We start from the raw sequence: 113,061 nt of genomic DNA on the forward strand, positions 1-113,061 counted from the left end.
GCCAGCGCCTCGATCAGGAAACGCCGGTGCCCGGTGACGATCTTCTCGATCACCGTGAAGGCGACGCCATAGTTGACGGTGTCCTCGATCGAATCCTCGACGAGCGCCCGGCCCGGCTCGACGGTCAGCGCCGCGTCGACATAAAAACGCTGGCCGAGCGTCTCCTCCTCGTCCAGCACGCCGTGCCGGGCAAAGAAGGCGCAGTTCTTCATGCGGATGACATACATGGCTCAGCGTCCGGACGGGTCGGTTTCACGCGCCAGCATAGCATCGGCCAGCGCCAGCGCATCCACGTTGATTGCGACATCGTGGACGCGAAATAGATGCGCGCCTTTCAATCTCAAAATGACGCTGGTGGCTGCCGTTCCGGCGCCGCGCTCGGCAGCGTCCCGCCCGGTCACGGCGCCGATGAAGCGCTTTCGCGAAGTTCCGGCCATCAATGGGTGGCCCAGCGCCTGAAGCTCGGCAAACCGCGCCATCAGGTCGAGGTTCTCCTCGGCCGTTTCCTTGGCGAAGCCGAAGCCGGGGTCAAGCACGATCTGATCATCGGCGACGCCGCTGGCCCGCGCGATCTCCAGCGACTTGCGGAGAAAGAAAAGCTGGTCGTCGATGACGTCAGGCAGCTTCTGCCTGCCACGTCCCGTGTGCATGATGACGAGGCCGGCGCCGGTTTCGGCGGCGACGCGTGCAATGCCCGGCTCCCGCTGCAGGCCCCAGACATCGTTGACGATATGCGCGCCGGCGGCGACGGCCAGGCGCGCGGTGTCCTCGCGATAGGTGTCGACCGAGATCAGCGCCTCGCCGGAACCGGCGAGCGCCTCGATGACCGGCAGGACACGCGCCTGCTCTTCCTCGCCGGTCACGGCGGACGCGCCTGGCCTGGTCGATTCGCCACCGACATCGATGACGGCTGCGCCCTCCTCCACCATGCGGCGCGCCTGGCCGAGTGCCGTATCGCGCGCGGCGAACAGCCCGCCATCGGAAAAACTGTCCGGCGTGACGTTGAGGATGCCGACGACGACTGCCTTGCCGCCAAGGTCGAGATGGCGTCCATGCGCCAGCTGCCATCGCCTCGTCGTCATTGTCCGTCAACCATCTTGTGATCCGCTGGAAATCAAATCCGTTGCGCCGAGAGCGGCCGTAAAGCAAGGTGGCCGAAGAGGCAACATGATGAAACGTTCGCTTACCTGCGCCCTGGTTCTCGCGCTGACCGCCCTGCCCGCCGGCGCGGCCAATCTGGTCAAGACCTACAGCTACTTCGCCATTGGCGGCCGCACGCTGGACGACATCGAGACCCAGCTTTCCAAGCACGGCCCGCAGGTGAAGAGCACCGGCTCGCGGCACCCGGGCGCGACGCAGATGGCGTTCACCACCCGCGTCAGCTATGCGGAAAGCTCGGGTTCCTGCCGGGTCGCCGACGCCATCGTGACCGTCAAGGTCAAGGTGATTCTTCCGGAATGGCGCAGTTCGCGCAAGGCCGATGCCGACGTGAAGCTGTTCTGGGACACGCTGTCGGCCGACATCAAGCGGCACGAGGAACGCCATGTCGAGATCGCCAAGAACCACGCCAGGCAGCTGGAAGACGCGCTGAAGGCGAGCTATCCGCAAAAGACCTGTGCCGAAGTCAAGGCGAGAGCCGCGCAGATCACCGCGGCCGAGCTCGCCAGGCACGACCAGGACCAGGTGCGGTTCGACCGCGTCGAGAGCGTCAACTTCGAAAGCCGCATCCTGCGGCTGCTGCGCTACCGGCTCGAGCGCATCGAGACTGGCCAGCTGCCGCCCGCCTGATTTCGCCGGCACCAGGGCGCCCATGGCGCAAGCCAAATTCGCCGAAGCGTAGTGCCAGGCGGCAAAAACTTTCGAGCCCCCGTCGAAATCGGCCTATATGGAACGACATATCTCAGGTTCGCCAAGGCGGAACCTGAAAGGCACGACAACCAATCGACGCGGCTGCGTCGTCGCACCGGCCGAGCCGGCCGCCTCCCTCAGAGGCGCGCGCAAGCCCACGAGAGAACGAGACCATGGATCAGGCTGTCGACAAGCCGGCGACAATTGCAGCGACGTCGCCGCTGACGGAGAGCGAGAAGAACGCCATCATCGGCGGCGTGCTGTTGTCGATGCTGCTGGCGGCGCTCGACCAGACCATCGTCGCCCCGGCCATGCCGACGATGGCGCGTCTGCTCGGCCATGCCGAATATCTGCCGTGGATCGTCACCGCCTATCTGCTCACCGCAACGGCGATGGCGCCGCTCTATGGCAAGATCTCCGATGTCTATGGCCGCCGGCCAACCCTCTACGCGGCTATCCTGATCTTTCTCGCCGGATCGCTGGTCAGCGCAATCGCGCCCAACATGCTGGTGCTTATCGTCGGACGCGCTATCCAGGGCGCCGGCGGCGGCGGCTTGTTCGCATTGGCCCAGACGGTGATCGGCGACCTCGTGCCGCCGCGCGAGCGGGCGCGCTATGCGGCCTGGATCGCGGGCACATGGGCCGTTGCCAGCATTACCGGCCCGCTGCTCGGCGGTACCTTCGCCGAGCATCTGCACTGGTCGCTGATCTTCTGGATCAACCTGCCGCTCGGCCTGCTGGCCATGGCGATCATCAACAAGCCGCTGAAGAAGCTGCCGATCGCGGCAAAGCATCATCGCATCGACGCTCTCGGCGCGGCGCTGCTGATCGCGGCCACTGCCCTGCTGCTGCTGGCGCTTAACTGGGGCGGCAGCGCCTATCCCTGGCTGTCGCGCGAAATCCTCGGGCTGCTCGCCAGTTCGGCGGTTATCTGGGGCGCTTTTGCGCTGCGGCTCATGCGCGCCGACGAGCCGCTGATCTCGCTCGAGGTGCTCAGCAACCCGATCGTGCTGGCCGGCACCTTGTCCTTGTTCCTGCTGCAGGCCGCCAATATCGGCCTGGCGGTCTATCTGCCGGTCTACCTGCAGTCGATCGTCGGGCTTTCGGCCAGCGAATCGGGCATTGCGCTGCTCGGGCTGATGCTCGGCACCGTCGCCGGCGCCACGTTCAGCGGGCGCACGATACCGCGCTTCGTCCACTACAAGCGGATCGCCATGATCGGCGTGAGCTTCGCCATAGCCTGCCTCGGCGCGCTCAGCGTCGTCGCCGGGCATGCCTCCCTGCTGGTCGTTGAAATCCTGACGACCTGTGTCGGCCTCGGCAGCGGGACAACGTTTCCGGTGGCCACCGTCTCGGTCCAGAATGCCGTCGATCAGGCACATCTCGGCGTCGCCACCGGCGTGCTCACCTTCCTTCGCTCTTTGGGCAGCGCACTGGGCGTGGCGATCCTGGGCGCGGTCGCTCTGGGCTATGGCCTGCCATTGGCCGGCGAAGGCGCGCATTCAGCTGGCGCCGCAGCCTCTGCCGAAGCCTTCACGATGATCTTCCTCGTCGCGGCGGCAATCCTGCTGATGGCGCTTGCCGCGCTCGGGCTGATGCCGGAGAAGGCGCTTCGCGGCCATCCCGAGACCGCTGCTCCGGTGCTGGCCGAGTAGCACGCGCCTCAATCGTGGACGCCGAGCTTCTTCTGCAGGCTGGTCGACGAGGTGGTGTACTGGAAGACGATGCGCTCGCCGGGGCTGACGATGCGCTTGGCGGCCTGCGCCATCAACGCGACCTCATGGAAACCCGACAGGATCAGCTTCAGCTTGCCGGGATACCAGTTGATGTCGCCAACGGCGAAGATGCCGGGAACCGAGGTCTGGAACTTCTCGGTGTCGACCGGGATCAGGTTCTCATGCAGGTTGAGCCCCCATTCGGCGATCGGACCGAGCTTCATGGTCAGGCCGAAGAAGGGGAGCATGCGGGTGCATGGCACCTCGATGTCGCCGTCCGGCCCCTTGATGGTCGCGGATGAAAGCCGGCCGTCGGCGCCGCTCAGGCCGCTCACCTGGCCGACCTGGAAGTCCAGCTGCTTCATCTCCTGCATGGCATACATCTTGTTGACGCTGTCAGGTGCCGCGCGGAACTCCGGACGGCGATGGACCAGCGTCACGCTCTTTGCCACCGGCTGCAGGTTCAGCGTCCAGTCGAGCGCCGAATCGCCGCCGCCGACGATGACGAGGTCGTGGCCGCGGAAATCTTCCATGCGGCGCACCGAATAGAAGACGCTGTTGCCTTCATAGGCTTCGATGCCCGGAATGGGCGGCCGCTTGGGCTGGAACGAGCCGCCGCCGGCGGCGATCACCACCACCTTGGCCTCGAACACCTCGTTCTCGTCGGTGGTGACGCGGAAGCTGCCGTCCTCCAGCTTCTCCAGGCTGGAGACCATGCGGTTGTAGGTGAATTCCGGCTTGAACGGGTGGATCTGCTCGAGCAGTTTGTCGACCAGGCCCTGGGCGGTGATCAACGGCCAGCCGGGAATGTCGTAGATCGGCTTTTCCGGATAGAGTTCGGCGCACTGGCCGCCGGGCCGGTCGAGGATGTCGATCAGATGGCACTTCATGTCGAAGAGGCCAAGCTCGAACACGGCGAACAGGCCGACCGGCCCTGCCCCGACGATGAGTACGTCCGTCCTGATCGTGTCGCTCATGCAATGCGCCTCGCTGCCAAACGGCGCGAGACTGCATGAGCAATGGCCCGCTGCCAAGCGGCGGCGGCAAAAATAGCCGAAGCGGCGAACTCAGCCCTGGCGGGCGGGTACGCGCACGACCAGCCCGTCGAGGGCGTCGCGCACCTTGATCTGGCAGGACAGGCGCGAATTCGGCTGGACGTCGTAGGCGAAGTCCAGCATGTCCTCCTCCATCGCCTCCGGCTCGCCGACCTCGGCCGTCCAGGCCTCGTCGACATAGACATGGCAGGTCGCGCAGGCGCAGGCGCCGCCGCATTCGGCCTCTATTCCGGGCACGGCGTTGCGGATGGCGTTCTCCATGACGGTCGAGCCGTTTTCGGCATCCATGTCGAACTGTGTGCCGTCATTGGCAATGAAGGTCAGCTTGGTCATTTGTCACCTGAAGGGGAGTTCCAGCCGAGATAATCACTCCGGCGAACAAGTCAACTGCGGCGCGAAAGCGCCGCGCCGTGACGTTTTTTTGGAACTAGCGGCCGATGGCGGCGATGAACTCGCGCACTTCCTCGATCAGGACGCCGAGCCGGTTCAGGGTCTTGGCGTCTTCGGGCTGGCCTTCGATGGCCGCGGCACAATCGGCGATTGCAAACGCTCCCACCCCGCGCGCCGAGCCTTTGAGCCCATGCGCCAGCAGCAAACGCTCCTTGACGTCGGCTTCGAGGATCTTGTCGCGCACGCCGAGCGCCTGCTGCACGAACAGCGCCAGCACCTCCTGCTCGAGGGCGCGATCACCCATCGTCTGGCGCGAAAGATGGGCGAGATCCACAGGACGTGACCTGGCCGTTCCCGAGACGTCGCCGCCGGGCATGGAAAAGGCAATGCCGCTTTCGCCGCGCATGAAATTTGCAGCTCCCTGGTGTTCAGACTTGCCTGGAAAACTAGGCGAATCCCGTAGCAAACGGGTTAATGATTGACCTGAAAAAATGTTGACAGGGAGGCCGCGAAATCACGTCTCCGTTAACCCTATATTTAAAGTTTTACGTATCGCCCAGAATGCAGGTTTTCTTTACCCCTGTGTGTCATTACGATACGAGGGTCCATTTTCAGCCTCCTGCGTGGGATAAGACGAGCCAGAATCACGGCTCAAAATCATAAGTCCCCGGCAGCTAGTACAGGGTAGCGAAGGCATGGCGAAGAAACCAACGACACGAACTCTCGACAGCGACGTGGCCAAGGAGCTCGAAAAGGCACTCGACCTTGATTTGAGCGTAGATGGCGACGGCGGCCTCGATATGGCGGCGTCGATGGAAGATCTGGAAGCGCAGATTTCGGCCGCGGCTGACGAACTGGCGCGCGAAGGGCGTGGCCACAAGGAAGAACCGGTGGTTGTCCAGAGCCAGAACGCCAGGCCAATACAGAACACGCAGCCGGCGGCGAAGCCCGCCGAGTTGCGTCCGGTTGAAACGCGCAACGGCGCGCAGCCGGCCGGCTTCACCCCGGCCAATGACGACCGCCAGAAGGACTACCGCACCCTGCTGCATGGCCTCAACCGCCGCGCGTCGAGCACGATCTACTGGGTTGTGGCGTTCATTTCGCTGGCATGGATCGCCGGCGCCGGCGGCCTGGCCAATCTTCTGTTCGGTTCGGGCATCTGGAAGATCCGCACCTTCGACCAGTTTTTCGCCCGCCCCGAGCTGATCGGCCTGGCAGTGGCGGCAATCATTCCCGTGATCCTGTTCTGGGCCTTCGCGGCCATGGTGCGCCGCGCGCAGGAAATGCGCATTGCCGCGCAGTCGATGACGGAAGTGGCCTTCCGCCTGGCCGAGCCGGAAAACCTCGCCCAGGACCGCGTCATGATGATCGGCCAGGCCGTGCGCCGCGAAGTCGCGGCGATGGGCGAAGGCATCGAGCGCACGCTGGCGCGCGCGGTCGAGCTGGAAACGCTGGTCCACAGCGAAGTCAACCAGATCGAGCGCTCCTATTCGGAGAACGAGGCCCGTATCCGCTCGCTGGTCGATGGCCTCGGCAGCGAGCGCGAAGCGGTCGTCAGCCATGCCGAGCGCGTGCGCGCCTCGATCGCCAGCGCGCATGAGACGCTGCGCGACGAAATCGGCTCCGCCAGCGACATCATCCGCGACTCCATCCTCAATGCGTCGACCAAGCTGTCGATGACGATCAACAATTCAGGCGACACGCTGATCGACCGCATCAACGAAAGCTCGATGTCGATCTTCGATTCGGTCGAGGGCCGGCTCGATTCGATCACCGACCGGCTGTCGACCTCGGGCGAGGCCTTCGCCAGCCTGCTCGACACCCGCATCGCCAAACTGACCGACACCACCGACGGCCTCACCCGCTCGCTGACCGACCTGCTCGACGACCGCACCAGCGGCATGGTTTCGCTGCTGGGCGGCGCCGCGCGCACGCTGAGCTCCGAGTTCGAGAACAGCCTCAGCGGCATCGAACGGACGCTGGCCGAACGCGGCCAGGCGCTGATCAGCGAATTCCAGACCCGGGCCGAGGCGCTCGACACCGGCACGCAGAAGCTCAATGCCGCGCTCGAAGCCCGCGCCCGCCAGATCAATGAGACGCTGGTCGAGCGCGCCCGCGAAATCGCCAATACCTTTGCAGAGAGCAAGGACCAGCTCTCGGCGATGATCGACCAGGGCAAGACGCAGATCGGCGCCGACATGGCCGACATCGTCTCGTCGACCTCCTCCATGCTCGAGGCCCGCGCCAGCGACTTCGCCGGCCGCATGGAAGCGGCCCGCCACGTCGTCTCGCGCTCCTTCGACAGCGACATCCAGCGGCTCGCCGATGCCCGCGTCGGCATCGAGGAGGCGGTGGAAAACCACAGCCGCAAGCTTTCGGAAAGCCGCGATCGCATGGCCGCCGCCATGCAGGCCGACCTGGCGACGTTCGCCGAAAGCCGTGCCGGCATCGACGCCGCCGTGACCGACCAGGTGCAGAAGCTGGCGGAAGGCCGCACCCTCATCGCGCGCGCGTTGGAAGACGACCTGCGCAAGGTCAACGAGTCGCGCGCCGCGATCGACGCGTCGCTGGGCAGCCACCTGGAGCAGCTCGAAGAAGGCCGCAACCGGCTTGCCCAGGCCCTGAATGACGACTCCGGAAAGCTCGTGCAAGCCCGTACGATCATTGACGAAATGGTTGCCGGCCACGTCGGGAAGCTCGCCGAGGGCCGCAACATCCTGTCGCGCGCCCTGGAAGCCGATCTCGGCAAGCTGGCCGACAGCCGCGCCAGCATCGACGGGCTGGTCGCCGGCCAGGTCGAGAAGATCGCCGAGGGCCGCTCCGTGCTCGCCAAGGCGCTGGAGACCGATATTATCGGCATCAGGAGCCTGATCGAGACCCATTCCGCCAAGCTTGCCGAAGACCGCGGCGAACTCAGCCGTTCGCTGGAGAGCGACCTGTCCGGCATCAGGAACCTGGTCGAGGGTCATTCCGTCAGGCTCGCCGACGACCGCAGCCTGCTGGCGCAGACGCTCGAGGCCGACCTCGCCAAGCTGGCGGAGGGCCGCGCCAGCATCGACGGTCTGGTCGCCGGCCAGGTCGAAAAGCTCGCCGAGGGCCGCGACATCCTCAAGCGCGCGCTCGAAGCCGATATCAACACGATCAAGGGCGCCATCGCCGGTCATTCCGAGCGGGTGGCGGAAGAGCGCAGCCAGCTTTCGAAGGCGCTGGAAGCCGATCTTCAGAATGTGAACAGCCTGATCTCCGACCACACGAACCGGCTCGTCCAGGATCGCTCGACGCTGTCGCAAGCCCTCCAGGACGATCTGCAGAATGTGAACGGCATCATGGCCGATCACCAGAACAGGCTGGTTCAGGACCGCTCGACGCTGGCCAAGGCGCTGGAGGACGATCTCGCCAAGCTGGCGGAGAGCCGCTCCAGCATCGACGGGCTGGTCGCCGGCCAGGTCGAGAAGCTTGCGGAAGGCCGCGATATCCTCAAGCGCGCGCTGGATGCCGATCTCAGCACGATCAGGAACGCCATTGCCGACCAGTCGCAGAAGCTGACCGACAACCGCGCCGAGTTCGCGCGGGTGCTGGAAGGCGACCTGGAGAACGTCAACAGCCTCCTCCAGGGCCATAGCGACAGGCTTGCCCAGGATCGCTCGGCGCTTTCGAAGGCACTCGAGGACGACCTCGCCAAGCTGGCCGAAAGCCGCTCCAGCATCGACGGGCTGGTCGCCGGCCAGGTCGAGAAACTCGCCGAGGGCCGCGATATCCTCAGGCGCGCGCTGGAAGCGGACCTGCAGAAGCTCGTCGCCAGCCGCAGCGAGGTCGACGACATTATCGCCGGCCATGTCGGCAAGCTGGCCGAAGGCCGCGACATGCTGAGCCGCGCGCTTGAAGACGACCTGGCGAAGCTCGTCGACACCCGCAAGGATGTCGACCGCTCCCTGTCCGGCCATATCGACCAACTGGCCGCCAGGAGCAGCGACATTTCGGCAACGATCGCCGCCGACGTCGAGAAGATCGAGCAGGCGTTCAACCGGCAGACCGGCATCATCGAGGAGCGCGCCGGAACCATGGAACGGGCGCTGTCGACCGGTGTCGACAACATCCGCAACGTGCTGGAGAAGAGCGCGGTCTTCGTCGCCGGCGCCTTGCGCGAGAAGGTCATGGAGGTCACCAGCGCCCTGCACGAGCAGGCTGGCCTTGCCTTCAGCGACGCCGACCGCAAGATCGCCGACCGCGCCGAACAGACCTCGGCCGCGCTGCTCGCCAGGGCAGAAGACATCGCCCGCGCCTTCGAGGACGCCGACCGCCGCCTGCATGCGCGCGCCGAGGACACGTCGAATGCGCTGATCGCACGCGCCGAGGACACCGCCGACCAGCTGTCCGCCCGCGCCAGCGAGATCGCCGGTACCTTCGACGCTGCGGACCAGAAGCTGGTTGCCCGCGCGGTCGAAACGGCGCAGTCGCTGGCGGCGCGCGCCGGCGACATCCTACGTAATTTCGAAGGCGCCGACGAACGGCTGAGCATGCGCATCGGCGAATCGGCCGAAGCGCTCGCGGCCCGCGCCTCGGACCTCGGCCGCATCTTCGATGCAGCCGACCAGCATCTGATCTCGCGCATCGCCGAGGGGTCGGAAGCGCTTTCGTCACGCGCGTCCGAGATCGCCCGCATCTTCGACGATGCGGACCAGCGCCTGGTCGCGCGCATCGCCGACAGCACCACGACCATCGGCGGCCATGCCGAGACCATCGTCGGGGCCTTCGCCAGCACCGAGCAGCGGGTCGCCGACCGCGCGCGTCAGACCGGTCAGGAACTGGCCGTCCACGCCCGCGAGATCGAGCAGGCGCTGGCCGGCGCCGACGAGCGCCTGGCGTCGAATGCAGCGGCAGCAGCGGCCCGGATCGAGGAGCAGATCGCCGGCGTCGAGAACCGCCTCGCCTCCACCACGGAAACGATCGGCCAGAAGCTCAACGAGCAGGTCTCGGGCGCGGAGGCGCAACTGATTTCGCGCGCCAACGTCATCGCCGAGACCTTCACCGCGGTCGGCCAGCATATCGGTCAGAGCACCAACGACGCGGCCAAGACCATCGGCGCCAACACCCGCGAACTCAACACGATGCTGGCGGCGCGCTCGGCCGAGATGTCGAAGATCCTCGACGAAACCGCCAAGCCGCTGGTCGAGCGTTTCGCCCAGGGCGGCTCGGAGCTTCAGCGGAGCATGGAAGAGGTCACCGAGCGGGCGACCGAGAAGCTGCGCAGCGAAAACGCCGCGCTGGTCAACGCGCTCGCCAGCCGTACCGCCGAGACCTTGTCGGCGGTGGACGGCGCGCGCTCGACGCTCGCCGAAAGCGTTGCCGATCTCATCGGCCGCATGAGCACCTCCAGCGCCCAGCTCGGTCAGCTGATCGACCAGGCTGCGGCCAATCTCGGTCATGTCGAGGAACGCCTGTCCGGCAGCACGCAGAGCTTCGCGACAACGACGGAAAAGGCCGCGCAGACCTTCGCCAGCTCGGCGCGACTGGTCGATTCGAACACGACCCGGCTCACCGACCTGTCGTCGGCCACGCTGCGCGAGGTCGCTTCGATCGCCACCAAGTTCGACGAGCACAGCCGCCTGCTCTCCAGCGCCTCGGCTCTGCTCAGCTCGGCGCAGAGCAACCTCGAGCACACGCTGGAGCGGCAGTCGTCGCTGGAAGATCTCGCCGTCGGCCTGGTCAAGAAGTCGGAAGACCTCGAAAAGGTGATGCGTTCGTTCGAAAACCTGGTTGGCCAGACGATGCAGAACGCCGAGGGACGGACCATGGAATCGGCGGAGAAGATCCGCACCGCCATCGCCGAGGTCGTCGATTCGGCTACGCGCCGCTTTGCCGACGCCACCGAGGAGATGCGGCGCACGGCCGGTTCGATCAAGAGCGAGCTCGACCTGACGCGCGCCGAGCTCAAGAAGGGCGTCATCGAGATGCCGGAAGAGGCCAAGGAGTCGACCTCGGCCATCCGCCGCGCCGTCTCCGAGCAGATCAACGCGCTCAAGGAGCTGTCTGACATCGTTGCGAAATCCGGCCGCAGCGGCAGCAGCGAATCCGGCGAGCCGCGCGGTCTGCGCCCCGCACCGCAGGCGCCGGCCCGTCCTGCCGAGCCGCTGCGTCGCCCGCCGGCACCGCAGCAGTCACAGCAGCCACAGCCGCAACCCGAGCGCCGGGCACCTCAGGCGCCGTTGGCCGAGACGACCTTGCGCGGCACGCTCGACCTCGATCGCGCTGCCGAGACGGCCCCGCGCCGCGATCCCAATGGCCGCACGGCGCAAGGCGGCTGGGTGCGCGATCTCCTGACCGGCGCATCGCGCGAGGAAGAGCTCCGGCCGGCCGCTCCGGCGGAAGCGCCGCGCCCGGCTCCGGCGCAGCGCTCGCCACTGCATGTCGTGGAATCGCTCAACTCGCTGTCGGTCGATATCGCCCGCGCCATCGACCACGACGCCTCGATCGAGCTGTGGAACCGCTACCGGCGCGGCGAGCGTGACGTGTTCACGCGGCGCCTCTACACGCTGAAAGGCCAGCAGACCTTCGACGAGATCCGCCGCAAGTACCAGACCGAGGCCGAGTTCCGCGCCGCCGTCGACCGCTACTGCGACGATTTCGAGAAGCTGCTCAAGGATGTGTCGCGCAACGACCGCGACAACATCATGGGCCAAACCTACCTGACTTCGGACACCGGCAAGGTCTACACCATGCTGGCCCATGCCAGCGGCCGTTTGCAGTAAGCGGCTTGTTAGCGAGTAACAAAAAAGGCGGGACAAGCTCCCGCCTTTTTGATTGAACGGCATGCTCGTAACCTGAGCTGCGATAAATATCGTCTGTCGGCGCCGCCCCTCATCCGCCTGCCGGCACCTTCTCCCCGTATAGTGACGGGGAGAAGGTGGCTAATCGTTCCACCGGCCCGCTTCCTGCAACGCTTGTGATTGGCGAAATCGTCGATGGCAGCGTCTTTCTCCCCGTCACTGTACGGGCAGAAATGCCCGGCAGGGCAATGAGGGGGCAGCGCCGAGGTTTCCTAATCCAGCTTGTCTCAGTACCCTGTTCTGGCTTGGCGCCGAGATCGCCGTGGTTCGGGCGACGTGCCCCAGCTGGCGATATCAGATCAGCGAATCCGTCCAGAGCACAATGTCCTTCGCCGCCTGGCCGAAGGCGTTGTCCAGAGCGTTGACGTAGGCGGCGTTGCCGCCGCCCGAAACCGGCGCGCTCGTGGTGAAGCTCTTGGCGGCGAGCACCTCGCCATTGCGGTCGTTGAGGATGCGCACGAACAGTTCGACCTCGGCGTGCTCGCCGCCATTGACCCGGACTTCGAAGGAACGGACCTCGGCGATGATCTGGTAGTCGATCGCCAGCCCCTCGCCCGGCTTGCCGACGCCGGCGAAGCTGCCGGAGCGCTGGAAGGTCTCGGCCAGCCTTGCCTGCACGATGAGCGGCAGCCGGTCGGCCCATTGCGCGCCCTTGAGGTACTGGATCGAGCCGTCGCCCGGCTTGATGACGATGTTCTGGCTGTCCAGCGCCTTGAGCGCGGAGGGCTGGGCGATCAGGATCTGGCGACGGCTGCGGCCACGAGCGTCCACCGACGGCGCCGACAACTCGAACGTGTCGAGCGGCGCCGGCTTGGCACCGAGGGCCGCGCAGCCGGCGAGCGAAAGCGCAAGCAGCGCCGCAGCCGATGTCAATCCAACCGACTTCACCCAAACCGACGTCACACGCGATCCCCGTTGTCCCCAGATCGTAAGATCAACCCGCAATTGCGGCTCATGTTCTTGCGGTGGGCGCAGGCCGAAGTCAACGCCGCACCCTGCCGTCATATTGCCGGACCTCGCCCTCGCCGCCCGACAGGATACGCCCCGGGTTGCGGCTGAGATCGGTCACCGCTTCCTCGATGCGGTTGATCGAACGCCTGCTGTCCTGGACCAGCGCCTCGACATTCTGCAGGCCCTGGCCGGAGAAACGGGCGAGATTGTCGGTGATGGTTCCGAGCCGCGCATTCAGCGTGTCGGCGACCTGCTTGAACGATTTCAGCGTCTCACGGGCATCCGCCATGACGCCGTTCGCCTCGCCCGAGCCGAGCAAGTTGTCGACCTTGGCCAGGATGCCGTCGACGCGCACCGAGGCGTCGTTGAGCCGCTGCGCCAGCTGTTTGGCGTCCTTGATGGTGTCGTCGATATCGTCGGCGCGGTTGGCGAACTTGTTCGTGACCTTGGCGATGTCGGCGGCGGCCTGATTGGCGTTGTCGCTGGCCTTCTGGATGTTGGCCAGCGCCGTGCGCACCTCGGCCGGATCGATGCCGTCGAGCACGCCGTTGACTTTGTCCAGCGTGCCTTGCGTCTTCTGGGCGAAGTCGTTGATCGAGCCGACCGCCGTGTTGACGTTGTTGATGACGGTATCGAACTGCTTGGAGGTTTCCTTCAGGTTGCCGGTGACCGTGTCGACATTGGCGACGATGCTCTTGATCTGGTCCTTGTCGACGGCGTTGAGCAGGCCTTCGGCGGCCTTCAGGGTGCCGTCGAGCTTGCCCGAGACACCCTTCAACTCGTCCGACAACGCACTCACGCTGGACAGGAACTTGTCGATGCCGTCGGAATTCTTGGCCAGCGCGTCGGAAAAGGTCTGCACGTTCTTGACCGTATCGGTCAGCGGCCCGCGCACGTCATGGGTGAACCCTTCGAGATCGGAAAGCACCTTGTCGGCGCGGGTAAAGATGGTCTGCGCGGTCTGCAGGAGGTTGGTGACCGCGGATGGATTGGCGACGATCTCGGCGTCCTTGCCTTCCTTCTCGGCCAGGTCGAGAAGGTTTTCCTCATTCAGGTTGGCGCCCTTGAGCTCGATATTGGCCTGGCCACTGAGGCCGGCAATGCCGATATCGGCCTGCGTCGACTTGGTAAGCGGCGTCGTCCGGCCGATTTCGGTGCTGGCGATCGCGGCGGCCGGATCGTTGGGCGCGATATAGACGCGCTTGACCACGCCGACCTTGACGCCGTTGAACAGCACCAGGCTGCCGGGGCCGAGGCCCGAAGCCGAACCTGGAATGCGCACCAGCAGCACGGCCGTCTCGCCCCTGTCGCCGATGGCGGCGGTCCAATAGACAAAGGCGAAGGCCGCAACAATCGCGGCCAGAGTGAAGATGCCGACAATGACGTAGTTGGCTCTTGTTTCCATTGCCTCACTTATGACTATGCGCGCGCCGCAAGATCAAGTTGCCGGGCACGTTTTCCGCGGAAATAGGATTTGACCCAAGGCTCCTCGCTCTTCAGCATGTCGTCGATCGTACCTTCGACCAGCACTTTCTTCTTGCCGAGCACCGCAACGTGATCGCAGGCCGTGAACAGCGTGTCGAGGTCGTGCGTGACCATGTAGACGGTGAGATCCATGGTGTCGCGCAGCTTGACGACGAGTTCGTCGAACTCCGCCGCGCTGATCGGATCAAGCCCCGAGGTCGGCTCGTCGAGAAAGACGATGTCCGGATCGAGCGCCAGCGCTCGCGCCAGCGCCGCGCGCTTGATCATGCCGCCGGAAAGCTCGGAGGGGAATTTCTGCGCCGCGTCCGGCGGCAGGCCGACCAGCTCGATCTTCAGCAGCGCCAGCTCGTCCATCAGCTTCCTCGGCAGGTCGAGATATTCCCGCATTGGCACCTGCACGTTCTCCTGCACCGTCAGGGCTGAGAACAGCGCGCCGTGCTGGAACAGGACGCCCAGTCGCATGTCGACGCGCAGGCGCTCGATATCGCTTGCCTTGTCGACGTCGACGCCGAACAGCTTGATCGTTCCCGATTGCTTGGGCATCAGCCCGAGGATGGTTCGCAGCAGCACGGACTTGCCGGCGCCGGAAGCGCCGACGAAACCAAGGATCTCACCACGCTTGATGTCGAGCGACAGCTTGTCGAGGATCAGCTTGTCCTCAATGGCGACGGTGACGTCGCGCACCGAAAGCACGATCTCGCTTTCGTCAGCGTCCTCCGCAGTCTTGACCCCGTTGCCGTTCGCGTTCGCCATCTCAGAACTCGATCGCTGCGTAGAACATGGCGAAAAGCCCGTCGAGGATGATGACGACGAAGATCGACTTCACCACCGAGGCGGTCACGTGCTGGCCGAGCGATTCGGCGCTGCCACCGACCTTCATGCCTTCGACCGACGCTATGATGCCGATGATCATGGCCATGAACGGCGCCTTGATCAGTCCGGCAAAGATGGTGCTGAGATCGATGGCGATGCGCAGCCTGTCGAGGAAGGCGGCCGGCGGAATGTCGGAATAGAGCCAGGCAGCGACGATGCCGCCGCCAAGTGCTGCAAAATTGGCGACGATGGTGAGGCAAGGCAGCGCGATCACCAGCGCGACCAGCCGCGGGAACACAAGCACGCCGATCGGATTGAGGCCGATGACCTTCAGCGCGTCGACCTCCTCGCGCATCTTCATCGAGCCGATCTCGGCGGTGATGGCGCTGCCGGAACGGCCGGCGATCATGATGGCCGTCATCAGCACGCCAAGCTCGCGCAGGATCAGCACGCCGACGAGGTCGACGACGAAGATGTCGGCGCCGAAATAGCTGAGCTGATAGGCGCCCTGCTGGGCAACGATGGCGCCGACAATGGCCGACATCAGCACCACCACCGGGATGGCGCCGACGCCCATGCGGTCGATCTGGTTGAAGATCGCGGCCGGATTGACGGCATGGCCGCGGCCGAGCTTCATCTGGGCGCCGCGGATGGTGGCGCCGAGGATGTTCATCGAGGCCAGGAAATCGTCGCGCATCTCATAGACGCGCCGGCCGACCGCCTCGAGCGCACGCAGGATGATGTTGGGCGGACCGGCCGGCCCCGATTCGGGCTCGCGCCGGACGGCGTCGCCGACGGCGGAAAGCAGGATGGAGGCGATCTCGCTCTGCCCCTGCATGGTGACTTCGATGCCCTTCTTCTCGAAGGCGCTGACCAGGCGGTCGATCAGCCAGGCGCCGGCGGTATCCATCTTGTCGATATGCGAAAGATCGAGCGCCAAGGATTTGACGCCGCTGCGCTTTTCGATCTTGCGCATCTCGGCGTCGACCAGCGCCACGGTGCGCGTCGTCCAGTTCCCCGAGAAGGCGCAACCGAGAACGCCGCCCTCCTGGCCGACCGCGACGCGCGGCTGGCCGTTCGGCTCCTTGGCGGCGGTGCCGCTTGCGTCGCGTTTGCGGATGGTCAACATGGCGTCCTGTTTAGCCTGCCGGAACCGGGCTGTCATTTGCCGGCGACCCGTTGTCGCACAGCCGGAGAAGAAAAATATGGCGCGTGTCATTTCGGTCGAGTCCGAGCGTTTTCCCATCGCCGGAGCCTTCACGATCTCACGCGGATCGAAGACCGAGGCGGAAGTCATCACGGTGACGATCCGTGAAAATGGCCATGGCGGGCGCGGCGAGTGCGTTCCCTACAAGCGCTATGGCGAGACCACGGACGGCGTGCAGGCAGCGATCGAGGCGATGCGCGGGCGGATCGCCGACGGAATCGACCGGGCTGCCCTGATCCACGCCATGCCCGCCGGCGCCGCGCGCAACGCCATCGATTGCGCCTTGTGGGACCTGGAAGCGAAGCTGAGCGGCGCGCCGGTGGCGCATGCAATCCGCGCTGTGCCCTTGAGAGCGCTGGAAACAGCCTTCACGCTGTCGCTTGGCGAGCCCGAAGCGATGGCGGCGCAGGCTCGCGCCAATGCCGCGCGGCCGCTGCTCAAGGTCAAGATCGGCGGCGACAACGACAAAGCCCGCATCCGTGCCGTCACCGAGGCGGCGCCCGGCAGCCGCATCATCCTCGATGCCAATGAGGGCTGGACGGAGCACAATATCGTCGAAAACCTCGCCTTCGCCGCCGAGCAAGGGATCGCGCTGATCGAGCAGCCGCTACCCGCCGGCCGCGACGAAATCCTGCGCGAGATCGCGCATCCGGTGCCGATCTGCGCCGACGAAAGCGTGCACGAGGCGAAGAACCTCGACGCGCTGGTCGGCCTCTATGACGCCGTCAACATCAAGCTCGACAAGACGGGTGGCCTGACCGAAGCGCTGGTGCTGCGCGGCCGCGCCCGCGAACTCGGCTTCGACATCATGGTCGGCTGCATGGTCGGCACCTCGCTGGCGATGGCGCCGGCCGTGCTTTTGGCCCAGGGCGCCGACTTCGTCGATCTCGACGGTCCGTTGCTGCTCGCCAGGGACCGCACGCCCGGCCTTGTGTACCGGGGGTCGCTGGTGTCACCCCCCGACCGAACGCTGTGGGGCTGAGCGCGCGGCGAGCGCAATCAGCGCCAGCCCGATGAGCGCGATCGGGATCATCGCCAGAAAACCGTCGACGCCAAAGCGATCGTAGAGCGGGCCCGACACCAGCGTCACCACGGCCATGAAGAAGCCGTTGAAGAAGTAGGCAATGCCTTGCGCGGCGCCGGTGCGCTCCTCCGAGACGGTTTCACCGATCATTTTCTGCAGGCCGATCAGCACCATCGCAACCGATACGGCGTGCAGCGTCTGGACGCCGAAGAAGCCGGCAATGCCGAGGCCGAGCGGCCAGATCAGCGGAAAGGCGATCCAGCGCACGATCGCGCCGATGGCGGCGATCAGCATCACCGTGGCGACGGAAACGGAACCGAAGATGCGCGTGAACATCACAAACATGCACACCTCGGCGACCACGCCCCAGGCCCACAGCAGGCCGACGACGGTGTCGCTGATGCCGATCGACTTCCAGTAGATCGAGACGAAGCCGTAGAGAAAGGCATGGCTGGCGGTGATGATGCCGACGCCGAGGGTGAAATAGAGGAAATAGGCGTTGAGGAGCGTCGGCGCCGAATGCTGGATGTCGGCCGCCGAAAGCGGCGAGGCGCGGCGCGGACGGCCAAGCCTTGGCGCAAGCAGGCCGGCGGCCAGGGCCGCGGCCAGCGCGACGAAGATGATCACCGGCACCGCCTCGGCGCCCGTGCGCGCCAGGATGAAGCCGCCGACGACATTGGCGCAGAGGTAGGAGATCGAGCCCCATTTGCGCATGCTGGTGTAATTGGAGCCGAAGCGGCGCACGCCCGATAGCGCCAGCGAATCGGCGATCGGCGAATGCGGTGTCCAGACGACGGTCAGCGCCAGCGAGACAACGAGCACGATGGCGTAGGTGGGTGGCAGGAAATAGCCGGCGGCGAGCAGCATCGATGCGGCCACAAGCGCTATATAAACATTGGCGCGGTCCCGCGCCCGGTCGGCAAGCGCTGTGAGCAGCGGCGTCGTCACCACGCGCAGGAACATGGGCGCCGCGAGGATGACGGCGATCTGCTCGGCATGGAAACCCTTGGCCTGCAGCCAGAGCGGGAAGTAGGGCAGATGCGTGCCGAGTGACACGAAGAGCGTGGCGAAGATCAGGCTCATGCGCAGCTCGAAATGGCGCGGCTTGACGAGCTGTTCAGGCGTGAGCGGCGGCAAGGACATGAATCGATCCAATTACGCCGCGTTCTACCGGCCGCAACGTATGGCGATCCCTAACATGGAGAAGAACCCGGCGAAACCGGCTGGACTAATCGATTAACGCGCGTTTGCGCCCGCAGGGGCCTGGCGTCAGGCCGCCTGCACCGCCCTGCCCTTGATGTTGACGGGAACGAGCACGTCCTTGCCGGCCGGAGCCTCGGGCAGGACATGCGCCCAGGTCAGTATTTCCATGCGCCCGTCGAAATGCTCGACCACCGCCGTGCAGCTTTCCACCCAGTCGCCGGTGTTGATGTATTGCACATCGCCGTAATTCTCGATCGCGGCGTGATGGATGTGGCCGCAGATGACGCCATCGACATGCGAGCGGCGCGCCTCGTCGCTCAACACGGTCTGGAACGAGCCGATGAAGTTGACCGCCTTCTTGACCTTGACCTTGGCCCAGGATGAGAACGACCAGTAAGGCAGGCCGAGCAATTGACGCAGCCGCGTGATGATCCGGTTGACCTGCATCGCCGCGTCATAGGCGTAGTCGCCGAGATAGGCGAGCCAGCGCTGGTTGTGCACCACCGTATCGAACTGGTCGCCATGGATGACCAGCAGGCGCCGGCCGTCGGCGGTCTCGTGGATGGCGCGGTCGGCGACGACAATGCCGCCGAAATGCACGCCCTGGAACTGGCGGGCGAACTCGTCGTGGTTGCCGGCGATATAGGTGATCGAGGCGCCCTTGCGCGCCTTGCGCAGCAATTTCTGCACGACGTCGTTGTGGCTTTGCGGCCAGTGCCAGCTGCGCCTGAGCCGCCAGCCATCGACGATGTCGCCGACCAGATAGATGATATCGGCGTCGTGATGCCGGAGGAAATCGATCAGGAAGTCGGCCTTGGCCGCCTTCGACCCCAAATGGATGTCGGAGATGAACATCGATCGGAAAGTGCGGGGCTCTGGGCCGGACATCGCTTGTCACCGTTGCTTTCGCAGAGCCTATGCCCCGATTCATGCAACAACCGTATGACGGTTGCGATTGGTCCAGCCCAAGCGCTAGCTTGCCGCGCTCGATAACAGGAGAAGACCGTCATGGATCTCGGCATTCGCGGAAAGAAGGCCATTGTCTGCGCATCCAGCAAGGGGCTCGGGCGTGGCTGCGCCATCGCGCTGGCCGAGGCCGGCTGCGATCTCGTCGTCAACGGCCGCAACGCGGACCTTCTGGCGAAGACCGCCGCCGAAATCCGCGAAAAATTCGGCGTCAAGGTGATCGAGATCGCGGGCGACGTGTCGAAGCCCGAGGTGCAGAAGGCGCTGCTTGCCGCCTGCCCGGACCGGGACATCCTCGTCAACAACAATGGCGGGCCGCCGCTGCGCGATTTCCGCACGCTCGACCGCGAGAAGATCCTCGAGGGCGTCACGCAGAACATGGTGACGCCGATCGAGCTGATCCAGGCGGTGATCGACGGCATGGCGAAGCGCGGCTTCGGTCGTATCGTCAACATCACCTCGCTGTCGGTCTATGTGCCGATCCCCGGCCTCGATCTCTCGTCCGGCGCGCGCGCCGGCCTGACCTCGTTCCTCGCCGGCGTGGCGCGCACGGTGGTCGACCGCAACGTCACCATCAACAGCCTGCTGCCGGGCAAGCTCGACACCGACCGGCTGCGTGGTCCGCATGAGGCCGGCACGACCGAGGATCCCGCCGCCGCCGCCGAGCGAAAAGCCCGCATCAGCGCCGACGTTCCGGCCAAGCGCCTCGGCACGCCCGAGGAATTCGGCCAGATCTGCGCATTCCTGTGCTCGGTGCATGCCGGCTATCTCACCGGCCAGAACATTCCAGTCGATGGCGGCCTCTACGTCAGCGCGTTCTGACCTGCTGGCGGCGCCGGCCGCCCGCTATATCGCAGAACCCCGCCACAAGGGGTGAAATAGCTTGGTTATTCCTGCTTCGCCGATGTGAATGCCAATTGCGTCATTTGCCGTCGCGAAAAGCTCGCGTCGCATGCTAGAGCTGTTCATCGTTTCATCGAAACGCTGAACCGCTCTATCTCCTTGTTTCGACGCAATTCCGGGCGGAAAACCGTTTCACACTTTTCCTGGAATTGCTCTAAAAGGCAGCGAAGCAGGAGCGCAAGGAGGCCGGCATGGACAGCGAGAACAAGAAACCGGCCCGGTCGGACCTCGACGAGGCCGCGCTCTACTTCCACAAGCATCCCATTCCCGGAAAGCTGGAAATCCAGGCGACCAAGCCGCTCGGCAACCAGCGCGACCTGGCGCTCGCCTATTCGCCGGGGGTCGCCGCCCCTTGCCTCGAGATCCGCGACGATCCGGCAACCGCCGCCGATTATACGGCGCGCGCCAACCTGGTCGGCGTCGTCTCCAACGGCTCGGCGGTGCTCGGCCTCGGCAATATCGGCCCGCTGGCCTCGAAGCCGGTCATGGAAGGCAAGGCGGTGCTGTTCAAGAAGTTCGCCGGCATCGACGTCTTCGACATCGAAATCGATGCGCCGGAGATCGAGCGCATGGTCGAGACGGTCGCGGCCCTGGAGCCGACCTTCGGCGGCATCAACCTCGAGGACATCAAGGCGCCGGAATGCTTCGAGGTTGAGGAGCAGTTGAAGGCCCGGATGGGCATTCCGGTGTTCCACGACGACCAGCATGGCACGGCGATCATCGTCGCGGCCGCGGTGCTCAACGGTCTGGAGTTCGCCGGCAAGACGATTTCCGACATCAAGATCGTCACCTCGGGCGCCGGCGCGGCGGCGCTTGCCTGCCTCAATTTGCTGGTCTCGCTCGGCGCCAAGGTCGAGAACATCTGGGTCACAGACAGGTTCGGCGTCGCCTACAAGGGCCGCACGGACGAGATGGACCGCTGGAAAGACCCTTATGTGAAGGACACCGACGCGCGCACCCTGGCCGACGTCATTCCCGGCGCCGACGTCTTCCTCGGCCTGTCCGCCGCCGGCGTTCTGAAGCCTGAACTGCTGCAGCACATGGCGCCGAAGCCGCTGATCCTGGCGCTGGCCAATCCCAATCCAGAGATCATGCCGGAGGCTGCGCGGGCCGCGAGACCGGATGCGATGATCTGCACCGGCCGTTCCGATTTCCCCAATCAGGTCAACAACGTACTGTGCTTTCCTTACATCTTCCGTGGCGCGCTTGACTGCGGCGCCAGCGCCATCAATGAGGAGATGAAGATGGCAGCGGTCAGGGCGATAGCCGCCCTTGCCCGCGAAGAGCCCTCGGATGTCGCGGCGCGCGCCTATTCCGGCGAGACGCCGATCTTCGGGCCCGATTTCCTGATCCCCTCGCCCTTCGACCCGCGCCTCATCCTGCGCATCGCGCCGGCCGTCGCCAAGGCCGCCTGCGACACCGGCGTGGCCACCAGGCCGATCGCCGACTTCGCCGCCTATATCGACAAGCTGAACCGCTTCGTGTTCCGCTCCGGCCTGGTGATGAAGCCGGTGTTCTCGACGGCCAAGGCGTCGAGTGCCAAGCGCGTCATCTATGCCGACGGCGAGGACGAGCGTGTGCTGCGCGCCGCGCAAGTGGTGCTGGAGGAAGGCATCGCCGAACCGATCCTGATCGGCCGCCCGCATGTCATCGAGGTCAGGCTGAAGCGCTATGGGCTGCGCATCAAGCCGGGCGTCGATTTCGGCCTGATCAACCCGGAGGAGGATCCGCGCTACCGCCACTATGTCGACCTGCTGATCGAGCTTGCCGGGCGGCGCGGCGTGACGACGGAAGCGGCGCGCACCATGGTGCGCACCGACAACACGGTGATCGCCGCACTGGCACTGAAGCGCGGCGATGCCGACGCCATGGTCTGCGGCCTCGAGGGCCGTTTCGAGCGGCATTTGCGCAACGTCACGCTGATCATCGGCCCGCGTGCCGGCATCAAGGACCGCGATCTCTCGACCCTCTCCATGCTGATCTCGCAGCGCGGCATCATCTTCCTCACCGACACCCATGTCTCGGTCGATCCTACGGCCGAGGAGATCGCCGAGATGACGGTGCTGGCGGCGGAGGAGATCCAGCGTTTCGGTATCGAGCCGAAGGCAGCGCTGCTGTCGCATTCCGACTTCGGCTCGCGCGATTCCCCGAGCGCGCTGAAGATGCGCCAGGCGGCGGCGATCCTTGCCCGCATCGCGCCCGAATTGCAGTGCGACGGCGAAATGCATGCCGACTCGGCGCTGTCGGAGCACCTGCGCCAGCGCGTCTATCCGCATTCGCGGCTGAAGGGCGAAGCCAATCTTCTGGTGTTCCCGAACCTCGATTCGGCCAACATCACGCTGACGGCGCTGCGCGCCATGATGGATGCCCTGCATGTCGGGCCGATCCTGCTCGGTACCGACAAGCCTGCGCACATCCTGACGCCCTCGGTGACCTCGCGCGGCGTCGTCAACATGACGGCACTGGCGGTGGTCGAGGCGGCGCACAAGGCGCAGGCGGTCGTCAATCTGGGCTGAGGCCGGATATTGCGGTAGACTGCGGGTTGCAGACTCAAGTGCTTTCGGCTGCAAAGTAAAGACAGGTTTAACCGCGGACACGCTAGTCTATGCGACAGGCTGGCAATCGGGGTTTCAGGCGAATGAAGGGCGCGGGGTTGAAGCTGACCCACCTTGCGGCGCTGCTCGCGGCGCTGGCGACGTCGGCTGTCGCGGTGACCGAGCCGCAGGCCGCCTCGCGCATGTGCCGCCAGCTCGAAGCGGAGCTGGATGCCAGTCGCGGCGGCGGTGGCGGACCGGCGATAATCCGCAAATATGACGACGCCATCGCGCGCCAGCGCGAACAGATGGCGAAGGCGCGCAACCGGGCGAGCGATGCCGGCTGCGGCTTTTCGCTGTTTTCGCGCAACGTCAACAAATGCGCCGCGATCAACGCGAACATCGATCGCATGAACGCCAATCTCGATGCCCTGCTGGCGAAGCGCGAGCGTCTTTCAGGCGGCGGCACCCGCCGCGACCGAAGCCGTATCCTCGCGGCGCTCGATGCCAATGGCTGCCGCGACGACGAGATCGCGCCGAGGCGCGCTCCGATCGAGGAGGCCGCGCACGACAATGGCGGCGGCGGCAATCTGTTCGAGCAGCTCTTTGGCGGCGGCAACCGCGAGCTCGAAGCGCTCGACACGCCCGATGCGCCTGACGTGCCGCCGGACGATCCGAGCGAGCGCAACATCCGCCGCGTGATCAACCAGCCAGACGGCATGGACCTGCCGCGGCTGAACGGTGAATTCCGCACCGTATGCGTGCGCACCTGCGACGGCTATTTCTTCCCGATGTCGAACGCCGCTTCCTATGGCGATTTCGAGCGCGATCAGAAGAATTGCGAATCGAGCTGCCCGGGCACCGAGATGCAGGTGTTCTACACGCGTGGCATGGACGACGATGCTGGCGCGATGACCTCGTCGGTGACTGGCAGGCCGTACAGCGAACTACCGAGCGCCTATCTCTACAAGCAGAGCAACATGGCGCGGCCGCCGGCCTGCGGCTGCAACGCGCAAGCGCAGAATTTCGAGATCATCGCCGGCAATCCGCCGAACCCCGGGCAGTCCGATCCCGAGGCAGCCACGGCGCCCTTCGTTCCCATGCCCGGTACCAAGCCGGATCCGGGCGCCGATCCGGAGACGCTGGCCAATGCCGAAGGCGGGCTCGACCGCGACGCCATCAAACGCCTGGCCGAGAAGCCGGCGACATCGCCGGTGTCGGCGCTGCCGCCGGAGCAGCGCAAGGTCAGGGTCGTCGGGCCATCGTTCCTTCCCGACCCAGCAGGGGCAATAGATCTGCAAGCTCCGGCCCGGAAGGCTGTCCAGTAAGAGCCAGTCGGAGCGGCATGAACAGCGCCTTGCCCTTGCGGCCGGTTGCTTCGCGAATCTTGCCGGTCCAATCCTTCCAGACGGTGCCGTTCCACGGCTCATCCGGCAACAGGTCGAACGCCTGGTGCAGGAAGTCGCGGTCCTCGCCGGAAAACTCCGCCGGCTCCTGCGGCCCCTGATCGACGATACGCCACCAGGCAACCGCGTCGGCCAGCCTGTCGAGGTTGCCGCGCACGGCCATCCAGAACGGCTCCGCCTTGTCGCCTGAAACACCCAGCACGATCAGCCGGTCGCGCGCCTCGGCAAACGGCATATGGTGCATCAGCGTGCGGTTGAGCACGAACAACTCGTCCGGATCGAACTTGGCCGCCGATTTCGAGGTCGCGGCCGGATCGAAATGGCCGGCGAGGTCGGCAAGATCGTGCGCCGCCGCGACGTTCTCCGACGTGCCGACGAGCACCGCCAGCGAGGCGACCGCCATCGGCTCGATACCGTTCTCGCGCAGGCTTTCGATCGACAGCGCGCCGGTGCGCTTCGACAGGCCCTCGCCCGAGACCGTGGTCAAGAGATTATGGTGGCCGAAGACCGGCGGCTCGGCGCCGAGCGCCTGGAACAGCGCGATCTGCACGCCGGTGTTGGTGACATGGTCGTCGCCGCGGATGACGTGGCTGACGCCCATCTCGATGTCGTCGACCACCGACGGCAGCGTGTAGAGATAGGTGCCGTCCTCGCGCACCAGCACGGGATCGGACAGCGAGGCGAGATCGACGGTCTCCTCGCCGCGCACCAGGTCGTTCCAGTGGATCTCGGTGCGCTCGGGCTGCAGCGGATCGCTGGTGAAGTTCGGCAGCAGGAAGCGCCAGTGCGGGCGGCGGCCGTCCGACTGGTATTCGGCCACCTGCTCCGGCGTCAGCGTCAGCGCCTCGCGGCCGTAGACCGGCGGCAGGCCGCGCGTGCGGCGCACCTTGCGGCGCAGATCGAGTTCCTCCGGCGTCTCGTAGCAGGCGTAGAGGACGCGCGCCTCCTTCAGCCGTTCGACTGCGGCGTCATAGATCTCGACGCGCCGCGACTGGTATTCGGTGGCGTCCGGGAAGATGCCAAGCCAGTGCAGGTCGTAGAGGATGGAATCGGCGAATTCCTGCTTGGAACGGGCGATATCGGTGTCGTCGAAACGCTGGATGAAGCGGCCCTTGTTGTTCGCGGCGAACAGCCAGTTGAACAGAGCGGTGCGCGCATTGCCGATATGGATGCGGCCGGTCGGCGACGGGGCGAAACGGACGGTAACTGTCATGAGCGGGGCGTAGCGGATGCTTTTCCGGTTGACAAGACGCGCCCCCGCGCGAGGGGCAAGACATAGTGCAAGCCAGCTAAAATGAAAAGCCGGTCGGCCGGCATGGTCCCCTTCGGCCTCGAGTCGTTGCCGACGGCCGCAGAACCGGGAGTTGCGCAGGCCCTTTCTGTCCCCGTTATCCACATCTGTGACACACAAGATATTGGGGTCACAAAAGCTACGTAAACGAATCCTTGACGGCGCAAAACGAGTCGCCTTTTATAGGCCATGCGTTCCTGTTGAGAGCGCGACCGGAGAGTTCAGAGGCCGGTCTTTTTTCCCGGATTTTGTGCGTTTTGCCCACATTTCCGCCCGTTCACGAGGCCGGCGGAAGCGTTGGGATTGGGTGGGGCTTGGGTGGCGAAAAGGGAGAATTGTCGGACTGGAAAAAATGATCTGTTAACACTATATTTAGTGTTTGCAGGCAGGTTCGACCCTAGATAGTGTGAAACCCTCGATCGGGGGAATCGCGAAAAAGTTTCAAAGTTTTGAGGGACCCGCAGGTTCGTCGGCGAGTTGGAGAGGCACTTCGCAAGAAGTTGGCCAACGCGCCGTGCGACGACTGCGAAGGAGATGCCGGCGTCGTCAAGATGCCCGGCAAACGGCGGACCGCGCGTTTCGCTTTCGGGGCATGAATCCCTGGGGAAAAGCGCTATATATAGACACAAAGGACCGGACCAATGCGCATCGAGCGTCGTTTCACCAAGCCAGGACAATCCGCCTACGCGGAGATCGAATTCCGCAAGGCGCTTTCCGAGATCAAGAATCCGGATGGCTCGGTGGTGTTTCGCCTGGACAATATCGACGTGCCGGCGCAGTTCAGCCAAGTCGCCGCCGACATCCTGGCGCAGAAGTATTTCCGCAAGGCCGGCGTTCCCGCTCGCCTGAAGAAGGTCGAGGAGAACGACGTCCCCTCCTTCCTGTGGCGCTCGGTCCCCGACGAGGCCGAACTCGCCAAGCTCCCCGAGGCCGAGCGCTATGGCTCCGAGATCGATGCCCGCCAGGTCTTCGACCGCCTCGCCGGCACCTGGACCTACTGGGGCTGGAAGGGCGGCTACTTCAAGTCCGAGGAAGACGCGCGCGCCTTCCGCGACGAGCTTGCCTATATGCTGGCCACGCAGCGCGTCGCGCCGAACTCGCCGCAATGGTTCAACACCGGCCTGCACTGGGCCTATGGCATCGACGGCCCAAGCCAGGGCCACTTCTATGTCGACCCCTTCACCGGCAAGCTGACCAAGTCGAAGTCCTCCTACGAGCACCCGCAGCCGCATGCCTGCTTCATCCAGGGCGTGCAGGACGACCTCGTCAACGAAGGCGGCATCATGGACCTGTGGGTGCGCGAGGCGCGCCTGTTCAAATATGGCTCAGGCACCGGCTCCAACTTCTCGCTGCTGCGCGGCGAAGGCGAAAAGCTGTCCGGCGGCGGCCGCTCCTCCGGCCTGATGAGCTTCCTCAAGATCGGCGATCGCGCGGCGGGCGCCATCAAGTCGGGCGGCACGACGCGCCGCGCCGCCAAGATGGTCATCGTCGACGTCGACCATCCCGATATCGAGGAATTCATCGACTGGAAGGTCAATGAAGAGCAGAAGGTCGCCTCGCTGGTGACCGGCTCGAAGATCGTCAAGAAGCACCTCGAAGCGATCATGAAGGCCTGCGTCAATTGCGAAGGCCATGACGACGACTGCTTCGACCCGGCGATCAACACCGCGCTGAAGCGCGAGATCAAGGCGGCCAAGAAGGACGCGGTGCCGGAGAACTATATCTACCGGGTCATCCAGTTCGCCCGCCAGGGCTACACCTCGATGTTGTTCAAGACCTACGACACCGACTGGGATTCGGATGCCTACCTCACGGTCTCCGGTCAGAACTCCAACAACTCGGTGTCGCTGAAGGACAATTTCCTGCGCGCAGTCGAGGCCGATGGCGACTGGCAGCTCACCGCCCGCAAGGACGGCAAGGCGCTGAAGACGCTGAAGGCGCGCGACCTGTGGGAAAAGATCGGCTACGCCGCCTGGGCGTCGGCCGATCCGGGCCTGCACTTCAACACGACGATGAACGACTGGCACACCTGCGCCTCGGCCGGTGCGATCCGGGCTTCCAACCCGTGCTCGGAATACATGTTCCTCGACGACACGGCCTGCAACCTCGCCTCGATCAACCTGCTGCCCTATCGCAATGCCGACGGCACGATCGACATCGCCACTTACGAGCACACGGTGCGGCTGTGGACCATCGTGCTCGAGATCTCGGTGATGATGGCGCAGTTCCCGTCGAAGGAGATCGCCAAGCTCTCCTACGAATACCGCACGCTCGGCCTCGGCTACGCCAATATCGGCGGCCTGCTGATGACCTCGGGCATTCCGTACGATTCCGACGAGGGTCGCGCCATCTGCGCCGCGCTCACCGCGATCATGACCGGCACGGCTTACGCCACTTCGGCCGAGATGGCCGCCGAGCTCGGCGCCTTCCCGGACTATGACCGCAACGCCCAGAACATGCTGCGCGTCATGCGCAACCACCGCCGCGCCGCCTATGGCGACAAGGACGGCTACGAGAAGCTCGCCGTCAACCCGGTGCCGCTGGTCGCGTCCGATCTGAAGCAGCAGGCGCTCGCTGAGCATGCCAAGGCGGCCTGGGACCGCGCCATCGAGCTCGGCGAGGAGCACGGCTACCGCAATGCGCAGGCAACCGTGATCGCGCCGACCGGCACGATCGGCCTGGTCATGGATTGCGACACCACCGGCATCGAGCCCGACTTCGCGCTGGTCAAGTTCAAGAAGCTCGCCGGCGGCGGCTACTTCAAGATCATCAACCGCGCCGTGCCGGAAGCGCTGCGCACGCTGGGCTATTCCGAAAGCCAGATCGCCGAGATCGAGGCCTATGCGGTCGGCCACGGCAACCTCAACCAGGCGCCCGGCATCAATCCCGGCTCGCTGAAGGCCAAGGGCTTTTCCGACGACAAGATCGCGGCGCTGAACGCGGCGCTGAAGTCGGCCTTCGACATCAAGTTCGTCTTCAACCAGTGGACGCTGGGCGCCGACTGGGTGAAGGAGACGCTCGGCTTCACCGACGAGCAGCTCGGCGATTTCTCGTTCGAGATGCTGCCGGCGCTTGGCTTCTCGAAGAAGGACATCGAGGCCGCCAACATCCATGTCTGCGGTGCGATGACGCTGGAAGGCGCGCCGTTCCTCAAGGCCGAACACCTCGCCGTGTTCGACTGCGCCAGCCCGTGCGGCAAGATCGGCAAGCGCTCGCTGTCGATCAACAGCCACATCCTGATGATGGCGGCGGCGCAGCCCTTCATCTCCGGCGCCATCTCCAAGACCATCAACATGCCGAACGAAGCGACGGTGGAGGACGCCAAGAACGCCTACATGCTGTCGTGGAAGCTGGCGTTGAAGGCCAACGCGCTTTATCGCGACGGCTCGAAGCTGTCGCAGCCGCTCAATGCCTCGCTGCTCGCCGATGGCGAGGAGGATGAGGACGAGCTGGTCGAGCAGCTGATCGCGGCGCCCGCAGCGCAGCGCGCCGTGCAGGTGACGGAGAAGATCGTCGAGCGCGTGGTGGAGCGGCTCTACCGCGACCGCGAAAAGCTGCCGAACCGCCGCAAGGGCTACACGCAGAAGGCAGTCGTCGGCGGCCACAAGGTGTATCTCCGCACCGGCGAGTTCGACGATGGCCGCCTCGGCGAGATCTTCATCGACATGCACAAGGAGGGTGCCGCCTTCCGCGCGATGATGAACAACTTCGCCATCGCCATCTCGCTCGGCCTGCAATACGGCGTGCCGCTCGATGAATATGTCGAGGCCTTCACCTTCACCAAGTTCGAGCCGGCCGGCATGGTGCAGGGCAACGACGCGATCAAGAACGCGACGTCGATCCTCGACTACGTGTTCCGCGAGCTCGCGGTCTCCTACCTCGCCCGCCACGACCTCGCCCATGTCGACCAGTCGGACTTCGACAAGACGGCGCTCGGCCGCGGCATCACCGAAGGCAAGGCGACGCCGTTCTCGAAGGGCCTGACTCGCGGCGTTTCGCCGGTCAAGCTGGTCTCGGGCGCCGGCGGCGATCCCAAGGGCTTTAGCGGCTCGGCGCCGGCGACGGCCCCTGCCCGCGCCGCTCCGACCGCCTTCTCCGGCTCCAACGTCTTGACGCTGAAGCCGGCGAGCGACGAGGCCATCGCCTACAAGCGCGACTATGAGGAGCGCGCCAGGGAACTGGCCGAGGACATCGTCGAAGAAGAAGCCGAGGCTTCCAGCACAGAGGCGCTGTTCACCGACGCCGCCGCGCAGGAAGCCGCCGACGCCAAGAAGCTCGCCGCGACACGGCGCCAGCAGTCGCTGCTGCAGGGCTACACCGGCAACGAATGCTCGGAGTGCCACAACTTCACCATGGTGCGGAACGGCACCTGCGAGAAGTGCGACACCTGCGGTTCGACGAGCGGGTGCAGCTGAGGCGATTTAAGCATCTGAAACGGATCGGCCCGGTCGCAAGATCGGGCCGATTTTCTTTTAGACAATCGTGAGCCCGGGAACGATCGATCACATCACCATCAAGGTTTGGCTCAGGTTCGCGTCAGCTGGAGCACCCCTCATCCGGCCGCTTCGCGGCCACCTTCTCCCACAAGGGGAGAAGGGAAAAGCGTCGCGTCATGCCGGCCTGACAGCCAGGAACGTGTTCCATTCCTCGCGATTGCGGCCCTCGTTGAAATCGTCCCGAAGCAGCACCAGCCCGGCGCTTTCGATACGGGCCGCGAAGTCGTCCCGGCGCCACAGGACGGTGTGATAGTTGCCATCCGTCTCGCCGTCGCCATTGCGCATCGACACCAGGAAGGCGCCGCCTGGCCGCAGCGATCCGGCTATCTTGGCGAGCACCTGTTCGATCTGGTCGCGGGGCACATGGATCAGGACGGCGAGCGCAAGCACGGCATCGTAGGGGCCGCCGAGATCGTCGGTGAGGAGATCGAGAAGCTCGCCGTGCTTGCCGCGCGCAGCCTGCAGCTCGAGAAACCGCTTTGTCGCGTCGGTGCGCCGAACCTTGACGCCCAGGCCCTCCAGAAAGTCCGCGTCGTATCCCGCTCCCGATCCGACTTCCAGAATCTGGCCGGCTGTGCCGGCGATCGCCACAAGCCGCTTCAGGGATGCCTGTTCTCTCTCGTTGGGAAAATGCCGCACGATGGCATCGTAACGTTCCGCATAGTCCTCATAGGCGCTGATCGTTTGACGGCTCTTCGCAAGAGCCTGCGATAATGCATCCATCTTTCCCTCCCTCGCGTCGGTCAAGGCGCCGGATTTGCCTCAGCGAAGGGTGCCGGGAGGCACGCGTCCGTCGAGCATGCCGATGTCGCGCAGGAAATGGTCCGATAGCGAACGGCGGTCAAGCAGGCCGCGCGTGCGTGGCCTGACCGGCGCGATGAAGAGGTCGAGAACCGGACGACGAAGCGTGTTGTAAAGGGTGGTGGTCATTGCCGTGTCCTTTCGGGTTCGAGTTCGATGACCAGAGCATGCCGTTTTCCGGCCTTGGATTCCAATCGAACCTCGCGTAGCATGCATCAGGAGGATTGATGCGTCATGAGTTGGGAGCTGCCGCCGCTAGGCGCCATCCGAGTGTTTGAGGCTGCGGCGCGGCTGGGCAGTTTCACCAAGGCGGCCGAAGAACTCGGCATGACCCAGTCGGCGGCCAGCTATCAGATCAAGGTGCTGGAAGAACGCGCGGGAACGCCGCTTTTCATAAGGAAAACAAGACAGATCGCCCTGACCGAGGCCGGACAGCAGTTGGCGCCGCACGCATCAGGCGCGTTCTCGGCCCTGGCCGATGCGTGGGTCGCGACCAAGGGCGGCGCGACCGGCGTGCTGTCGGTGACGACCATGGAGACCTTCGCAACGAACTGGCTGGCCGTATGGCTTGGAACATTCCAGCTGATGCATCCCGATCTCGCCGTGAAGGTGAACACATCGCCGCGTCTGGTCGATTTCACGCGCGAGGACATGGACGTCGGGATCCGCACCGGCACCGGAAAATGGCCCGGCCTGACGGCGCACTATCTGTTCAAGGCTGACTATACGCCGATGCTCAGCCCGAGACTGGCCGAGAGCGTGGGCGGCATCCACCGTCCCGAGGATCTCTACAAGGTGGCGCTATGCTGCGCCGACGATCCCTGGTGGAAGATATGGTTCGAGGCGGCTGGCGTGCCCTTCGAGCCCGATCGCGTCATCGCGGGTCCGACGCTGGGGTCGCAGGCTTACGATGCAATGGCGGCGCTGACCGACCAGGGCGCCGCGATCCTCACCCGCAACATCTATAGCGCCCTGCTGGCCAAGGGACAGTTGATCCAGCCTTTTGAAGTGCTTGGATCCGATGGCGACGGCTATTGGCTGGTGCACCTGGAAAGCCGCCGCAATGCACCCAAGATCAAGGTGTTCCGCGACTGGGTGCTCGCCCAGACGGCTGAGATACGCGAGCGCGAAAGACGCGAGGCGCGATAACATCGAGGCGATGGCCTACGAGGCAGCGCGCCCTCTCCTTCTCCCCCTGCGGGAGAAGGTGGCCGAGCGAAGCTCGGTCCGATGAGGGGTGTTCCAGCTTGACGCCGTCGGATGTGGAGCCGAGCGCTAATCTATTGAAATCGCTCGCTGACAGAGGCGTGGCGCCCCGTCGCGCACCCCTCATCCGTCTCGGCGCTGCGCGCCGATCCACCTTCTCCCACAGGGGAAGAAGGGAAGATGTGCTTCAATCCTTGAAGGTGATGCCGTATTTCGCGGCCTGTTCCTTCGGCATGTCGGCAAACGCCTGGCGCACGGTATAGCCGCCGTAAACCTCGCCGCCGTTCTTGACCATCCAGTCCTCGACGTCGGCTTCCGCCACCGTCATGCGGTCGCCCATCTTGTATTTGGTGCCGTTGACCGGCTCGTCGGCGAGCAGGCCGATGAAGGTGCCGTCGCCCAGGCCGGTGAGCTGCATCCAGATGTGCTCGGTGGCGCCGTTCTGGGTAAGCGGGAACTTCACCGTGTAGGTGCCGGGCGTGCCGGCGGCCATCAGCTCGTGGAAGCGCGGCAGCGTCGAGTGGCCCTTGTTCTTGGCGGCCTGCATCGCCTTGTCTTCGGTGGAATAGGCGACGACGTTCTCCGTCATCGCGCGAGGCGCCGTCTGCGAGGCGCCCGGCGCCGCGGCCGGAATGGCCATCGGCTTGTCGCTCCGCCCGTGCCCGAGCGCATTGAAAAATCCGTAGCCGACAGCGGCCACGAAAACGATTGCCAGAACCGGATTGCGCATCGACCCCTCCATGCCCATTCATGCCGGGCCGCGCGGTGTTGCGCGCGGCATGCATGATCACGCGGATGTTACCAGCCGGGCATTGCAGGACCACTAAGGAAAAAGGTGAGTGGATCCTTAGCAAATCACTGAAAATGCCGCCGGGGGATGGGACGACGGCGGCCTGCCGGTATTCGCGCCAGCCGAGAACGCTCAGTCCGCGTCGGCGACGGTCGTCTGTCCGCCGGCCCATGCTCGCCAGGCGCGCTCGTCGCCATGGAAGACGTTGAGGTCGATGCGGCCCCTCACCCCGTGCGACAGGCCGGAGCCGGAATACTGCCAGAACACCCATTTGCGGCCGGGATAGACCTTTGACGGATGGCGCGCCACGGCGCGCAGCCAGAACGGATAGTCGGGGAAGGCGCCGCGCAGATTGTCGCGATAGAAGTCGGGGCTGGTGTAGATGATCGGACGCTGGCCGTAATAGCGTTCAAGCTTGTCCATGAACACCTGCATCTTCTCCAGCACCGTGTCGCGCGACGGCCGCCGCTTGCAGGACGACTCGCCGTTCCATTCGACGTCGATCACCGGCGGCAGCGCGCCCTCGACCCGCGGCACATTGCGGATGAACCAGTCGGCCTGCTCGCCGGCGGTGCGGCACCAGTAGAAGAAATGATAGGCGCCGCGCTTCAGCCCGGCAGCATCGGCATTGCGCCAGTTGGTCCTGAACATCGGGTCGAGATGATCGCCGCCGTCGGTCGCCTTGATGTAGGCGAAGTTGGCGCCCTGGGCGCGCAGCTTTTCCCAGTTGACGTTGCCCTGCCAGCGCGAAACGTCGACGCCGTGCACGGCAAGGTGCCGGGGCGAGGCGCGGCCGAAATTGATCGGCTTGGCATCGCGGAAGCCATAGCGGGTGACGGGACCGGCCAGCATCGCGGGCGCGGCCCGCGACAGGCGCTTCGGCGGCGCCATTAGGGCTGCCGGCTGGACCGGCGGCTCGACGCTGTCGGGCAGGTTCGGCGCGGGGAACGCGACCGTCTCTTCCTCGGCAAGACTGAACGGAGGCGCATTGTCGTCGGCCACCGGCTCCGGTGGCCGCATGCGCGCGTCGCCAGCCATCGATGTGGTCTCGACCGTCGTTTCCGTTTCGGCCGTGGCCCCGGCCGCCGCGACGGGGGCGCTCGGCCTGACGACGGAACTGGTGGTTTCGTTGGACGGCACCTGCAAGGCGTCCATGCCCGATGTGGACGAGCAGCCGGCAAGGCACAGCGATGCAAGCACAAAACTGACGACGCCTGAGAACCGCATCTGGACCTGTACACAAAACAAAACAGGCCGAGGGCGGATTGCCGCCGGCAGATCCGATTCCTAACGAGAAATTACCAATAAAGTTTGAATCAACTTGTTAGGGATAAATGGCGGCGCCGACGGCATCATCGGAATGTCCTCGGGTCAACGGTGCTTCCCACATCCCGCTTGACAAGCCTCGCCATGATATTATCCTCCACTAATCTTACATCGTAAGGTTAGGCATTCGGGAGGAGAAACCATGTCGTCCGCCCTGTCGGAACTGGAACCCGTGATAGTGCCGGTGCCGCATCCGCCGGCCATCGCGATCGAGGATGTGTCAGGCGACTTCAGCCGCGCCATCGAGCGCGCCGAGGTCAATGCCTGGCTCGACCTCTACGCCGCGGCGCCGGCCGATTTCGCCGCGCGACAGGGGCTTTCGATGGCAGCAGAAGGCGACCTCGCCTGGACGACCTGCACGACCATCCCGTTCATCCATTTCAACTGCGTGAAGAATCTCGGCGTCGACAGCCCGGCCACCGAAAGCCAGCTCGACACGCTGCTGGCGCATTACCGGGCTGCCGGCATTTCGCGGCCCTGGTTCTACGTCAATCCGCACACCGAACCTTCCCGACTCAGATGCTGGCTCGAAGCGCGCGGCCTGCAGCGCCAGGGCGGCTGGGAGCGTATCTATCGCGAAGCGGAGCCACTGCCATCCGAGCCGCTCTTCGCGGCCGACGGGGTTGCTGTCGAGCGCGTTACGAAATCAACGGCGGCGGAATGGGCCGGCTTCATCGACCGTCAGTATCGGCTGGCGACCTCACCCTGGCTGCTGGCGCTGGTCGGCCGCAAGGGCTGGCATCATTACATGCTGAAGCGGGACGGCGCGGTGGTGGCGGTGCGCTCGCTGTTCATCGGCGCCGATGGCGCGGCCTGGAGCGGCATCGACGCACCGGTGCCCGGCATCATGGCGCCGAGCTTCGATCTCGACGCGGTGCTTGGCGAAGCGCTGGTCCGCGACGGCCTTGCGGCCGGCGCGAAACTATTCGTCGCCGACATCGAGGCGCCGCATGAGGAGCGCGACGGCCCTGCTTATCGCAACTATGCGCGCCTTGGCTTCAGGATCGCCTATTTCCGCAGCCATTACAGCTATTTGCCGGCTACTTCCAACTAGTTCTAGCTTGTTCTTTGAATTGCTTTAGACCCGCAGCCATTGCCGGAAGCAGTTCTTGGCGACCATGTGGGCCGGCGGCACCATCGGCTGGCCGGCGCGCATGTCGTCAGCCGCGCCGCCGCGAGCCCTCTCGAGCAGGGTGCGAAGCTCCGCCGGCTGCACGCGGTCGCGCTCCATCACGAGCCGGACCATCGGGTCGTTCAAAAGCTCGTCCAGGGTGTTGATGCTCTCGCTCATCCGTCGCCTCCTCGAATGCCGGCCCGCGCACGATAGATAGGCAGCCAATGATGGCCCGCCAATGACGCTTTGCCGGCTATGTCGTGAATCGAAGATGAAATTTTTGTGCAGGACTGCGTCGAAATGAGTCAGGCCGGTGGCAGGCCCTCATATTGCGGCAGGCCGTCGTCCAACCGTACCCAGGGCTGCTTCGAGGCCGTCCAGAAATGCATGTCGGGCTTGAACAGGGAAGGATCGTCGAGCGAGCCGGAGGTGATGCCAAGAATACCTCTGGAATCGCGCCTGGAAAACAGCGTCGCACCGCAGGCCGCGCAAAAGCCGCGCTTGAGGTCCGGCGAGGAGTTGACCGTCGCCACTTCGCCCTCGACGGTCACGTCGTCGATGCGAAACAGCAGCCGCGCGTTGAACGCCGCGCCGATCGCCTTCTGGCAGATCCGGCAATGGCAGACGCGTTCGTTGATCGGCGCCACCTCGGCGCGGTAGCGCACCGCTCCGCACAGGCAGCCGCCCTGATATTTCGTCATCGCCGGTATCCGTTCGCTTGGGAAGAACGCCGGAACCGTAGCCGGGCGGGTCGCTGCGTCAATTCAAAAGCTTTTATGGAATGCCATCGTTTGCGATGATGCGACCGGCGCAGATGGCAGCGCGTCCAAAAGCACGCGGCCGCCTCCAGGGAGACGGCCGCATGAGATTGCCGACCCGCTATTCGGTTGCGCCGAGCATGTCGTCCCAGCTCTTCACCTTGGTCACACCGTCGAGGAAGGGCAGTGCGGTGGCGGGCAGTTCCGGCGCGAAAAAGATGTCGTAGTGGGTGCGGTTGGGGATGATCGCCAGCCGGTTCTGCGACAGGTTCTCGCGCATCCAGCCGGCATCCTTCTGGCCGCCGCCGAGCATCTGGAAGAACTTGATCTCGTGCTCGGGCTTGTACATGTCGCTGTCGCCGTAGACGAGCATGACCGGCATCTTCAGCTTCGGCACATCGGCCGAGAAGTCGCGCTCGTTGCGCATGAAGTTGCCGAGCGTGTCGAGCAGCCTCGGGAAATCGTCCGGATGCGGCGCCACGGCGACGTAGGATTTGTACATCGGCGTATCCTTCATGAACGGGGCCGCCGCCGCGCTCACCTGCGCCTGCTGCGGGCGCATCTCGTCGTAGAAGCCGTTGGTGGCATATCCCGTCGACACCATCACCAGCCGGCGCACCGCCTCCGGGTGCTGGACAGCCATGCGGAAGGCGACGCCGCCGCCCAGCGAATAGCCCATGACGTCGACCTGGTCGTAGCCAAGCGCCTTGACGATCGCCGCCATGTCGTTGCCCATCGCTTCGACGCTGAACGGCCGCTCGCCAAGCGCGGTGCGGCCATGGCCCTGCAGATCCACGGCGATTACGGTGCGATGCGCGGCGAATTGCGGCAGGACCGGCGCGAACATGTCGGTGGAACCGAGGCCGCCATGCAGCAGCAGCAGCGGCTCGCCCTTGCCGTAGATGGCGTAGTAGTAATTCAGGCCGTCGATCGGCAGCAGGCCGGATTTCTCCGGCTTCACAGGGGCTTTGGTGGCAGCGGTCATGGCAGGCTTTGTCTCCTCGGATTGTGCATCTGGCGCGGCAATCAGCGCCACGGCCGAAGCGAGCATGGCGAAAAACAGGGTCTTGGGCATTTGGTTCTCCTCCAGTTGTGCCCAAAGGACGCGACGGCAGAGCGCAAGCCGACATGGCCGCGAGAAATTTTGCAGCAGATGCGAAATTGGTTAGTGGCGCTTGGCCTGCACCAGATAGGCGTCGATCTCGGTCTCGCCGAGCCATTTGGCGGCTTCCAGCCGGTGCAGGCCTTCAACCAGAATGTGGCGCTTGCCGTCATGGCGGACCTGGATCGGCATTTTCATACCGTTTTCGAGAATGTCCTCGGCCAGATGGCGGACGGTTTCCGGGTGGAGCGTCTTGCGGCGCGCGGCGGGCACATAGATGTCGTCGACCTTGACCTTTTGCACGCGCAGCATGTCGGCTCCCGGCGCTGAAACTTCGCCCTGACTGAGATAGTCTGTTTGCCGGATATGGCCAAGGGCAAGTGGATGCTGGCCCGATCGTTTCCATTTGACGCTTGGCCGGCCAATGGTCTCAATGGCGGCCTGTTGGTTTCAGGTGTTCATTGACGCGACTGCCGACCGAATTCCCCGATTTCGGGCTGACGCCCGAGCAGCGCCGCGAGGCGGTGCGCGGCCATTACTACGAACGGCCCGGCATGGACGGCGCGCGTGGCGAGATCTGGTGCTACAGCGACCGTTTTTCGTACCGCCCCGGCGAAACGATGGCGTTGCATGTCAGCGCGACGGCGCCGCAATTCGGCATCACGATTGTTCGCGACGGCGGCGCCGAAACAAGGGTGTTCGAAAAAACCGGCATCGCGGCGCGCTGGCAGGAGACGCCCGTCCAATGTTCGGTCGAAGGCTGCGGCTGGGACACTTCCTTCGAGTTCCGCATCGGCGATGCCTGGCCGTCCGGCGCCTACCGCGTCACGCTCACGGCCGAGGGCCGTGACGGCACGCCGATCCAGAGCCATCACCTCTTCATCGTCACGCCCCTGCCCGGCAAGAAACCCGGCCGCTTGCTGCAGGTCGCGGCGACGGGAACCTGGCTCGCCTACAACACCTGGGGCGGCTCCAACCACTATCAGGGCATCACCGGCCCGAACCGGGACCAATACGCCACGATGGTGTCGACGCAGCGTCCCTGGTGCCGCGGCTTCGTCGTGTTGCCGAAGGAGGCCCCGCGCGTACCGCTGGAGATCGCGGTGCCGCCGAAGACCGTGCCGCGATATCCGCACATGGAATGGGCCTTCGCCACCGGCCATTCGAAGAAATACGCCTCGTCCGGCTGGGCGAGCTATGACAGCCATTTCTTTCGCTTCGCCGAGCGCGCCGGCTACGCGATCGATCTCGCCAGCCAGCACGAATTGCATTTTTCGCCCAATATCCTCGACGGCTATGACTGCGTCGTCTTCGTCGGCCATGACGAATACTGGACCTGGGAGATGCGCGACGCGGTCGACGCCTATGTGGAGCGTGGCGGCCACGCGGCACGCTTTGCCGGCAACTTCATGTGGCAGACCAGGCTGGAAGACGAGGGGCGGCGGCAGGTCTGCTACAAATACCGGGCGCGCGCCGAGGACCCGGCGTATCGCGGCGGCGACGTGACCCGCGCAACCAACTCCTGGGAAGCGCCCGAGATCGGCCGGCCGGGTTCGGCAACCTTCGGCCTCAATGCGACCAGGGGCGTCTATGCCGGCTGGGGCGGCTGCGCGCCGCGCGGCGTGCGCGGCTTCCCGGTCTATCGCCCCGAACACTGGGCCTTCGCCGGCACCGGCATCTATTACGGAGACCTGCTCGGCGCCGACAGCCATGTCTACGGCTATGAGGTCGACGGGCTGGATTTCGAGATCCGCGGCGGCCTGCCCTACCCGACCGAGCAGAGCGGCGCGCCCGACGGCCTGCAGGTGCTGGCGGTCGGCATGGCGAGCCAGGTCGAGGAAAGCGCGGACATCCCGATCGAGGACCAGTTCCTCACCGACGAGGATGGTCGCTTCACCGCCGAGACGCTGTTCGGCGAAGCCAGCGACGCCAATCTCGACAAGGTCAAGCGCGGCAACGGCATGATCGTCAATTTCCCGCGCGGCAAGGGCGAAGTGTTCCATGCCGGAAGCTGCGAATGGGTCGCCGGCCTGCTAAGGCAGGACGCGATGGTCGAGCGCGTGACGAAAAATGTCCTCGACCGCTATCTCGGAAAGTCCTGACATGCCGAAACCGCAAGTCCAGAATGCAACTGACGCCGAAGCGCGGCCGCCGTCGCATCTGTTCTATCTGTCCAGCCTGCGCCGGCCGCTCGTCGAGCGTGCCGAGGGCATCTATTTCTGGACCAAGGACGGCCGCCGCTTCATCGACGGATCGAGTGGACCGATGGTCGCCAATATCGGCCATTCCAACCGCAATGTGCTCGACGCCATGAAGCGGCAGATGGACAAGACCACCTTCGCCTATCGGCTGCATTTCGAGAACGAGCCCGCGGAAGAGCTGGCGCGGGAGCTGGCCGGCAAGCTGCCCGCCGGCATGGACCGCATCTTCTTCGTCTCCGGCGGCTCGGAGGCAACGGAATCCTGCATCAAGCTTGCCCGGCAATGGGCGGTTGCCACCGGCCAGCCCAAGCGCTGGAAGGTGATCGGCCGCTTCCCTTCCTATCATGGCGGCACGCTCGGCTCGCTCGCGGTCACCGGCGACGATGCGCTGGCCGAGACTTTCCTTCCGATGATGCGGGCGATGCCGACCGTGCCGGCGCCGACGGCTTGGCGCGACCGCGACAACCTCTCGCTGGAACAGCGCGGCATCCGCTATGCCGACATGCTCGAAGAAAAGATCCAGGCCGAAGGCCCGGAGAGCGTGCTCGCCTTCATCATGGAACCGGTCGGCGGGGCGGCAACGGCCGCTCTTGTCGCGCCCGACAGCTACTATCCGCGCATCCGCGAAATCTGCGACCGCTACGGCATCCTTCTGATCCATGACGAGGTGATGAGCGGCGCCGGCCGAACCGGCAAATTCCTCGGCGGCGACCACTGGAACTGCAAGCCGGACCTGGTCGCGCTGTCGAAGGGGCTGGGCTCGGGCTACGCGCCGCTCGGCGCGCTGGCCGCACCGAAGCGGCTGGTCGAGCCGCTGCTTGCCGCCGGCGGCTTCCAGCATGGCCACACCTATGCCGGCAATCCGCTCGCCTGCGCCGCTGGGCTCGCAGTGCTCGGCGAGATGGGTCGTCTCGACCTTATCGCCAACGCCGCCGCCATGGGCGACGTGCTGATCGGCGAACTGAGGGCGTTGCAAAAGCGCTTTCCCTTCATCGCCGACGTGCGCGGCAAGGGTCTGCTGCTCGGCGCCGAAATGGTTGCCGATCCGGAGACGCTGACGCCGATCGCGCCGGGCAAGAAGGCGACGCAGCGCCTGCTCGACCTCGCTTATGAACGCGGCCTCATCATCTACGGCCGCAAGGTCAAGGGCGGCGTCGACGGCGACAATTTCATGGTCGCGCCACCAATGATCATCACGCGCGAGCAGATCGGCGAGATGATCGCCATCATCGGCGACTCGCTGGCAGCGCTCGCCGCCGAACTCGACCTGCCGGTCGAAAGCTGAAGGGGTAGAACAAGATGGCGACGAGAAAAGTCATCATCACCTGCGCCGTCACCGGCTCGGTGCATACGCCGTCCATGTCGCCCTATCTGCCGGTCACACCAGACCAGATCGCCACGGACGCCATTTCCGCCGCCGAAGCCGGCGCCTCGATCCTGCATCTGCACGCCCGCGATCCTAAGGACGGACGGCCGACCGCCGACCCGGAAGTGTTCATGCATTTCCTGCCGCGCATCAAGCAGGCGACCGATGCGGTGATCAACATCACCACCGGCGGCTCCTCATTGATGACCCTCGACCAGCGGCTCGCCGCACCGCTCCGGGCCGAGCCCGAAATGTGCTCGCTCAACATGGGCTCGATGAATTTCGCCCTGTTCCCGATGCTCGACAAGCCGCGGGAGTGGCAGCACGAATGGGAGCCGAAACTGCTCGAGGCTACCCGCGACACGATCTTCAAGAACACGTTCGCCGACATGGAGACGGTGCTGGAAAAGCTCGGTAAAGGCTGCGGCACGCGCTTCGAGTTCGAATGCTACGACGTCGGCCACCTCTATTCGCTGGCGCATTTGCGCGATCGCGGCCTGGCGTCCGGGCCGCTGTTCCTCCAATTCGTGCTCGGCATTTTGGGCGGCATTGGCGCCGATCCCGACAATCTCATCCACATGAAGCGCATCGCCGACAAACTGTTCGGCGACAGCTACCAATTCTCGGTTCTCGCCGCCGGCCGCCACCAGATGCCGCTGATCTCGATCGCCGCCGCCATGGGCGGCAATGTCCGCGTCGGGCTGGAGGACAGCCTCTACGATGGGCGGCAACTGGCGAAGTCGAATGCCGACCAGGTGCGGCGCATACGCTCGGTGCTGGATGGCCTGTCGCTGGACGTGGCGACGCCCGCGGAAGCGCGCGCAATGCTGGCGCTGAAGGGCGGCGACCGGGTGGCGTTTTGAAGTGCGGGGGGTGAGATGATAGCGCCCAGCCCTACCCCCCTCTGGCCTGCCGGCCATCTCCCCCTCAAGGGGGGAGATTGGCAGCTTCGACGTGTCTGCCTCTTCTCCAGCTTTGGCGATTGGCGAAAGCCTCGGCGACATCCGATCTCCCCCCTTGAGGGGGAGATGTCCGGCAGGACAGAGGGGGGTGCCTTGGCGCCCCGTCTATCGTGAGCAAGGCAATCACCCTTCGCCCGGGCACAATCGACGACGTCGACACCATTTACGCCGCGCTTCTCAAACTCGGCACCCATATCGGCGCGCATCAGGAGATCACCTCGACAGCGGATGACCTCCGCCGCTACGGCTTCGGCGAAAAACCCGCCTTCTCCACCTTGATCGCCGAGGTCGACAGCGAATTCGCCGGCCTCTGCCTGCACTTCCCGATATTCTCGACCTGGATGGGGCGTCCCGGCGTCTATGTGCAGGACCTCTATGTCGAGGACCCCTTTCGCGGCCGCCGGATCGGCGAAAAACTGTTGCGGCGCGTGGCGAAGGAATGCCGTGCTGCAGGCGGCGTCTATCTCAGGCTCTCCGTCGACACGGACAACGAAACGGCCAAGGCCTTCTATGAAAGGCTGGGCATTGGCTGGTCGAGCTACGAACAGACCCAGAAGATCGTCGGCGACGCCTTCTTCGCCTTTGCGGATGCACCAGAGGACAGCGCATGAAAACCTATTATGCCGAGGAACAGAAGCGCCACGATCCCAAGGCTTTTCTCTCCAGCGGCGCCCAGCAGCCCAATCCGGAAAAACCCGAGCGCATCGAGAGATTGCTGGCCGGCGCGAAAGCCGCCGGTTCGGCGATCGAACGGCCGCGGAACCATGGGCTGGGTCCGGTCGCGGCGGTGCACACGCCCGAATATCTCGACTTCCTCGAGCATATTTTCGAGCGCTGGCAGCGTATCGAAGGCGCCTCGGCGGAAGTGATCCCGAACATCCATCCGATCGCCCGTGGCGGTTCTTATCCTGCGTCCGCCGTTGGCCAGGCCGGCTACCACATGGCGGACACAGCGTGCCCGATCTCGGCCGAAACCTGGAACAGCTCGCTGTGGAGCGCCTGGAGCGCCGTGGAGGCGGCCGAAGCGGTGATGGCGGGCGCGTCTTCGGCCTACGCGCTCTGCCGTCCGCCCGGCCATCATGCCTTCGTCGACGTCGCCGGGGGATTTTGCTTCATCAACAATTCGGCGGTCGCGGCGCAGGTGCTGCGAAGGAGCGCGGCACGGGTGGCGATCCTCGATGTCGACCTGCATCACGGCAACGGCACGCAAGGTATCTTCTATGCAAGGCCGGACGTGCTCACGGTGTCGCTGCATGCCGATCCGGTGCGCTTCTATCCGTTCTTCTGGGGGTATGCGGACGAGCGCGGCGAAGGCGCCGGCCTCGGCTACAATCTCAACCTGCCGCTGCCGCGCAAATCCGGCGACGCTGCGTTTCTCGAAGCGCTCGCGACCGCCTTCCGGCGCATCCGCGCCTTTGCGCCGGAGGCGCTTGTCGTGGCGCTCGGGCTCGATGCTTTCGAGGGCGACCCGTTTGGTGGCCTTTCCGTCACGACGCCCGGCTTCTCGCGCATCGGCGAGGCCATCGCCGGGCTCGGCCTGCCGACGGTGATCGTCCAGGAGGGCGGCTATCTGTGCGACGCGCTCAGGGACAACCTCACTGCTTTCCTGACCGGCTTCGGCGGCAAGCAGCGATGAGCAATTCCAGGAAAAGTGCGTAGCGGTTTTCCGTCCGGAATTGCGTGAAAGCAACGTGGCTCAGGCTCGCTGCTGCCTCAGCATGGCCACGACCCGGCGCACGCTTTCCAGCGTCTCGTCGATCTCGCCCGCCGTGTTGTAATGGGCGATGCCGATGCGCACGACGCCCTCGCCGGCCGGAATGCCGAGCTGGTGGACGATCTCCCAGGCATAGTTGTGGCCTGACCAGAGGAAGATGTTTTCGGCGTTCATCTGCCGCACGATCGTCTCCGGCGCGATGCCCTCGACGGTAAAGGACACGGTCGGCACGCGCTCGCCGATCCGCGCCGGATCGGTGATGCCGTGGATGGTCAGGCCGGCAATGCCAGACAGGCCGTCGATCAGCTTTTGCGCCAGCGTGTTCTCGTAGGCGATCGACACTTCGAACGCCCTGGTGATCCGCTGCCGCCGCGAGCCGCCCTCGCCCGCCGCCGCGCCGAGATCGGCGAAATAATCGACCGCCGCGCCGAGACCGGCCATCAGCTCGATCTGCGGCGTGCCGAGCTCGAAGCGTTCCGGCAGGCCGTTGGACGAGCAGCGGCATTTGTAGGGTTTCAGCGCATCAATGAGGTCGCGGCGCCCCCACAGGATGCCCATGTGCGGGCCGAAGAATTTGTAGGCCGAGCAGACGAGGAAATCGCAGCCGAGCGCCTGCACGTCGACCAGGCCATGCGGCGCGAACTGCACGGCATCGACATAGACCAGCGCGCCTGCCTGCTTGGCTACGGCCGTCAGCGCCTTCACCCGGTTGATCGAGCCGGTGAGGTTCGAGGCATAGTTCAGCGCCACGAGCCGCGTCTTTTCCGAGAGCAGCGCACTCAACGCCGCTTCCTCGACCTGCCAGCTTTTCTCGTCAAACGGCAGGAAGCGCACGACGAGGCCAAGGTCCTCGGCAAGCTGCAGCCAGGGCGAGACATTGCCCTCATGATCCATGCGGGTGACGATGATCTCGTCGCCTGGCTTCATCGCGCGGCCGAGCGTGCGCGACATGTGGTAGGTCAGCGTCGTCATGTTGGCGCCGATGATGATCTCCTCGGCGCTCGCGGCACCGAGGAAATCGGCCATTGCCGCATGCGCGCCGTCGACCACTTCCTGCGCCACCAGCGTCGTTTCGAAGAAGCCGCCGAGATTGGCGTTGGTGGTAAGCAGGCAGCGCGACACGGCGTCGGCCACCGCCTGCGGCACCTGCGTGCCGGCCGGGTTGTCGAGATAGATGCGGCGGCGGTCCTTGTCGGTCAGCGACAGCGCCGGAAATCTTCCCCGCACGGTTTCGATTGGAAAGTTCATTGCCGTCCCCTCCCTTTTGTTATCGTTGAACAATTCTGGTCAAGGACACGGATTGCCGACGCGCTGATGAACCGCATCGACCGCCTTCTGCATCTCCTCGGTCCATCTGACCTCGGCCGAGGACAACGCCGTTTCCAGCTGCCAGATCGCCGTCGCGCCGATGATGTTCGAGGTGACGAAGGGCCTGCTCGAGACATAGGCATTGGCAAACAGCGCCGGCTCAATGCCGAAGGAGCGCGCCAGCTCGTTGTATTCGAGCAGGACTTGCGCCGCATTCGGCGTCTCGTAGCGCTGGCCACGGTTGAAAAGCTGCGAGCGCGAGCCTTGCGGGCGCGCGCCATGGTCGTATTTGCCGGTCAGATAGCCCTGCGCCAGCGGCGAATAGGGCAGGAAGGCGATCTGCTCGCGCTCGCAGACCTCGGCGAGGTTCACCTCGAAGGTGCGATTGACGAGGCTGTAGGCGTTCTGCAGCGAGACGGGCCGCGGCCCGTCGCCCTTGTCGGCCTCGCCAAGGAAGCGCATGACGCCCCAGGAGCTTTCGTTCGACAGGCCGAAATGGCGGATCTTCCCGGCCTTCACCAGTTCGTCGAAGACGCCAAGCGTCTCGGCGATCGGCGTCTCGCCTGCCGGCGCGCCTTCGGTGTCGGCGCGTCGCGCCACCGCGCCGACGCGCGTCGGGTTGGCGCCCCAGGGAATGTCCCGTTCCGGCCAATGGATCTGGTAGAGATCGATGTAGTCGGTGCCGAGCTTGGTCAGCGACTTCTCGACGGCGTCGAAAATGTCGGCGCGCGCCAGCTTCGACGGGCGGTCGCCGCGAAACCAAATGTTGCCGGTGCGACCGACCACCTTCGAGGCGATGATCACCTTGTCGCGATTGCCGTTGGCCTTCATCCAGCTGCCGATGATCTTCTCGGTCCGCCCCTGCGTCTCCGCCTTGGGCGGGATCGGGTACAGCTCGGCCGTGTCGATGAAATTGACGCCGCGCTCAAAGGCCAGGTCCATCTGCGCATGGCCTTCGGCCTCGGTGTTCTGCTGGCCCCAGGTCATCGAGCCCAGGCAGATTTGAGACACAAGAAGATCGGTCCGACCGAGACGGCGTTTATGCATGGGAATTTCTCCGGCGGGGAACTTTTTTGCGCGAAGCGCAGGAGGAAATCCGACCATAAAGCAAAGGGCGGGTGTTCTCCAAGCCCGGCCCGGACGACTTTCGCGTGAACTTGTAGAGGGCTAGCGCCGGGCTCCGGCCACGGCGCGCCGCTTGGCTTCATCGATCAGCATGTTGGCCACCTGCATGCGGATCATGGCGCGCTGGCGCAGATGCGGGGCAACTCGGTCCGGGTGGTTGGCGAAAGCGAAGCTGCGCCGCATGCGGCCGAGGTCGGCGCTCTTCACCGGATGATCGAGGCCAAGCTCGGCGGCGATCGCGTCGGGGTCGATCGGCGGCAGTTTTTCCTCCGGCCTTGCCTGCTCGCCGGCCAGTGCCAGCTTCGCCTGATCGAGCAGCGCGGCGAATTCGGCGGCGAGATCGGCGCCTGCCTCCCGGTATTCGGCCGCGAACGTCTCGCCGGCAACCTTGATGCGGCCGGAATGAAGCTCGTCCGCCACCGAGAGATAGTCGAACGGAATTGTCGGCCGCGCCGCCGCCTCATCGCCTGCCTCGGCCTTGTCGGAGGCAACGAAGAGATCGTCGAGCAAGGACGCGAAATCCCGCTTGGCTCCGGTGCCGATGTCAGCCTCCCGTCTCGTCAAGCACATATGTGAGACGGTCGCACCATAGAGCTTGCTCGTTAAAAATGAATGCCTTCGACGTTAACCAGTTTAGCCGTTCGCCAGCGCCATAGCAAAAAAGCCGGACTGCATTTCCTGCAGCCCGGCAAGGTCGCCAGGAGTGGCGAGGAAAAAGCCGGCCATGGGCCGGCACCACGCCTACGTTCGACAGACCGTAAAAGTTTCAAAAAAAATCGATTGTGACGAAAAAAATCGTCCGGGCATGGCTGCCATGCAATTGCTGCACTGCACAATTTTAACATTCGCCCTATATATTTGAGTCGGGAGGACCAACTAGGGGCCATGGATCATGGGGTTCTTCACCGAAATGTTCGCGCGGCCGCGGCCGCAGGACCATCAGCGCTACCGCGCAGCCTTGGCGCTGCTGCATTCAATGAGCAATGCCGACCGCGCCGACATCGGCATCAAGCCAGCCGATTTCCCGCGCATCGCGCGCGAAATGTCCACGCGCTGAGTCTGTCCAGCAAGAGGTTTCCCGGCAGCACCGGGAAACCTCAAGACTTTCAACGTCCCAGAAAAACCGCCTTGCCGAGCGGCACGCCGTTGTGCCGCAGGATGTCGTAGGCGGTGGTCACGTGGAAATAGAAGTTGGGCATGGCGGCGTGGAGCAGGTATTGCAAGCCCGGCATCGAGACTTCCCGCCCGCCGAGCCGGAGTTCGATCGTGCGCTCTTCCGAGTTATTCAGGTCGGCTGCCGAAAACGTCGCCAGATGATCGACCGTCTTGGCGATGCGAGCCTGCAGGTCGGCGAAACTCGCCTCGTTGTCCTCGTATTTCGGCACTTCGCGGCCGGCGAGCCGCGACGGCGCGCCCTTGGCGTGATCGGTGGCGATCTGCACCTGCCTGGTCAGCGCGAACATGTCGGGGGCCAGCCGCGCGGTCAGAAAGACCTGCGGGTCGATCTTGCGATCGACCGCGTTCTGTTCGGCCAGCGACAGCACATTGGAGAGTGACTTCAGCCTGGCCGAAAACACCGGCACCGAGGCGTCATACATCGAAATCGTCATCTTGCTTTCTCCCAGTCGAGCGAACGGGAGCTAGCGCTTCCACAAGCGATTCTTCAAGCGTCACCGCGCCGCCGCAATCACCATGCTAGGTGTTTCCATCTGGAGTGGAGGATCCCGATGAGATGCGCCTTTCTTGCAGCGACCGCTTTCTTCTCCATCGCCGTAACGGGCCAGCAGGCGCTCGCCGCCGACCCACCCTATATCGACGATCGCTCGGACGCTGCCGCTGTCATCCGCTCGCTCTACAGCGCCATCAACCGGCATGAATTCGCCCGCGCCTGGGGCTATTACGGCGATACCAAGCCGGCAAAGGATTTCGACGCGTTCGTCAAAGGCTATGACGGCACCGATACGGTCGAGGTGAAGACGGGCGCGGTATCCGACGAGGGTGCGGCCGGCAGCATCTACTACAGTGTCCCGGTCGCCATCCAGGCGACCGACAAGAAGGGCGAGGCCAAGGTCTTTGCCGGCTGCTATACGCTGCGCCAGGTCAACGGCCAGATCCAGGAACCGCCGTTCCAGCCGATCTTCATCGACAAGGGCGCGCTGAAGCCATCGACCGCCGATTTCGAAGAGGCCGTGCCGGCAAGCTGCGGCGACGGCCCGCCGCCGCCGAAGAAGGACGAGGCGCTGGAGCAGGCGATGAAGGCGTTCGCTGCCACCTATGCCGGCCAGTGCGATAAGGAGCTGTTCGAGCAGGAGCCCGAGCTGTTTTCGATCAAATACAAGGACAAGAGCGCGGCCGAAGGCGACCCGGAGCGGCAAACGCGGCTCTTCCATTTCGCCTGCTCGGCCGCCGCCTACAATGAAAGCTCCATCTACTACATCTACGACGACGTCTCGGGCGTCAGGCAGTTGCAGTTCGCCGAGCCCGAAATGGACATCCGCTACGCGAACAACGACAGCGACGGCAAGGTGGAGAGCATGCACGTCGTCGGCTTCCAGGCGACAGGCTGGGCCGTCAATTCCGCTTACGACGACGCCACCAAGACGATCACCACGTTCAACAAGTGGCGCGGCGTCGGCGATGCCTCGTCGTCGGGAACCTACCTGTTCCGCAACGGTGATTTTTCCCTCGTCCAGTACGACGTCGATGCATCATACGATGGCGAGCAGAACCCGCAGGCCGTCGTCGACTACAACACCGCGCCCTGAGGCAATCCCGGTATCACGTCACGGCGCCTTGGACAGCATCCAGTTGAGCGTGCCGCGCCAGTCGGTCATGCGGATCGGCGTGCCGTGCGTGCCGGTCTCGAAGCGGACGAAGCGGGTCGGATAGGGATAGGCTTTTGACTTTGCAATGATGGAGCGGAAGAAGGCTTCCTGCTTTTCCACGGGAAATACCGGGTCCTTGCTGCCTTGGCCGAAGAAGACGGGCACATGGCGCCTGAAGGCGGGACTGGCGAGAAAGCTTTCGTCCCACAGCGAACCGAGCAGCAGCAGCCCGTCGATGCGTCGTCCTGTGTCGTTGCGCGCGGCAAGCTTCCAGCACACCGATCCGCCCATCGAGCCGCAGGCGACGAAAATCTTCGCGCCCGGGGACTTCTCGGCGTAGTGATCGATCAGCGCCGCAACCTGGGCGGCGCCCTTGTCGCCGAAATCGGGGAAGTCCGGCGACAGATAGAGGCCGCCATTGGCGGCCATCAGATTCTTGAGGCGGTTGAAATTGCCACCGAAGGTAAAGTCGTCGACACCTTGCTTGCGGCTGCCACCCTGCCCGTGCAGGTAGAGCACGATAATGCCGGCGCCCTCGGTCTTGCCGACGGCAACATGCCTGACATCGCCCGCGTCCGTCTTCAGCATCAGGTCCTGCTGCAGCTTGCGCACGCCGGTGTCGGTATATTCGCCATGGACGCGCTTTTCCGGCACCTCGTCGCGCTGGTTGATGTCGCGCATCTCGCGATAGTCGATGACGGTGTAGGCGCCATTGTCGCCGGACGACAGCGTCGCCGGATAGGCGAACAGATCGTCCTTGTAGGGTTTTAGCTCGAGAGCGCCGGCATCAACTGCGGACAGCGAAAGAACGATCGCGGTTAACAGGGTGCGGGAGACTTGAAAGCGATTGGCCATGCCGCAGGCATGCGTGCTTCGGCTTCGCTTTGTCAATCCTGCAGCACGCCGCCGGCGCCTTCCAGCGCCTCGCGCGTATCGACGTCGACCGAGGCGGCGTTGCCGATCTCGACATCGACGACATCAAGGCCCCCGGCTTCGACCAGGTGGCGCGCGCCGGTGTCGCCTTCGAGATGGGCGATGGCCCCAAACAGCGAACGAGGCAGCAGCACCGGATTGCCGCGCCGGCCATCGTGCGCCGCGCGCACCACCGAGCGGCCGCCGGATCTGCGGAAGGCTTCGATCAGCCTGTCGAGATCGGCGGAGGACACGCCGGGCATGTCGCCAAGGACGATCATGGCGCCGGCAGCATCGGCCGAAACCTTGGCGATGCCCGCCTTCAATGACGAGGACAGGCCGTCGGCGAAATCGGGATTGTCGGCCAGGATGACATCGAGACCGCTTAAAGTGGCGAGCACCCGCTCGCGCTGATGGCCAGTGACGACAATGGTGCTGGATGCCCTGGAGCCCAGTGCTCTCTCGGCGGCGCGGCGGACCAACGGCTTGCCGTCGAACAGTGCCAGCAGCTTGTTCGGCCCGCCCATGCGGCTGGAGCGGCCGGCTGCCAGAAGCACGATCTCGACCTTCGGCGCGGTTCCCTCGCGCTTTGGCGACGGCTCGCGCGGCTGCGGCCGGGTCGGTATCTCCATCAACAGCCCGCCGACGCCCATGCCGGCGATGTCGCCTGCCGTCACGTCGAGGCCGGCGATCAGCCGGTCGAGCACCCAGTCGAAGCCGTTCTCCTTGGGGCTGCGGGCGCAGCCAGGCGCGCCAATGATGCGTTTGCCGGCAAGCGTGCCCAGCACCAGCAGATTGCCGGGATCGACCGGCATGCCCGCGCGGAGGACTGTCCCGCCGACCTGTTCGATCGCTGCAGGGACGACGTCGGCGAAATCGCTCATCGCCGAGGCGCCGAAGATCACCACCATATCGTTGTCACGGACGAGCGCAGCAGCCGCTTCCGCGACGGGCGCGACCTCGTGCGGCGTGCGGCGCTCGGCGGTCAGATGGCTGCCCGAGCGCGTCAGGCGCGCTTCGGTGATGCGCAGCGTCTTGTCGAGCACGCTCGGTTTGACGCCGGGCAGCATTGTCTGGATGACGCCGATCCGCATCGGCCGATAGGCGTTGACGGCAAAGATCTCGCCATCGGCGCAGATCCTTGCCACCCGATCGACCAGGCTGCCGGCGACGGCGAAGGGAATGATCTTCACCGTCGCAACCATCTGGCCTTTCTCGACCGGCGCATGCTGCGCCAGCGTGGCGATGGTGATGGTCGGATCGACGGCATTGATGGCGTCGATCATCGCGCGGTCGACGGTGAAGACGCCGGCCGCCTCGGCGTGCAGATTGACCCGGCCGGTCGCGGCGGGCCTGGCCTCCACGTTGCGATGGCTCATGCCGGCGGCGATCCGTTCCGCCGCCGCGTCCTCGCCGAGATCGTCGGGCGCCAACACGGCCGCGACCACCTCTGAAATGCCGGCCGCTTTCAGCGCCGACAGATCATCGGCGCTCAGCCTGTGCGCCTTGCGGAAGCGCCGCTCTCCGGCCTCTGTGGCGTGCGCCAGCACCGCGCCTTCCGCCTCATCGATCGGAACCGGACCGAATTTCACGCCACGGCGCCTTTTGCTTCGAGGCCGCGCGAGCGGAAGGCGTGGATGGTCTGCGCCAGCACCGCTACGGCGATCTCGGCCGGGCTTGCCGCGCCGATATCGAGGCCGATCGGCGCATGGATGCGGGCGATCTGGTCGGCGCTGGCGCCGAGCGCCAGCAGGCGTTCCACGCGCTTGGCGTGCGTCTTCCTGCTGCCGAGCGCGCCGACATAGAAGCACCTGGCATCGAGCGCTGCCTTCAATGCAAAATCGTCGATCTTGGGGTCGTGGGTGACGGCGGCAAGCGCCGTGTAGCTGTCGAGGGGCTTGCGCGCCAGCACATCCTGCGGCCATTCGGCATGCAGCACGACATCGGGAAAACGCTCCGGCGTGGCGAAAGCGGTGCGCGGGTCAATAATCTCGACGGGGTAGCCGGCGATCCTGGCCATCGGCGCCAGCGCCTGGCTGATATGGACGGCGCCGATCACCACGAGGCGCGGCTGCGGCAGATGCGCGTTGAGGAAGAAGGTGCGCCCTTCCGCCTCGACCGAGCCAGAATTGCCGGTGCGAAACGCCCTGGCGATCGCCTCGCCCAATTCACCGGCGACAGGATCGCCCTCGCGCACGATGCGGTCGCGGCCGTCGCCGAGGTCGGTGACAAGGATCGCCGCGCGGCGGGCGCGGCGTTCGGCATTCAATGTTTTCAGCACATACGGGTCCATGGCGCCCTAACCAAGCCGCTCGACATAGACCTTGATGCGGCCGCCACAGGAGAGACCCACCTGCCAGGCGGTCTCGTCGGCGACGCCGAACTCCAGCATCCTGGCCTTGCCCGAGCCGATGACATCGATCGCCTCGGTCACCACCGCGCCCTCGACGCAGCCGCCCGAGACGGAACCGTGGAAATTGCCGTCGGCGTCGATGACCAGATGGCTGCCCACCGGGCGCGGCGCCGAACCCCAGGTCTCGACCACGGTCGCGATGGCGACATCCTTGCCGTCCTTCATCCAGCCCTCCGCGATGATCAGGGGATCGCGGGCCTCATCGAGATAGATGCTGTTTTCCATGACTGCTTCTCTTGGAGTCTGTTTATGATCTAGGCAGTTCGCGCAAATGCATGCTCAATCAATCACTGCGAACGCGTCAACCTCGATCAGATAGTCGGGGGACAGGCTCGCCACGCCAAGCACCACGTCGGCTGGTTTGTGATCTCCGAACAGCTCTACCCGAGCCTTTTCGATGATCGGCAGACATTCATCGCGATTGTAGTTGACGACATAGATCGTGATCCTGCTGACCTGCGCAGGCGCTGCACCGGCGGCGGCGAGTGCTCGGCCGAGATTGGCAAACACCTGGCGCGCCTGCGTCGCAAGATCGCCACGGCCGACAAGCTTGCCATCCAGGTCTTCGGGCTCCTGGCCCGAGATGAATACCAACTTGCTGCCTGTCGCCACGACAACCTGGCTATACGTCTGCGGAACTGGCAGGTCCTTTGGGTTGATGCATTGGAGCGGCATTCATCGGGTCTCCTGTATGGTGGTCTCAATTTTCTGGGAGTCTGTTCTTCCGATGGATAAACATATGGCTATGCGGCGTGCCTGTCGCCAGCCCGCAGCCATCGACGCGGATCGACCGAAGCGGCCGGCCGCTGGTCGAGCGAGGCGCACAGATCAGCCAACGCCTCGAGATTGTGCACCGGGCGGAACTCGTCGACATGCGGCAGCATCGCCTTGACGCCGCGGGCGCGCGCCTCGAAGCCGTCGAAGCGCAGCAGCGGGTTCAGCCAGATCAGCCGCCGGCAGGATTTGTGCAGCCGCTCCATTTCCTCCGACAGGCCGGCGATCTCGTCGCGCTCCAGCCCGTCGGTGATCAGCAGCACCACGGCCCCCTGCCCCAGCACGCGTCGCGACCACAGGCGATTGAACTCGGTCAGCGTGTCGCCGATGCGAGTGCCGCCGGACCAGTCCTTGACCGTCGCCGAGCTCTCGGCGAGCGCGGCATCGGGATCGCGATGGCGCATCTGCCGCGTCAAATTGGTCAGGCGGGTGCCGAAGACAAAGGCATGCACGCGCCGGCGCTTTTCCGTCAGCGCGTGCAGGAAATGCAGGAAGATGCGCGTGTACTGGCTCATCGAGCCGGAAATGTCGGCAAGCACCACCAGCGGCGGGTGCACCTCGCGGGCAGAGCGGAATTTCGGCAGGATCAGCGCGCCGCCGGTGCGGGCGGCCGAACGCATCATGGCACGCGGATCGATGCGCCTGCCCTGCGCGTCCGCCCTGAAGCGGCGCGTGCGGACCATGTCGAAGGGCAGTCGCAAGGCGGCGATCGCCTGCTTGGCCTCGGCCAGCTCGGCGGCGTTCATCTGGGCAAAGTCCTTGCCGCGCAACACCTCGTTGCCGGAAAAGGTGAAGCGGGCGTCGACCTCGATCTCCGGGATTTCCTTGGCCGGCTGATTCTTCTGATGGCCCTCGAACATCGCCTGGCTGACGCGGGTCTCGGCCGCGCGGGGTTTCTGCTTCTCGCTGGTATCGAGCGCGACAGGCGAGAACATCGCCAGCATCTTTTCGATCAGCTCGCGCGATTTCCAGAACAGCCGGAAAGCTTCGTCGAAGACCGGATGGTCCTCATGCCGGGAGACCAGCACTGCATGCAGCGTCCAGTAGAAATCGTCGCGCGATCCGATGCCGGCGGCAAGCACCGCCTCGATCGCGTCCTTGACCGAAGCCGGTCCGACCCGCATGCCGGCCTTGCGCAAGGTACGGGCGAAATAGACGATGTTGTCGGCGAGGCGCCCGTCTTGCTTGGCCTCAGCGGGATCGGGGCGCGGCGACTTCATCGGCCTATTCCGCAGCAGCGAGCTCGGCCTTGACCTCGTCGAGGATGCGCCGGCCCTCGCCCGCGCCGATGCGGGCGATGTCGTCCTGGTACTTCAAAAGCACCCCGATCGTGTCGGAGACCGTTTCCGGATCGAGCGCGACCTTGTCGAGCTCGGTCAGCGCACCAGCCCAGTCGATGGTTTCGGCGACGCCCGGCGCCTTGAACAGCTCGACCTGGCGCAGCTTCTGAATGAACGACACAACCTCGGCCGAAAGCCGGCTGTTGGCCCGCGGCACCTTGCGGCGGACGATCTCCAGCTCGCGCTCGGCACTGGGATAGTCGACCCAGTGGTAGAGGCAGCGCCGCTTCAGCGCGTCATGGATCTCGCGCGTACGATTGGTGGTGATGATGACGATCGGCGGCTCCTCCGCCTTGATCGTGCCGAGCTCCGGCACCGTCACCTGGAAGTCCGAGAGGATTTCGAGCAGGAAGGCCTCGAAGGCCTCGTCGGTGCGGTCGAGCTCGTCGATCAGGAATACCGGGGCAGCGCCCGCCTTGCCGGTCAGCGCATCGAGCACCGGGCGGCGGATCAGATATTTTTCGGAGAAGACGTTGCGCTCCATGTCGGAGCGCACGACCGTGCCGGCTGCCTCCTCCATGCGGATCTCGATCATCTGCGCGGCGTAGTTCCACTCGTAGACGGCGGACGAGACGTCGAGCCCCTCATAGCATTGAAGGCGAATCAGCCGGCGGCCGAGCGCATCGGCCAGCACCTTGGCGATCTCGGTCTTGCCGACGCCGGCCTCGCCCTCGAGGAAGAGCGGCCTCTTCATGCGCAACGAGAGAAACAACACCGTTGCCAGCGAGCGGTCCGCCACATAGTCCGCGCCGGTCAGGAGATCGAGCGTCTCGTCGATCGTCCCCGGCGCCGGGCGCGGTTTCAAGCCGGTCATTCCATCTCCGTGGAGTCAGCCATCAAGGCACCTACAAGGCGCGATAGCCGCGATCATGATAGATCAGCGGGCGCAAATTATCGCCGATGCGCAGGCCTGTCACCTTGCCAAAAAGCACACGGTGGGTGGCGAGATCCTTGGTGTCGATCAGCTCGCAATCGAACACGGCAAGCGCGCCTTTCAAGGTCGGCGCGCCGGTCGAGATCACGTCCCATTCGCCAAGCGCAAACCGTTCCTCGACCGGCAGGCCGGTCATGCCGGAAAAGCCGACGGAGAGCGGCTCCTGATGCGAGGCCAGCGTGTTGAGCGCGAACCTGCCATTCGCAACGAAAGGCTCGTTCTTGGGATTTTCCCGGTTGAGGCAGACGAGCACGGTCGGCGGCGTGTCGGACACCGAGCAAGCGGCGATAACGGTCGCGCCTCGCCTGCCGGCCGGACCGTCGGTGGTCACCACATGGACCTGGCCGGCAAAATGGGCCATCGCGTCGCGATAGGCCTGCGGCCCGATGTCGTTCTTCTTCAGCACAGATGATTTTCCTCAGAACCCATCGTTATATATGGCGGCATATTGCATGCCACAAGCGAAGTGCTTGACCCATATCCGGAAATTCGCGTTGCACCGGGGCCGGCCAGCCTTTAGGTCTTGGCGAAGCGGATGCCGGCAACCGTACAGCCGGCACGGGAGGAATGCTTCGCTCACATGCGACCCCTGATGACGACATTGGCGGTGCTGGCCTCGATTGCTTTCGCCGGCAATGCGGGCGCCGAAGACCTCGTCGTCGGCGTCGCGGCGCCGCTCTCCGGCCCGTCGGCGATCCTCGGCAAGCAGGTCGAAGCCGGCGCCGTGCTGGCGGCCGACGCGAACGGCGCGACGATCAAGACCGTCGACGATGCCTGCACCGCCGACGGAGGAGCCGCCGCGGCGCGCGACTTCGCCGCCACCAAAGTCAATGTGGTAGTCGGTTTCCTCTGCACCGAGGCGATCGAGGCGGCGCTGCCGATCCTGAAGGAGGCCGGCATTCCCGTCATCACCATCGGCGTGCGCACCGAAAGCCTGACCGACCGGCGCGCCAAGACCGGCTGGCCAGTCTACCGGCTGGGCCCGCGCGGCGACGACGAGCGCTACGCCGTCGCCAGGATACTCACGCGTCTGTGGCAGAAAGAGCTGTTCGCCATCATCGACGACGGTACGATCTATGGCCGTGAAATCGCGGAGACTTTGCGAGCCGCGGCCGAGCAGGCGGCACTGAAGCCGGCGTTCGTCGACACGTTCCGGCCGCAGCTCGACAACCAGATCGGACTGATCGGCCGGCTGAAGAAGGCCGGCGCGACCAAAGTATTCGCCGGCGGCGACGGCGACGACATCGCCATCATGGGGCGCGATGCTGCCCAGCTCGACGCCGACATCACCTTTGCCGGCGGTGAAAATCTGCGCACGCCGGCCGGCGACGTGCGCTATGCCATGGGCACGTTGATGATCGCGCCACCCGAATGGGCCGAGCTCGCCGATCCCAAGGTGGTGCAGGCCTTCACGGACAAGAACGTCGTGCCGGAAGGCTACACGCTGCCTGCCTATGCCGCGGTCGAGATCGCCAGGGCCGCAACGGCGGAGGCGGCAAGCTCGGGCAAGCCGCTTGCCGAAGCGCTCACCGGGCATGAGTTCACGACGGCGATCGGGCCAGTCCGGTTCGACGACAAGGGCGATCTCAGCCAGTCTCCGTTGCGTGCCTTCCGCTTCGACGGAACACGCTTCGTGCCGCTGGAGGCCAACTGATGTTCCACAGCGGCCCGCGCAACCTGATCACCGATGTCGCCGGCCTCAAAGTCGGCAACGCCGCCGACCCCAGGCTGAAGTCGGGCGTGACGGCATTGCTTTGCGACGATCCGGCGGTGGCAGCCGTGCAGGTGCTGGGCGGCGCGCCAGGCACGCGCGAGACCGACCTGCTGGAGCCGCAGAATTCGGTTCATGAGATCCATGCCGTGGTGCTGTCGGGCGGCTCGGCCTTCGGCCTCGACGCCGCGTCGGGCGTGCAGGCGGCGTTGCGCGAAAGGAATATCGGTGTCGAAGTCGGCGGCTTCCGCGTGCCGATCGTGCCGGCTGCGATCCTGTTCGACCTGCGCAATGGCGGCGACAAAGGTTGGGGCCGCTACCCGCCCTATCGCGAGCTCGGCTACCAGGCGGCACAAGTGGCGGAGGCCGACTTTGCATTGGGCACGGCAGGCGCCGGCATGGGCGCGCTGACGTCGGGCCTCAAGGGTGGGCTGGGTTCGGCCTCGACCGTGCTTGAAACCGGCGTCACCATCGGCGCGCTCGCCGCCGTCAACCCGACCGGCTCGGTGACGGTCGGCAGGACCCGCCACTTCTGGGCGGCGCCTTTCGAGATCGGCGACGAGTTCGGCGGCCTCGGCTACCCTTCGCCGATGCCCGCCGACGCCAGGCGGATCCTGCTTAAATACCGCGACAAGCAGTTCGGCGGGCAAGCGGATGCCGGCGGCAACACCACCATTGCCGTCATTGCCACCGACGCCGTTCTGACCAAGGCCGCCGCCAAACGGCTGGCGATTTCGGCGCATGATGGCTTCGCGCGCGCCATCTGGCCGGCGCACACGCCGGCAGACGGCGATCTGGTTTTCGCACTGGCGACCGGCAAGAGCGGCGTCGAGCTTAGCGCCGACGCGGCCATCGATCTCTACGCCGCCGCCGGCGCCACCATGGCGCGCGCCATCAGCCGCGGCGTGCATGCCGCAACAGCGGCCGAGGGCGATCTGTTTCCGGTGTGGTCGTCGCGCTGAGCCGGCGGATCAGGTGGGATCGGACTTTTCTTCCTCGAAGCTCACCGCGACATCCGAATTGGCAGACAGCCAGACCTTCTTACCGTCGACCTCGGCGACGAGGCTCAGGGGAATGTAGTGGTGGTGACCCTTGTGCGAGCCCATGCCGCTGTCGGCCTTGGTCAGCTTGATCCGCTGGCCGTCGACCTTGTCGACAGTGCCGATGTGAACGCCGTCGGCGCCGATCACTTCCATATGCTCGCGAATCTTGCTGGTGTCGGTCATTGTGGTTCTCCATTGAAGCTGCCGACAACAACAATCGACGGCCGGATTGGATGCATTGCCGCCGGAGGGCACGTCCTGTTCACCATGACGTGATAGGCATGATCCAATCCTGCCGGCTGGAGCGACAAGTCCATGCGAATTCCCGTTCTGATTTGCACATGGCTGTTCGCGCAGCTCGCCACCGTCGCCACGGCCGGCGCCGGCGACGTCGCGGAGCTGGAAATCCTCGGCTTCAGCCAGGATGGCGGCGTCTTCGCCTTCGAGGAATTTGGCGTGCAGGATGGATCGGGCTTTCCCTATGCCAACCGCTACTACATCGACACCAGCAGCGACAGCTTTCTCAAGGGAACGCCGATCAGGGTGCGCCTCGACGACGAGGCCGCGACGCTCGACCAGGCACGCCTGCAGGCGCGGCAGAAAGGTGAAGCCATTGTCGGCCAGGCGGAACTCGCGGCCAATCGCGGCATCACCGCCGGCTTCAACGCCATAACCGAGCTTTCCGCCGATCCCTACCGCATGGCGGTCAATCCGCGCCCGATATTCTCTCCGGTCGACGAGCCGCTCGAGTTCCGGCTGGACGAAATCCCCTTAAACGACACCGAGGGCTGCCAGAGCCAGGGCGAGATCAACGGCTTTCGCCTGCTGCGCATCGAGGCAAAGGATGGCGGCAAGACCGAACTGGTGCGCGAGGACAAGTCCATCCCGAAAAGCCGCGGTTGCCCGAACGGCTACCGCATTGGCGCGGTGCAGACGTTCTCGATGCAGGGCTTGAGCGCCTATGCCGTGCTGATCGCAGTTCGGCAATACGGCTTCGAAGGTCCCGACTTTCGCTGGATCGCGGTGACAGGCCGGCTGTGACACCGCTCTCGCAACCCACGGCGCGCAGTCGCATCGGCGACCATTTCCGGGCCGCCCTGCCCCCGGCCCGCACAGCGTTTGCCGGCGCGCTGGTCTGGGGCCTGACGATGGGCGCCAGTGCGCTCGTCAATCTCCTGCTCTACGACTGGGAGACGCCAGCCAAGATCCGCTTCGTCACGCTCATCTATGCCGCCGGCGGCGCGCTCGCCTTCCCGGTCGGCCTGTTCCTGGCGCGGCTCGTCTCACGCGGCCGGCACTGGGAGGTTGCCTTCGCCGCCGCTTTCGTCGCGCTGCTGGTCGCTACGCTCGCCTTCACCGGTGGATTGTTCGCGCTGCAATACCGCTCCTACTATGCCGAATGGCACGCGCCGGCCTTCACCATCCGGTGGGCGTTCGAGTTGGTGTTCACCATGCTGACGGCGCTCTACCAGTTCGTCGTGCTCGGGATCCGGCTCTATTTTCCGCTGGGATTCATTGCACTGGTGGCCGCCGGCATCTGGTTTGCGCGGCAGCAGCGTTGAGCATTTCGTCGGCCTCTGTTAGGAGGCGGGCGACAAGCCCCAAGTCAGGACCGATTGATGATCCCTCGCTATTCCCGGCCGGAAATGGTCGCCATCTGGTCGCCAGAGACCCGTTTCCGCATCTGGTTCGAGATCGAGGCGCATGCCTGCGACGCGCTGGCCGAGCTCGGCGTCATCCCGAAGGAAGCGGCCAGGACGATCTGGGAAAGGGGCGGCGCGGCGAAATTCGACGTCGACAAGATCGACGAGATCGAGCGCGTCACCAAGCATGACGTGATCGCCTTCCTCACTCACCTCGGCGAGTTCGTCGGGCCGGATGCCCGGTTCATCCATCAGGGCATGACCTCATCGGACGTGCTCGACACCTGCCTTGCGGTGCAGCTCACCCGCGCCAGCGACATCCTGCTCGCCGACATCGATGCACTGCTGGCGGCCTTGAAGCGCCGCGCCTTCGAGCACAAGGATACCGTCACCATCGGCCGCAGCCACGGCATCCATGCCGAGCCGACCACGTTCGGCGTCAAGCTGGCGCAGGCCTATGCCGAGTTCTCGCGCTGCCGCGAGCGGCTGGTGCATGCGCGGGAGGACATTGCGACCTGCGCCATCTCCGGCGCGGTCGGCACCTTCGCCAACATCGAGCCCTATGTCGAAGAGCATGTGGCGCAGAAGCTCGGGCTGAAGCCGGAGCCGGTGTCGACGCAGGTGATCCCGCGCGACCGCCACGCCATGTTCTTCGCCACGCTCGGCGTCATCGCCTCGTCGGTGGAGCGGCTGGCGATCGAGATCCGCCACCTGCAGCGCACCGAGGTGCTGGAAGCGGAGGAGTATTTCTCGCCGGGGCAGAAGGGCTCGTCGGCAATGCCGCACAAGCGCAATCCGGTGCTGACCGAAAACCTCACCGGCCTTGCCCGCATGGTGCGTTCCTTCGCCATGCCGGCAATGGAGAATGTGGCGCTCTGGCACGAACGCGATATCTCGCACTCCTCGGTCGAGCGCATGATCGGACCGGACGCCACCGTGACGCTCGATTTCGCGCTGTCGCGGCTCACCAGCGTCGTCGACAAGCTGCTCGTCTATCCCGACAACATGCTGAAGAACATGAACAAGTTCCGCGGCCTGGTGCACTCGCAGCGCGTGCTGCTGGCGCTCACCCAGGCCGGCGTGTCACGCGAGGACGCTTACCGCCTGGTGCAGCGCAACGCCATGAAAGTGTGGGAACATGGTGCTGATTTCCTTGAGGAATTGCTGGCGGATAGGGAAGTGACCGCAGCGCTCCCCGAAGCCGATATCCGCGAGAAATTCGACCTCGGCTATCATACCAAGCATGTCGACACGATCTTCAAGCGGGTGTTTGGCGAGGCGTGAGGCAAGCGTCCTTCTCCCCGTCACCATACGGGGAGAAGGTGCCGGCAGGCGGATGAGGGGCGGCGCCGACTTCGGCGATGATCGCACCCATAGGCGCTGCGGCTGAACGGACAATCTCGCAAGCTTTGCGCTGCCCCTCATTGCCCTGCCGGGCATTTCTCCCCGTATAGTGACGGGGAGAAAGGGGCTGTCGCTAACGCCTCATCACGCCTTGCCGGGAATGGTCCTGATCACCGTGCCCCACGGATCCTCGCGGGACGCCTCGCCGGCCACGTTGTCCGAGCGCATCTCGACCCAGGCGAGACCCGAACGGGCCGGATCGCGGCGGCCGGCGCCGGCGCTGCGCCAGGCATTGGCGCCGATGTGGTGGTGGTAGCCGCCCGACGACAGGAACACCGCCTGGCTGCCGTATTTCGCCACCGTGTCGAAGCCGAACTCGTCATGCCAGAAGGCTTCCGCATCTTCCGGGCGGCCGACGCGCAGATGCACATGGCCGACGACGGTGTTTTCCGGAGCGCCCTGCCAGCCGGCATCGCCTGCCGGCACGCTGGCAACGACGGCGGGAAGGTTCAGACGCTCGGTCGCCATGGCGATCTTGTCGCCGTCCCATTTCCAGGCCTGCGGGCTACGGTCGGCGTAGATCTCGATGCCGTTGCCCTCGGGGTCGGTCATATAGAGCGCTTCACTGACCAGATGGTCCGACGCGCCCTCGATGGCGATCCGGTTGGCCGCGGCGTGGTTGATCCAGCGGCCGAGATCGGCACGACTGGGCAGCAGGAAGGCGGTGTGGAACAGGCCGGCGCTGCGCGGATCGTCGGGCTTTGCCGCGGCATCGGGCTCGAGCACCAGCAGCGGCCGGTTGGCGGCGCCGAGCGTGATCACGCCATCGGCGCGGCTCAATTCCTGCAGGCCGACAACGGCGCGGTAATAGGCGGCGAGCCCTTCGGCATCGCGCGCCTTCAGGCCGACGCGCGACACGCTGACCGGCGTGGTCGCGGCGAAAGGCAATTCACTCATCATCGTCTCCGTTCGGGCGCCCGCCGAAACTCCCAAAGCCAGGAGCCCCGCGCCGCCGATCATCCTACGTCGTGTCAGCCCCGAAATCCGGTCCTTCACGGCCATCTTGTCCTTGCCACAGATCGTCGATCTCGATCGTTCACACAAGAGAGCAAGGAGCGAACATGGTGTTCACTAAATTGATCGTGAACGTCGTTCGGCACGGTTGCGCGAAAGGGCGGCGCTCGCTACATGCGCGCCATGAAAGTCAAGGACGCAGATATCCTCATCGTGCCGGGCTACACCAATTCCGGCCCCGAACACTGGCAGACCCGTTGGCAGTCGAAACTGTCGACGGCGCGCCGGGTCGAGCAGGCGGAGTGGTCGAAGCCGGTACGCGAGGACTGGACCGCGAATGTGGCCAGGGCGGTCAACGAGGCCGAGCGGCCCGTGGTGCTCGTGGCGCATTCGCTTGGCGTGGCGGCGGCGGTACAGGCCATCCCGCAGTTCCAAAGGCCGGTGGCCGGCGCCTTCTTCGTGGCGCCGCCTGACGTCGCCAATCCGGAGATCAGGCCGCGGCACCTGATGACCTTCGGCCCCTATTCGCGCGAGCCGCTGCTCTTTCCGTCGATCGTGATCGCCAGCCGCAACGACCCGTTCTGCGCCTTCGACGTCGCCGAGGATATTGCCGGCGCCTGGGGCTCGCTGTTCATCGATGCCGGGGATGCCGGCCACCTCAACGCGGATTCCGGCTTCGGCCCCTGGCCTGAAGGCTCGATGACCTTCGCCAAGTTCCTGACGGAATTAAGGGAACCCTGAGCTGTAGCCGCTCGGTGGCGCTCAGGAACCGATGGAATCGCGCATGCTCTTCAGCAGGGTCTTGGCGCCCAACGAAATCAGCGTGTGGTCCGAGCCCATGGCGAGCAGCCGGTAGCCCATCGCCACGACGCGACCGGCAACCGCCGGCTCGATGACGTAGATGGCGGCGTGCTTGCCGGCCTTGCGCGTGCGCTCGGCGATCGAGGCGACCGTCTCCATCATGCTTTCCAGCGTCGAATTGACGGTGGTGCCGTTCGACCAGGCGATCGAGAAATCCGACGGGCCGACGAAAATGCCGTCGATGCCGGGTGTCTCAATGATGCCGTCCAGCGCCTCGAACGCCGCCCGCGTCTCAACCATCGCAAACGCCATGGTGCGCTGGTTGGTGTCGCGCAGCCATTCGGCATGATCGCCTTTGCCGTGACGCGGAAAGGCATAGGTCGGCCCCCAGGAGCGCTCGCCGACCGGTGGATATTTCATCGCGGCGGCGAACAGCCCGGCGTCGGCCACGGAGTTCACCATCGGCGCGATCACCGCCTCGGCGCCGAAATCGAGCGCCCGGCTCGCCATGTCGAAGCGGCCGACCGGAATGCGAACCAGCGCCGGCTTGTTGGCGGCCAGCACTGGCACCAGGCCGCGCAGCACGCTGTCCTCGTGATGGCCGCCATGCTGCATATCGAGGGTGACGGCGTCAAAACCCTGCTTGGCGATGATCTCGACCGTCAGCGCATCCGGCACTCCGGACCATGCGGTGAACAGCGTTTCATCCGCCGCCAGGCGTGACTTCAGGGACATCGGCTCTTCCTTGTTACCTCGTTAACAATCGCAGTTTCGGCTGGAAGCCGCGACAAGGCAAAGAAAAACCGCCCGACTGAGGCGGGCGGTCGATTGGTCCAGCCAGAGCATGATGCCGAAAGCGTGAAGCGGGTCTCAGACGACATCATGCTCATATGGGATCAGGTGTTCTTGATCTGCTCGATCGCCTCGGCCATCAGTTCATCCATGGTGCGGCGGATCTGATGGTCGGACTGGGCAACGCCGGCGTCGTCGAAATCCTTGCGGATCTTGCGGAAAACGTCGTGGTCGCCGGCTTCCTCGATGTCGGCGACGACCACCTGCTTGGCATAGGCCTCGGCATCGTCGCCGGATTTGCCGAGCTTCTCGGCGGCCCACAGGCCGAGCGCCTTGTTGCGGCGGGCAGAGGCCTTGAAGCGAAGCTCCTCGTCGAAGACGAATTTGCGCTCGAAGCCCTCTTCGCGGTCTTTCATGCTGCTCATGGCATCCCTCCGGTCAAATCCGATTCGCTTAGGCGTAAATCATGTGTGTTCCCGAAGCACAAACCAAAAGGCCGCGGGCCGGTCAATATGCTACATCACTTGCTGCGCTGCGGCATTTCATTCCCGAAAGCGGTTGATTCGAAGGATTTGCCGATTGAGCAAACAATGCGATTGGGATAGACACCGGCATTGAACACCGCCGTTGCCATACTAATTTAGGCAGACGGACAGGAACTGGTCGTTTGCCGCCTGCCCGGAAATCCAGAGAAAAAATCAGATGAAAAATCGCCGCCGCATTTATGAAGGCAAGGCCAAGATCCTCTATGAGGGACCTGAGCCGGGGACGCTGATCCAGTTTTTCAAGGACGATGCGACCGCCTTCAACAAGAAGAAGCATGAAGTGGTCGATGGCAAGGGCGTGCTCAACAACCGCATTTCCGAGCACATCTTCAACCATTTGAATCGCATGGGCATTCCGACCCATTTCATCCGCCGGCTCAACATGCGCGAGCAGCTGATCAAGGAAGTCGAGATCATTCCGCTCGAAGTGGTGGTGCGCAACGTCGCCGCCGGCTCACTCTCGAAGCGCCTCGGCATCGAGGAAGGCACGGTGCTGCCGCGCTCGATCATCGAATTCTACTATAAGGCCGACGCGCTCGACGACCCGATGGTGTCGGAAGAGCACATCACCGCCTTCGGCTGGGCGAGCCCGCAGGAGATCGACGACGTGATGGCGCTGGCCATCCGCGTCAACGACTTCCTCTCCGGCCTGTTCATGGGCGTCGGCATCCAACTCGTCGACTTCAAGATCGAGTGCGGCCGCCTGTTCGAGGGCGACATGATGCGCATCGTCGTCGCCGACGAGATCTCGCCCGACTCCTGCCGGCTGTGGGACGTGGCCACCCAGGACAAGCTCGACAAGGACCGCTTCCGCCGCGACATGGGCGGCCTGGTCGAAGCCTATCAGGAAGTCGCCCGCCGCCTCGGCATCATGAACGAGAACGAGCCGGCGCGTCCGACCGGGCCGGTGCTCGTAGCCTCCTCCGAGCCGCCCAAGGGCATGAAGCACTAACTGCCAAACCGGACTTGCCGGTAACGGCCAGCCCGGCGCCAGCCTTACTGATTTCTCAGGAGTATCGATGAAAGCCCGTATCACCGTCACCCTCAAGAACGGCGTGCTCGACCCGCAGGGCAAGGCGATCGAACATGCGCTGTCCGGGTTGGGCTTTGATGGGGTCGGATCGGTGCGCCAGGGCAAGGTGTTCGACGTCGAGCTGGCCGGGACCGACAAGGCCAAGGCCGAAGCCGATCTCAAGGCCATGTGCGACAAGCTTCTGGCGAACACGGTGATCGAGAACTATAGTGTGACACTTACCTGAAGCTGTGCCGGAGCGGCTGATGGCGGAAGTCACAAACGAGTTGATTTACGCGCTTTTGAAGCAGGTGGATCAGCAGCTCGGGGAGCTTTCCCAGGACTTTTCGGAGGTCAAATCTGAACTGGGCTCGATCCGCGGGCACATGATCTCCACCAAGCATGATTTGAAGAATATCCATGGCATGCTCGCTCGCCGTGACGATCAGCTCGACCGTATCGAACGTTCCCTAGATGGCGCCTAAAACAACCGCCATTTTGTAGAGCCCATGAGCTACGAAGGTAAGCAGAAGGCCTACTAACACTAGCATCGAGAATGTCCATGGCGACTTCTTCAGCGGCTGTCTAACTTCGCCGTACTTTGAGCGAATTGCTAATATTTCAGCACGAAGCTGCGGATTTTCTGGTAACTCATCGTAATTTCGACGGAATAGTATCGCCCGAAAAAATAGAAGCTCCATAAGAATGAGCATCCAGGAGCCGAAGGCAAGCCAGACACTCATCACGTAGAGACGAATGAAATTGGTGCTGTGGCTTTGCACACAAGCATCGACAAAACTCAAACGTCGCCCGAAAGATCTGCGACTTGTGGAGCTAAGCCAAATCCGTCGTCATTCATCGCAAACGCGAGCAACAAGAGCAGGAACGCTAATGTTGCCAGGAGAAGCTTGAGGTATCTCGACCGGTTGGGGATGTCCGTGATGGCGGCGACACCCGTCGCAATCGCAAGCCCCGAAAGCACCAGACAGGTCGCCAGCGCATACACGATCTGTGCCATAATCAGATTTGCAAAAGACGAAGAGCATCGGCCGAGATCGGCTTTCAAAGAAAATGTCTTTGAGAATGCCGTCGCAAAAGTGGCGTCCGCCTGGGAGAAGAACGCATATACAAATGCCGAAACGAGCAGAACAATTGCCGCGGCGACCCCAGAGGCCCAGCGTTGATCGTCGAACTTCAGTTCCCAGCCGCTTTTCAAGTGCGCCAGCCCAATTCAACGTGCAAATAGCTCAAATGCCTTAACCTTCGCTTGACCCGCAATTCCGCTGCCGGTAGGCCAAAGTTGGATATGCCTCTTGAGTCAATTGGAATCCCATGAAATCAGCCGTCGTCCTCCTGCCTGGCCTCAACCGCGACCGCGACATGATCGCGGCGTTGACCAAGATCTCCGGACAGGCGCCGGCGACCGTCTGGCAGACCGACACCGAAATCCCCGACGTCGACCTGATCGCCATTCCCGGCGGCTTCTCCTTCGGCGACTATCTGCGCTGCGGGGCGATCGCGGCGCGCATGCCGGTCATGCGGGCGGTGGCGGAAAAAGCGGCCAAGGGCGTCATGGTGATCGGCGTCTGCAACGGCTTCCAGATCCTGGTCGAGGCCGGCCTGCTGCCCGGGGCGCTGATGCGCAATGCCTCGCTGAAATTCGTCTGCCGGCAGGTGAAGCTCGAGATCGCCAACGCCAACACCATGTTCACCCGCCGCTATCAGCCGGGGCAGATCATCCGCTCGCCGGTGGCACATCACGACGGCAACTATTTCGCCGACGCCGAGACGCTCGCCCGCCTCGAGGGCGAGGGACAGGTGGTGTTCCGCTACGCCGAAGGCACCAACCCGAACGGCTCGATCAACGACATTGCCGGCATCATCAGCAAAAAGGGCAATGTGCTTGGCTTGATGCCGCATCCGGAAAACCTGATCGAGGCGGCGCATGGCGGCAGCGACGGCCGCGCGCTTTTCGAAGGCGCCCTCGGCATCGCCGCTTGATTATCTTCTAGGACATTCCTTTCGGAACGCGGGGGCGGCCTGACCATGAGACTGACGATTGTTCGCCTTGCTCTCCTGGCTGCCGCCGGGCTTGCACTCGCCTCCTGCCAGTCGAGCCCGAAGAGCACGCCGGCGCCCTCGGGCAAGAGCGCCTCGCTGCTCGCCATGGAGCAGGTGGCGATATCGGCGCATAAATGCTGGATCGCCAGCAAGGATCCGGCCTTCAAGCCCTACCAGATGGCCAATGAGCTGAATTCGTTCAGCGGCACGCCACGCTTCCTGCTGGTGCCGGCCAAGCATTATGGCGGCAAGCCGCTGCTGGTGGTGCAGGCGCAAGGCAATTCCAGCCGCATCGACGTGTTCGGCCCGCTGATGGCTGACCCGCTCGGCGCGCGCATCGGCTCCGACATCGCCCGCTGGCAGGCGGGCAACCCGTCCTGTGCGGCCGCCGCCTGAGGCGATGGGCCGATTCCTGCAGAAGGCGGGACTGTCCGTCGGCCTGATCGGGCTCGTCCTGCAGGCTAGCATCACCATCCCGGCGTCGATGGAAGCCGGCCGCGGCTTCCTCGGCTCGGTCGTCTTCCTGTTCAGCTTCTTCACCATCCTGACCAATATCGGGGCGGTGCTGGTGCACACGTCGCTGCTGTCGCCGTCAGGCTATGCGTGGTTCCCGGCCTTGCCGGATCGCGGCTGCGGGCGGGCGTGGCGGTGGCGATCAGCCTCGTCTTCATCGTCTATGCGACGGTGCTGGCGCGGCTGTGGCAGCCGCAAGGACTGTTCCTGCTCTGCGATATGCTGCTGCACTATGTGACGCCGGCGCTGTTCGTGCTGTGGTGGCTAATCGCCGGCGCCGACGGCACCACGCGCTGGCGCGACATCTCCTGGTGGATGGTCTACCCGCTCGCCTATCTGGCCTATGTGCTGCTGCGGGCGCCGATCGCCGGCGAAGTCCCCTACCCGTTTCTCAGCGTGGAGAAGAACGGCGCGGCCAGCGTCGCCGTTTCGGCGCTGGCCACAACCGGACTGTTTCTGCTCTTGTGCGTCATCGCCGTCTTCGCCGATCATTGGGTTGCCCGGCTGCGGAAATAGTGTTCGGCGCCGTCCCAATCCTTCGACGGCGTGAATTCAATCCCAGAACGGCCGGAGGCCTTCGCGATGCGCATCGCAGCGCGAGACGCCGATATCCTTGAGCTGCTCGTCCGTCATCTCCAGCAAGGCCAGGCGGCCGCGGCGGCGATCCAGCATCCGGTCAATCTGCCTCATGACGGAGCCGAGCACAAATACGAGGCGATCCACGAAGCCATTGCGAGTCCGTGACTTCGTGCGCCCATCCAATCCGGTGCCGATGTAATGAATTGTGTCGGTTGTATCCATCTTCGTTCTACCTTGTCTCGATTGTATCCTATCAATCGCAGACTTCATATGGATTGACTCATCGTGCGGCACAATATAGAAAATTGTCACCATGACAAATTGGCTTCCAGACCTCTCTTCCGGTTCAGGCCCGCTGTATCAGCGTCTTGCTGACAGCATTGAATCAGATATCGACAAGGGCATCATCGATGTCGGTGCAAAACTGCCGCCGCAGCGTGACCTCGCTTATGACATCGGCGCCACCGTCGGTACGGTCGGCCGCGCGTATCAGTTGCTGCGCGAACGCGGCCTGGTCAGCGGCGAGGTCGGACGCGGAACCTATGTGCTTGCGCAGCGCGCCGAGAACCCGAAGATCGAGCTGGAGCCTGCCGCACAAGGAACGCGCCCCTTCGATGCACCGAGCGGCAAGCTGCGCTTCGACAGCACCGCCGCGCCCGATGTCGGTCAAGGCGCAATCATTGCCGAAATTCTGGCCCGCACGGCTGAGGACCATCCCCACGACATTTCGAGCTACACGAGGGATTTTCCGGAGCGCTGGTACGAGGCGGGAAGCCGCTGGCTGTCGCGTAATTCCTTCCGCCCTTCGCCCGATTCAATCGTGCCGACGCTTGGCACTCATGCGGCGGTGATGGCGGCGATCGCGGCGCTCACCATGCCTGGCGACTATGTCGTCTTTGAGCATCTCACCTATTCGCAGATTTCGCGCAGCGCCGGCCTGATCGGGCGCCGGACGGCACTGGTTGCGACCGACAACGAAGGCATCTACCCCGAGGATTTCGAACGCGTCTGCGCGCAGAAGCATCCCAAGGTGATGTTCCTGATGCCCACCGCGAAGAACCCGACCTTGGTGACGATGCCAGCGGAGCGGCGGCAGGCGATCGCGCAGATCGCGCGCGAATACAATGTGGCGCTAGTCGAGGACGATCTTTATGGCGATCTGACCGACGATCCAACGCCGTTGCTGGCCGAATATGCCCCCGAGCGCACAATTGTCGCCGGAGGCCTGTCGAAATCGGTTGCCGCCGGCGTGCGCGGCGGCTGGCTTTCCTGCCCGCCAGCCTATCGCCATCGCATCCGCGTCGCGCACAAGATGATGACCGGCGGCCTGCCCTTCCTGCTGGCCGAGGTCGGCACCAGGCTGGTGATGTCCGGCCAGGCCGGCGATATCCGCAAGCGCTGCATCGCCGAGATCCAGGCGCGCATCGCCATCGTGCGCGAGACGCTTGAAGGCTTCGACTTCGAGGCGAGAGACAATGTCCCCTTCGTCTGGCTGACCTTGCCGGACCCGTGGCTCTCCGGCACGTTCAAGAATGCCTGCCTGGCGCAGGGCGTGCTCATCGACGATGAGGACGAATTCAAGGCAGGCCGCTCCGAACAGGTCTTCCATGGCGTGCGCTTCGGCGTCTCACAACCGCGGCAGGACAAGGATGTCGCCGGTGGCGTCGCGGTGATCCGGCGCCTGCTCGATGAAGGCCGCGCCGGCTACGACAGTTTTTCCTGAGCTCGGCCACGCCTGATCCCGCAGCCTCCGCCACCTTGTGGCTTTCCGCCGTTTTTCGTCAATCTATGGGGTGTATCGGCCTCAAGCTTGCGATAAGAGGGGACTCGAATTCCCCTCTCCCACGGATAAAAATCGCCGCCCATGACCATCTCCAATTCCGTGCCGATCACCCCGGAACTCATTGCCGCGCACGGGCTGAAGCCCGACGAATATCAGCGCATCCTCGATCTGGTCGGGCGCGAGCCGAGCTTCACCGAACTCGGCATCTTCTCGGCGATGTGGAACGAGCATTGCTCGTATAAATCCTCGAAGAAGTGGCTGCGTACCCTGCCGACGACCGGACCGCAGGTGATCCAGGGACCGGGCGAAAATGCCGGCGTGGTCGACATCGGCGACGGCGACTGCGTCGTCTTCAAGATGGAGAGCCACAACCATCCTTCCTATATCGAGCCGTATCAGGGCGCTGCGACCGGCGTCGGCGGCATATTGCGCGACGTCTTCACCATGGGCGCAAGGCCGGTGGCGGCGATGAACGCGCTGCGCTTCGGCGCGCCGGACCATCCCAAGACCCGGCACCTGGTGGCCGGCGTCGTTTCCGGCGTGGGCGGCTATGGCAATTCGTTCGGCGTGCCGACGGTCGGCGGCGAAGTCAATTTCGATCCTCGCTACAATGGCAACATCCTGGTCAATGCCTTCGCAGCCGGGCTTGCCAAGACGGATGCCATCTTCCTGTCCGAGGCCAAGGGCGTCGGCCTGCCGGTCGTCTATCTCGGCGCCAAGACCGGGCGCGACGGCGTCGGCGGCGCCACCATGGCGTCGGCCGAATTCGACGACAAGATCGAGGAGAAACGGCCGACCGTGCAGGTCGGCGACCCCTTCACCGAAAAATGCCTGCTGGAAGCCTGCCTGGAGCTGATGGCGTCCGGCGCGGTCATCGCCATCCAGGACATGGGTGCCGCCGGCCTGACCTGCTCGGCCGTCGAGATGGGCGCCAAGGGCGATCTCGGCATCGAGCTCGATCTCGACAGGGTGCCGGTGCGCGAGGAGCGCATGAGCGCCTATGAGATGATGCTGTCGGAAAGCCAGGAGCGCATGCTGATGGTGCTGCGCCCCGAGAAAGAGAAAGAGGCCGAGGCGATCTTCCACAAATGGGGTCTCGACTTCGCCATCGTCGGCAAGACCACGGACGATCTGCGCTTTCGCGTCATCCACCAGGGCGACGAGGTCGCCAATCTGCCGATCAAGGATCTCGGCGACCAGGCGCCGGAATATGACCGGCCCTGGGTCGAACCCAAGAAGCCGGCGCCGCTCGCCGCAAACGATGCGCCCAAGGCGGATGTCGCGGACGCCTTGCTGGAGATGCTTGGCGGGCCCGACCTCTCCTCGCGCCGCTGGGTATGGGAGCAATACGACACGCTGATCCAGGGCAATTCGCTACAGCTTCCCGGCGGCGACGCCGGCGTGGTGCGCGTCGAGGGCCACGCAACCAAGGCGCTCGCCTTCTCATCGGACGTGACGCCGCGCTATTGCGAGGCCGATCCCTACGAGGGCGGCAAGCAGGCGGTGGCCGAATGCTGGCGCAATCTGACCGCCACCGGCGCCTTGCCGCTCGCGGCCACCGACAACCTCAATTTCGGCAATCCGGAACGGCCGGAGATCATGGGCCAGTTGGTTGGGGCGGTGAACGGCATTGGCGATGCCTGCCGCGCGCTCGGCTTCCCGATCGTCTCCGGCAATGTCTCGCTCTACAACGAAACCAATGGCCGCGGCATCCTGCCGACGCCGACCATCGGCGGTGTCGGGCTGATCGCCGACTGGTCGAAGATGGCGCGCATCGGCTTTGCCGGCGAAGGCCAGATGATCGTGCTGGTCGGCGCGCCGGCGACCTGGGGCAGCCATCTCGGCCAGTCCGTCTATATGCGCGACATCCACGGCCGCAGCGACGGCCCGCCGCCGCCTGTCGACCTCGAACATGAAAAGCGCGTCGGCGACCATGTCCGCGCGCTGATCGCCTCCGGCGTTGTCACCGCCGCGCACGACCTTTCCGATGGCGGCCTTGCCGTGGCGCTGGCCGAAATGGCGATGGCGTCGGGCATCGGCGCCACCATCCCCGGCCTCGTCGGCACCGATCCGATCCCGGTGTTCTTCGGCGAGGACCAGGGCCGCTATCTGCTGACGCTGTCGATCGATCCGCAAAGCAAGGAATGGGACGCCATCCGCGAGGACCAGGGCAAGCTGGGCATCTTCGCGCCCTGGATCGGCTCGACCGGCGGCCGCGACCTGAAACTCGGCGAAGCCCGGGCGATCCCCGTGAGCGAATTGACCGCCGCCCACGAATCCTGGTTTCCTCGCTTCATGGCAAACGAGGTCGTGGACCCGTAATATTGTGCTCGGGACGGCGTTCTGGTCGCCTTTGGAGTGGTGCATCCGCCGTCCCGGCCATATCTATGAGCCCTCAGTACCTGATAGGGAAAACCCGCATGGCAATGGACGCGCACGACATCGAACGGCTGATCAAGGAAGGCATTCCGGACGCCAAGGTGACGATCCGCGACCTGGCCGGCGACGGCGATCACTACGCCGCTGAAGTGGTGGCCGAGAGTTTTCGCGGCAAAAGCCGCGTCCAGCAGCACCAGATGGTCTATGACGCGCTGAAGGGCAATATGGGCGGCGTGCTGCACGCGCTCGCCCTGCAGACCAGCGTTCCGGACTGAGTCCCCTCAGATCTTCACCAGCATCGCCGTCACGTACATGAAGCCGATGCCGGCGGCCAGTCCGGCCATTGCGCCCGGCGCAAGCAGTGCGCGTGTGCCGTCGGGGCGCTGGCGAAGCTGCATCGACACGAGCTCGACGATCACCTGCAGGATCGCTCCGGCGCCGACCGCCAGCGCCAACGCCGACCATTGCGGCGCATAGGCGAGGCTGCCGATCCACAGGCCGATGACGGCGGGGCCGCCGGCCAGCAGCGTCAGCGCGGCAAAGGTCCTGAGCGGCGGACGCTGCTTCAGGATCGGCGCGGCGATGCCGATACCCTCGGTGATGTTGTGCAGGGTGAAGCCCAGCACAAGGAAGGTGCCAAGCCCCGCCGCGCCCGACGCGAAGGCGGCGCCGATCGCCAGCCCTTCGCCGAGATTGTGCAAGCCGATGCCGAGCGCGATGAAGGTGGCGAGCGCCAGACCGGTCGGCGCCCCGCTTCGCCGGCCCGCCGCCATCAGCAGCAGGAAGCTGGCGGCGGCGGCAAGCACGATCATGGTCGGTCCCTGGAACAGGGCAGCGGCTTCACCGGCCAGCTCAAAGGCGTCCTCCAGCGCATCGACAAACAGGAACGCGAGCAGGCCGACGGTCAGCGACAGGAGGAAGTCCATGCCGCTGCGTCCGACGCCGCGCAGCGCGGGGTAGAACATCAAGCCGATCGCCACGGGCAGGATGCCGACAAAAGCGCCGAGCACCGCCTGCGCGACCAGGCTGAGCGAATCGCGCGTTGGGGTCGGGACGGCCACAGCGATCTCATGGGTGAATGTGGTGCCGGTGCTGGTCACGACGTTGACCGCATGCGCCTCCCCCAGCACCCAGGGATATGGCAGGGCGATCCATGCCGTCGAGCCGCGCGCGATGGGGCCCGGCGGATCCTGCGTGAACTGCCAATAGGCATCGTCGACCTGGATCTGAGCGATCCTCATCGGTTCCGACCCGCCAGCGCGGACGAGGATGCGAATGCCGTCGTTTCCAAGGATCGTCCGCTCGAAGGTGATGTTCTCGACAGGCGGCGCGCCGTTGCGGAAGCTGGACAGCGAATCCGAAGAGACCAGCCATGCGATGGCCAGCCCGAGCACGGCGAGCGGCAACGCGATCCAGAGCAGATAGGCCCAGGCTGGTCGCGCGGCACGCGTGTCGGCGGAAGGCTGGCTCGTATCGGTCACGACAGAGCCTCCACGACGTCGAACATGCCTGACCAGCCGAGCTCGGTGAATTCCGACTGGTGGGGGTGGAACATATAGAGGCCCGGCTCGTGCTCGCGGAAGTGGAACTCGAGGATGCCGCGCTCGGCCTGGCACTGGGTGATCAGATCGACAGTCTTCAGCGTCGGGGTGAGCGTCGTGCCCTGATTGTAGTAGTCGAAGAAATTGGCGTGCAGGTGGAAGGAGTTGATCGGGTCGAACTCGACGACGTTGATGAGATAGATGCGGACAGGCTTATCCTTCAGCACCCTGATCGGCTTCTTCGCGTAGGCGTGGGCGACCGTGTTGACGGCGTAGACCTCGTTCTCGTTGTCGAAATTGGTGTCGAAGGCGTTCATGACCATCACGAACTCCTGCCAGCCGGCATTCTCAGGCGTGCCGAGCAGGCGCGAGCGGGCGACCGCGTCGTGTTCCGGATGCCGGGCCGGGTCGGGATCGATGACGAAAGCGCCGTACATGCCTTTCTGGATATGCCGCTTCAGCGGCAGGGCGTGGCAATGATAGAGGTGACAGCCGAACGGCCTGGCATCGAACTCGTAGACGAACTCCTCACCCGGCCCGATCAGGCCGGCGCCCGGGATACCGTCCACGCTCGCGGCATGGATGCCGTGGAAATGCATCGAATGCGGATGCGAGCCCTGGTTGCGGAAGACGATCCGCAGCCGCTCGCCTTCGGTCGCGCGCAGCGAAGGCCCCGGCACCCGGCCATTATAGGTCCAGGCTGGAAACATGATGCCCGGCGCGATCTCGATCTCCTTGTCTTCCGCCGTGACTTCGAACGTGCGAAGCGTGCGCCCGTCCGGCAGCGTCGATACCGTCCCGGTCTCCCAATCGCTGACCAGCTTCACCGGGTCGAAGCCGTTTCGGGCGTCGTCGACCTCGCCGACCGTGATCATCGCTCCATGAGCGGACAGATGCGCCGGCTGGCCTTCGGCAGCAGCTGCCGCCGGCATCTCGTGACCGGCATGGCTTGTCTGCCCGCGCGCCGCGCTCGCCACCACCGCCGTGCCGCCTGCAGCCGCGAGGCCACCGGCCAGAAGCAACCTTCGATCGAACTTGCGCTCCAGCAGGGATCTCGTCTCGGTCATGCCAGCATCCTCCAGATCGCGGTAAGCATAGCGGATGCTTCAAGATTTAGCTATAGCTATATTGTTATGGCCGCGGCTTTGGCGGCGGAGACAAGCTCAAGGCCTCTTGGGGGTTACTGCGCCGTCTTCCTGGCCGACACCGCGATGATCGGGCCAGCAGGGTATTTTCCGCCGACGATCATCCTGTCGCCGTCCGACAGCGCCGAGACCACGCCATCGAGGAACAGCGCGTTGCGACAGGAAAGCGCGTCGCGGAACAGCCGCGCGAAGCTGCCGAGGCTGACTTCCGAGCGCGAGATCGCCAGCACGACGGTACCGCCATCACGCACGCCAACCCCGTTGCGGACATAGCGCGAGGTGCCGTTCTGGTCGAAGCGAGGATGCAGCGCGCCGTCGACCACCAGCATCGGGCCCGACTGCGTGGCGAAGACGGAATCGGGTTTGGCGCCGGCATAGGCGCTGCTTTCCAACACCGCGGCCTTGCCGTCCCTGCCGATCAGGAACACGCCGTTCGGCTTCAGGAAGAAATTGCCCTCGGCGTCGGCAAGGTTGAGCGGCGCTCTTTCGCTGCCATCCTCGACAAGCAGGCCGACCGGCGTCAGGTCCTCGTGGTACATGCCGCCATTCATGGCAAGCAGGACCGGCCGCCCCTGCCCTTTCATCGCCTTGTCGAACACCTCAAGCGAGCCGTAGGGTTTGCCGTCAGCGCCGGCATGGAAGAGGCCGACGTCATAGGAGTTGAGATCGATCTCGCAGACGACATAGGGGACCGCCTCGAAGCTCAAATCCCGGCACGGAGCGGGCAGTCCGCCGATGACGAGCGGCGGGCGTTCCCGCGGCCGCAGCCAAAGGGCCGCGGCCAGGGCGACGAGCAGGACGCCGATCAGGATCGTCGCGAGATGGCGCTTTTTCATTACGCTCCGGGAGGATTGGCAGCCTAGGGGACTTGGTGCAGCGTCAGGCCATCTTTTGCGCCATTTCGGCGCCAGCAAGGCAAATACCTTGTTTCGGTCAACCTATGGGTTTATTTGATGGTCATGTTTCGAGCCTGACTCCCACAGGCGTGAAAGGATTATCCATGAGCGGTATCAACGACTACATCGACAGCGAAGTGAAGAGCAACGACGTGGTGCTCTTCATGAAAGGCACGCCCGGCTTCCCGCAGTGCGGCTTCTCCGGCCAGGTGGTTCAGATCCTCGACTATATCGGGGCCGACTACAAAGGCGTGAACGTGCTGACGTCGGCCGAGCTGCGCCAGGGCATCAAGGAATATTCCAACTGGCCGACCATCCCGCAGCTCTACGTCAAGGGCGAGTTCGTCGGCGGTTGCGATATCGTGCGCGAGATGTTCCAGGCGGGCGAACTGCAGACGTTCCTCGTCGAAAAGGGCGTCAGCGTCAAAGGCGCTGCCTGACTGAACGCGCCTGCCGGCGCCTGAGCGCCGGCGCTGGCTTCCGGGGCCGCCCCCACCTCGGCACTTTGGTTCTCGATACCGGGAACGAGACGGATCGATGCGCCGGTCAACCGGCGCAGGTTCGTTTGGAAGATCGGATCTTGCGGTGGACAAGCAGGCAGTAGCGCAGCAATCGGCAACCAGTTTGCCCATTCCGCGCTGGGAATTCATCGCGCTCTGCGCGGCGCTGATGGCGCTCAATTCTTTGGCGATCGACATCATGCTGCCGGCGCTGCAGCAGATCGGCGCCTCGCTCGGTGTCGAAAATGAAAACCACCGGCAATATGTCATCACCGCCTACATTCTGGGTTTTGGCGGTGGCCAGCTCCTGTTCGGCCCGGTCTCCGACCGCTTCGGACGGCGCGCGCCGCTGGTTGTCGGGCTGGTGATCTATGTCCTGGCGGCGGGTGCCGCAGCCATCGCCCCGTCCTTCGCTACGCTGCTCGCCTGCCGGGTGGTGCAAGGCATCGGTGCGGCTGCCACGCGCGTCATCGCCGTCTCGATCGTGCGCGACACCTTCGAGGGCCGGCGCATGGCAGAGGTGATGTCGCTGATCTTCATGGTGTTCATGGCCATTCCCGTGGTGGCGCCCGGCATCGGCCAGTTCATCATGCTGTTCGCGACCTGGCACGTCATCTTCATCACCATGGCGGCGGGCGCGCTGATCGTATCGGCCTGGGCGCTGCTGCGTCTGCCCGAAACCCTGCATCCGGAATACCGCCGGCCGCTGACGGTGCACGCCATCGTCGGCGGGTTCCGCATCGTGCTCACCAACCGCATCGCGCTCTGCTATGCCTTTGCCAGCACCTTCATCTTCGGCGCCATGTTCGGCTTCATCAATTCGGCGCAGCAGATCTATCTCGACGTCTTCCACGTCGGCGAACTGTTCCCGCTGATCTTCGCCGGCGTCGCCGGCGTGCTCGCCTTCTCGAACTATCTCAACTCGCGTCTGGTCGGCCGCGTCGGCATGCGCCGGCTGTCGCAGGGCGCGCTGCTGCTCTTCCTGACCATCAGCCTGGCCTGGCTCGTCGTCTCGCTCGAAATGCAAATGCCGCTCTGGCTGTTCGTCGGCTTCTTCGCCCTCGCAATGCTTCCGTTTGGCGGGCTCGGCGCGAACTTCAACGCACTCGCCATGGAGCCGCTCGGGCAACTGGCCGGCACAGCCTCGTCGATACTCGGCTTCATGCAGACCTTCCTCGGCGGCATTCTCGGGACGCTGATCGGGCAGGCCTACAACGGCACGGTGACACCGCTCGCCGCCGGCTTCTGCAGCGTCTCGGTGGCTGCCTTGCTGATGATCCTGCTGGCAGAGCGCGGCAGGTTGTTCCAGCCGCACAATCCGCCGGTCTGATGCGTGTCACCGAAGCTTCCGAATTGCGCCCGCCCCTAGACTAGCTTGCACCTTCGACAGTTGCGGTGAAACGAGGGGCAAGCATCCGCCCCGCGACGGCTCCGCCCATGCTGTCTGAAAACGGCAGCGGCAGAGCCTCGTCGAGCGCCTTGAGGATGGACGTCACGAAAGCACGGTTCAGCGCTTGGTCGGTTCCCAGATCGGAATAGGTGGCGCGTGGCTTGCCGATGAGCGTGCCGTTCCGGCGAAGCGAGAACCGCAGTGTCAGGGACATGCCGGCAGTTCCAGCCGGTGGCTTCCAGCAGGCATAGATGGCGTCCGACATCTCCACCAGGGTGTCGATGGGATCGGAACTGTGACAAGGGCGGCGCTGCTGCGCCCCGGCTTCGCAGGGGGCCGCAACCACGGCGATGACCAGGGCTGCTGCGAGGATTGCCGACCAAGGTCTCATCAGCGGTTCTCCGGACTACGCGAAGCCTCCGGCACCCGCCGGCTTGGATCGGGCCGCGGCTCCTGCCCCTACTCCGCCCAAAGCTCGCGGCGCAGTTCCTGCCAGCTGTCCTTGTCGGGGGCGACCAGGATGCCGCCGTCGATATGCGAGGGCAGATAGGCGCTGCCGTCGATCCGCGCCGCGTAGCCACCCGCTTCCTGGTGGATCAGCACGCCGGCCAGGTGATCCCACGGCATCAGCTTGTTGTAGACGACGAAATGGGCGTGGCCGCTGGCGAGCAGCCGGTATTCGTGCGCCGCGCAACGATAGCCGAATTGCGACAGCGCCTTGGTCTGGTTGCGGGCGAGCCGAGAGCGCTCGGGTTCCGGCAGGTATTGCCAGGAGACGGCGCCCGTCATTTGCGAGATCGGCACGGCCGCCGCGACGCGCACCTTCTCCAGCGCGCCATGAGCGTGGCGGATGTGGCTGCCTGCGCCTTTGGCGCCGATCAGCCAGTCCTTGCCGACGGGGTCATGGATGATGCCGGCGACGGTCTCGCCCTTGACGACAACGCCCAGCATGACGCCGAACAGCGGCACGCCGGAGGCGAAGTTGAAGGTGCCGTCGACCGGATCGATGACAAAGGCGAGCTCGGCATCGCCGAGACCGCCGAGCAGCGCCGGATTGTCGGAGCAGGCTTCCTCGCCGACGATCATGGCCGAGGGATAGCGCTCGCGCAGCCTTGCCGTGATCACCCGCTCGGCATTGACGTCGGCCTCGGTCACCAGATCGGCGGCCGATGTCTTCTGGCGGACGTCGCCTTCGCCCAGCCGGCGAAAGCGCGGCATGATCTCGGCAATGGCCGCGTCGGAGAGGAGACCGGCAAGCCAGTCGATGGCGCTATCGTCAAATGTCATGGGGATCGTCTTACCTGTCGTTGAGGGCGGCGAAGTCGAACAGCTTCCTGTCGAGCAGATGCGAGGGCCGCACATTCGTCATGGCGCGGATCATCGTGTCCTTGCGGCCGGGCATGCGCTTTTCGATGTCGTCCAGCATCGCCTTCATGGCATTGCGCTGCAGGCCTTCCTGGCTGCCGCAGAGATCGCAGGGGATGATCGGGAACTTCATCGCGTCGGCGAATTTCTCGAGATCGGCCTCAGCGTTATAGGCGAGCGGCCGCAGCACCATGACGCCGCCCTCATCGTTGAGGAGTTTCGGCGGCATGGCGGCAAGGCGACCGCCATGGAACAGGTTCATGAAGAAGGTTTCGAGGATGTCCTCGCGGTGGTGACCCAGCACGAGAGCGGCGCAGCCCTCCTCGCGCGCGATGCGGTAGAGATGGCCGCGCCGGAGCCGCGAGCAAAGCGAACAATAGGTGCTGCCTTCGGGCAGCTTGTCGGTGACCACCGAATAGGTGTCCTGATATTCGATGCGATGCGCAATGCCGTTGGCGTTGAGGTAGTCCGGCAGGATGTGTTTCGGGAAGTTCGGCTGGCCCTGGTCGAGATTGCAGGCGAGCAACTCGATCGGCAGCAGGCCGCGCCATTTGAGGTCGAGCAGCAGAGCGAGCAGACCGTAGGAATCCTTGCCGCCGGACAGCGCCACCAGCCAGCGCTCGCCGGGCTTCACCATGGCGAAATCCTCGATCGCCTGGCGCGTCAATCTCAGGAGTCGCTTGCGCAGCTTGTTGAACTCGACGGAGGACGGCACCTCGGCGAACAGGGGATGGAAGCCGCCCTCAGCGTCGTCGCCGACCGGCTCGAGGAATTTGACGTCTGGCAGCATATTCATGGCGCATCGGCCCCAGGGACAAGTGTCGGCGCCCGGATTAGCGCATCGGCCCGGAAATCGAAATCGATTTCTGCGGCGCCGGCATGGCGGCTCGGCAAACAAAAAGGCCGCCCATTGGGCGGCCTTTCGATGGATCGCTGAAGCAACCGATCAGCGCGAATAGAATTCGACGACCAGGTTCGGTTCCATCTGCACGGCGAACGGAACATCCGACAGGCCGGGGATGCGCGCGAAGGTGGCGGTCATCTTGTTGTGGTCGGCTTCGATATAGTCAGGCACATCGCGCTCGGCGAGAGCGACCGATTCCAGCACGATGACGAGCTGCTTCGACTTCTCGCGCACCTCGACGACGTCGCCCGGCTTGCAGCGATACGAGCCGATGTTGACGCGCTTGCCGTTGACGTTGACATGGCCATGGTTGACGAACTGGCGGGCGGCGAAAATGGTCGGCACGAACTTGGCGCGGTAGACGACCGCGTCGAGACGCGACTCGAGCAGGCCGATCAGGTTCTCCGAGGTGTCGCCCTTGCGGCGGTCGGCCTCTTCATAGACCTTGCGGAACTGCTTTTCCGAAACGTCGCCATAGTGGCCCTTCAGCTTCTGCTTGGCGCGCAGCTGCAGGCCGAAGTCGGAAAGCTTGCCCTTGCGGCGCTGGCCGTGCTGGCCGGGGCCGTATTCACGCTTGTTGACCGGGGACTTCGGGCGGCCCCAGATGTTCTCGCCGAGACGGCGGTCGATCTTGTATTTCGCGGATTCGCGCTTGCTCATCGCATTCCCTTTCAAAACAATACACCCGGAACCTCATGCTCCGAGTGAAGGAAACGCGCCCTCCTCTGGCCTCCGTTTTCGAGACCTGACAGGGTTTTCCACGCAACGCGACGGAAAACCCACGGGACACGTCAGTTAACAAGGCCTAGGAAGAAACAATCGAACTTCCATCGCCTCGCGCATAAAGAAAACCACCGGGCATTGCGGCCCGGTGTTGGCGCGCTGATTAAACGGAGATTTAGGCGGTGTCAAGCTTGTGAGTGGCGCTGCGGGCCAATCACCGAGAGCCCGCGGCCCCGCAGGCGGGTTCTTGCTTTTCTTCCCAAGCGCAGCGAGATCAGCTCTTCGATTTCTTCTCGGGCAAGCCCTTGCGCCTGGTCTCCGCGAATTCCTCGAGCTGCTTTTCGCTCATCGATTCGTACATTCCCTTCGAGGCGCCCTTGAGCTCGCTCTTCTTGGTGTCACCGCGCTTTGCCGACAGCGCAGCGCCGGCGGCCTTTTGCTGAGCTTTCGATGTGGCAGGCATGGTCGTTTCTCCCAATTGACTATCGGAGGGAACGCAGCCGCCCAGCCGATGTTCCTGCCGTCACGGGATCGTCAGACCAAAACCCTGCATCAGCCGGCTGACCGCGAAATCCGCCTTGCCGGAGGTGAAGACGGCAATGTCGGGCTCGCCTTGCGAGGATCCGTTGACCGGCGGGAGCAACGACATGGCGCGGCGGGCTATCGCTTCGGCCGGATCGATCCAGTCCACCGGCCAGGGCGCGGTCTTGCGCATGCGGTTGACCAGGAATGGATAGTGGGTGCAGGCAAGCACGACGATGTCGGTATGCTGCCCATCGCGTTCGATGAAGCAGGGCGCGATCTCGGCGCGCACGGCGTCCTCGTCGACAAAGCCCTCGCGCATGTAGACCTCGGCCAGTCCGGCCAGATTGTCGCTGCCGACCAGGCGGACATGGCATTTCTGCGCCCATTTGCTGATCAGGTCGCGCGTGTACTGCCGCTTCACCGTGCCCGGCGTCGCCAGCACCGAGACCAGGCCGGAGCGGGTGCGTTCCGCCGCCGGCTTGACCGCCGGCACCGTGCCGACGAAGGGATGGCCGGGAAATCTTTCGCGAAGCGCATCGATCACCAGCGTCGAGGCGGTGTTGCAGGCGATGACGGAGATCGCCGGCGAAAACCGGTCGAGCAGCCTGGCGAAGAGATCGAGTATGTGCGTGCGCAGCGCCGGCTCCTCCCAGGCGCCGAAGGGAAAGGCCGCGTCGTCGGCGACATAGACGAAGCGCCGGTCGGGCATCAGCACGCGCGCCTCGCGCAGCACGGTCAGGCCGCCGACGCCGGAATCGAACATCAGGATCGGCCGGTCAGTCATTGTCTGTGCCCTTGCCGCCCAGCGGCGCGTCATTATCGTCGCCATTGGCGTTGGGCGCCTGGCCCGCTTCCGCCTTGCGGGCGCGCGCGGCAGCGGCGGGCAGCCGTCTCGGATCGTCGCCGGGGGAGCCATCGCCGCGCGGCATCGCCGGCGAAAATCTGTCCAGCGACGAGATGATGCCCCTTAGCACCTTCAGTTCCGGCTCGGCGAAACCGGCGCGCGTCAGCACGGCACGCAGATTGTCGACCATCTTCGGCTTCTTCCCTTCCGGGCGGAAATAGCCGCGCGCCTCCAGCGCGCCTTCGAGATAGGTGAACAGGCTGTGCAACTGCTCCTTGGTCGCCGGCACGAGTTCCGGTCCGGAGAAGTTGGTCTGGGTTTCGTCCTCCAGTCCCGACTTCATCCATTCATAGGACATCAGAAGCACGGCCTGGGCGATGTTGAGCGACGAGAAGCCAGGATCGACCGGGAAGGTAACGATCTCGTCGGCGAGCCCGACTTCCTCATTGTAGAGGCCGAAGCGCTCGCGGCCGAACAGGATGCCGGTTCGCAGCCCGGCACGCTGCCGCGTCCTCAGCGCCCTGCCCGCCTCGACCGGTCCGCGCACGGCCTTGAAGCCGTCGCGCTCGCGCGCCGTGGTGGCGAAGACGAAATTGAGATCGGCGACCGCCGTGGCGAGATCGTCGAAAACCCGCACCGCATCGATGACATGGTCGGCGCGGCTTGCCGCGGCGCGCGCCTTCTCGCTCGGCCAGCCATCGCGCGGATTGACCAGCCTGAGCTCGGCAAGGCCGAAATTGGCCATGGCGCGCGCGACCATGCCGATGTTCTCGCCAAGCTGCGGCTCGACCAGTATGATCGCCGGGCCGGCTGCGATGGGGGTGTCTCGGGATTGTTCGTCGGCTGGCATGGACGTCAATGAACTGCTGTTTGCGGCATTTCGGCGACCCCTGCCATATTCGGCGGCGAAAATGAAGCTTTCGCAAAGAATGGCATCAAGCGGCACCGCCGATCGCCGTTTGCGCGCTCAAAAAGCCTTTGATATACGCTCGGCATCCCCGGCCGAACGCCATGCGGGCAAGGCCGTTCCGATCCCCAGCAACGAGGCATTCTTTCCATGGCGAAGATCAAGGTGGCGAACCCGGTCGTCGAGCTCGACGGCGACGAGATGACCCGCATCATCTGGCAGTTCATCAAGGACAAGCTGATCCACCCCTATCTCGACATCAAGCTCGACTACTACGATCTCGGCATCGAGCACCGCGACGCCACCAACGACCAGGTGACGATCGACTCGGCCAACGCCATCAAGAAATACGGCGTCGGCGTGAAATGCGCGACGATCACCCCCGACGAGCAGCGCGTCGAGGAATTCAAGCTGAAGAAGATGTGGAAGTCGCCGAACGGCACGATCCGCAATATCCTGGGCGGCACCATCTTCCGCGAGCCGATCATCATGAAGAACGTGCCGCGCCTGGTGCCCGGCTGGACCAAGCCGATCATCGTCGGCCGCCACGCCTTCGGCGACCAGTACCGCGCCACCGACTTCCGCTATCCCGGCAAGGGCAAGCTGACGATCAAGTTCGTCGGCGAGGACGGCACCGTGATCGAGCACGACGTGTTCGACGCGCCGGCCGCCGGCGTCGCCATGGCCATGTACAATCTCGACGAATCGATCCGCGAGTTTGCCCGCGCCTCGCTGAACTACGGCCTGCTGCGCAACTATCCGGTCTACCTCTCGACCAAGAACACCATCCTCAAGGCCTATGACGGCCGCTTCAAGGACATCTTCCAGGAAGTCTACGAGAAGGAATTCGAGGCCGAGTTCAAGGCGAAGAAACTCTGGTACGAGCACCGGCTGATCGACGACATGGTGGCCTCCAGCCTGAAATGGTCGGGCGGCTATGTCTGGGCCTGCAAGAACTATGACGGCGACGTGCAGTCCGACACGGTGGCGCAAGGCTTCGGCTCGCTCGGCCTGATGACCTCGGTGCTGATGACGCCAGACGGCAAGACCGTGGAAGCGGAAGCCGCGCACGGCACCGTCACCCGCCACTATCGCCAGCACCAGAAGGGCGAGGAAACCTCGACCAACTCGATCGCCTCGATCTTCGCCTGGACGCGCGGTCTCGCCCACCGCGCCAAGCTCGACGACAATGCCGAGTTGAAGCGCTTCGCCGAGACCTTGGAAAAGGTCTGCATCCAGACGGTGGAGTCCGGCTTCATGACCAAGGACCTGTCGCTGCTGATCGGTCCCGACCAGCCCTGGCTGTCGACCACCGGTTTCCTCGACAAGATCGACGAGAACCTGCAGAAGGCCATGGGGTAAGAACCCAAATTTCGACATGCCGAAGGCTCCGAAAGGAGCCTTCGCTTTTTGGGCAGCAACGCGAGCGGAAGCAAGGGGCTGACGATGAGCAAGCCAATCCTCTACGGTGCCGACTATAGCGTCTATGTCCGCATCGCACGGCTGGCGCTGGAAGAGAAAGGCATCGGCTACGACCTCGTGCCGGTCGACGTCTTTGCCCCGGAAGGCGTTCCGGCCTGGTATCTCGAACATCATCCGTTCGGCCGCATTCCGGCTTTCGAGCATGACGGCTTTCGCCTGTTCGAGGCGAGCGCGATCGCCCGCTATGCCGACGAGGCCTTCGACGGCCCGGCGCTGCAGCCGAAAGAGGCGCGCAGCCGGGCAAGGATGAACCAGATCATCGGCCTGCTCGACGCCTATGGCTACCGCGCCATGGTCTGGGATGTCGCCGTCGAGCGGCTGGAGCAAAACCCGCCCGACGAGGCCCTGATCAGCAAGGGCCTGTCGCAAGCGGAGGCTGTGCTGCGGACACTGTCGGCGCTGAAGGCCGACGGGCCGTGGCTGCTGGGGTCGCAACTGACCCTTGCCGACCTGCATGCAGCCCCAATCATCGGCTATTTCGTCAAGGTCGCAGAAGGGCGTGAATTGCTTGCCCGATTTGCCGACATCAGCGACTGGTATGCGCGCTTCGCCGATCGCGCGAGCTTCGCCAGGACCGAACAGGCGGGCTGATGCGCGCCGTCCATGTCAGCTATGCGACGCCGAACCTGTCGCAGGCCGGCAAGCTGCTGCTGAAGAGCGCGCGCCGCTTCGGCCTCGACAGTCATCTCTATACGCCGGATCACCCGGTGCTGGTCGACCTGGCGCGAAAATACCCATCGATCATGGCCGCGCCGCGCGGCGCCGGCTACTGGCTGTGGAAGCCCTTCATCACGCTGGACATGATGAACCGCGTGCCCGACGGCACGCCGGTCCTCTACAGCGACGCCGCGCTGACTTTCATCGCCGACCCCGCGCCTCTGATCGCGCTTTCCAGCCAGCACCCGGTATGCCTGTTCAAGATGGGTGGGCGGATGCTGCAGGGCGCCTGGACCAGGCGCGACTGCTTTGTCGAAATGGATGCTGACCGGGAGGAGTTCTGGTCGCTGCCGCAGCTATGGGCCGGCATGCAGCTCTACCGCGCCGGACCGGAAGCGAGGGCTTTCCTCAAGCTGCTGGCGACGGCCATGGCGAGCGAGGTTCGGCTGACCGACATGCCGAATATCCACGGCCTTCCCAATCTGCCCGGCTTTGTCGAGCATCGGCATGATCAATCGGTGCTGACGATCCTTGCCAGGCAGCAGCGCGCCGCCATTTTTCGCAGCCCGTCGCAGGAGTGGCACGATCCATCGGCGTCAGCGAGCGAGACGCCGTTCGGCCAAACGGTGTTTGTGCACCGCAGGCGAAACCTCCCCTATTTCAGGTGGCTTTACAGGCGCCTGCGTCAGAAATACACGGGCGGCCAAGGCTTCCTTTGATCATGCCGGTCTCTCGCGAGGGCCCGGCGGCTCTCAAGCTTCTGCACCATGAGCCGAGGGCCGTTCAGTCAGGCAGATAGATTTCCGCTTTCATGAAGGTCTTCGCGCGGCCCGTGATCCGCACGCGGTCTCCGGCCAGCTCGCACAGCAGGTGGCCGCCGCGCTGCGAGCACTGGAAGGCCGACAGCTCCGTCTTGCCGAGCTTTTCGGACCAATAGGGTATCAGCGTCGCGTGGATGGAGCCGGTCACCGGATCCTCGGGAATGCCCGCGCCGGGTGCGAAGTAGCGAGACACGAAATCATGGGTCTCGCCGCGCGCGGTGACGACCACGCCGAGAGGGTGGAAGGTCGCAATCCCGGACAGGTCCGGGACAAAGGAGCGCACGGCGGTCTCGTCGGCCAGTTCGACGAACAGGTTCTCGAAGTTGCGGAAGCTCGCAACCGGGCGCGCCGAAACGACGTCCTGAAGCGCGGATGCCAGCTCGGCGTCCACGGGCTGCGGCGGAAAGCACGGCAGATCGAGCTGGTAGGCGCCGTCGCGCCTGGAAACCCCGAGCTCGCCCACCCGCGTGGCGAAGGCCATGTCGCCGGCGACATCGTGTTCCTGGGCCAGCACATGGGCGGTGGCCAGTGTGGCGTGTCCGCAAAAGTCGGCTTCATGGACCGGGGTGAACCAGCGCAGATCCCAGCCCTTGCCGTTCGGCCTCGCGAACGCGGTCTCGGCAAGATTGTTTTCGTTGGCGATGGCCTGCATGACATGTTCCGGCAGCCAGTCCTCGAGGATGAGGACGGCGGCCGGATTGCCGTGGAAGGCCCGGTCGGCGAAGGCGTCGACCTGGTACATGGTCAGTGTCGTCACTTCGCGCTCCCGGGATGGCTAGCTTGGCTGCACGGCGACCTCAAGCGAGGTCACGCCGCTTCCAGCGCCGCCTTCACCGCCGCGATCGCGTCCTCGGCCTTCGAGGCGTCGGGACCGCCGGCCTGGGCCATGTCGGGACGGCCGCCACCACCCTGCCCGCCAAGCGCGGCGGACGCCACACGCACCAGGTCGACGGCGCTGAAGCGGGTGGTCAGGTCGTCGGTGACGCCGACGACGACACTTGCCTTGTTGTCCTCGCCGGCGCCGACGAAGACGACGACGCCGGAGCCGAGCGTCTTCTTGCCGGCATCGGCAAGCGGCTTCAGATCCTTCGGCGACACGCCGGAAACCGCCTTGCCGAGGAAGCCGACGCCGGCGATGGTCTCGTTCTCGGCCGGCACGCCGGCCGGCGAACGGTCGCCCAGCGCCAGCTTCTTGCGCGCTTCGCTAAGCTCCTTTTCGAGCTTCTTGCGCTCTTCGAGCAGCGTCTCGACGCGCGCCGCCACGTCGGCCGGCGAGATCTTCAGCGTCGAAGCGATCGCCTTCAGCCGCTTGTCCTGCTCGTCGAGATGCTTGCGCGCCGCCTCGCCGGTCAGCGCCTCGATGCGGCGCACGCCGGCGGCGACCGCGCTGTCCGACACGATGCGCACCAGGCCGATATCGCCGGTTGCCCGGACATGGGTGCCGCCGCAGAGCTCGACCGAATAGGGGCGGTTCGCCTTGGCGCCATGCAGACCGGTGCCCATCGACACGACGCGCACCTCGTCGCCGTATTTCTCGCCGAACAGCGCCATGGCGCCCTCGGCGATGGCGTCGTCGACCGACATCAGGCGCGTCGACACCGGGGTGTTCTGCACGACGATCTCGTTCGCCATGCGCTCGACCTCCTCGAGCTCATCGGCCGAGATCGGCTTGTTGTGCGAGATGTCGAAGCGCAGGCGCTCGGGCGCGACCAGCGAGCCCTTCTGCGCGACATGGGTGCCCAGCACCTCGCGCAGCGCCTCGTGGATGAGGTGCGTCGCCGAATGGTTGGCGCGCAGCCTGGAGCGGCGCGCATGATCGACCTTGAGCTCGACCGCGGCGCCGGTCTTGACCGTGCCGCTCGCCACCCGGCCGAGATGCACGAACAGCCCGTCGGCCTTCTTTTGCGTGTCGGTGATCTCGATCGAGAAGCCCTCGCCCGAGATCACGCCGGTGTCACCCATCTGGCCGCCGGACTCGCCGTAGAAAGGCGTCTGGTTGACGACCACGGCAACTGTGTCGCCCTGCGCCGCACTGTCGACGGTCTTGCCGTCCTTGACCAGCGCCAGGACCAGGCCCTCCGCCTGTTCGGTCTCGTAGCCGAGGAAATCGGTGGCGCCGGTGTTCTCGCGCACCGAGAACCACACTGTCTCGGTGGCCGCGTCGCCGGAGCCAGCCCAGCTCTTGCGCGCCTCGGCCCGCTGCCGCTCCATCGCATCGGTGAACCCGGCCAGATCGACCGAGATGCTGCGCTGGCGCAGCGCATCCTGCGTCAAGTCGAGCGGGAAGCCGTATGTGTCGTAGAGCTTGAAGGCCGTCTCGCCATCCAGCATGTCGCCGGCGCCGAGCTTCTCGGTTGCCTCCGAGAGCAGCCCGAGGCCGCGCGCCAGCGTCTTGCGGAAGCGGGTCTCTTCCAGTTTCAGCGTTTCGGTGATCAGCGCCTCGCCGCGCCCCAGCTCCGGATAGGCCTGGGCCATCTCGCGCACCAGCGCCGGCACCAATTTCCACATCAGCGGCTCGCTGGCGCCGAGCAGCTGCGCATGGCGCATGGCGCGGCGCATGATACGGCGCAGCACATAGCCGCGGCCCTCATTCGACGGCAGCACGCCGTCGGCCACCAGGAAGCAGGACGACCGCAGATGGTCGGCGATGACGCGGAACGACGCGACGGTGTCCGCATCCGGACCGCGCCCGAGCGCCGATGACGCGGCATCGATCAGATGGCGGAACAGGTCGGTCTCGAAGACGCTTTCCACCCCTTGCAGGATGGACGCCATGCGCTCGAGGCCCATGCCGGTGTCGATCGACGGGCGCGGCAGGTCGATGCGCTCTTCCTTGGTCACCTGTTCATATTGCATGAACACCAGGTTCCAGAATTCCAGGAACCGGTCGCCGTCCTCTTCCGGGCTGCCGGGAGGGCCGCCCCAGATGTGTTCGCCGCGGTCGATGAAGATTTCCGAGCACGGCCCGCAGGGTCCGGTGTCGCCCATCGCCCAGAAATTGTCGGAGGTCGGGATGCGGATGATGCGGTCGTCGGTGAAGCCGGCGATCTTCTTCCAGTAGCCGGCCGCCTCGTCGTCGGTGTGATAGACGGTGACCAGCAGCTTGTCCTTCTTCAGCCCGAACTCCCTGGTGATCAGGTTCCAGGCAAGCTCGATGGCGCGCTCCTTGAAATAGTCGCCGAAGGAAAAATTGCCGAGCATCTCGAAGAAGGTCAGGTGACGCGCGGTGTAGCCGACATTGTCGAGGTCATTGTGCTTGCCGCCGGCGCGCACGCTCTTCTGGGCGGTGGTGGCGCGCGAATAGGACCGCTTCTCCAGGCCGGTGAAGACGTTCTTGAACTGCACCATGCCGGCATTGGTGAACATCAGCGTCGGATCGTTGCGCGGCACCAGCGGGCTCGACGCGACGACCTCGTGACCCTCCTTGCGGAAATAGTCGAGGAATGTCGACCGGATCTCGTTCACGCCACTCATGGATGCTTGCCTTTTCGAGAGAACCGCCGGGGGCGCCGACGGCAAAATGGACATGGCCTTTTAGCGATCACGCCGCAGCCTGTCCAGAAACACGGAACTGGAGGAAAGTCCGGTTGTTGCCGGCTCTGGCTGGGCATCGCCCGAAACGCAAACCGCCGGCACAAGGCCGGCGGTTCGGGACGCAGTACTAAAGAACTCAATTACATAAGCAGATAGTAATAAACCGAGATTGTGTCACCTACATGGCGCCGGCTTCGTCCTCGAAACCGTCGTCACCGCCGCCCTCGGAGCCGCCATTCTCGAGGAATTTCTCGGCGATCAGCCCGGCATTCTGCCTGAGCGCCATTTCGATCTCGCGCGCTGTGTCGGGATTGTCGCGCAGGAACAGTTTTGCGTTCTCGCGGCCTTGGCCGAGACGCTGCGAATTGTAGGAGAACCAGGCGCCGGATTTCTCGACCACGCCGGCCTTGACGCCGAGGTCGACCAGCTCACCGGTCTTCGACACACCCTCGCCGTACATGATGTCGAACTCGACCACCTTGAAGGGCGGCGCCAGCTTGTTCTTGACGACCTTGACGCGGGTCTGGTTGCCGACGACCTCGTCGCGGTCCTTGACCGAGCCGATGCGGCGGATGTCGAGGCGGACCGAGGCGTAGAACTTCAGCGCGTTGCCGCCGGTCGTCGTCTCGGGCGAGCCGAACATGACGCCGATCTTCATGCGAATCTGGTTGATGAAGATGACCATGGTGTTGGAGCGCGAGATCGAGGCGGTCAGCTTGCGCAGCGCCTGGCTCATCAGGCGGGCCTGGAGGCCGGGCAGCGCATCGCCCATCTCACCTTCGATTTCGGCGCGCGGCGTCAGCGCGGCGACCGAATCGACCACCAGCACATCGATGGCGCCGGAGCGCACCAGCGTGTCGCAGATCTCCAGCGCCTGCTCGCCGGTGTCGGGCTGCGAGATCAGCAGGTTTTCGAGGTCGACACCGAGCTTGCGGGCATAGACCGGATCGAGCGCGTGCTCGGCATCGACGAAGGCGCAGATGCCGCCCTTCTTCTGGGCTTCCGCCACGGTGTGCAGCGCCAGCGTCGTCTTGCCCGAGCTTTCCGGCCCGTAGATCTCGATGATGCGGCCGCGCGGCAGGCCGCCGACGCCGAGCGCGATGTCGAGGCCGAGCGACCCGGTCGGCACGGTTTCGATCTCGACCACCTGCTCGTTGGCGCCGAGGCGCATGATCGAGCCCTTGCCGAAGGCGCGCTCGATTTGCGACAGCGCCGCGTCCAGAGCCTTTGATTTGTCCACTGCCTTATCCTCTACAAGCCGCAAAGTATTCTGAGCCATGATACATCACCCCTTGGTGGTCAATGAAGGCCGGACAATCCGTGATCCCTGCCATTTTGTACCTTTTTTGTTCTCGTTTGGCAAGAGGCATCAAGCTGCTGAAAAACAATCAATATCTTGATCTGTTCTATTTATGTCCTACAACACACAGCGGCGGCGTCTTCCAATCGGCCATGCGGGATTCCATTGTCCGGCCGGCCCGAATCGCGGCGTTGATTGCGGGGCGGCGCGGAGAAACCTAGTGTGCGCGGCCGGACAATCAACAAAGGTATCGACGCCACGATGGTGAAGTCCCCCAACATCCTTGCCGTGGGCGGCGCCCATATCGACCGGCGGGGCCAGGTGTCAGGCCCTTACGTGCCGGCTGCCTCGAACCCCGGCACCATGCGCGAGGATGTCGGCGGCGGCGTCTTCAACGCGTTGCGCAGCGTGGTCAGGCGCGGCGTCTCGGCCTCGCTGCTGTCGATGCGTGGCGGCGACGCCGCGGCCGAGACTGTGTCGACGGCGATCGCGAGCGCCGGCATCGCCGACCTGTCGGCGGTGTTCCTGGACCGCACGACGCCGAGCTACACGGCGCTGATCGACCGCGACGGCGAGCTGATAGTCGGCTTTGCCGACATGGCGCTCTACGACCTCGCCTTCCCCAAGCAGATCCGCCGCGCCAAGGTGCGCGGGGCGATCGCTTCCGCCGACGCCATACTGTGCGACGCGAACCTGCCGTCCGCTGCGCTGGAACGGCTGGTGGCGCAGGCCGCCGGCAAGCCGGTCTTCGCCATCGCCATCTCGCCGGCCAAGGTGGTGCGGCTGATGCCGGTGCTGGGCAGCCTGGCCGTGCTGTTCATGAACCGGCGCGAGGCCGGCGCCCTCGCCGGCCTGGGCGACGATGCGAATGGCCACGATCTGGCCGGCGGGCTGCGGCGAGCCGGGCTCACAAGCGGCGTGGTGACGGCGGGTGGCGAGCCGGTGCTGGGCTTCGACGGCGAGGGCCTGTTCTCCATCGCACCGCCTGCCCCGCGCCGGATCGCCGACGTCACCGGCGCCGGCGATGCGCTGACCGGCGCGACGGTCGCCGCACTTCTCAATGGCCTGCCGCTGCGCGCGGCACTGCGCGAAGGCATTGCCGCCTCCATCCTGGCCATCGAAAGCACCGAGGCGGTACCCGCCTTCAGCGCCGCCAACTTCGCGAAAATGCTGGCCCTTGTGCCGGGGGCGCTGGAAGTGGCATGAGGGCGGCCGGAGCGCCGCGCGCTCCGGATTGGAGACCATCATGACGCCCGAAACCGCCCGCCCCTTCATCGACATCCATCCGCCGGTGGCGGAGGCGCTCGCCGCCGGACGGCCGGTGGTGGCGCTGGAAAGCACCATCATCACCCACGGCATGCCCTATCCGGACAACGGCGCCATGGCCGCCAATGTCGAGAAGATCATCCTGGACAATGGCGCGGTACCGGCAACGATCGCGGTGGTCGCCGGCCGCATCAAGATCGGCCTCTCCGACGGCGAGCGCGAATCGCTGGCGATGACCGGCGACGCCATGAAACTGTCGCGCGCCGATCTCGGCTTTGCCGTCGCGCAGGCGCGCACCGGCGGCACCACCGTCGCCGCGACGATGATCGCCGCGCATATGGCCGGGATAAAGGTGTTCGCCACCGGCGGCATCGGCGGCGTGCACAAGGGCGCTGAAAAGAGCTTCGACATCTCGGCCGATCTCGACGAGCTGGCGCGCACGCCAGTCATCGTGGTGTCGGCCGGCGCCAAGGCAATCCTCGACATCGAAAAGACGCTGGAAGTGCTGGAGACGCGTGGTGTGCCGGTCGTCGGCCATGGCTGCGAGACGATGCCTGCGTTCTGGTCCAGGCATTCGCCGTTCCGCGCCCCGCTCACCTTGCATGTGCCGGAGGACATTGCGCATTTCTACCGGACGCGGCAGGCGCTGGGCCTCGGCGGCGGCATCCTGATCGCCAACCCGGTGCCGGCGAACGAAGAAATCCCGGCCAAGGAGATGGACGGCTACATCCAGGCGGCGCAGAAGGCCGCGGAGGCGCTCAGCGTCACCAGCAAGGCGGTGACGCCGTTCCTGCTGTCGAAAATCCTCGAATTGACCGGCGGCCGCAGCCTGAAGACCAACATCGCTCTGGTCGAGAACAATGCGCGGCTGGCGGCCAGCATCGCCAAGGCGCTGTAGCGTCTACTTGCCCGCCCGCAGCCCCGCCTCATAGGCGCGGCGCGCCCAGACCGCCATCTCGTCGGGATCGTCGAAGGCACTGTCGGGAACGCTCCAATAGGGCATCGCGACCAGCTTGCCGTGCCTCGAGCCGGTATAGGTCCACTGCTGGCAGCCGGCGGCCTCGAAATCGGGGGCGCTTTGCTCGTCGACCTTCAGCTTCAGCTCGCCGCGCAGCACGATGGCGACGATGACGCCGTCGCAATAGATGCCCTTGCCGCCGAACAGTTTTCTGATGCTGATCGGGCCGAGGCTCTCGAACAACTCCTCTATGCGTTCATTGTCCATGCTGCGATCATGGCATCGCGGCCTGATCCTGTCATCGCCGCAACCAAAACCATGCTGACAAGTTGAGGACCAGCCACGGGAGTTTGCCATGCCGCTGCTGCTGAAAGGATCCTGCCGGTGCAATGCCGTCCGCTTCGAAGTGGAAAGCCACACGCCGGTACCGTTCATGCTCTGCTACTGCTCGATCTGCCGCAAGCAGCAGGGCGGCGGCGGTTTCGCCATCAATCTCGGCGCCGACTACGAGACGCTGAACATCAGGGGCAAGCGCAGCCTCGGCGTCTACCAGGCCGAGATCGAGGATGACGAGCATCCGCATTGCGAGATTTCTACCGGCGAGCGCAATTTCTGCCGCAAATGCGGTTCGGCGCTCTGGCTCTACGACCCGACCTGGCCGGATCTGGTGCATCCCTTCGCCTCGGCGATCGACAGCGAGCTGCCGATGCCGCCGGAAAAGGTGCATCTGATGCTGAAATACAAGGCGAGCTGGGTCGAGCCGGTGGTCGGCAGGAAAGACAAGGTGTTCGACGTCTATCCCGAAGAATCGATAGCCGATTGGCACAAGCGCACGGGCATGTGGGTGGATTAGGAAGAGGCATTGCCTATCCGACAGGAGGCAACAATGAACCTGACTACGCACAAGAAATTCAAAGGCGACCGGCTGATGCCGTGGGGCAAGGGCACCGTCGTCACCGACGCCAAAGGCTATGTGTTTCTGTGCGGCAACACGGCCACGGTCGACGACTACGATCCGTCGAAACACCAGGGAGGCGCCATTGGCGACCCTGCCGCGCAGTGGCGCGCAATCCTCGCCAACATCAAGTCCGATCTGGAGGAACTGGGCAGTTCGCTCGACCACCTGGTCAAGGTGACGTTTTACGTCAAGGGGCCGTTTCCGACCGGCGGCGTCCTCAGCTCACCCAATTTCCGCATGGACGTGATGGACGAATTTTTCGCCGAACATTGCCCTAAGCACTGCAGCTACAACAACCCGCCGCCATCGGAGGTGATCGGCGTTGTCGCGCTGGCACAACCTGACCTGGTCATCGAGCTTGTTGTCGTCGCCGCGCTGCCGGACTGAGCACGGCAGGCCGATCAGGCCGAAGAGCGCGCTTCGGCCAGCGCCTTCAGATCGGCCGGCTTCAATTCGACGGATTCGCCGCAGCCGCAGGCCGAGCTCTGGTTCGGGTTCTTGAAGGTGAATCCGGTGCGCAGCGTCGTCTGCTCGAAATCCATCTCGGTGCCGAACAGGAAGAGCGCCGCTTCCGGCGCGACATAGACATGGGCGCCGTCGCGCTCGATGTGATCGTCCTTGGTGTTCGGCTCGGTCACCAGATCGACCGTGTATTCCATGCCGGCGCAGCCGCCCTTCTTGATGCCGAGGCGGATGCCGTGCGCATTGTCACGCGTGGCGACGATCTCGCGCACCCGGTCGGCGGCCTTTTCGGTCATCGTGATGACGGCGAAGCGTCCCATGTCATTCTCCACGTTCGCGCGGGTTCAAGGCCCGCGGAATGAGTCTGCCCTTAAGATGGTGAACTTTCGCCTTCGCTGCAAGTCAAGCCGATGCCAGAGCAATTCCAGGAAAAGTGCGTAGCGGTTTTCCGTCCGGAATGCGTCAACACATCTAGTACCAGCCGACCGCGACCTGCGCCTCTTCCGACATGCGGTCGGGCGTCCACGGCGGGTCGAACACCATGCTGACCTCGACGCCGGAAACACCCTCGACCGCGCCGACGGCGTTCTCGACCCAGCCCGGCATCTCGCCTGCCACCGGGCAGCCCGGCGCGGTCAGCGTCATGTCGATCTTGACCGAGCGGTCGTCCTCGATGTCGATCTTGTAGACGAGGCCGAGCTCGTAGATGTCGGCGGGGATTTCCGGGTCGTAGACCGTCTTCAACGCCGAGACGATGTCGTCGGTCAGCCGCGCCAACTCATCGGCGGGAATCGTCGAAGCCGACACCACGCCGTTCGCGGCCGTATCCGGAGCTGTCTCTGCGGTGGTGCTCGCATCTTCCATGGTCGTCACCCGAAGAACTTTCGCGCCTTTTCCAGCGCATCGGCCAAAGCGTCGACTTCGGCCCTGGTATTATACATGCCGAACGATGCCCTGCATGTGGAGGTCACGCCGAAGCGTTTCAACAGCGGCTGGGCGCAATGGGTGCCGGCACGCACTGCCACGCCCTGCCGGTCGATCACCATCGACACGTCATGGGCATGTATGCCCTGCAATTCGAACGAGATGATGGCGCCCTTGCCCGGCGCGTCGCCGAAGATGCGCAGCGAATTGATGGCGCGCAGCCGCTCATGGGCATAGTCCTTGAGATCCGCCTCGTGCGCGGCGATGCGCTCGCGGCCGACCTTTTCCATATATTCGAGCGCGGCACCCAGCCCGATCGCCTGCACGATCGGCGGCGTGCCGGCCTCGAAACGATGCGGCGGCTCGTTGTAGGTGACGATGTCCTCGGTCACTTCCTCGATCATCTCGCCGCCGCCCATGAACGGGCGCATGCCGGCGAGAATGTCCTTCTTGCCGTAGAGCACGCCGATGCCGGAGGGGCCGTAGACCTTATGGCCGGTGAAGACGAAGAAATCGCAGTCGAGGTCCTGCACGTCGATCGGCATATGGACCGCGCTCTGGCTGCCGTCGACAAGCACGGGAATGCCACGCGCATGCGCGATGCGCACGATCTCCTTGATCGGAGTCACCGTGCCCAGCGCATTCGACATCTGCGTGATGGCGACGAGCTTCGTGCGCGCAGTCAGCCGCTTCTCGAATTCCTCGATGTGGAAGGCGCCGAGATCGTCGACCGGCACCCAGACCAGCTTGGCGCCCTGCCTCTCGCGGATGAAATGCCACGGCACGATGTTGGAGTGGTGCTCCATGATCGACAGCACGACCTCGTCGCCTTCGCCGATATTGGGCATGCCATAGCCATAGGCGACCGTGTTGATCGCCGCGGTGGTGTTGGAGGTGAAGACGATGTTGTCGGTGCTCGGTGCGTTCAGAAACCTCTGCACTGACTTCCGCGCGCTCTCATAGGCGTCGGTCGCGGCATTCGACAGGAAATGCAGGCCGCGATGGACGTTCGCGTATTCCTGGCTATAGGCGTGCTGGATGGCGTCGAGCACGGCTTTAGGCTTCTGCGCCGAGGCGCCATTGTCGAGATAGACCAGCGGCTTGCCGTAGACTTCGCGCGACAGGATCGGGAAATCGCGGCGGATGGCCTCGACGTCGTAGGGGGTGGATTCGACTTTCTGGTCCATCACAAGCTCTTCCGAGGCACCGCCTCACTCCGTCCAGCACCCCGCTCGGCGCTGCGCGCCGATCCACCTTCTCCCGCAAGGGGAGAAGACAGGCGCTTACCCGTGCGTCAAAAACCACTCGTCGAGCCGCGCTTCCAGCGCCTCGACAAGAGCCTCGTCTTCCAGTTCCTCGATCACTTCGGCGACGAAGGCCTTCACCAGCAGGCCGCGCGCACTCTTCTCGTCGATGCCGCGCGCCATCAGGTAGAACAGATGGTCGTGGTCGATCTCGGTGACGGTCGCGCCATGGCCGCAAACGACGTCGTCGGCGAAGATCTCCAGCTCGGGCTTGGTCGAGAACTCGCCGTCATCCGACAGCAGCAGCGTGTTGCAGGCCATCTTGGCGTTGGTCTTCTGCGCGTATTGATGCACGTTGATGCGGCCCTGGAAGACGCCGCGCGCCTTGCCGGTCACCACGTTGCGGATCACTTCCGTCGAGGTGGTGTGCGGCACGGCATGGTCGAGCACCATGGTGGTGTCGGTATGGGTGTCGCCGGCCAGAAGGTTGATGCCGCGCAATTTGAAATCGGCGCCCTCGCCGGTCGTGCGCACCACGACCTCCTGGCGCACCAGCCTGCCGCCGGCATTCATAACGAACAGCGTCAGTTTCGCGTCCTTGCCGATATGCGCCTTGAACTGGGCAAGATGCGTGGCGGCATCGGATTGCTCCTGCACGATCAACCAGGTCACTTCGGCGCCGTCGCCGAGCACGAGCTGGCTGACGGAGCTGGCGAGGCCAGCGCCCTCGCCAGAATGGCGTTCGACGATGGTCGCCTTGGCGCCGGCGCCGACGCGCGTCAGCAGCCGTACATGCGCCTGGCCGCCGGATTGCAGGTTCTGCAGCTCGATCGGCTTTGCCAGTTCGGCGCCTTCGGCGATGTCGACGAAATAGCCATCGGCGACAAAGGCGGTGTTCAGCGCGCCGATCGCGTCATCGGCGCCATAGGGGTCGAGCCCGGGCGCCACGCTGCCATCGGTCAGCTTCTCCAACAGGCGCTGTACCGTCACGCCATCGATCTCGGGAAGTTTCGCATTCGAGATGCCGTTCAGCACCGGCAGCACGGCCGAACCCTCGAAGACCGGCTCAAGCGCCTTCACCGCACCTTCGGCCTCGAAGGCCGGCACCGCAGTCAGCAGCCGGCGCAGGTCGGTATAGTGCCAGGATTCGACGCGCCGTGTCGGCAGGCCATGCTTGATCGCCTCGATCGCGTCGTCGCGCTTGGTCATCACCGCGCCGTCGCCCGGCAGCAGCGAAAGCCGCTCGCCGAAGGCATCGATCAGCGCCGTTTCGGCCAGGGTCCGCTGGGGCTGTGCGTGCATGTTCATCGCTCTCGCCTCGCCTGCTCGCATCTCACGCGGCTTCGCCGATCACGCCGGCATAGCCATTGGCCTCGAGGTCGAGCGCCAGCGACTTGTCGCCAGACTTGATCACCTGGCCCTTGTAGAGCACGTGCACCGAGTCCGGCACGATATGCTCCAGCAGGCGCTGGTAGTGCGTGATGACGACGATGGCGCGCTCCGGCGAACGCAGCGCGTTGACGCCGTCCGAGACGATCTTCAGCGCGTCGATGTCGAGGCCGGAATCGGTCTCGTCGAGCACGCAGAGCTTCGGCTCGAGCAACTTCATCTGCAGGATCTCGGCGCGCTTCTTCTCGCCGCCGGAGAAGCCGACATTGAGCGGCCGCTTCAGCATCGCCATGTCCATGTTGAGCGAGGCGGCGGCGTCCTTCACGCGCTTCAAGAATTCCGGGATTTTCAGCGGCTCCTCGCCGCGCGCCTTGCGCTGCTCGTTCATCGCCACCTTCAGGAATTCCATGGTCGCGACGCCCGGTATCTCCATCGGATACTGGAAAGCGAGGAAGATGCCGGCGGTGGCGCGCTCGGCCGGGTCCATTTCGAGGATCGACTGGCCGTTGTAGAGGATGTCGCCTTCGGTGACCTCATAGTCCTCGCGCCCGGCGAGGATATAGGACAGCGTCGACTTGCCCGAGCCGTTCGGGCCCATGATGGCGGCGACCTCGCCGGCTTGCACCGTGAGATTCAGGCCGCGGATGATCTCGGTGCCGTCATCGACGATGCGGGCATGGAGGTTTCTGATTTCAAGCATTCTTTTCTTTCCTGAATATCTTGTCCGGTCAGCCGACCGAGCCCTCGAGGCTGATGCCGATCAGCTTCTGCGCCTCGACGGCGAATTCCATCGGCAGCTGCTGGATGACGTCCTTGACGAAGCCGTTGACGATCAGCGCGATCGCCTCTTCCTCGGGGATGCCACGCTGCATGACGTAGAACTTCTGGTCCTCGGAGATCTTCGACGTCGTCGCCTCGTGCTCGAACTGGGCCGTCGAGTTCTTGGCTTCCATGTAGGGCACGGTGTGCGCGCCGCACTGATCGCCGATCAGAAGCGAGTCGCAGTTGGTGAAGTTGCGGGCGTTGGTCGCCTTGCGGTGCGCCGAGACCTGGCCGCGATAGGTGTTCTGCGAGAAGCCGGCGGCGATGCCCTTGGAGATGATGCGGCTCGACGTGTTCTTGCCGAGATGGATCATCTTGGTGCCGCTATCGACCTGCTGGTAGCCGTTCGAGACCGCGATCGAATAGAACTCACCGCTGGAATCGTCGCCGCGCAGGATGCAGCTCGGATATTTCCAGGTGATGGCCGACCCGGTCTCGACCTGCGTCCACGAGATCTTCGAGCGGTCGCCGCGGCAGTCGCCGCGCTTGGTGACGAAATTGTAGATGCCGCCCTTGCCCTCGGCGTCGCCGGGGTACCAGTTCTGCACCGTCGAATATTTGATCTCGGCATCGTCGAGCGCGACCAGCTCGACGACCGCTGCGTGCAGTTGGTTCTCGTCGCGCTGCGGCGCCGTGCAGCCTTCGAGATAGGAGACATAAGCCCCCTCCTCGGCGATGATCAGCGTGCGCTCGAACTGGCCGGTGTTCTTCTCGTTGATGCGGAAATAGGTCGACAGCTCCATCGGGCAGCGCACGCCCTTGGGCACGAAGACGAAGGACCCGTCGGTAAACACCGCCGAGTTCAGCGTGGCGTAGAAATTATCCGAGGTCGGCACGACCGAGCCGAGATACTTCTTCACCAGTTCCGGATGCTCGCGGATCGCTTCCGAGATCGAGCAGAAGATGACGCCGGCCTCGGCCAGTTCCTTCTTGAAGGTGGTGACGACGGAGACGGAATCGAACACGGCGTCGACTGCCACCCGGCCCGACTTGTAGACATTGTCGTTGGCTTCCTCGAGCTCCGAGGCATCCGTCTTCTGCACGCCGGCGAGAATCTCCTGCTCCTTCAGCGGGATGCCGAGCTTCTCGTAAACCTTCAGGATCTCGGGATCGACTTCGCTGAGCGAGGTCGGACCAGGGGTGCTCTTCGGCGCCGCGTAGTAATAGATGTCCTGAAAGTCGATCTTGGGATAGTCGACGCGCGCCCAGGTCGGCTCTTCCAGGGTCAGCCAGCGGCGATAGGCCTCCAGACGCCATTCCAGCATCCAGTCCGGCTCGCCCTTCTTTTCAGAGATGAAGCGAATGATGTCTTCGCTCAGGCCCTTGGGGGCCTTGTCCATCGCGATCTCTGTCTGGAATCCGTATTTATACTGGTCGACGTCGATCTTTCGAACCCGATCGATCGTCTCCTGCACAGCAGGCATAAGCGTTCTCCATCCACGCCGGGGTCAAGGCCCGACAGTTTTCAAACTATGGCACCACCAGTTGGCCACGCATGGGCGGGCCGGGGCGGCGTAAGTTCCATATAGTGCGTCCCGACCGGGAATTCACCCGGCCAATTGAAACGCACGGCTCTACCAGGCCCGGAGGCCCGAATTCCCTTTCGTCGCGCTCAGGCGGCCTTTTCGCCGCCGGTACGACGCCCGGCAATGCCGGCGAGTGCTGCGCGAAACAGCTCGGTATCCTCGACCGCCGTCGCGTGGCCGATGGACACGCGCAAGGCACCCAGGCTGTCGCCAAATCCCATGGCCTTGAGCACATGGCTCGGCCCGACCTTGCCCGACGAACAGGCCGACCCTGCCGACAGCGCCACGCCGGCGAGATCGAAGGCAATCTGCGCCGTCTCGGCCTTGACGCCGGGAATAGCGAAGAATGTCGTGTTGGCAAGCCTTTGCGCGCCATTTCCGAAGATTTCCGCGTCCGGCGCCAGGGATTTTACCAGGACCTCGATCTCGTCGCGGCGACGCGCCACCAAATCGATGTCGCGCAGACCGGCCAGCGCCTGACGCGCCGCCGCGCCGAAACCAGCGACGGCCGGGAGGTTTTCGGTGCCGGCGCGATGGCCCTTTTCCTGGCCGCCGCCGTTGATCAATGGCTTGGGCATCATCAGATCGGCCGCCGCGACGATGGCGCCGACGCCCTTGGGGCCGCCGATCTTGTGCGAGGACAGGATAAGATAATCGGCGTAACCAGCCGACATATCGATCGGAATCCGCCCGGCCGCCTGCACGGCGTCGATCACCAGCACGCCACCTGCCGCCCTGACGATTTCGGCGATGCGCTCGACAGGCTGGATAACGCCGGTCTCATTGTTGGCGGCATGGATCGCGACCAGCGGCAGGCCGTCGCTCTCGTCGTGCGCGGCGAGAACCGCAGCCAGTTCATCGAGATCGGCGATTCCATTTCGGTCGACGCCGATGCGGGTCATCTGCGCCGCTGGGAAGCGTCCACCATTAAGAACGCAAGGGTGGTCTGCCTCCGAGACATAGAGTCGGCTCATGCGGACGGTGCCGCGTCCCATCTGCCAGTCCGGCGTCAGCAGGGTCGCAGCGGCTTCGGTCGCGCCCGACGTGAACACGACATGCGCGGCCTTGGCATTCACCAATGCAGCGACGTCGCGCCTTGCGTCCTCGATGAGGCGGCGCGCGGCGCGGCCCTCCGTGTGGACCGAGGACGGATTGGCGGCACCCAGCGCGGCAATCATCGCCGAGCGCGCCTCTTCAAGCAGCGGCGCGCTGGCGTTGTAGTCGAGATAGGCGCGAGTTGCGGCCATTTTCCTTCAATTGGTCCCGTCGAAAGCCATTCGCCAAGGGTAGCGCGTTATTTCCTTGAAATCGCAAGGCAAGCCGTCCTATTTACGCGGCTTGCGGAAAGGGCGGTCGAGCCAGCGGGTTTCGGCCACCCAGTTTTGAACAATTCTAAACTAGCTTCTAAGAAGACGCTTGCCCGGCGTCAAGGCCACAGAAGCTGGGGCCAGCGGAAGAGTTGTTCCGGGCTGAGCGCGTTCGTTTGCCACGTGGAGTATTTTATGCCTGAGGTCATTTTTGCCGGTCCGGCCGGTCGCCTGGAAGGTCGCTACCAGCCTTCCAAGGAAAAGAGCGCGCCGATCGCCATCGTGCTGCACCCGCACCCGCAGTTCGGCGGCACGATGAACAACAAGATCGTCTACGACCTCTTCTACATGTTCCAGAAGCGCGATTTTACCACGCTTCGCTTCAATTTCCGCGGCATCGGCCGCAGCCAGGGCGAGTTCGACCACGGCACCGGCGAATTGTCGGACGCGGCGGCGGCGCTGGACTGGGTGCAGTCGCTGCATCCGGATTCCAAGAGCTGCTGGGTCGCCGGCTATTCGTTCGGTTCGTGGATCGGCATGCAGTTGCTGATGCGCCGGCCGGAGATCGAGGGCTTCATCTCGATCGCGCCGCAGCCCAACACCTACGACTTCTCGTTCCTGGCGCCCTGCCCGTCGTCGGGCCTCATCATCCACGGCGACGCCGACAAGGTGGCGCCGCCCAAGGACGTGCAGGCGCTGGTCGACAAGCTGCATACCCAAAAGGGCATCACCATCACGCAGAAGACCTTGCCCGGCGCAAACCATTTCTTCGCTAATGACGCCGACCTTCTGCTGCAGGAATGCGCCGACTATCTCGACCGCAGGCTGGCGGGCGAGCTGGCCGATCCGAGGCCGAAGCGGCTGAGATAAAGCGTCTTATGGGTGGTCGGCGCTGAGCCGGCCGCTCTGTTTCGCCGTCAATTCCTTTCGCCGAGCCGCGTTGGGCCATCCCAGCCGGAATGTCCTCTTGCGCTCCGGCCGTTGCGACGACGGCCGGCGGAAGATGAAACCCAACCGGGCGAAGACCAGCCCCGTGGCGATCGCGAAAGCCAGCCCCAGCCCAAAGCCGGCAACCGTGTCGCTCGGATAATGGGCGCCGACGAATACGCGTGTCGAGGCAATGCAGGCGGTGACCGCCAGCGCGATGTACCAGCGCCTCGGGAAAAGCAGCAACAGAACGCCGAACACCGCGCCCATCGTCGTGGCATGGCCGGAGGGAAAGCCGGCAAAGCGCGCATCCATGGCGAACGGGTGCAGCGACAGCACCCCGAAATCGGTGAAATAAAGCGGCCGCGCCCGGCCGATGCCGTATTTCAGCAGATTGACCGCCAGGCCGGAGAGGCCGACGGCGCAAAGCACAAGGAAGGCGAAGCAGGTCCAGTTGTAGACGAAAAGCCGCGTTCGCCTGGACAGGCTGCGCCAATCCGTCAGATTGGCGGCGACGAGGCAGAGCGCTGCCGGAATGAGGTACCAGCCGCCGAGGCCGAAATCCGTGAAGAAGTCGGTGAAATGGACGAAGCCCGGCGTCCACACCCCGCGCATCCTGCCGGCGGCGCTGTCCAGGCTGAAGAAGACCGCCGCCGCGAGCAGCAGCCAGGCAAACACCCAGACCAGCCAGGGAATTTCGGGATAGCGTGCCGCGCGCAAGGCAAAGCGCCTCCTCACGATGCGGAACGTGTCGAGGAAGTTGCCGAGCGAGCGACGGTAAAGCTTGGGCGGGCTAGAGAGCATGGCTGGGCGCGAGCTTATAGGGGCATTCGAGGGCCGACGCCATTCCTCACTTGGCGACCCGGTAGAGGCCGAGCGCCAGCTTGTCACCCGACGAATAGTTGAGGCCGTCAATCTCGGCGAGACGGTTTGCCGATTTGCCCTGGGCCGCCAGCAATTCGTTCAGCTTCTGCTCGTCCTTGACCGATGCCAGTCCCATCGCGCAGGCGGGATCGGCCAGCAGGTGCTTCGCGACGCCGTCGACATCGGTGAGCACGGTCCTGGTTCCGACCAGGAAGACGAGGCTCGGCTCATGGTACTGGGCGGAGGCGAGCACGGTGGTGTCGCATGGCCGGTTGGCGTCGACCGCGACCTTGATCGCCGGGCTTAGCCAGATCGGCCTCAGCGATGGCGCGATGACGCCGAACAGCAGCGAAAAGGTGATGCCGGCGCAGATGGCGATGGCCCCGATGCGGCCGAGCGGCACCTGCAGCTTGCGCGGGAAGGCCAGGTAACCGGCTGCCAGCGCGGCGAGCGCGGCGGGAATGCTCCACCACGAAAACGTCCTGGCGAGATAGATCGGCGCGCCGATGCAGACGACGGCAAGGCCTATGCTGACCATAGCAAGGCCGAAAGCGGTCGCCCACCACAGCCAGCTTTGCCAGCGCTTCAACGGTGCGTTGGCCTCCTCAGGCTTCAATGTCAGCAGCCAGCCGATCAGCAGCGCCATGCCGGGATAGGCCGGCATGACATAGTGCGGCAGCTTGGTCGGGATCGCCTCGAAGACCAGCCAGAACGGGATGTACCAGGCGAGGCAGAAGCGCAGGCGCGGGTCATCCCAGAAGCGGTTGATCGCCTGCAGCCCGGCGCCGACCGCGATCAGGCCGAACGGCCACATGAACAGCGAATAGGTCAGCATGTAGAAGCCGGGCGGCAGGCCATGCGATTCCTCGCCCTGAGCTACCTTGGTCAGCATGTCCTTGCCGACCGCCTCCTGGAAAAAGGCGCCGCCGCTTTTCCAGCTGATCAGAAGTATCCACGGCAGCACGATAGCGAGCACGATGGCGACGCCGCGGGCGATCTTCAGCTTGAGGGGCCAGCGCCAGTCGCGATCGAAGGCGAACAGCGCGGCGGCCGTCAGCAGCGACAACAGTGGCGCCACTGGGCCCTTGATGAGGATGCCAAGTCCCTGCGCGATCCAGAAGATCCACGGCAGATGGCCGGCGACCGGCTCGTTGCGGCGCGCGGCGAGATAGACCTGCGCCAGCGCGCCCTGGGCGGCCACGCAGCAGGCAAGCAGCATGGCGTCGGTCTTGGCGTCGCGACCCTCGAAGGCGGTGGCGAAGATCGCCGCCATCATCAGGCCGGCGGCGAGACCGGCATTGGCACCGAACAGTTTCGTGCCCGTCCAGCCGATGCCGACGACGGCAAGCGCGATACCGAGCATGGAGACCAGGCGATAGACCCAGATCGGCGCGGCTGCCCCCTCGCCGCTCAGCGCCACGGCAGCTGACTGCAGCCAGTAGATGCCGATCGGCTTCTTATAGCGCGTGACGTCCTGCAGACGGATATCGACATAGTCGCCGGTCTCGACCATCTGCTTGGTCGCCTGGACGAAACGGGACTCGTCGCGGTCGATCGGGGGAAGGCTGGCGAGGCCGCTGACGGTCATCACCAGGCTGAACAGAAAGAGGATGATGTAGTTCCTGTTCATCGCGGGAGCTTCCGGATCTCGATTTGCGGGATGGTGCCCCGTCGCGGCGCCTGGGCTTGGCCCTTTGCGCGGGCGCCTCATTACGCCAGCCGCAACCCCGAGGCAAGAAGTGGCCCTCTCTCCAGGGCAATAGCTTCAATCCAGTGATGGTTTCCGACTTTGTGGCTGAGAACACCAACTGTCGAAGTCGGCGCCGCCCCTCGTCGCCCTGCCGGGCACTTCTCCCCGTATAGTGACGGGGAGAAGGGGCTGGCCGCAATGTTGGCGCCCTTCTCCCACCGCTGGCGAGTCGCGAAACCAGTGATGACAGCCCCCTCTCCCCGTCACTATACGGGGAGAGGATGCCGGCAGGCAGGTGAGGGGCGGCGCCAGCGCTCGGTGGACGGGCGATGGAGGCAAATTCGACCTGCCCTGCCAATCTCTCGCACGCGGCGCGGGAGTGGGAGGCTAACAGTCGCAAAACCGGAAACCACTTTTGCTGATCGCCCACTGATGCTAAACGCGCGCCTTCATGTCACGCTCGGCCTGGCGGCCGGGCGATCTCCGGGAAAGCAAAAATGTCCGCCTTCAAGTCCGACTTCCTGCGCACGATGAGCGAGCGCGGCTTCATCCACCAGACCTCGGATGATGCCGGCCTCGACCAGCTTTTCGCCAGGGAGACGGTGAGCGCCTATATCGGCTTCGACGCGACGGCGAAGAGCCTGCATGCCGGATCGCTGATCCAGATCATGATGCTGCACTGGCTGCAGCAGACCGGCCACCGGCCGATCGCGCTGATGGGCGGCGGCACCTCGATGATCGGCGATCCCTCGTTCAAGGACGAGGCGCGCAAGCTTTTGACGCCGCAGGACATCGAGGACAATCTGGCCGGCATCCGCCGCAACTTCGCGCCCTACCTCAAATTTGGAAGCGGCGCCGGCGACGCGGTCATGATCAACAATGCCGACTGGCTGATGGAGATCAACTACGTCAACTTCCTGCGCGACGTCGGCCGGCATTTCTCGGTCAATCGCATGCTCGCTTTCGATTCCGTGAAGCTGCGCCTCGACCGCGAGCAGTCGCTGTCGTTCCTCGAATTCAACTACATGATCCTGCAGGCATACGACTTCGTCGAACTCTACAAGCGTCTCGGCTGCCGCCTGCAGATGGGCGGCTCCGACCAGTGGGGCAACATCGTCAACGGCATCGACCTCGGCCATCGCATGGAGAACGCGCAGCTTTACGCGCTGACCACGCCGCTGCTCACCACCTCGTCGGGCGCCAAGATGGGCAAGTCTGCGTCGGGCGCGGTCTGGCTCGACGGCGACATGCTGTCGCCCTACGAGTTCTGGCAGTATTGGCGCAACACCGAGGACGCAGATGTCGGCCGCTTCCTGAAACTCTATACGACGCTGCCGCTCGACGAGGTCGCGCGGCTCGAAAAGCTCGGCGGCGCGGAGATCAACGAGGCGAAGAAGATCCTCGCCACCGAGATCACCGCCATGCTGCATGGCCGCGAGGCGGCGGAAACGGCGAGCGAAACCGCGCGCAAGACCTTCGAGGAAGGCGCGCTCGCCGACACACTGCCCAGCGTCGAAGTCGGCAAGGCCGCGCTCGAAGCCGGCATCGGCATCCTGTCGCTGCTGGTCACCGCCGGGCTCGCCGCCTCCAATGGCGAGGCGCGGCGTCATGTCCAGGGCGGCGCCGTGCGCCTCAACGACCAGCCGGTCGCGGACGACCGCCGGACTGTGACGCTTCAGGATTTGAGTCCGGAAAACGTCGTAAAGCTTTCAGTTGGCAAGAAAAAACACGTCCTGGCGCGGCCGGTGTGACGCGCCGCCTCAGCGGTATTCGAAGATCGACCTGAATATTCCGGGAGCGATTACCGAAAGCGGGTTGATGTCGAGGCTCGGCTTGTTGGCATTGCCTCTCAGCCGGAAAGTGACGCCGATCAGGCCGCGATCCCGGCCGTTTCCGAGCAGCGGGCCGAACAGTGGCAGTTCGCCGAAGATGCGGTTCAGCCCATAGACCGGCATGAAGGTGCCGGTCATGTCCATGTTGTTGTTCTGGTCGTAGAGCGTGCCTTGGAAGGTGGTGCCGATGCGCTCGCCGCGCAGCACCCCGTTCGCCAGTTTCAGATAGCCGGCGCCCTTGTCGATCTCGGCGTAGCCGCGCTCGAACTTGACCCTGGACGTATCGATATCGGCCTTGACCGCCTGGTTCAGGCTGCGCGTGTCGCCGGCCGGCGTGGTCGACACGATCGAGGCGAGCTTCGGCTCGTTGACGACGAAGAAGTTGGTGGCATCGACCTGACCCTTCATCGGCCCGTCGCTGGCGCCCGCCATCGACAGCATGATCGAGCCACCCTCCATATGCTCGTAGACATTGAGGAAGCGCAGTATGGCGCCGGCGTCGGCCGACTTCATGCTGAGCGCCCGCCTGCCGTCGGCGGTCGTGTTGCGGATGGTGATGGCCGCGCCGGAGCTGGCCGTCGCGCTGACCTCGAGGCCGTTCACCCGGGAACCCGCGGCGCTGTAGTTCAGCTTGAGGTTGGACAGCACCTCGTCATGGAAACCGGTCAGCGAACCGACATCGGCGTCGACGGAAATCGCGTCGGTGCCGGTGGTCTTGGTGGCGGTGTCGACATCGGAGGTGAACTGCTTGATCAGCGAGCGGGCATCGAGCGCCTCGCCGCTGACATCGACGGCATAGCCCTTGCCCGACCGCTTCACCGTCACCGCGACGTCGTCGCCCCTGTTCAGGGCGACCTTGCTGAAGCGGGCCGAAGACAAGGCGCCATTGACCAGCGTGACGTCGCCGTCGATGGAGAAACTCTTTCCGTCGAGGTCGAAATCGGAGAGCGTCGTGGTGCCGCCGGACTTGGTCATTGCAAATGTGACCTTGGCGGGGACGCCCGCGCCCTTGCTCCAGCCAGCCCAGGGGATATCGAGCCTGGCGCTGGTGAGATCAGCCGAGACGTTCTGTTCGTCGCCGTCACTCTTGTCGATCGCCACCTTGATGGTCCCCGAAAGCAGCGGCGACAGGCCGGGCATGGCGGTGGCGCGCGTCTTGTCGTCGAGCACGAGCTCGACCTTGCGACTGGGCGGTGGCCCGTCATCGGCAAGCGGCTCGACGATGTCGAGCTCGGCCGGAATGCCGTTCAGCCGCGCCTTGGCCGAGATCACCGCCTGTTTCGGCTCGACGGTGATCGAGCCGTCGGCCTCCGTCACGGTCTGGTCCTCGAACGGCTTGGCGAGCGACAGGTCCTTGTAGTCCAGCGTTACCAGCCAGTTGAGCCTCGAAGTGTCGACGCCAGACGTCAGCGGAATATCGGCCTTGACGTGGCCTGTGACCGTGCCGGTGAGATCCTCCGGCGCCAGGCCGACATGCCGCATGGCGTTGATCGGCTCGTAGGAGGCGAGCTCGGCGATCGCCGGCGCCTCGCCGGCGACATCGATGTCGAGCGCGCCAATCACCGGCGAGTGGTTGGCCTGCTTGACCGTCAGCGTGCCGTTGCTGGCCGCCACGGTGCGGCCGCTGGCCATGTAGACGCTGCCCGACGACAGCGCGATGTCGACATCGTTGCCGCGGAAGGAAACGACGCCCACCGCGTCACGGATCGGCGGGATGCGGCCGGCCGTGTCGAAGCGTGAACCCTCGACCTGGAAGCGGCCGAACACCTCGTCGGCGGACAGCGGGACGCCGTTGCCGAGCCGCCCCGGCACGACCTGGAACTGCAGGGTAGCGTCGACTACGCGACCGCCGAACAGATTGCTCAGCACCCACAGGCGGGCGTTGCGGGCGGAGAACCAGGGCCACAATTGCTTGACATGCGAGACCGGCATGTCGTGGATGTTGAGAGAGAGAGAGATGCCCGGCGGGCCATTGTCGATGAAGGTGACCGAGGCCGTGCCCAGCACTTCGCTGGAAGATCCCGAGCGGACGCCGATCTTCTCGGCGATGAGCTTGTTGCTCTTCGGCTGATAGACCCCGGCGATGCGAGCCACGAAATCGAGTGCCGGCTCGGGCGACTCCGACGGAGAGAGCTTCGAGCCGTCGCTGGTCAGGTCGTAGCGATAGGCGGGTTCCTCGCCAGCGGTTGCCGGCTTTGGTCCGATCGAGCCGGCGAAGTCGAAGGTCGAGCGGCCGGTCTTGAGCAGAAGGCGGGTGACATCGATCTTGTTGGCGCCGGCGACAAGGGCGGCATTGGCGTCGACGTCGGCGGGCAGTTGCCCGCGCGAGCCGAGATCGAGCACGGAGCCTGCCAACGACAGCGAGGCCGTCAGACGCGACTTCGTCTCCGCTGCTCCTTCCACCCCCGTCAATTTCAAGGTGACGGCGCCCAATTTGCCACCGGTCCCTGCTCCAGCGTCGGCGGCGAGACTGACGTTGGCGTCCAGCGCCGTGACCCGCCCGGTTGCAGTATCGCGGGCGGCGGAGGCGGCGATGGTGAGCGCGCGGCCATCGACATCGGCGTCGTAGGAGGCCTGCATGCTGCCGGGGCCGGTCTGCAGGACAGTGGCATTGGCCACGGCGACCCGCTTGACCGGACCGGTGTCCGACAGAACGAACTCGACATTGCGCAGATCGACCTGGCGAATCGAATCCTCGCGCACGGCATCGAGGGTGTGGTTGACATTGGCGAAGACCGCGGCAACCGCCTTGTCCGGATCAACCAGGCCATCCGCGTTGCGAAGCGACGCCGTCCAGTCGCCGCCAGTGGATGGCATCGCCGCCAGCATGAAATGCGCGTCGGAAATCCGGGCGCTGGTCAGGCGCACCTCGCCCGAGAGCAGCGGGATCAGCCGGATACCGAAGCGGACACGGCCGGCATCGGCGATCGGCTTGCCGCCGGCGGTCTTCAGGCTGACGTCGCTCACCTGCAAGGCAATGAAGCTCGACCCGTCGAGCGTCAGCCGCGCCGGGCCGACGGCGACATCGACATCGAAGCCGGCCAGTTTCTCGATGGCGGTTTCCGCCGCGGCGCGAAGCCGCTCGGTGCCGATGCCCGACGTGCCGAGCACATAGACCGCGGCAGCGGCCAGCAGCACCAGAGCGCTGAACCCGGCGACCACGCGGGCAAGGATGCGGAAGCCTCGGCCTATCCTGGCGCGGCCGAGCGGCGGCACGGTGCAAGCAGAGGGGAAAGTCCCCAGGTCGGTGATCTCGTCACGCCTGAACCTGATCTTCTCGTGCTGCGGTTCTTCCTGATCCACGCAATCTTCCGTTGTAGCGAACTCGATCGTGGACGAATCCCCGTCTGACACTATATCGATGCGGCTTCGCGCGTAACCTCAAACAAGGGCAGCGACATGGCCGATCTCGACGTAGGCGATCTTGCGCCGCAATTCGATCTTCCACGCGACGGTGGCGGGTCGCTCAGCCTCGCCGCATTGCTGGGAAAGCCTGTTGTACTTTATTTCTATCCGCAGGACGACACCACGAGCTGCACCAATGAGGCGATCAGCTTTTCGCAATTGAAGCCGGACTTCGAGAAGGCCGGCGCCGTGGTCATAGGGCTGTCCCCCGACAGCATCAAAAAGCACGACAAATTCAAGCAGAAATATGACCTTACCGTCGATCTGGTCGCCGACGAGGAGCGCAAGGCGATCGAGGCCTACCGTCTGTGGGTCGAGAAGACGATGTATGGCCGCAAATATATGGGCGTCGAGCGGGCGACGTTTCTGATCCGCAAGGACGGGCGCATCGCCAGGATCTGGCGGCAGGTCCGCGTCAAGGGCCATGCCGAAGCGGTGCTGGAGGCCGTGCGCGCGCTCTGAGGCCTGCTCGACGATCTTCGCCGCAACCTGATACCCGCTCTGCGGGCATTGGTTACCGGCGCATTCGGCCCGGCAAAGCTTTATTAACCCTAATAATGTGTAATCAGGCTCTTCGTGGCGTCACAACGAAAGCTTGGTCCCGTGAACCCAACCGGTCAGTCTGCGGTCTTCGGTAAACGCAAGGAGCCCCATACGGTCATCATCGCCCGGGGCAATGAAATCAGGCACTTCACCATCCGCCCGTGGCTTGCTGCTTTTCTCGGCTCCGCGCTGGCGGCTATCGTCATCGGCTACCTGCTCGCCACCTCCTACCTAGTGCTGCGTGACGACCTGATCGGAGCGACGACGGCCCGGCAGGCGCGCATGCAACAGGCCTACGAGGACCGCATATCGGCGCTTCGCGCCCAAGTCGACCGCATCACCAGCCGCCAGCTCCTCGACCAGCAGCTGATGGAAACCAAGGTGAGCGAGCTTCTGGAGCGCCAGACCCAGCTCAGCCAGCGTCACGGCCGCCTTGGCCCGATCCTGGAGCGCGCTGAAAGCGAAGTCGGGGCCGCGTCCGCCGCCGATGGCGCCGCGGCGGCCAAGCCGGATGAGCGCGCCGAGGTGATCGGCGCCCAGTCAACCTATTCGATCGCCAGCCTCGGTGCCGGCGACACAAGACCGTTCTCATTGTGGTCGACACGCTCCGATCCGCTGCCCAGCGATTCGGCCGCCGACCGCGCCGACAGGCTGTTCGTGTCGATCAACCAGTCGCTCAAGGCAATCGAGAGCGAGCAACTCAGCCGCGTCACCACGCTCGCCGACAATGCCTACAAGAACGCCGACGCCATCACCCAGGCGCTCGCGGCCGCCGGCCTGCCGGTCGACAGCGATTTCGGCAAGGACAGCGATGTCGGCGGCCCGCTGATCCCGCTCAACGCATCGACGATGTTCGACAGCAAGGTCAAGGAACTGGACGAGGCGCTGGATGCGCTCGACCATTTGAAGAAGGAAGCGCGGCGGCTGCCGCTCGCCAACCCCGCCCCCGGTCATTCGGTCACCAGCCCGTTCGGCGTGCGCACCGACCCGATCCTCGGCACCGCGGCCTTGCATTCGGGCATGGATTTCAGGGCGCCGATGGGCATGCCCGCCAAGGTCACAGCGCCCGGCGTCGTCACCAAGGCCGGCTGGAACGGCGGCTATGGCCGCATGGTCGAGGTCGACCATGGCAATGGCTTCGCCACGCGCTACGGGCACTTGAGCGAGATCGACGTGACGGTCGGCCAGAAGCTCGCGGCCGGCGATATTATCGGCAAGACCGGCAGCAGCGGCCGTTCGACCGGCCCGCATCTCCACTACGAAGTGCGCCACAATGGCGATGCGGTCGACCCGCTGCGCTTCCTGACCGTCGGCAAGAAGGTCGCGCAGTATCTTTAGCCGTCCGCCGATCCTCCTTGTGCCGACAGAAACATCGTTGCTGCCGAAACCAGTGTGAGCGCACCGACCTTCAGGGCCGCCTCATCGACGCGAAACCTGGCATGGTGGAGCGGAAAGACCGATCCGACGTCCTCGTTGCGGATGCCGAGCCGGAAATAGACCGACGGAATTCTCTCGCTGTAATAGGCAAAATCGTCGGCAATGCTCCACCCAGGCATGTTCAGCGCATTCTCCGCGCCGATGCTGGCCTTGGCGCCGGCAAGGATCAGTTCGGCCATCTCGGCATCGTTGACGACTCCGGGCTCGCCGCGATGGATGTCGAGCTTCACCTTCGCGCCGTGGCTGGCCGCGACACCCTCCAGCACCTCGCGAACCCGGCGCCAGGCGCGCTCGCGAGTAGCGTCATTGCCGCTGCGGATGGTGCCTTTCAAAGCGACTTTGCCGGCCGTGACATTGTAGGCGTTGCCGCCATTGATGGCGGTCACCGAAATGACCAGCGGATCGAAAGGATTGGTCTCGCGCGAGACGATCTTCTGCAGTTCGCTCACCATGGAGCAGGCGACAGTCAACGCATCGATGCCTTCATAGGGTTTTGCCGCATGCGCGGCCGATCCCGTAACCAGGACATCGAACGTGTCGCAGGCCAGCGTGTAGGGACCAGAACCGACGGCGACCTTGCCCGACGGCGTATAAGGATCGACGTGGACGCAGAGCGCGGCATCGATGTCGTCGAGATGCCCTTCCGCCACCACTCGTTTGCCGCCCGA

At 64.7% G+C, this 113,061-nt stretch carries 109 protein-coding genes and 1 pseudogene (2 of these 110 cut by a window edge); 46 read left to right on the top strand and 64 right to left on the bottom strand.

Annotated elements, in window-relative coordinates; all coding sequences use genetic code 11:
- Positions 1-227 carry the 5' portion of a dihydroneopterin aldolase gene (gene folB / locus EN786_RS11745; RefSeq protein ID WP_127286302.1) on the bottom strand. The gene continues 133 nt to the left of window position 1, outside the view, so only the first 227 of its 360 coding nucleotides appear in the window; it begins with the start codon at positions 225-227; the stop codon falls past the left edge of the window.
- A gap of 3 nt (positions 228-230) precedes the next feature.
- Positions 231-1,082, bottom strand: a complete 852-nt coding sequence (folP, locus tag EN786_RS11750; RefSeq protein ID WP_127309907.1) for a dihydropteroate synthase — start codon at positions 1,080-1,082, stop codon at positions 231-233.
- Positions 1,083-1,167: 85 nt separating this feature from the next.
- Here folP and EN786_RS11755 point away from each other — a divergent pair, with 85 nt between their 5' ends.
- Both EN786_RS11755 and EN786_RS11760 read left to right on the top strand, forming a co-directional pair.
- Positions 1,168-1,788, top strand: coding sequence for a DUF922 domain-containing protein (locus tag EN786_RS11755; RefSeq protein WP_127287248.1), 621 nt, complete (start codon positions 1,168-1,170; stop codon positions 1,786-1,788).
- 233 nt (positions 1,789-2,021) lie between these two features.
- A complete protein-coding gene (locus tag EN786_RS11760) occupies positions 2,022-3,503 on the top strand; it encodes an MDR family MFS transporter (protein ID WP_127309908.1) in 1,482 nt (493 codons plus the stop codon).
- Positions 3,504-3,511: 8 nt separating this feature from the next.
- On the opposite strand, the gene EN786_RS11765 is transcribed toward EN786_RS11760, so the two are convergent.
- The 3 genes from EN786_RS11765 to EN786_RS11775 all read right to left on the bottom strand — a co-directional run bounded on the left by EN786_RS11765 (position 3,512) and on the right by EN786_RS11775 (position 5,414).
- Entirely contained in the window at positions 3,512-4,540 is a 1,029-nt protein-coding gene (locus tag EN786_RS11765; RefSeq protein WP_127287061.1) for an NAD(P)/FAD-dependent oxidoreductase, read from the bottom strand.
- Between the two features lie 90 nt (positions 4,541-4,630).
- Positions 4,631-4,951: a 2Fe-2S iron-sulfur cluster-binding protein gene (locus EN786_RS11770; RefSeq protein WP_127287062.1), complete on the bottom strand. Its 321-nt coding sequence runs from the start codon at positions 4,949-4,951 to the stop codon at positions 4,631-4,633.
- 94 nt (positions 4,952-5,045) lie between these two features.
- Positions 5,046-5,414 (bottom strand): Hpt domain-containing protein, encoded by a 369-nt coding sequence (locus tag EN786_RS11775; protein WP_127287063.1) that lies wholly within the window; start codon positions 5,412-5,414, stop codon positions 5,046-5,048.
- A gap of 289 nt (positions 5,415-5,703) precedes the next feature.
- Here EN786_RS11775 and EN786_RS11780 point away from each other — a divergent pair, with 289 nt between their 5' ends.
- Positions 5,704-11,757 (top strand): kinesin, encoded by a 6,054-nt coding sequence (locus EN786_RS11780; protein ID WP_135908374.1) that lies wholly within the window; start codon positions 5,704-5,706, stop codon positions 11,755-11,757.
- A 372-nt stretch (positions 11,758-12,129) separates the two neighbouring features.
- On the opposite strand, the gene EN786_RS11790 is transcribed toward EN786_RS11780, so the two are convergent.
- Genes EN786_RS11790 through EN786_RS11805 form a run of 4 tightly spaced genes read right to left on the bottom strand, consistent with a single transcriptional unit; the run spans position 12,130 to position 16,213 of the window.
- Complete coding sequence (locus tag EN786_RS11790; RefSeq protein WP_127286682.1) at positions 12,130-12,840, bottom strand: ABC-type transport auxiliary lipoprotein family protein; 711 nt, start codon at positions 12,838-12,840, stop codon at positions 12,130-12,132.
- Positions 12,818-14,191 (bottom strand): MlaD family protein, encoded by a 1,374-nt coding sequence (locus EN786_RS11795; protein ID WP_127286683.1) that lies wholly within the window; start codon positions 14,189-14,191, stop codon positions 12,818-12,820. Before EN786_RS11795 ends, EN786_RS11790 begins: the two co-directional genes overlap by 23 nt.
- A gap of 14 nt (positions 14,192-14,205) precedes the next feature.
- Entirely contained in the window at positions 14,206-15,024 is an 819-nt protein-coding gene (locus tag EN786_RS11800) for an ABC transporter ATP-binding protein (protein WP_127286684.1), read from the bottom strand.
- A gap of 1 nt (position 15,025) precedes the next feature.
- Complete coding sequence (locus EN786_RS11805) at positions 15,026-16,213, bottom strand: ABC transporter permease (RefSeq protein WP_127286685.1); 1,188 nt, start codon at positions 16,211-16,213, stop codon at positions 15,026-15,028.
- Positions 16,214-16,289: 76 nt separating this feature from the next.
- On the opposite strand from EN786_RS11805, the gene dgcA reads away from it, so the two are divergent.
- On the top strand, positions 16,290-17,273 hold the full coding sequence (gene dgcA / locus EN786_RS11810; protein WP_127309158.1) for an N-acetyl-D-Glu racemase DgcA: 984 nt from the start codon (positions 16,290-16,292) through the stop codon (positions 17,271-17,273).
- Here the strand turns inward: dgcA and EN786_RS11815 are convergent.
- Positions 17,244-18,458: an MFS transporter gene (locus EN786_RS11815; protein ID WP_135908376.1), complete on the bottom strand. Its 1,215-nt coding sequence runs from the start codon at positions 18,456-18,458 to the stop codon at positions 17,244-17,246. The genes dgcA and EN786_RS11815 overlap by 30 nt on opposite strands.
- 126 nt (positions 18,459-18,584) lie before the next feature.
- On the bottom strand, positions 18,585-19,406 hold the full coding sequence (locus EN786_RS11820) for a UDP-2,3-diacylglucosamine diphosphatase (protein ID WP_127287258.1): 822 nt from the start codon (positions 19,404-19,406) through the stop codon (positions 18,585-18,587).
- Positions 19,407-19,526: 120 nt separating this feature from the next.
- Between EN786_RS11820 and EN786_RS11825 the strand changes: the two genes are divergently transcribed.
- The 3 genes from EN786_RS11825 (at position 19,527) to EN786_RS11835 (ending at position 24,249) form a co-directional block, all read left to right on the top strand.
- Positions 19,527-20,306 carry an SDR family oxidoreductase gene (locus EN786_RS11825; RefSeq protein ID WP_135908378.1) on the top strand — a complete coding sequence of 260 codons (780 nt, stop codon included), beginning with the start codon at positions 19,527-19,529 and terminating at the stop codon, positions 20,304-20,306.
- A gap of 272 nt (positions 20,307-20,578) precedes the next feature.
- Entirely contained in the window at positions 20,579-22,903 is a 2,325-nt protein-coding gene (locus tag EN786_RS11830; RefSeq protein ID WP_127285455.1) for an NADP-dependent malic enzyme, read from the top strand.
- Between the two features lie 122 nt (positions 22,904-23,025).
- Complete coding sequence (locus tag EN786_RS11835; protein WP_127285454.1) at positions 23,026-24,249, top strand: DUF2865 domain-containing protein; 1,224 nt, start codon at positions 23,026-23,028, stop codon at positions 24,247-24,249.
- On the opposite strand, the gene gltX is transcribed toward EN786_RS11835, so the two are convergent.
- A complete protein-coding gene (gene gltX / locus EN786_RS11840) occupies positions 24,167-25,540 on the bottom strand; it encodes a glutamate--tRNA ligase (protein WP_127309159.1) in 1,374 nt (457 codons plus the stop codon). The genes EN786_RS11835 and gltX overlap by 83 nt on opposite strands.
- A 719-nt stretch (positions 25,541-26,259) precedes the next feature.
- On the opposite strand from gltX, the gene EN786_RS11845 reads away from it, so the two are divergent.
- On the top strand, positions 26,260-30,033 hold the full coding sequence (locus EN786_RS11845) for a vitamin B12-dependent ribonucleotide reductase (RefSeq protein ID WP_127285452.1): 3,774 nt from the start codon (positions 26,260-26,262) through the stop codon (positions 30,031-30,033).
- Positions 30,034-30,228: 195 nt separating this feature from the next.
- Here EN786_RS11845 and EN786_RS11850 read toward each other — a convergent pair whose 3' ends face one another.
- A complete protein-coding gene (locus EN786_RS11850) occupies positions 30,229-30,837 on the bottom strand; it encodes a class I SAM-dependent methyltransferase (protein WP_127285451.1) in 609 nt (202 codons plus the stop codon).
- 39 nt (positions 30,838-30,876) lie between these two features.
- The gene (locus EN786_RS37685; RefSeq protein ID WP_189524280.1) at positions 30,877-31,044 is read right to left on the bottom strand and encodes a hypothetical protein; all 168 of its coding nucleotides are present in this window, start codon (positions 31,042-31,044) and stop codon (positions 30,877-30,879) included.
- Between the two features lie 105 nt (positions 31,045-31,149).
- On the opposite strand from EN786_RS37685, the gene EN786_RS11855 reads away from it, so the two are divergent.
- Positions 31,150-32,064 carry a LysR family transcriptional regulator gene (locus tag EN786_RS11855; RefSeq protein WP_127285450.1) on the top strand — a complete coding sequence of 305 codons (915 nt, stop codon included), beginning with the start codon at positions 31,150-31,152 and terminating at the stop codon, positions 32,062-32,064.
- A gap of 244 nt (positions 32,065-32,308) precedes the next feature.
- Here EN786_RS11855 and EN786_RS11860 read toward each other — a convergent pair whose 3' ends face one another.
- Both EN786_RS11860 and EN786_RS11865 read right to left on the bottom strand, forming a co-directional pair.
- Positions 32,309-32,851, bottom strand: a complete 543-nt coding sequence (locus tag EN786_RS11860; protein WP_127287014.1) for a DUF2314 domain-containing protein — start codon at positions 32,849-32,851, stop codon at positions 32,309-32,311.
- 192 nt (positions 32,852-33,043) lie between these two features.
- The gene (locus tag EN786_RS11865; protein WP_127287013.1) at positions 33,044-34,138 is read right to left on the bottom strand and encodes a GH25 family lysozyme; all 1,095 of its coding nucleotides are present in this window, start codon (positions 34,136-34,138) and stop codon (positions 33,044-33,046) included.
- A 241-nt stretch (positions 34,139-34,379) separates the two neighbouring features.
- Here EN786_RS11865 and EN786_RS11870 point away from each other — a divergent pair, with 241 nt between their 5' ends.
- Positions 34,380-35,291, top strand: a complete 912-nt coding sequence (locus EN786_RS11870; protein ID WP_127287012.1) for a hypothetical protein — start codon at positions 34,380-34,382, stop codon at positions 35,289-35,291.
- 24 nt (positions 35,292-35,315) lie between these two features.
- On the opposite strand, the gene EN786_RS11875 is transcribed toward EN786_RS11870, so the two are convergent.
- The 4 genes from EN786_RS11875 to EN786_RS11890 form a co-directional block, all read right to left on the bottom strand.
- Positions 35,316-35,528, bottom strand: a complete 213-nt coding sequence (locus tag EN786_RS11875) for a hypothetical protein (RefSeq protein ID WP_127287011.1) — start codon at positions 35,526-35,528, stop codon at positions 35,316-35,318.
- A 128-nt stretch (positions 35,529-35,656) separates the two neighbouring features.
- A complete protein-coding gene (locus EN786_RS11880; protein ID WP_127287010.1) occupies positions 35,657-36,052 on the bottom strand; it encodes a GFA family protein in 396 nt (131 codons plus the stop codon).
- Between the two features lie 178 nt (positions 36,053-36,230).
- Positions 36,231-37,184 (bottom strand): alpha/beta hydrolase, encoded by a 954-nt coding sequence (locus EN786_RS11885; protein ID WP_127309557.1) that lies wholly within the window; start codon positions 37,182-37,184, stop codon positions 36,231-36,233.
- A 90-nt stretch (positions 37,185-37,274) separates the two neighbouring features.
- A complete protein-coding gene (locus EN786_RS11890; protein ID WP_126054808.1) occupies positions 37,275-37,523 on the bottom strand; it encodes a ParB N-terminal domain-containing protein in 249 nt (82 codons plus the stop codon).
- A 149-nt stretch (positions 37,524-37,672) separates the two neighbouring features.
- Here EN786_RS11890 and EN786_RS11895 point away from each other — a divergent pair, with 149 nt between their 5' ends.
- The 5 genes from EN786_RS11895 to EN786_RS11920 all read left to right on the top strand — a co-directional run bounded on the left by EN786_RS11895 (position 37,673) and on the right by EN786_RS11920 (position 43,376).
- Complete coding sequence (locus tag EN786_RS11895) at positions 37,673-39,313, top strand: N,N-dimethylformamidase beta subunit family domain-containing protein (RefSeq protein ID WP_127309556.1); 1,641 nt, start codon at positions 37,673-37,675, stop codon at positions 39,311-39,313.
- 1 nt (position 39,314) lies between these two features.
- Positions 39,315-40,697 (top strand): aspartate aminotransferase family protein, encoded by a 1,383-nt coding sequence (locus EN786_RS11900; protein ID WP_127309555.1) that lies wholly within the window; start codon positions 39,315-39,317, stop codon positions 40,695-40,697.
- A 14-nt stretch (positions 40,698-40,711) separates the two neighbouring features.
- Positions 40,712-41,641 (top strand): 3-keto-5-aminohexanoate cleavage protein, encoded by a 930-nt coding sequence (locus EN786_RS11905; RefSeq protein ID WP_127286617.1) that lies wholly within the window; start codon positions 40,712-40,714, stop codon positions 41,639-41,641.
- 209 nt (positions 41,642-41,850) lie between these two features.
- Positions 41,851-42,351 (top strand): GNAT family N-acetyltransferase, encoded by a 501-nt coding sequence (locus EN786_RS11915; protein WP_245478192.1) that lies wholly within the window; start codon positions 41,851-41,853, stop codon positions 42,349-42,351.
- A complete protein-coding gene (locus EN786_RS11920; protein ID WP_127309553.1) occupies positions 42,348-43,376 on the top strand; it encodes a histone deacetylase family protein in 1,029 nt (342 codons plus the stop codon). The genes EN786_RS11915 and EN786_RS11920 overlap by 4 nt, the downstream gene beginning before the upstream one ends.
- 60 nt (positions 43,377-43,436) lie before the next feature.
- On the opposite strand, the gene EN786_RS11925 is transcribed toward EN786_RS11920, so the two are convergent.
- The 3 genes from EN786_RS11925 to EN786_RS11935 all read right to left on the bottom strand — a co-directional run bounded on the left by EN786_RS11925 (position 43,437) and on the right by EN786_RS11935 (position 46,397).
- Positions 43,437-44,702: a cysteine desulfurase-like protein gene (locus EN786_RS11925; RefSeq protein WP_127309552.1), complete on the bottom strand. Its 1,266-nt coding sequence runs from the start codon at positions 44,700-44,702 to the stop codon at positions 43,437-43,439.
- A 39-nt stretch (positions 44,703-44,741) separates the two neighbouring features.
- Complete coding sequence (locus tag EN786_RS11930) at positions 44,742-45,809, bottom strand: aldo/keto reductase (protein ID WP_127309551.1); 1,068 nt, start codon at positions 45,807-45,809, stop codon at positions 44,742-44,744.
- A 120-nt stretch (positions 45,810-45,929) separates the two neighbouring features.
- Entirely contained in the window at positions 45,930-46,397 is a 468-nt protein-coding gene (locus EN786_RS11935) for a hypothetical protein (protein ID WP_127286912.1), read from the bottom strand.
- A 382-nt stretch (positions 46,398-46,779) separates the two neighbouring features.
- Here EN786_RS11935 and EN786_RS11940 point away from each other — a divergent pair, with 382 nt between their 5' ends.
- Positions 46,780-46,944, top strand: coding sequence for a hypothetical protein (locus EN786_RS11940; protein WP_126054817.1), 165 nt, complete (start codon positions 46,780-46,782; stop codon positions 46,942-46,944).
- Positions 46,945-46,993: 49 nt separating this feature from the next.
- On the opposite strand, the gene EN786_RS11945 is transcribed toward EN786_RS11940, so the two are convergent.
- Positions 46,994-47,497 (bottom strand): DUF1993 family protein, encoded by a 504-nt coding sequence (locus EN786_RS11945; protein ID WP_127309549.1) that lies wholly within the window; start codon positions 47,495-47,497, stop codon positions 46,994-46,996.
- Positions 47,498-47,614: 117 nt separating this feature from the next.
- On the opposite strand from EN786_RS11945, the gene EN786_RS11950 reads away from it, so the two are divergent.
- Positions 47,615-48,652 carry a DUF1176 domain-containing protein gene (locus tag EN786_RS11950; protein WP_135908380.1) on the top strand — a complete coding sequence of 346 codons (1,038 nt, stop codon included), beginning with the start codon at positions 47,615-47,617 and terminating at the stop codon, positions 48,650-48,652.
- A gap of 18 nt (positions 48,653-48,670) precedes the next feature.
- On the opposite strand, the gene EN786_RS11955 is transcribed toward EN786_RS11950, so the two are convergent.
- From EN786_RS11955 to EN786_RS11990, 8 genes are all read right to left on the bottom strand, one after another.
- On the bottom strand, positions 48,671-49,567 hold the full coding sequence (locus tag EN786_RS11955) for an alpha/beta fold hydrolase (protein WP_189340641.1): 897 nt from the start codon (positions 49,565-49,567) through the stop codon (positions 48,671-48,673).
- A 32-nt stretch (positions 49,568-49,599) separates the two neighbouring features.
- Positions 49,600-51,216: a molybdopterin-binding/glycosyltransferase family 2 protein gene (locus EN786_RS11960; protein ID WP_127311468.1), complete on the bottom strand. Its 1,617-nt coding sequence runs from the start codon at positions 51,214-51,216 to the stop codon at positions 49,600-49,602.
- Entirely contained in the window at positions 51,213-51,917 is a 705-nt protein-coding gene (locus EN786_RS11965) for an XdhC family protein (RefSeq protein WP_127311467.1), read from the bottom strand. Before EN786_RS11965 ends, EN786_RS11960 begins: the two co-directional genes overlap by 4 nt.
- A 6-nt stretch (positions 51,918-51,923) precedes the next feature.
- Positions 51,924-52,262 (bottom strand): XdhC family protein, encoded by a 339-nt coding sequence (locus EN786_RS11970; protein ID WP_040593291.1) that lies wholly within the window; start codon positions 52,260-52,262, stop codon positions 51,924-51,926.
- 54 nt (positions 52,263-52,316) lie between these two features.
- The gene (locus EN786_RS11975) at positions 52,317-52,712 is read right to left on the bottom strand and encodes a RidA family protein (protein WP_127286656.1); all 396 of its coding nucleotides are present in this window, start codon (positions 52,710-52,712) and stop codon (positions 52,317-52,319) included.
- A gap of 68 nt (positions 52,713-52,780) precedes the next feature.
- Positions 52,781-54,031: a VWA domain-containing protein gene (locus EN786_RS11980; RefSeq protein WP_127286657.1), complete on the bottom strand. Its 1,251-nt coding sequence runs from the start codon at positions 54,029-54,031 to the stop codon at positions 52,781-52,783.
- A gap of 4 nt (positions 54,032-54,035) precedes the next feature.
- Positions 54,036-54,965, bottom strand: a complete 930-nt coding sequence (locus EN786_RS11985) for a MoxR family ATPase (RefSeq protein ID WP_127286658.1) — start codon at positions 54,963-54,965, stop codon at positions 54,036-54,038.
- A gap of 31 nt (positions 54,966-54,996) precedes the next feature.
- A complete protein-coding gene (locus EN786_RS11990; protein WP_127286659.1) occupies positions 54,997-55,491 on the bottom strand; it encodes a flavin reductase in 495 nt (164 codons plus the stop codon).
- 174 nt (positions 55,492-55,665) lie between these two features.
- On the opposite strand from EN786_RS11990, the gene EN786_RS11995 reads away from it, so the two are divergent.
- On the top strand, positions 55,666-56,739 hold the full coding sequence (locus EN786_RS11995) for a branched-chain amino acid ABC transporter substrate-binding protein (RefSeq protein ID WP_135908382.1): 1,074 nt from the start codon (positions 55,666-55,668) through the stop codon (positions 56,737-56,739).
- Positions 56,739-57,758 (top strand): P1 family peptidase, encoded by a 1,020-nt coding sequence (locus EN786_RS12000; RefSeq protein WP_127310982.1) that lies wholly within the window; start codon positions 56,739-56,741, stop codon positions 57,756-57,758. The genes EN786_RS11995 and EN786_RS12000 overlap by 1 nt, the downstream gene beginning before the upstream one ends.
- Before the next feature lie 9 nt (positions 57,759-57,767).
- Here EN786_RS12000 and EN786_RS12005 read toward each other — a convergent pair whose 3' ends face one another.
- The gene (locus tag EN786_RS12005; protein WP_127310981.1) at positions 57,768-58,022 is read right to left on the bottom strand and encodes a DUF2171 domain-containing protein; all 255 of its coding nucleotides are present in this window, start codon (positions 58,020-58,022) and stop codon (positions 57,768-57,770) included.
- A gap of 132 nt (positions 58,023-58,154) precedes the next feature.
- On the opposite strand from EN786_RS12005, the gene EN786_RS12010 reads away from it, so the two are divergent.
- From EN786_RS12010 to purB, 3 genes are read left to right on the top strand one after another with little or no spacing between them, the layout of a single operon-like run.
- Positions 58,155-58,880, top strand: a complete 726-nt coding sequence (locus EN786_RS12010) for a DUF2259 domain-containing protein (RefSeq protein ID WP_127310980.1) — start codon at positions 58,155-58,157, stop codon at positions 58,878-58,880.
- Positions 58,877-59,401 carry a hypothetical protein gene (locus EN786_RS12015; RefSeq protein ID WP_245478369.1) on the top strand — a complete coding sequence of 175 codons (525 nt, stop codon included), beginning with the start codon at positions 58,877-58,879 and terminating at the stop codon, positions 59,399-59,401. The genes EN786_RS12010 and EN786_RS12015 overlap by 4 nt, the downstream gene beginning before the upstream one ends.
- A gap of 57 nt (positions 59,402-59,458) precedes the next feature.
- Complete coding sequence (gene purB / locus EN786_RS12020; RefSeq protein ID WP_127310979.1) at positions 59,459-60,766, top strand: adenylosuccinate lyase; 1,308 nt, start codon at positions 59,459-59,461, stop codon at positions 60,764-60,766.
- A gap of 204 nt (positions 60,767-60,970) precedes the next feature.
- On the opposite strand, the gene EN786_RS12025 is transcribed toward purB, so the two are convergent.
- Positions 60,971-61,783, bottom strand: a complete 813-nt coding sequence (locus EN786_RS12025) for a VOC family protein (RefSeq protein WP_127310978.1) — start codon at positions 61,781-61,783, stop codon at positions 60,971-60,973.
- Between the two features lie 240 nt (positions 61,784-62,023).
- Here EN786_RS12025 and EN786_RS12030 point away from each other — a divergent pair, with 240 nt between their 5' ends.
- Entirely contained in the window at positions 62,024-62,581 is a 558-nt protein-coding gene (locus EN786_RS12030; protein WP_127310984.1) for an alpha/beta hydrolase, read from the top strand.
- 21 nt (positions 62,582-62,602) lie between these two features.
- Here EN786_RS12030 and EN786_RS12035 read toward each other — a convergent pair whose 3' ends face one another.
- Both EN786_RS12035 and EN786_RS12040 read right to left on the bottom strand, forming a co-directional pair.
- The gene (locus EN786_RS12035) at positions 62,603-63,376 is read right to left on the bottom strand and encodes an HpcH/HpaI aldolase/citrate lyase family protein (RefSeq protein ID WP_135908384.1); all 774 of its coding nucleotides are present in this window, start codon (positions 63,374-63,376) and stop codon (positions 62,603-62,605) included.
- A 161-nt stretch (positions 63,377-63,537) separates the two neighbouring features.
- Positions 63,538-63,858: a DUF1476 domain-containing protein gene (locus EN786_RS12040; RefSeq protein ID WP_127282326.1), complete on the bottom strand. Its 321-nt coding sequence runs from the start codon at positions 63,856-63,858 to the stop codon at positions 63,538-63,540.
- Between the two features lie 277 nt (positions 63,859-64,135).
- Here EN786_RS12040 and purC point away from each other — a divergent pair, with 277 nt between their 5' ends.
- From purC to EN786_RS12055, 3 genes are all read left to right on the top strand, one after another.
- On the top strand, positions 64,136-64,930 hold the full coding sequence (gene purC / locus EN786_RS12045; protein ID WP_127311088.1) for a phosphoribosylaminoimidazolesuccinocarboxamide synthase: 795 nt from the start codon (positions 64,136-64,138) through the stop codon (positions 64,928-64,930).
- A 67-nt stretch (positions 64,931-64,997) separates the two neighbouring features.
- On the top strand, positions 64,998-65,237 hold the full coding sequence (gene purS, locus EN786_RS12050; protein ID WP_127311089.1) for a phosphoribosylformylglycinamidine synthase subunit PurS: 240 nt from the start codon (positions 64,998-65,000) through the stop codon (positions 65,235-65,237).
- A 19-nt stretch (positions 65,238-65,256) separates the two neighbouring features.
- Positions 65,257-65,475 (top strand): hypothetical protein, encoded by a 219-nt coding sequence (locus tag EN786_RS12055; RefSeq protein WP_127311090.1) that lies wholly within the window; start codon positions 65,257-65,259, stop codon positions 65,473-65,475.
- On the opposite strand, the gene EN786_RS12060 is transcribed toward EN786_RS12055, so the two are convergent.
- The gene (locus EN786_RS12060) at positions 65,461-65,793 is read right to left on the bottom strand and encodes a hypothetical protein (RefSeq protein ID WP_127311091.1); all 333 of its coding nucleotides are present in this window, start codon (positions 65,791-65,793) and stop codon (positions 65,461-65,463) included. The genes EN786_RS12055 and EN786_RS12060 overlap by 15 nt on opposite strands.
- A complete protein-coding gene (locus EN786_RS12065; protein ID WP_127311092.1) occupies positions 65,790-66,206 on the bottom strand; it encodes a hypothetical protein in 417 nt (138 codons plus the stop codon). Before EN786_RS12065 ends, EN786_RS12060 begins: the two co-directional genes overlap by 4 nt.
- Positions 66,207-66,322: 116 nt before the next feature.
- Between EN786_RS12065 and purQ the strand changes: the two genes are divergently transcribed.
- The 3 genes and pseudogenes from purQ (at position 66,323) to EN786_RS12080 (ending at position 68,080) form a co-directional block, all read left to right on the top strand.
- Positions 66,323-66,991 (top strand): phosphoribosylformylglycinamidine synthase subunit PurQ, encoded by a 669-nt coding sequence (purQ, locus tag EN786_RS12070; protein WP_127282328.1) that lies wholly within the window; start codon positions 66,323-66,325, stop codon positions 66,989-66,991.
- A 45-nt stretch (positions 66,992-67,036) separates the two neighbouring features.
- A complete protein-coding gene (locus tag EN786_RS12075; RefSeq protein WP_127282329.1) occupies positions 67,037-67,447 on the top strand; it encodes a hypothetical protein in 411 nt (136 codons plus the stop codon).
- Positions 67,448-67,451: 4 nt separating this feature from the next.
- Positions 67,452-68,080: pseudogene (locus EN786_RS12080) on the top strand (Pr6Pr family membrane protein).
- A 36-nt stretch (positions 68,081-68,116) separates the two neighbouring features.
- On the opposite strand, the gene EN786_RS12085 reads toward EN786_RS12080, so the two are convergent.
- Complete coding sequence (locus EN786_RS12085; protein ID WP_127311094.1) at positions 68,117-68,365, bottom strand: DUF1127 domain-containing protein; 249 nt, start codon at positions 68,363-68,365, stop codon at positions 68,117-68,119.
- Positions 68,366-68,456: 91 nt separating this feature from the next.
- Here EN786_RS12085 and EN786_RS12090 point away from each other — a divergent pair, with 91 nt between their 5' ends.
- From EN786_RS12090 to EN786_RS12100, 3 genes are all read left to right on the top strand, one after another.
- Positions 68,457-69,866 carry a PLP-dependent aminotransferase family protein gene (locus EN786_RS12090; RefSeq protein WP_135908386.1) on the top strand — a complete coding sequence of 470 codons (1,410 nt, stop codon included), beginning with the start codon at positions 68,457-68,459 and terminating at the stop codon, positions 69,864-69,866.
- 141 nt (positions 69,867-70,007) lie between these two features.
- Entirely contained in the window at positions 70,008-72,248 is a 2,241-nt protein-coding gene (purL, locus tag EN786_RS12095; protein ID WP_135908388.1) for a phosphoribosylformylglycinamidine synthase subunit PurL, read from the top strand.
- Positions 72,249-72,346: 98 nt separating this feature from the next.
- A complete protein-coding gene (locus EN786_RS12100; protein ID WP_023674714.1) occupies positions 72,347-72,580 on the top strand; it encodes a BolA family transcriptional regulator in 234 nt (77 codons plus the stop codon).
- Between the two features lie 6 nt (positions 72,581-72,586).
- On the opposite strand, the gene EN786_RS12105 is transcribed toward EN786_RS12100, so the two are convergent.
- The 3 genes from EN786_RS12105 to EN786_RS12115 all read right to left on the bottom strand — a co-directional run bounded on the left by EN786_RS12105 (position 72,587) and on the right by EN786_RS12115 (position 75,827).
- Positions 72,587-73,786: a metal transporter gene (locus EN786_RS12105; RefSeq protein WP_127311926.1), complete on the bottom strand. Its 1,200-nt coding sequence runs from the start codon at positions 73,784-73,786 to the stop codon at positions 72,587-72,589.
- A complete protein-coding gene (locus EN786_RS12110; protein WP_127311925.1) occupies positions 73,783-74,913 on the bottom strand; it encodes a multicopper oxidase domain-containing protein in 1,131 nt (376 codons plus the stop codon). Before EN786_RS12110 ends, EN786_RS12105 begins: the two co-directional genes overlap by 4 nt.
- A gap of 113 nt (positions 74,914-75,026) precedes the next feature.
- Positions 75,027-75,827 carry a phosphodiester glycosidase family protein gene (locus EN786_RS12115; protein ID WP_127282335.1) on the bottom strand — a complete coding sequence of 267 codons (801 nt, stop codon included), beginning with the start codon at positions 75,825-75,827 and terminating at the stop codon, positions 75,027-75,029.
- A 164-nt stretch (positions 75,828-75,991) separates the two neighbouring features.
- Between EN786_RS12115 and grxD the strand changes: the two genes are divergently transcribed.
- On the top strand, positions 75,992-76,327 hold the full coding sequence (gene grxD / locus EN786_RS12120; RefSeq protein ID WP_127282336.1) for a Grx4 family monothiol glutaredoxin: 336 nt from the start codon (positions 75,992-75,994) through the stop codon (positions 76,325-76,327).
- A 145-nt stretch (positions 76,328-76,472) separates the two neighbouring features.
- Positions 76,473-77,717 (top strand): multidrug effflux MFS transporter, encoded by a 1,245-nt coding sequence (locus tag EN786_RS12125; RefSeq protein ID WP_127282337.1) that lies wholly within the window; start codon positions 76,473-76,475, stop codon positions 77,715-77,717.
- Positions 77,718-77,757: 40 nt separating this feature from the next.
- On the opposite strand, the gene EN786_RS12130 is transcribed toward EN786_RS12125, so the two are convergent.
- The 7 genes from EN786_RS12130 to EN786_RS12160 form a co-directional block, all read right to left on the bottom strand.
- On the bottom strand, positions 77,758-78,168 hold the full coding sequence (locus EN786_RS12130) for a hypothetical protein (protein ID WP_127282338.1): 411 nt from the start codon (positions 78,166-78,168) through the stop codon (positions 77,758-77,760).
- A 68-nt stretch (positions 78,169-78,236) separates the two neighbouring features.
- A complete protein-coding gene (locus EN786_RS12135; protein WP_127282339.1) occupies positions 78,237-79,064 on the bottom strand; it encodes an inositol monophosphatase family protein in 828 nt (275 codons plus the stop codon).
- Between the two features lie 10 nt (positions 79,065-79,074).
- A complete protein-coding gene (ttcA, locus tag EN786_RS12140; protein WP_189524287.1) occupies positions 79,075-79,932 on the bottom strand; it encodes a tRNA 2-thiocytidine(32) synthetase TtcA in 858 nt (285 codons plus the stop codon).
- 156 nt (positions 79,933-80,088) lie between these two features.
- A complete protein-coding gene (gene rpsD, locus EN786_RS12145) occupies positions 80,089-80,706 on the bottom strand; it encodes a 30S ribosomal protein S4 (protein ID WP_126054848.1) in 618 nt (205 codons plus the stop codon).
- Between the two features lie 337 nt (positions 80,707-81,043).
- The gene (locus EN786_RS12150) at positions 81,044-81,232 is read right to left on the bottom strand and encodes a DUF3008 family protein (RefSeq protein ID WP_126054849.1); all 189 of its coding nucleotides are present in this window, start codon (positions 81,230-81,232) and stop codon (positions 81,044-81,046) included.
- A 60-nt stretch (positions 81,233-81,292) separates the two neighbouring features.
- The gene (murI, locus tag EN786_RS12155) at positions 81,293-82,078 is read right to left on the bottom strand and encodes a glutamate racemase (protein WP_127282341.1); all 786 of its coding nucleotides are present in this window, start codon (positions 82,076-82,078) and stop codon (positions 81,293-81,295) included.
- Positions 82,071-82,988, bottom strand: a complete 918-nt coding sequence (locus EN786_RS12160) for an RNA methyltransferase (protein ID WP_127282342.1) — start codon at positions 82,986-82,988, stop codon at positions 82,071-82,073. Before EN786_RS12160 ends, murI begins: the two co-directional genes overlap by 8 nt.
- A 207-nt stretch (positions 82,989-83,195) precedes the next feature.
- On the opposite strand from EN786_RS12160, the gene EN786_RS12165 reads away from it, so the two are divergent.
- From EN786_RS12165 to EN786_RS12175, 3 genes are all read left to right on the top strand, one after another.
- Positions 83,196-84,407 (top strand): NADP-dependent isocitrate dehydrogenase, encoded by a 1,212-nt coding sequence (locus EN786_RS12165; RefSeq protein WP_127282343.1) that lies wholly within the window; start codon positions 83,196-83,198, stop codon positions 84,405-84,407.
- Between the two features lie 84 nt (positions 84,408-84,491).
- The gene (locus EN786_RS12170; RefSeq protein ID WP_127282344.1) at positions 84,492-85,118 is read left to right on the top strand and encodes a glutathione S-transferase family protein; all 627 of its coding nucleotides are present in this window, start codon (positions 84,492-84,494) and stop codon (positions 85,116-85,118) included.
- The gene (locus EN786_RS12175; protein WP_127310813.1) at positions 85,118-85,903 is read left to right on the top strand and encodes a hypothetical protein; all 786 of its coding nucleotides are present in this window, start codon (positions 85,118-85,120) and stop codon (positions 85,901-85,903) included. The genes EN786_RS12170 and EN786_RS12175 overlap by 1 nt, the downstream gene beginning before the upstream one ends.
- A 64-nt stretch (positions 85,904-85,967) precedes the next feature.
- On the opposite strand, the gene EN786_RS12180 is transcribed toward EN786_RS12175, so the two are convergent.
- The 3 genes from EN786_RS12180 to recA all read right to left on the bottom strand — a co-directional run bounded on the left by EN786_RS12180 (position 85,968) and on the right by recA (position 90,818).
- Positions 85,968-86,747, bottom strand: coding sequence for a PhzF family phenazine biosynthesis protein (locus tag EN786_RS12180; RefSeq protein ID WP_127310814.1), 780 nt, complete (start codon positions 86,745-86,747; stop codon positions 85,968-85,970).
- 65 nt (positions 86,748-86,812) lie between these two features.
- On the bottom strand, positions 86,813-89,479 hold the full coding sequence (gene alaS, locus EN786_RS12185; RefSeq protein WP_127310815.1) for an alanine--tRNA ligase: 2,667 nt from the start codon (positions 89,477-89,479) through the stop codon (positions 86,813-86,815).
- Positions 89,480-89,717: 238 nt separating this feature from the next.
- Positions 89,718-90,818 (bottom strand): recombinase RecA, encoded by a 1,101-nt coding sequence (gene recA, locus EN786_RS12190; protein ID WP_126054856.1) that lies wholly within the window; start codon positions 90,816-90,818, stop codon positions 89,718-89,720.
- Positions 90,819-90,859: 41 nt separating this feature from the next.
- Between recA and EN786_RS12195 the strand changes: the two genes are divergently transcribed.
- Genes EN786_RS12195 through EN786_RS12205 form a run of 3 tightly spaced genes read left to right on the top strand, consistent with a single transcriptional unit; the run spans position 90,860 to position 93,003 of the window.
- The gene (locus tag EN786_RS12195) at positions 90,860-91,060 is read left to right on the top strand and encodes a hypothetical protein (RefSeq protein ID WP_127310816.1); all 201 of its coding nucleotides are present in this window, start codon (positions 90,860-90,862) and stop codon (positions 91,058-91,060) included.
- 40 nt (positions 91,061-91,100) lie between these two features.
- Positions 91,101-92,045 (top strand): carbohydrate kinase family protein, encoded by a 945-nt coding sequence (locus tag EN786_RS12200; RefSeq protein WP_127310818.1) that lies wholly within the window; start codon positions 91,101-91,103, stop codon positions 92,043-92,045.
- Positions 92,046-92,085: 40 nt separating this feature from the next.
- Positions 92,086-93,003, top strand: a complete 918-nt coding sequence (locus EN786_RS12205; protein ID WP_127310817.1) for a pseudouridine-5'-phosphate glycosidase — start codon at positions 92,086-92,088, stop codon at positions 93,001-93,003.
- A 3-nt stretch (positions 93,004-93,006) separates the two neighbouring features.
- Here EN786_RS12205 and EN786_RS12210 read toward each other — a convergent pair whose 3' ends face one another.
- On the bottom strand, positions 93,007-93,330 hold the full coding sequence (locus EN786_RS12210; RefSeq protein ID WP_135908392.1) for a TfoX/Sxy family protein: 324 nt from the start codon (positions 93,328-93,330) through the stop codon (positions 93,007-93,009).
- Positions 93,331-93,418: 88 nt separating this feature from the next.
- Between EN786_RS12210 and EN786_RS12215 the strand changes: the two genes are divergently transcribed.
- A complete protein-coding gene (locus EN786_RS12215) occupies positions 93,419-93,916 on the top strand; it encodes a GFA family protein (RefSeq protein WP_127311199.1) in 498 nt (165 codons plus the stop codon).
- 33 nt (positions 93,917-93,949) lie between these two features.
- On the top strand, positions 93,950-94,408 hold the full coding sequence (locus EN786_RS12220; RefSeq protein ID WP_127311200.1) for a RidA family protein: 459 nt from the start codon (positions 93,950-93,952) through the stop codon (positions 94,406-94,408).
- A gap of 14 nt (positions 94,409-94,422) precedes the next feature.
- Here EN786_RS12220 and sufA read toward each other — a convergent pair whose 3' ends face one another.
- The 7 genes from sufA to EN786_RS12255 form a co-directional block, all read right to left on the bottom strand.
- The gene (sufA, locus tag EN786_RS12225; protein WP_127311201.1) at positions 94,423-94,803 is read right to left on the bottom strand and encodes a Fe-S cluster assembly scaffold SufA; all 381 of its coding nucleotides are present in this window, start codon (positions 94,801-94,803) and stop codon (positions 94,423-94,425) included.
- A gap of 151 nt (positions 94,804-94,954) precedes the next feature.
- Positions 94,955-95,347, bottom strand: a complete 393-nt coding sequence (locus EN786_RS12230) for an SUF system Fe-S cluster assembly protein (protein WP_127282352.1) — start codon at positions 95,345-95,347, stop codon at positions 94,955-94,957.
- 5 nt (positions 95,348-95,352) lie between these two features.
- Positions 95,353-96,594 (bottom strand): cysteine desulfurase, encoded by a 1,242-nt coding sequence (locus tag EN786_RS12235; RefSeq protein ID WP_127311202.1) that lies wholly within the window; start codon positions 96,592-96,594, stop codon positions 95,353-95,355.
- A gap of 96 nt (positions 96,595-96,690) precedes the next feature.
- Complete coding sequence (gene sufD, locus EN786_RS12240) at positions 96,691-97,959, bottom strand: Fe-S cluster assembly protein SufD (protein WP_127311203.1); 1,269 nt, start codon at positions 97,957-97,959, stop codon at positions 96,691-96,693.
- A 25-nt stretch (positions 97,960-97,984) separates the two neighbouring features.
- A complete protein-coding gene (sufC, locus tag EN786_RS12245) occupies positions 97,985-98,740 on the bottom strand; it encodes a Fe-S cluster assembly ATPase SufC (protein ID WP_127282355.1) in 756 nt (251 codons plus the stop codon).
- Between the two features lie 28 nt (positions 98,741-98,768).
- Positions 98,769-100,286, bottom strand: a complete 1,518-nt coding sequence (sufB, locus tag EN786_RS12250) for a Fe-S cluster assembly protein SufB (protein ID WP_127311204.1) — start codon at positions 100,284-100,286, stop codon at positions 98,769-98,771.
- 188 nt (positions 100,287-100,474) lie between these two features.
- Positions 100,475-101,635 (bottom strand): cysteine desulfurase family protein, encoded by a 1,161-nt coding sequence (locus EN786_RS12255; protein ID WP_135908394.1) that lies wholly within the window; start codon positions 101,633-101,635, stop codon positions 100,475-100,477.
- A gap of 255 nt (positions 101,636-101,890) precedes the next feature.
- Here EN786_RS12255 and EN786_RS12260 point away from each other — a divergent pair, with 255 nt between their 5' ends.
- Positions 101,891-102,565, top strand: coding sequence for an alpha/beta hydrolase (locus EN786_RS12260; protein ID WP_126054872.1), 675 nt, complete (start codon positions 101,891-101,893; stop codon positions 102,563-102,565).
- 6 nt (positions 102,566-102,571) lie between these two features.
- On the opposite strand, the gene EN786_RS12265 is transcribed toward EN786_RS12260, so the two are convergent.
- Both EN786_RS12265 and EN786_RS12270 read right to left on the bottom strand, forming a co-directional pair.
- Positions 102,572-103,426, bottom strand: a complete 855-nt coding sequence (locus EN786_RS12265; RefSeq protein WP_127311178.1) for a phosphatase PAP2 family protein — start codon at positions 103,424-103,426, stop codon at positions 102,572-102,574.
- Positions 103,427-103,472: 46 nt separating this feature from the next.
- Entirely contained in the window at positions 103,473-105,116 is a 1,644-nt protein-coding gene (locus tag EN786_RS12270) for a glycosyltransferase family 39 protein (protein ID WP_127311177.1), read from the bottom strand.
- Between the two features lie 557 nt (positions 105,117-105,673).
- Between EN786_RS12270 and tyrS the strand changes: the two genes are divergently transcribed.
- Positions 105,674-106,927, top strand: coding sequence for a tyrosine--tRNA ligase (tyrS, locus tag EN786_RS12280; RefSeq protein ID WP_127311176.1), 1,254 nt, complete (start codon positions 105,674-105,676; stop codon positions 106,925-106,927).
- Between the two features lie 9 nt (positions 106,928-106,936).
- Here the strand turns inward: tyrS and EN786_RS12285 are convergent, their stop codons facing one another.
- Positions 106,937-110,311: a DUF3971 domain-containing protein gene (locus tag EN786_RS12285; protein ID WP_135908397.1), complete on the bottom strand. Its 3,375-nt coding sequence runs from the start codon at positions 110,309-110,311 to the stop codon at positions 106,937-106,939.
- 96 nt (positions 110,312-110,407) lie between these two features.
- On the opposite strand from EN786_RS12285, the gene EN786_RS12290 reads away from it, so the two are divergent.
- The gene (locus EN786_RS12290) at positions 110,408-110,875 is read left to right on the top strand and encodes a peroxiredoxin (RefSeq protein WP_127311875.1); all 468 of its coding nucleotides are present in this window, start codon (positions 110,408-110,410) and stop codon (positions 110,873-110,875) included.
- A 141-nt stretch (positions 110,876-111,016) separates the two neighbouring features.
- Positions 111,017-112,294, top strand: coding sequence for a M23 family metallopeptidase (locus EN786_RS12295; protein ID WP_127311876.1), 1,278 nt, complete (start codon positions 111,017-111,019; stop codon positions 112,292-112,294).
- On the opposite strand, the gene EN786_RS12300 is transcribed toward EN786_RS12295, so the two are convergent.
- Positions 112,291-113,061 carry the 3' portion of an amidohydrolase gene (locus EN786_RS12300; RefSeq protein ID WP_127284399.1) on the bottom strand. Its footprint extends 453 nt past the window's final position, so 771 of the gene's 1,224 nt are visible here — the last part of the coding sequence; the start codon falls outside the window, past its right edge; the stop codon is at positions 112,291-112,293. The genes EN786_RS12295 and EN786_RS12300 overlap by 4 nt on opposite strands.

The organism is Mesorhizobium sp. M4B.F.Ca.ET.143.01.1.1 (genome assembly GCF_004792275.1).
Taxonomy (GTDB): Bacteria; Pseudomonadota; Alphaproteobacteria; order Rhizobiales; family Rhizobiaceae; genus Mesorhizobium; species Mesorhizobium abyssinicae.

Coding starts and splice junctions, on each gene's coding strand:
- folP (WP_127309907.1), bottom strand. CDS start 1,082: ATGACGACGAGGCGATGGCAGCTGGCGCATGGACGCCATCTCGACCTT.
- EN786_RS11755 (WP_127287248.1), top strand. CDS start 1,168: ATGATGAAACGTTCGCTTACCTGCGCCCTGGTTCTCGCGCTGACCGCC.
- EN786_RS11760 (WP_127309908.1), top strand. CDS start 2,022: ATGGATCAGGCTGTCGACAAGCCGGCGACAATTGCAGCGACGTCGCCG.
- EN786_RS11765 (WP_127287061.1), bottom strand. CDS start 4,540: ATGAGCGACACGATCAGGACGGACGTACTCATCGTCGGGGCAGGGCCG.
- EN786_RS11770 (WP_127287062.1), bottom strand. CDS start 4,951: ATGACCAAGCTGACCTTCATTGCCAATGACGGCACACAGTTCGACATG.
- EN786_RS11775 (WP_127287063.1), bottom strand. CDS start 5,414: ATGCGCGGCGAAAGCGGCATTGCCTTTTCCATGCCCGGCGGCGACGTC.
- EN786_RS11780 (WP_135908374.1), top strand. CDS start 5,704: ATGGCGAAGAAACCAACGACACGAACTCTCGACAGCGACGTGGCCAAG.
- EN786_RS11790 (WP_127286682.1), bottom strand. CDS start 12,840: ATGACGGCAGGGTGCGGCGTTGACTTCGGCCTGCGCCCACCGCAAGAA.
- EN786_RS11795 (WP_127286683.1), bottom strand. CDS start 14,191: ATGGAAACAAGAGCCAACTACGTCATTGTCGGCATCTTCACTCTGGCC.
- EN786_RS11800 (WP_127286684.1), bottom strand. CDS start 15,024: ATGGCGAACGCGAACGGCAACGGGGTCAAGACTGCGGAGGACGCTGAC.
- EN786_RS11805 (WP_127286685.1), bottom strand. CDS start 16,213: ATGTTGACCATCCGCAAACGCGACGCAAGCGGCACCGCCGCCAAGGAG.
- dgcA (WP_127309158.1), top strand. CDS start 16,290: ATGGCGCGTGTCATTTCGGTCGAGTCCGAGCGTTTTCCCATCGCCGGA.
- EN786_RS11815 (WP_135908376.1), bottom strand. CDS start 18,458: ATGTCCTTGCCGCCGCTCACGCCTGAACAGCTCGTCAAGCCGCGCCAT.
- EN786_RS11820 (WP_127287258.1), bottom strand. CDS start 19,406: ATGTCCGGCCCAGAGCCCCGCACTTTCCGATCGATGTTCATCTCCGAC.
- EN786_RS11825 (WP_135908378.1), top strand. CDS start 19,527: ATGGATCTCGGCATTCGCGGAAAGAAGGCCATTGTCTGCGCATCCAGC.
- EN786_RS11830 (WP_127285455.1), top strand. CDS start 20,579: ATGGACAGCGAGAACAAGAAACCGGCCCGGTCGGACCTCGACGAGGCC.
- EN786_RS11835 (WP_127285454.1), top strand. CDS start 23,026: ATGAAGGGCGCGGGGTTGAAGCTGACCCACCTTGCGGCGCTGCTCGCG.
- gltX (WP_127309159.1), bottom strand. CDS start 25,540: ATGACAGTTACCGTCCGTTTCGCCCCGTCGCCGACCGGCCGCATCCAT.
- EN786_RS11845 (WP_127285452.1), top strand. CDS start 26,260: ATGCGCATCGAGCGTCGTTTCACCAAGCCAGGACAATCCGCCTACGCG.
- EN786_RS11850 (WP_127285451.1), bottom strand. CDS start 30,837: ATGGATGCATTATCGCAGGCTCTTGCGAAGAGCCGTCAAACGATCAGC.
- EN786_RS37685 (WP_189524280.1), bottom strand. CDS start 31,044: ATGACCACCACCCTTTACAACACGCTTCGTCGTCCGGTTCTCGACCTC.
- EN786_RS11855 (WP_127285450.1), top strand. CDS start 31,150: ATGAGTTGGGAGCTGCCGCCGCTAGGCGCCATCCGAGTGTTTGAGGCT.
- EN786_RS11860 (WP_127287014.1), bottom strand. CDS start 32,851: ATGCGCAATCCGGTTCTGGCAATCGTTTTCGTGGCCGCTGTCGGCTAC.
- EN786_RS11865 (WP_127287013.1), bottom strand. CDS start 34,138: ATGCGGTTCTCAGGCGTCGTCAGTTTTGTGCTTGCATCGCTGTGCCTT.
- EN786_RS11870 (WP_127287012.1), top strand. CDS start 34,380: ATGTCGTCCGCCCTGTCGGAACTGGAACCCGTGATAGTGCCGGTGCCG.
- EN786_RS11875 (WP_127287011.1), bottom strand. CDS start 35,528: ATGAGCGAGAGCATCAACACCCTGGACGAGCTTTTGAACGACCCGATG.
- EN786_RS11880 (WP_127287010.1), bottom strand. CDS start 36,052: ATGACGAAATATCAGGGCGGCTGCCTGTGCGGAGCGGTGCGCTACCGC.
- EN786_RS11885 (WP_127309557.1), bottom strand. CDS start 37,184: ATGCCCAAGACCCTGTTTTTCGCCATGCTCGCTTCGGCCGTGGCGCTG.
- EN786_RS11890 (WP_126054808.1), bottom strand. CDS start 37,523: ATGCTGCGCGTGCAAAAGGTCAAGGTCGACGACATCTATGTGCCCGCC.
- EN786_RS11900 (WP_127309555.1), top strand. CDS start 39,315: ATGCCGAAACCGCAAGTCCAGAATGCAACTGACGCCGAAGCGCGGCCG.
- EN786_RS11905 (WP_127286617.1), top strand. CDS start 40,712: ATGGCGACGAGAAAAGTCATCATCACCTGCGCCGTCACCGGCTCGGTG.
- EN786_RS11920 (WP_127309553.1), top strand. CDS start 42,348: ATGAAAACCTATTATGCCGAGGAACAGAAGCGCCACGATCCCAAGGCT.
- EN786_RS11925 (WP_127309552.1), bottom strand. CDS start 44,702: ATGAACTTTCCAATCGAAACCGTGCGGGGAAGATTTCCGGCGCTGTCG.
- EN786_RS11930 (WP_127309551.1), bottom strand. CDS start 45,809: ATGCATAAACGCCGTCTCGGTCGGACCGATCTTCTTGTGTCTCAAATC.
- EN786_RS11940 (WP_126054817.1), top strand. CDS start 46,780: ATGGGGTTCTTCACCGAAATGTTCGCGCGGCCGCGGCCGCAGGACCAT.
- EN786_RS11945 (WP_127309549.1), bottom strand. CDS start 47,497: ATGACGATTTCGATGTATGACGCCTCGGTGCCGGTGTTTTCGGCCAGG.
- EN786_RS11950 (WP_135908380.1), top strand. CDS start 47,615: ATGAGATGCGCCTTTCTTGCAGCGACCGCTTTCTTCTCCATCGCCGTA.
- EN786_RS11955 (WP_189340641.1), bottom strand. CDS start 49,567: ATGGCCAATCGCTTTCAAGTCTCCCGCACCCTGTTAACCGCGATCGTT.
- EN786_RS11965 (WP_127311467.1), bottom strand. CDS start 51,917: ATGGACCCGTATGTGCTGAAAACATTGAATGCCGAACGCCGCGCCCGC.
- EN786_RS11970 (WP_040593291.1), bottom strand. CDS start 52,262: ATGGAAAACAGCATCTATCTCGATGAGGCCCGCGATCCCCTGATCATC.
- EN786_RS11975 (WP_127286656.1), bottom strand. CDS start 52,712: ATGCCGCTCCAATGCATCAACCCAAAGGACCTGCCAGTTCCGCAGACG.
- EN786_RS11980 (WP_127286657.1), bottom strand. CDS start 54,031: ATGAAGTCGCCGCGCCCCGATCCCGCTGAGGCCAAGCAAGACGGGCGC.
- EN786_RS11985 (WP_127286658.1), bottom strand. CDS start 54,965: ATGACCGGCTTGAAACCGCGCCCGGCGCCGGGGACGATCGACGAGACG.
- EN786_RS11995 (WP_135908382.1), top strand. CDS start 55,666: ATGCGACCCCTGATGACGACATTGGCGGTGCTGGCCTCGATTGCTTTC.
- EN786_RS12000 (WP_127310982.1), top strand. CDS start 56,739: ATGTTCCACAGCGGCCCGCGCAACCTGATCACCGATGTCGCCGGCCTC.
- EN786_RS12005 (WP_127310981.1), bottom strand. CDS start 58,022: ATGACCGACACCAGCAAGATTCGCGAGCATATGGAAGTGATCGGCGCC.
- EN786_RS12010 (WP_127310980.1), top strand. CDS start 58,155: ATGCGAATTCCCGTTCTGATTTGCACATGGCTGTTCGCGCAGCTCGCC.
- purB (WP_127310979.1), top strand. CDS start 59,459: ATGATCCCTCGCTATTCCCGGCCGGAAATGGTCGCCATCTGGTCGCCA.
- EN786_RS12025 (WP_127310978.1), bottom strand. CDS start 61,783: ATGAGTGAATTGCCTTTCGCCGCGACCACGCCGGTCAGCGTGTCGCGC.
- EN786_RS12030 (WP_127310984.1), top strand. CDS start 62,024: ATGAAAGTCAAGGACGCAGATATCCTCATCGTGCCGGGCTACACCAAT.
- EN786_RS12035 (WP_135908384.1), bottom strand. CDS start 63,376: ATGTCCCTGAAGTCACGCCTGGCGGCGGATGAAACGCTGTTCACCGCA.
- EN786_RS12040 (WP_127282326.1), bottom strand. CDS start 63,858: ATGAGCAGCATGAAAGACCGCGAAGAGGGCTTCGAGCGCAAATTCGTC.
- purC (WP_127311088.1), top strand. CDS start 64,136: ATGAAAAATCGCCGCCGCATTTATGAAGGCAAGGCCAAGATCCTCTAT.
- purS (WP_127311089.1), top strand. CDS start 64,998: ATGAAAGCCCGTATCACCGTCACCCTCAAGAACGGCGTGCTCGACCCG.
- EN786_RS12055 (WP_127311090.1), top strand. CDS start 65,257: ATGGCGGAAGTCACAAACGAGTTGATTTACGCGCTTTTGAAGCAGGTG.
- purQ (WP_127282328.1), top strand. CDS start 66,323: ATGAAATCAGCCGTCGTCCTCCTGCCTGGCCTCAACCGCGACCGCGAC.
- EN786_RS12075 (WP_127282329.1), top strand. CDS start 67,037: ATGAGACTGACGATTGTTCGCCTTGCTCTCCTGGCTGCCGCCGGGCTT.
- EN786_RS12085 (WP_127311094.1), bottom strand. CDS start 68,365: ATGGATACAACCGACACAATTCATTACATCGGCACCGGATTGGATGGG.
- EN786_RS12090 (WP_135908386.1), top strand. CDS start 68,457: ATGACAAATTGGCTTCCAGACCTCTCTTCCGGTTCAGGCCCGCTGTAT.
- purL (WP_135908388.1), top strand. CDS start 70,008: ATGACCATCTCCAATTCCGTGCCGATCACCCCGGAACTCATTGCCGCG.
- EN786_RS12100 (WP_023674714.1), top strand. CDS start 72,347: ATGGCAATGGACGCGCACGACATCGAACGGCTGATCAAGGAAGGCATT.
- EN786_RS12110 (WP_127311925.1), bottom strand. CDS start 74,913: ATGACCGAGACGAGATCCCTGCTGGAGCGCAAGTTCGATCGAAGGTTG.
- EN786_RS12115 (WP_127282335.1), bottom strand. CDS start 75,827: ATGAAAAAGCGCCATCTCGCGACGATCCTGATCGGCGTCCTGCTCGTC.
- grxD (WP_127282336.1), top strand. CDS start 75,992: ATGAGCGGTATCAACGACTACATCGACAGCGAAGTGAAGAGCAACGAC.
- EN786_RS12130 (WP_127282338.1), bottom strand. CDS start 78,168: ATGAGACCTTGGTCGGCAATCCTCGCAGCAGCCCTGGTCATCGCCGTG.
- EN786_RS12135 (WP_127282339.1), bottom strand. CDS start 79,064: ATGACATTTGACGATAGCGCCATCGACTGGCTTGCCGGTCTCCTCTCC.
- ttcA (WP_189524287.1), bottom strand. CDS start 79,932: ATGCTGCCAGACGTCAAATTCCTCGAGCCGGTCGGCGACGACGCTGAG.
- rpsD (WP_126054848.1), bottom strand. CDS start 80,706: ATGAGCAAGCGCGAATCCGCGAAATACAAGATCGACCGCCGTCTCGGC.
- EN786_RS12150 (WP_126054849.1), bottom strand. CDS start 81,232: ATGCCTGCCACATCGAAAGCTCAGCAAAAGGCCGCCGGCGCTGCGCTG.
- murI (WP_127282341.1), bottom strand. CDS start 82,078: ATGACTGACCGGCCGATCCTGATGTTCGATTCCGGCGTCGGCGGCCTG.
- EN786_RS12160 (WP_127282342.1), bottom strand. CDS start 82,988: ATGCCAGCCGACGAACAATCCCGAGACACCCCCATCGCAGCCGGCCCG.
- EN786_RS12165 (WP_127282343.1), top strand. CDS start 83,196: ATGGCGAAGATCAAGGTGGCGAACCCGGTCGTCGAGCTCGACGGCGAC.
- EN786_RS12170 (WP_127282344.1), top strand. CDS start 84,492: ATGAGCAAGCCAATCCTCTACGGTGCCGACTATAGCGTCTATGTCCGC.
- EN786_RS12175 (WP_127310813.1), top strand. CDS start 85,118: ATGCGCGCCGTCCATGTCAGCTATGCGACGCCGAACCTGTCGCAGGCC.
- EN786_RS12180 (WP_127310814.1), bottom strand. CDS start 86,747: ATGTACCAGGTCGACGCCTTCGCCGACCGGGCCTTCCACGGCAATCCG.
- alaS (WP_127310815.1), bottom strand. CDS start 89,479: ATGAGTGGCGTGAACGAGATCCGGTCGACATTCCTCGACTATTTCCGC.
- recA (WP_126054856.1), bottom strand. CDS start 90,818: ATGGCTCAGAATACTTTGCGGCTTGTAGAGGATAAGGCAGTGGACAAA.
- EN786_RS12200 (WP_127310818.1), top strand. CDS start 91,101: ATGGTGAAGTCCCCCAACATCCTTGCCGTGGGCGGCGCCCATATCGAC.
- EN786_RS12205 (WP_127310817.1), top strand. CDS start 92,086: ATGACGCCCGAAACCGCCCGCCCCTTCATCGACATCCATCCGCCGGTG.
- EN786_RS12210 (WP_135908392.1), bottom strand. CDS start 93,330: ATGGACAATGAACGCATAGAGGAGTTGTTCGAGAGCCTCGGCCCGATC.
- EN786_RS12215 (WP_127311199.1), top strand. CDS start 93,419: ATGCCGCTGCTGCTGAAAGGATCCTGCCGGTGCAATGCCGTCCGCTTC.
- EN786_RS12220 (WP_127311200.1), top strand. CDS start 93,950: ATGAACCTGACTACGCACAAGAAATTCAAAGGCGACCGGCTGATGCCG.
- sufA (WP_127311201.1), bottom strand. CDS start 94,803: ATGGGACGCTTCGCCGTCATCACGATGACCGAAAAGGCCGCCGACCGG.
- EN786_RS12230 (WP_127282352.1), bottom strand. CDS start 95,347: ATGGAAGATGCGAGCACCACCGCAGAGACAGCTCCGGATACGGCCGCG.
- EN786_RS12235 (WP_127311202.1), bottom strand. CDS start 96,594: ATGGACCAGAAAGTCGAATCCACCCCCTACGACGTCGAGGCCATCCGC.
- sufD (WP_127311203.1), bottom strand. CDS start 97,959: ATGAACATGCACGCACAGCCCCAGCGGACCCTGGCCGAAACGGCGCTG.
- sufC (WP_127282355.1), bottom strand. CDS start 98,740: ATGCTTGAAATCAGAAACCTCCATGCCCGCATCGTCGATGACGGCACC.
- sufB (WP_127311204.1), bottom strand. CDS start 100,286: ATGCCTGCTGTGCAGGAGACGATCGATCGGGTTCGAAAGATCGACGTC.
- EN786_RS12255 (WP_135908394.1), bottom strand. CDS start 101,635: ATGGCCGCAACTCGCGCCTATCTCGACTACAACGCCAGCGCGCCGCTG.
- EN786_RS12260 (WP_126054872.1), top strand. CDS start 101,891: ATGCCTGAGGTCATTTTTGCCGGTCCGGCCGGTCGCCTGGAAGGTCGC.
- EN786_RS12265 (WP_127311178.1), bottom strand. CDS start 103,426: ATGCTCTCTAGCCCGCCCAAGCTTTACCGTCGCTCGCTCGGCAACTTC.
- EN786_RS12270 (WP_127311177.1), bottom strand. CDS start 105,116: ATGAACAGGAACTACATCATCCTCTTTCTGTTCAGCCTGGTGATGACC.
- tyrS (WP_127311176.1), top strand. CDS start 105,674: ATGTCCGCCTTCAAGTCCGACTTCCTGCGCACGATGAGCGAGCGCGGC.
- EN786_RS12290 (WP_127311875.1), top strand. CDS start 110,408: ATGGCCGATCTCGACGTAGGCGATCTTGCGCCGCAATTCGATCTTCCA.